Source organism: Actinoallomurus sp. CA-142502 (assembly GCF_050936355.1).
Taxonomy (GTDB): Bacteria; Actinomycetota; Actinomycetes; order Streptosporangiales; family Streptosporangiaceae; genus Actinoallomurus; species Actinoallomurus iriomotensis.
In genome coordinates this window covers 216,108-327,696 of sequence record NZ_JBNJMY010000001.1, presented here as the reverse complement: position 1 = coordinate 327,696, position 111,589 = coordinate 216,108, and the positions used below count along the sequence as shown (strand labels likewise).

Annotated in this window: 114 protein-coding genes and 3 tRNA genes (1 of these 117 running past the window's edge); 61 read left to right on the top strand and 56 right to left on the bottom strand. The window is 69.0% G+C overall.

Annotation, left to right across the window (positions count from 1 at the left end):
• The 6 genes from ACQEV1_RS01865 to ACQEV1_RS01840 form a co-directional block, all read right to left on the bottom strand.
• Positions 1 to 185: the 5' portion of a peptidoglycan recognition protein family protein gene (locus tag ACQEV1_RS01865; RefSeq protein ID WP_285628883.1), read on the bottom strand. The gene continues 460 nt to the left of window position 1, outside the view; only the first 185 of its 645 coding nucleotides appear in the window; the start codon lies at positions 183 to 185; its stop codon lies off the left edge, out of view.
• Between the two features lie 1,418 nt (positions 186 to 1,603).
• Entirely contained in the window at positions 1,604 to 2,050 is a 447-nt protein-coding gene (gene rplI, locus ACQEV1_RS01860) for a 50S ribosomal protein L9 (protein ID WP_285577263.1), read from the bottom strand.
• 17 nt (positions 2,051 to 2,067) lie between these two features.
• Positions 2,068 to 2,304 carry a 30S ribosomal protein S18 gene (gene rpsR / locus ACQEV1_RS01855; protein ID WP_252781265.1) on the bottom strand — a complete coding sequence of 79 codons (237 nt, stop codon included), beginning with the start codon at positions 2,302 to 2,304 and terminating at the stop codon, positions 2,068 to 2,070.
• 72 nt (positions 2,305 to 2,376) lie between these two features.
• Positions 2,377 to 2,946 (bottom strand): single-stranded DNA-binding protein, encoded by a 570-nt coding sequence (locus tag ACQEV1_RS01850; protein WP_285628889.1) that lies wholly within the window; start codon positions 2,944 to 2,946, stop codon positions 2,377 to 2,379.
• Between the two features lie 47 nt (positions 2,947 to 2,993).
• Positions 2,994 to 3,284, bottom strand: a complete 291-nt coding sequence (rpsF, locus tag ACQEV1_RS01845; RefSeq protein ID WP_285577268.1) for a 30S ribosomal protein S6 — start codon at positions 3,282 to 3,284, stop codon at positions 2,994 to 2,996.
• 139 nt (positions 3,285 to 3,423) lie between these two features.
• The gene (locus ACQEV1_RS01840; protein ID WP_285577270.1) at positions 3,424 to 3,561 is read right to left on the bottom strand and encodes a hypothetical protein; all 138 of its coding nucleotides are present in this window, start codon (positions 3,559 to 3,561) and stop codon (positions 3,424 to 3,426) included.
• A gap of 136 nt (positions 3,562 to 3,697) precedes the next feature.
• On the opposite strand from ACQEV1_RS01840, the gene ACQEV1_RS01835 reads away from it, so the two are divergent.
• Both ACQEV1_RS01835 and ACQEV1_RS01830 read left to right on the top strand, forming a co-directional pair.
• Positions 3,698 to 4,066, top strand: a complete 369-nt coding sequence (locus ACQEV1_RS01835; RefSeq protein WP_285628893.1) for a hypothetical protein — start codon at positions 3,698 to 3,700, stop codon at positions 4,064 to 4,066.
• A 69-nt stretch (positions 4,067 to 4,135) separates the two neighbouring features.
• A complete protein-coding gene (locus ACQEV1_RS01830) occupies positions 4,136 to 4,891 on the top strand; it encodes a deoxyribonuclease IV (protein ID WP_285628895.1) in 756 nt (251 codons plus the stop codon).
• Here the strand turns inward: ACQEV1_RS01830 and ACQEV1_RS01825 are convergent.
• From ACQEV1_RS01825 to ACQEV1_RS01805, 5 genes are all read right to left on the bottom strand, one after another.
• Positions 4,888 to 5,319, bottom strand: coding sequence for a barstar family protein (locus ACQEV1_RS01825; protein ID WP_285628897.1), 432 nt, complete (start codon positions 5,317 to 5,319; stop codon positions 4,888 to 4,890). The genes ACQEV1_RS01830 and ACQEV1_RS01825 overlap by 4 nt on opposite strands.
• Positions 5,320 to 5,370: 51 nt before the next feature.
• Positions 5,371 to 6,480 (bottom strand): mannosyltransferase family protein, encoded by a 1,110-nt coding sequence (locus ACQEV1_RS01820; protein WP_433390388.1) that lies wholly within the window; start codon positions 6,478 to 6,480, stop codon positions 5,371 to 5,373.
• Complete coding sequence (locus ACQEV1_RS01815; protein WP_433390385.1) at positions 6,481 to 7,902, bottom strand: glycosyltransferase family 87 protein; 1,422 nt, start codon at positions 7,900 to 7,902, stop codon at positions 6,481 to 6,483. It lies immediately after the preceding gene.
• 11 nt (positions 7,903 to 7,913) lie between these two features.
• Positions 7,914 to 10,190: a transglycosylase domain-containing protein gene (locus ACQEV1_RS01810; RefSeq protein WP_285628904.1), complete on the bottom strand. Its 2,277-nt coding sequence runs from the start codon at positions 10,188 to 10,190 to the stop codon at positions 7,914 to 7,916.
• Positions 10,191 to 10,585: 395 nt separating this feature from the next.
• Positions 10,586 to 10,984 carry a DUF5318 family protein gene (locus tag ACQEV1_RS01805; protein ID WP_285628907.1) on the bottom strand — a complete coding sequence of 133 codons (399 nt, stop codon included), beginning with the start codon at positions 10,982 to 10,984 and terminating at the stop codon, positions 10,586 to 10,588.
• A 196-nt stretch (positions 10,985 to 11,180) separates the two neighbouring features.
• Between ACQEV1_RS01805 and ACQEV1_RS01800 the strand changes: the two genes are divergently transcribed.
• The 8 genes from ACQEV1_RS01800 (at position 11,181) to ACQEV1_RS01765 (ending at position 20,945) form a co-directional block, all read left to right on the top strand.
• Positions 11,181 to 11,753 carry a PadR family transcriptional regulator gene (locus tag ACQEV1_RS01800; protein WP_285577282.1) on the top strand — a complete coding sequence of 191 codons (573 nt, stop codon included), beginning with the start codon at positions 11,181 to 11,183 and terminating at the stop codon, positions 11,751 to 11,753.
• Positions 11,754 to 11,800: 47 nt separating this feature from the next.
• Positions 11,801 to 12,880, top strand: a complete 1,080-nt coding sequence (locus ACQEV1_RS01795) for an inositol-3-phosphate synthase (RefSeq protein ID WP_285628909.1) — start codon at positions 11,801 to 11,803, stop codon at positions 12,878 to 12,880.
• Between the two features lie 578 nt (positions 12,881 to 13,458).
• On the top strand, positions 13,459 to 15,267 hold the full coding sequence (locus tag ACQEV1_RS01790) for an ABC transporter substrate-binding protein (RefSeq protein WP_285628912.1): 1,809 nt from the start codon (positions 13,459 to 13,461) through the stop codon (positions 15,265 to 15,267).
• Between the two features lie 182 nt (positions 15,268 to 15,449).
• Positions 15,450 to 16,538, top strand: coding sequence for an ABC transporter ATP-binding protein (locus ACQEV1_RS01785; protein ID WP_285628915.1), 1,089 nt, complete (start codon positions 15,450 to 15,452; stop codon positions 16,536 to 16,538).
• Positions 16,535 to 17,605: an ABC transporter ATP-binding protein gene (locus ACQEV1_RS01780; protein ID WP_285628917.1), complete on the top strand. Its 1,071-nt coding sequence runs from the start codon at positions 16,535 to 16,537 to the stop codon at positions 17,603 to 17,605. The genes ACQEV1_RS01785 and ACQEV1_RS01780 overlap by 4 nt, the downstream gene beginning before the upstream one ends.
• 9 nt (positions 17,606 to 17,614) lie before the next feature.
• On the top strand, positions 17,615 to 18,601 hold the full coding sequence (locus ACQEV1_RS01775) for an ABC transporter permease (RefSeq protein ID WP_285577290.1): 987 nt from the start codon (positions 17,615 to 17,617) through the stop codon (positions 18,599 to 18,601).
• Between the two features lie 12 nt (positions 18,602 to 18,613).
• Positions 18,614 to 19,558, top strand: a complete 945-nt coding sequence (locus ACQEV1_RS01770; RefSeq protein ID WP_285577291.1) for an ABC transporter permease — start codon at positions 18,614 to 18,616, stop codon at positions 19,556 to 19,558.
• Between the two features lie 82 nt (positions 19,559 to 19,640).
• Positions 19,641 to 20,945 carry an MFS transporter gene (locus tag ACQEV1_RS01765; RefSeq protein ID WP_433390376.1) on the top strand — a complete coding sequence of 435 codons (1,305 nt, stop codon included), beginning with the start codon at positions 19,641 to 19,643 and terminating at the stop codon, positions 20,943 to 20,945.
• 33 nt (positions 20,946 to 20,978) lie between these two features.
• On the opposite strand, the gene ACQEV1_RS01760 is transcribed toward ACQEV1_RS01765, so the two are convergent.
• Positions 20,979 to 22,250 (bottom strand): adenosylmethionine--8-amino-7-oxononanoate transaminase, encoded by a 1,272-nt coding sequence (locus ACQEV1_RS01760; RefSeq protein WP_433390373.1) that lies wholly within the window; start codon positions 22,248 to 22,250, stop codon positions 20,979 to 20,981.
• Positions 22,251 to 22,273: 23 nt separating this feature from the next.
• Complete coding sequence (locus tag ACQEV1_RS01755; protein ID WP_432705622.1) at positions 22,274 to 23,698, bottom strand: CCA tRNA nucleotidyltransferase; 1,425 nt, start codon at positions 23,696 to 23,698, stop codon at positions 22,274 to 22,276.
• Positions 23,699 to 23,978: 280 nt separating this feature from the next.
• Between ACQEV1_RS01755 and ACQEV1_RS01750 the strand changes: the two genes are divergently transcribed.
• From ACQEV1_RS01750 to trxA, 8 genes are all read left to right on the top strand, one after another.
• Complete coding sequence (locus ACQEV1_RS01750; RefSeq protein WP_433390371.1) at positions 23,979 to 24,491, top strand: NUDIX domain-containing protein; 513 nt, start codon at positions 23,979 to 23,981, stop codon at positions 24,489 to 24,491.
• Positions 24,488 to 26,572 carry a DUF6049 family protein gene (locus tag ACQEV1_RS01745; RefSeq protein WP_433390368.1) on the top strand — a complete coding sequence of 695 codons (2,085 nt, stop codon included), beginning with the start codon at positions 24,488 to 24,490 and terminating at the stop codon, positions 26,570 to 26,572. Before ACQEV1_RS01750 ends, ACQEV1_RS01745 begins: the two co-directional genes overlap by 4 nt.
• Positions 26,565 to 28,331, top strand: a complete 1,767-nt coding sequence (gene murJ, locus ACQEV1_RS01740) for a murein biosynthesis integral membrane protein MurJ (protein WP_285628932.1) — start codon at positions 26,565 to 26,567, stop codon at positions 28,329 to 28,331. Before ACQEV1_RS01745 ends, murJ begins: the two co-directional genes overlap by 8 nt.
• A gap of 184 nt (positions 28,332 to 28,515) precedes the next feature.
• A complete protein-coding gene (locus ACQEV1_RS01735; RefSeq protein ID WP_285628935.1) occupies positions 28,516 to 30,093 on the top strand; it encodes a protein kinase family protein in 1,578 nt (525 codons plus the stop codon).
• A gap of 183 nt (positions 30,094 to 30,276) precedes the next feature.
• Entirely contained in the window at positions 30,277 to 30,897 is a 621-nt protein-coding gene (gene sigM / locus ACQEV1_RS01730; RefSeq protein ID WP_432705623.1) for an RNA polymerase sigma factor SigM, read from the top strand.
• Positions 30,894 to 31,637, top strand: a complete 744-nt coding sequence (locus ACQEV1_RS01725; RefSeq protein WP_285628942.1) for an anti-sigma factor family protein — start codon at positions 30,894 to 30,896, stop codon at positions 31,635 to 31,637. Before sigM ends, ACQEV1_RS01725 begins: the two co-directional genes overlap by 4 nt.
• A 173-nt stretch (positions 31,638 to 31,810) precedes the next feature.
• The gene (gene trxB, locus ACQEV1_RS01720) at positions 31,811 to 32,815 is read left to right on the top strand and encodes a thioredoxin-disulfide reductase (protein ID WP_285628945.1); all 1,005 of its coding nucleotides are present in this window, start codon (positions 31,811 to 31,813) and stop codon (positions 32,813 to 32,815) included.
• Between the two features lie 40 nt (positions 32,816 to 32,855).
• Entirely contained in the window at positions 32,856 to 33,176 is a 321-nt protein-coding gene (trxA, locus tag ACQEV1_RS01715) for a thioredoxin (RefSeq protein ID WP_285577306.1), read from the top strand.
• Between the two features lie 290 nt (positions 33,177 to 33,466).
• On the opposite strand, the gene ACQEV1_RS01710 is transcribed toward trxA, so the two are convergent.
• From ACQEV1_RS01710 to rsmG, 4 genes are all read right to left on the bottom strand, one after another.
• On the bottom strand, positions 33,467 to 34,069 hold the full coding sequence (locus ACQEV1_RS01710) for a GNAT family N-acetyltransferase (protein WP_433390361.1): 603 nt from the start codon (positions 34,067 to 34,069) through the stop codon (positions 33,467 to 33,469).
• A 3,974-nt stretch (positions 34,070 to 38,043) separates the two neighbouring features.
• Entirely contained in the window at positions 38,044 to 39,006 is a 963-nt protein-coding gene (locus ACQEV1_RS01705) for a ParB/RepB/Spo0J family partition protein (RefSeq protein WP_433390359.1), read from the bottom strand.
• Positions 39,007 to 39,097: 91 nt separating this feature from the next.
• Positions 39,098 to 40,006 (bottom strand): ParA family protein, encoded by a 909-nt coding sequence (locus ACQEV1_RS01700; RefSeq protein ID WP_285628953.1) that lies wholly within the window; start codon positions 40,004 to 40,006, stop codon positions 39,098 to 39,100.
• A gap of 177 nt (positions 40,007 to 40,183) precedes the next feature.
• Positions 40,184 to 40,891, bottom strand: coding sequence for a 16S rRNA (guanine(527)-N(7))-methyltransferase RsmG (gene rsmG / locus ACQEV1_RS01695; protein WP_285628956.1), 708 nt, complete (start codon positions 40,889 to 40,891; stop codon positions 40,184 to 40,186).
• Positions 40,892 to 41,115: 224 nt separating this feature from the next.
• Between rsmG and ACQEV1_RS01690 the strand changes: the two genes are divergently transcribed.
• Entirely contained in the window at positions 41,116 to 41,448 is a 333-nt protein-coding gene (locus ACQEV1_RS01690; protein ID WP_285628959.1) for a DUF6458 family protein, read from the top strand.
• 67 nt (positions 41,449 to 41,515) lie between these two features.
• Here ACQEV1_RS01690 and ACQEV1_RS01685 read toward each other — a convergent pair whose 3' ends face one another.
• The 5 genes from ACQEV1_RS01685 to rpmH are packed head-to-tail and all read right to left on the bottom strand — an operon-like array spanning position 41,516 to position 43,901.
• A complete protein-coding gene (locus tag ACQEV1_RS01685; protein WP_285577315.1) occupies positions 41,516 to 42,016 on the bottom strand; it encodes a protein jag in 501 nt (166 codons plus the stop codon).
• Between the two features lie 43 nt (positions 42,017 to 42,059).
• Positions 42,060 to 43,091: a membrane protein insertase YidC gene (gene yidC, locus ACQEV1_RS01680; protein ID WP_433390354.1), complete on the bottom strand. Its 1,032-nt coding sequence runs from the start codon at positions 43,089 to 43,091 to the stop codon at positions 42,060 to 42,062.
• Positions 43,092 to 43,101: 10 nt separating this feature from the next.
• Positions 43,102 to 43,395 (bottom strand): membrane protein insertion efficiency factor YidD, encoded by a 294-nt coding sequence (gene yidD, locus ACQEV1_RS01675; protein WP_285577318.1) that lies wholly within the window; start codon positions 43,393 to 43,395, stop codon positions 43,102 to 43,104.
• On the bottom strand, positions 43,392 to 43,751 hold the full coding sequence (gene rnpA / locus ACQEV1_RS01670) for a ribonuclease P protein component (protein ID WP_285577320.1): 360 nt from the start codon (positions 43,749 to 43,751) through the stop codon (positions 43,392 to 43,394). The genes yidD and rnpA overlap by 4 nt, the downstream gene beginning before the upstream one ends.
• A 12-nt stretch (positions 43,752 to 43,763) precedes the next feature.
• A complete protein-coding gene (gene rpmH / locus ACQEV1_RS01665; RefSeq protein ID WP_285577321.1) occupies positions 43,764 to 43,901 on the bottom strand; it encodes a 50S ribosomal protein L34 in 138 nt (45 codons plus the stop codon).
• 313 nt (positions 43,902 to 44,214) lie between these two features.
• On the opposite strand from rpmH, the gene dnaA reads away from it, so the two are divergent.
• The 11 genes from dnaA (at position 44,215) to ACQEV1_RS01610 (ending at position 59,329) form a co-directional block, all read left to right on the top strand.
• The gene (gene dnaA / locus ACQEV1_RS01660) at positions 44,215 to 45,972 is read left to right on the top strand and encodes a chromosomal replication initiator protein DnaA (RefSeq protein ID WP_433390349.1); all 1,758 of its coding nucleotides are present in this window, start codon (positions 44,215 to 44,217) and stop codon (positions 45,970 to 45,972) included.
• 441 nt (positions 45,973 to 46,413) lie between these two features.
• Positions 46,414 to 47,535 (top strand): DNA polymerase III subunit beta, encoded by a 1,122-nt coding sequence (dnaN, locus tag ACQEV1_RS01655; protein WP_285628967.1) that lies wholly within the window; start codon positions 46,414 to 46,416, stop codon positions 47,533 to 47,535.
• A gap of 56 nt (positions 47,536 to 47,591) precedes the next feature.
• Positions 47,592 to 48,509, top strand: coding sequence for a phosphogluconate dehydrogenase (NAD(+)-dependent, decarboxylating) (gnd, locus tag ACQEV1_RS01650; protein ID WP_285628970.1), 918 nt, complete (start codon positions 47,592 to 47,594; stop codon positions 48,507 to 48,509).
• 150 nt (positions 48,510 to 48,659) lie between these two features.
• On the top strand, positions 48,660 to 49,781 hold the full coding sequence (gene recF / locus ACQEV1_RS01645; protein ID WP_285577327.1) for a DNA replication/repair protein RecF: 1,122 nt from the start codon (positions 48,660 to 48,662) through the stop codon (positions 49,779 to 49,781).
• Between the two features lie 19 nt (positions 49,782 to 49,800).
• Entirely contained in the window at positions 49,801 to 50,280 is a 480-nt protein-coding gene (locus ACQEV1_RS01640) for a DUF721 domain-containing protein (protein ID WP_285628973.1), read from the top strand.
• Between the two features lie 388 nt (positions 50,281 to 50,668).
• Positions 50,669 to 52,570: a DNA topoisomerase (ATP-hydrolyzing) subunit B gene (gyrB, locus tag ACQEV1_RS01635; protein WP_433405824.1), complete on the top strand. Its 1,902-nt coding sequence runs from the start codon at positions 50,669 to 50,671 to the stop codon at positions 52,568 to 52,570.
• A 54-nt stretch (positions 52,571 to 52,624) separates the two neighbouring features.
• Positions 52,625 to 55,141 carry a DNA gyrase subunit A gene (gene gyrA, locus ACQEV1_RS01630; RefSeq protein WP_285628978.1) on the top strand — a complete coding sequence of 839 codons (2,517 nt, stop codon included), beginning with the start codon at positions 52,625 to 52,627 and terminating at the stop codon, positions 55,139 to 55,141.
• A 49-nt stretch (positions 55,142 to 55,190) separates the two neighbouring features.
• Entirely contained in the window at positions 55,191 to 56,267 is a 1,077-nt protein-coding gene (locus ACQEV1_RS01625; RefSeq protein WP_285628981.1) for a DUF3566 domain-containing protein, read from the top strand.
• A gap of 109 nt (positions 56,268 to 56,376) precedes the next feature.
• Positions 56,377 to 56,453: transfer RNA gene (locus tag ACQEV1_RS01620), tRNA-Ile, on the top strand.
• A 941-nt stretch (positions 56,454 to 57,394) separates the two neighbouring features.
• On the top strand, positions 57,395 to 58,186 hold the full coding sequence (locus ACQEV1_RS01615) for a hypothetical protein (protein ID WP_433390343.1): 792 nt from the start codon (positions 57,395 to 57,397) through the stop codon (positions 58,184 to 58,186).
• A gap of 741 nt (positions 58,187 to 58,927) precedes the next feature.
• Complete coding sequence (locus ACQEV1_RS01610) at positions 58,928 to 59,329, top strand: hypothetical protein (RefSeq protein ID WP_433390340.1); 402 nt, start codon at positions 58,928 to 58,930, stop codon at positions 59,327 to 59,329.
• Positions 59,330 to 59,487: 158 nt separating this feature from the next.
• On the opposite strand, the gene ACQEV1_RS01605 is transcribed toward ACQEV1_RS01610, so the two are convergent.
• The 3 genes from ACQEV1_RS01605 to ACQEV1_RS01595 all read right to left on the bottom strand — a co-directional run bounded on the left by ACQEV1_RS01605 (position 59,488) and on the right by ACQEV1_RS01595 (position 60,720).
• Positions 59,488 to 59,661: a hydrophobic protein gene (locus tag ACQEV1_RS01605; RefSeq protein WP_285577350.1), complete on the bottom strand. Its 174-nt coding sequence runs from the start codon at positions 59,659 to 59,661 to the stop codon at positions 59,488 to 59,490.
• Between the two features lie 95 nt (positions 59,662 to 59,756).
• Positions 59,757 to 60,167: a RidA family protein gene (locus ACQEV1_RS01600; RefSeq protein ID WP_285628989.1), complete on the bottom strand. Its 411-nt coding sequence runs from the start codon at positions 60,165 to 60,167 to the stop codon at positions 59,757 to 59,759.
• 28 nt (positions 60,168 to 60,195) lie between these two features.
• Complete coding sequence (locus tag ACQEV1_RS01595; RefSeq protein WP_285628992.1) at positions 60,196 to 60,720, bottom strand: XdhC family protein; 525 nt, start codon at positions 60,718 to 60,720, stop codon at positions 60,196 to 60,198.
• Positions 60,721 to 61,016: 296 nt separating this feature from the next.
• On the opposite strand from ACQEV1_RS01595, the gene ACQEV1_RS01590 reads away from it, so the two are divergent.
• Positions 61,017 to 61,136, top strand: a complete 120-nt coding sequence (locus ACQEV1_RS01590) for a DLW-39 family protein (RefSeq protein ID WP_285577356.1) — start codon at positions 61,017 to 61,019, stop codon at positions 61,134 to 61,136.
• A gap of 40 nt (positions 61,137 to 61,176) precedes the next feature.
• Complete coding sequence (locus tag ACQEV1_RS01585; RefSeq protein ID WP_285577358.1) at positions 61,177 to 61,890, top strand: HAD family hydrolase; 714 nt, start codon at positions 61,177 to 61,179, stop codon at positions 61,888 to 61,890.
• Between the two features lie 448 nt (positions 61,891 to 62,338).
• On the opposite strand, the gene ACQEV1_RS01580 is transcribed toward ACQEV1_RS01585, so the two are convergent.
• A complete protein-coding gene (locus ACQEV1_RS01580) occupies positions 62,339 to 62,722 on the bottom strand; it encodes a helix-turn-helix domain-containing protein (RefSeq protein ID WP_433390335.1) in 384 nt (127 codons plus the stop codon).
• A 155-nt stretch (positions 62,723 to 62,877) separates the two neighbouring features.
• On the opposite strand from ACQEV1_RS01580, the gene ACQEV1_RS01575 reads away from it, so the two are divergent.
• On the top strand, positions 62,878 to 63,324 hold the full coding sequence (locus ACQEV1_RS01575; protein ID WP_433390332.1) for a helix-turn-helix domain-containing protein: 447 nt from the start codon (positions 62,878 to 62,880) through the stop codon (positions 63,322 to 63,324).
• A 220-nt stretch (positions 63,325 to 63,544) separates the two neighbouring features.
• Positions 63,545 to 63,617, top strand: a tRNA-Ala gene (locus ACQEV1_RS01570).
• A gap of 59 nt (positions 63,618 to 63,676) precedes the next feature.
• Here the strand turns inward: ACQEV1_RS01570 and ACQEV1_RS01565 are convergent.
• From ACQEV1_RS01565 to ACQEV1_RS01555, 3 genes are all read right to left on the bottom strand, one after another.
• On the bottom strand, positions 63,677 to 63,925 hold the full coding sequence (locus ACQEV1_RS01565; protein WP_433390330.1) for a hypothetical protein: 249 nt from the start codon (positions 63,923 to 63,925) through the stop codon (positions 63,677 to 63,679).
• A gap of 12 nt (positions 63,926 to 63,937) precedes the next feature.
• Entirely contained in the window at positions 63,938 to 64,612 is a 675-nt protein-coding gene (locus ACQEV1_RS01560) for a hypothetical protein (protein ID WP_433390328.1), read from the bottom strand.
• Positions 64,613 to 64,953: 341 nt separating this feature from the next.
• The gene (locus ACQEV1_RS01555; protein ID WP_433390327.1) at positions 64,954 to 65,499 is read right to left on the bottom strand and encodes a dihydrofolate reductase family protein; all 546 of its coding nucleotides are present in this window, start codon (positions 65,497 to 65,499) and stop codon (positions 64,954 to 64,956) included.
• Between the two features lie 748 nt (positions 65,500 to 66,247).
• Here ACQEV1_RS01555 and ACQEV1_RS01550 point away from each other — a divergent pair.
• Complete coding sequence (locus ACQEV1_RS01550; RefSeq protein WP_433390323.1) at positions 66,248 to 66,694, top strand: hypothetical protein; 447 nt, start codon at positions 66,248 to 66,250, stop codon at positions 66,692 to 66,694.
• Between the two features lie 614 nt (positions 66,695 to 67,308).
• On the opposite strand, the gene ACQEV1_RS01545 is transcribed toward ACQEV1_RS01550, so the two are convergent.
• On the bottom strand, positions 67,309 to 67,602 hold the full coding sequence (locus ACQEV1_RS01545) for a DUF2283 domain-containing protein (RefSeq protein WP_433390318.1): 294 nt from the start codon (positions 67,600 to 67,602) through the stop codon (positions 67,309 to 67,311).
• 129 nt (positions 67,603 to 67,731) lie between these two features.
• On the opposite strand from ACQEV1_RS01545, the gene ACQEV1_RS01540 reads away from it, so the two are divergent.
• Genes ACQEV1_RS01540 through ACQEV1_RS01525 form a run of 4 tightly spaced genes read left to right on the top strand, consistent with a single transcriptional unit; the run spans position 67,732 to position 70,203 of the window.
• Positions 67,732 to 68,505 carry a class I SAM-dependent methyltransferase gene (locus ACQEV1_RS01540; RefSeq protein ID WP_433390315.1) on the top strand — a complete coding sequence of 258 codons (774 nt, stop codon included), beginning with the start codon at positions 67,732 to 67,734 and terminating at the stop codon, positions 68,503 to 68,505.
• Between the two features lie 32 nt (positions 68,506 to 68,537).
• On the top strand, positions 68,538 to 68,990 hold the full coding sequence (locus ACQEV1_RS01535; RefSeq protein ID WP_433390312.1) for a hypothetical protein: 453 nt from the start codon (positions 68,538 to 68,540) through the stop codon (positions 68,988 to 68,990).
• Positions 68,991 to 69,028: 38 nt separating this feature from the next.
• On the top strand, positions 69,029 to 70,009 hold the full coding sequence (locus ACQEV1_RS01530; protein ID WP_433390309.1) for a serine hydrolase domain-containing protein: 981 nt from the start codon (positions 69,029 to 69,031) through the stop codon (positions 70,007 to 70,009).
• Complete coding sequence (locus ACQEV1_RS01525) at positions 70,006 to 70,203, top strand: hypothetical protein (protein ID WP_285577378.1); 198 nt, start codon at positions 70,006 to 70,008, stop codon at positions 70,201 to 70,203. The genes ACQEV1_RS01530 and ACQEV1_RS01525 overlap by 4 nt, the downstream gene beginning before the upstream one ends.
• 8 nt (positions 70,204 to 70,211) lie before the next feature.
• Here the strand turns inward: ACQEV1_RS01525 and ACQEV1_RS01520 are convergent, their stop codons facing one another.
• Positions 70,212 to 70,697 (bottom strand): cell division protein SepF, encoded by a 486-nt coding sequence (locus tag ACQEV1_RS01520; RefSeq protein WP_433390306.1) that lies wholly within the window; start codon positions 70,695 to 70,697, stop codon positions 70,212 to 70,214.
• Positions 70,698 to 70,776: 79 nt separating this feature from the next.
• On the opposite strand from ACQEV1_RS01520, the gene ACQEV1_RS01515 reads away from it, so the two are divergent.
• From ACQEV1_RS01515 to ACQEV1_RS01505, 3 genes are all read left to right on the top strand, one after another.
• Positions 70,777 to 71,019, top strand: coding sequence for a hypothetical protein (locus ACQEV1_RS01515; RefSeq protein ID WP_433390304.1), 243 nt, complete (start codon positions 70,777 to 70,779; stop codon positions 71,017 to 71,019).
• An 89-nt stretch (positions 71,020 to 71,108) separates the two neighbouring features.
• Positions 71,109 to 71,714 (top strand): cadmium resistance transporter, encoded by a 606-nt coding sequence (locus tag ACQEV1_RS01510; RefSeq protein ID WP_433390301.1) that lies wholly within the window; start codon positions 71,109 to 71,111, stop codon positions 71,712 to 71,714.
• Between the two features lie 48 nt (positions 71,715 to 71,762).
• Positions 71,763 to 72,143: a nuclear transport factor 2 family protein gene (locus ACQEV1_RS01505; protein WP_433390298.1), complete on the top strand. Its 381-nt coding sequence runs from the start codon at positions 71,763 to 71,765 to the stop codon at positions 72,141 to 72,143.
• Positions 72,144 to 72,182: 39 nt separating this feature from the next.
• On the opposite strand, the gene ACQEV1_RS01500 is transcribed toward ACQEV1_RS01505, so the two are convergent.
• The 5 genes from ACQEV1_RS01500 to ACQEV1_RS01480 form a co-directional block, all read right to left on the bottom strand.
• Complete coding sequence (locus tag ACQEV1_RS01500) at positions 72,183 to 72,566, bottom strand: VOC family protein (RefSeq protein ID WP_285577387.1); 384 nt, start codon at positions 72,564 to 72,566, stop codon at positions 72,183 to 72,185.
• A gap of 9 nt (positions 72,567 to 72,575) precedes the next feature.
• Positions 72,576 to 73,193 (bottom strand): hypothetical protein, encoded by a 618-nt coding sequence (locus ACQEV1_RS01495; protein WP_285629022.1) that lies wholly within the window; start codon positions 73,191 to 73,193, stop codon positions 72,576 to 72,578.
• Positions 73,193 to 73,618 carry a hypothetical protein gene (locus ACQEV1_RS01490; protein WP_285629024.1) on the bottom strand — a complete coding sequence of 142 codons (426 nt, stop codon included), beginning with the start codon at positions 73,616 to 73,618 and terminating at the stop codon, positions 73,193 to 73,195. The genes ACQEV1_RS01495 and ACQEV1_RS01490 overlap by 1 nt, the downstream gene beginning before the upstream one ends.
• 34 nt (positions 73,619 to 73,652) lie before the next feature.
• Positions 73,653 to 73,922 (bottom strand): hypothetical protein, encoded by a 270-nt coding sequence (locus tag ACQEV1_RS01485; protein ID WP_433390296.1) that lies wholly within the window; start codon positions 73,920 to 73,922, stop codon positions 73,653 to 73,655.
• Between the two features lie 310 nt (positions 73,923 to 74,232).
• Complete coding sequence (locus tag ACQEV1_RS01480) at positions 74,233 to 74,733, bottom strand: FBP domain-containing protein (RefSeq protein ID WP_433390293.1); 501 nt, start codon at positions 74,731 to 74,733, stop codon at positions 74,233 to 74,235.
• Positions 74,734 to 74,894: 161 nt separating this feature from the next.
• On the opposite strand from ACQEV1_RS01480, the gene ACQEV1_RS01475 reads away from it, so the two are divergent.
• From ACQEV1_RS01475 to ACQEV1_RS01455, 5 genes are all read left to right on the top strand, one after another.
• Positions 74,895 to 75,308: a YbaB/EbfC family nucleoid-associated protein gene (locus ACQEV1_RS01475; protein WP_433390290.1), complete on the top strand. Its 414-nt coding sequence runs from the start codon at positions 74,895 to 74,897 to the stop codon at positions 75,306 to 75,308.
• Positions 75,309 to 75,333: 25 nt separating this feature from the next.
• Complete coding sequence (locus ACQEV1_RS01470) at positions 75,334 to 75,663, top strand: hypothetical protein (protein ID WP_433390287.1); 330 nt, start codon at positions 75,334 to 75,336, stop codon at positions 75,661 to 75,663.
• On the top strand, positions 75,660 to 76,667 hold the full coding sequence (locus ACQEV1_RS01465; RefSeq protein ID WP_433390284.1) for a hypothetical protein: 1,008 nt from the start codon (positions 75,660 to 75,662) through the stop codon (positions 76,665 to 76,667). The genes ACQEV1_RS01470 and ACQEV1_RS01465 overlap by 4 nt, the downstream gene beginning before the upstream one ends.
• A 370-nt stretch (positions 76,668 to 77,037) precedes the next feature.
• Complete coding sequence (locus ACQEV1_RS01460) at positions 77,038 to 77,616, top strand: GNAT family N-acetyltransferase (protein ID WP_285629035.1); 579 nt, start codon at positions 77,038 to 77,040, stop codon at positions 77,614 to 77,616.
• 65 nt (positions 77,617 to 77,681) lie between these two features.
• Entirely contained in the window at positions 77,682 to 78,581 is a 900-nt protein-coding gene (locus ACQEV1_RS01455) for a proteasome assembly chaperone family protein (RefSeq protein WP_285629037.1), read from the top strand.
• 43 nt (positions 78,582 to 78,624) lie between these two features.
• Here the strand turns inward: ACQEV1_RS01455 and ACQEV1_RS01450 are convergent, their stop codons facing one another.
• Positions 78,625 to 79,017 (bottom strand): hypothetical protein, encoded by a 393-nt coding sequence (locus ACQEV1_RS01450; RefSeq protein ID WP_285629039.1) that lies wholly within the window; start codon positions 79,015 to 79,017, stop codon positions 78,625 to 78,627.
• 542 nt (positions 79,018 to 79,559) lie between these two features.
• Between ACQEV1_RS01450 and ACQEV1_RS01445 the strand changes: the two genes are divergently transcribed.
• Positions 79,560 to 80,405 (top strand): DUF5919 domain-containing protein, encoded by an 846-nt coding sequence (locus ACQEV1_RS01445; protein ID WP_433390280.1) that lies wholly within the window; start codon positions 79,560 to 79,562, stop codon positions 80,403 to 80,405.
• Entirely contained in the window at positions 80,402 to 81,226 is an 825-nt protein-coding gene (locus ACQEV1_RS01440; protein WP_285629043.1) for an inositol monophosphatase family protein, read from the top strand. The genes ACQEV1_RS01445 and ACQEV1_RS01440 overlap by 4 nt, the downstream gene beginning before the upstream one ends.
• On the opposite strand, the gene ACQEV1_RS01435 is transcribed toward ACQEV1_RS01440, so the two are convergent.
• Positions 81,227 to 81,979 (bottom strand): sulfite exporter TauE/SafE family protein, encoded by a 753-nt coding sequence (locus ACQEV1_RS01435; RefSeq protein WP_285577402.1) that lies wholly within the window; start codon positions 81,977 to 81,979, stop codon positions 81,227 to 81,229. It lies immediately after the preceding gene.
• A gap of 118 nt (positions 81,980 to 82,097) precedes the next feature.
• Here ACQEV1_RS01435 and ACQEV1_RS01430 point away from each other — a divergent pair, with 118 nt between their 5' ends.
• Complete coding sequence (locus tag ACQEV1_RS01430) at positions 82,098 to 85,274, top strand: ATP-binding protein (RefSeq protein ID WP_433390276.1); 3,177 nt, start codon at positions 82,098 to 82,100, stop codon at positions 85,272 to 85,274.
• Here the strand turns inward: ACQEV1_RS01430 and ACQEV1_RS01425 are convergent.
• Positions 85,271 to 86,077 carry an ABC transporter permease gene (locus ACQEV1_RS01425; RefSeq protein ID WP_433390273.1) on the bottom strand — a complete coding sequence of 269 codons (807 nt, stop codon included), beginning with the start codon at positions 86,075 to 86,077 and terminating at the stop codon, positions 85,271 to 85,273. The genes ACQEV1_RS01430 and ACQEV1_RS01425 overlap by 4 nt on opposite strands.
• On the bottom strand, positions 86,074 to 87,030 hold the full coding sequence (locus ACQEV1_RS01420; RefSeq protein WP_433390270.1) for an ATP-binding cassette domain-containing protein: 957 nt from the start codon (positions 87,028 to 87,030) through the stop codon (positions 86,074 to 86,076). Before ACQEV1_RS01420 ends, ACQEV1_RS01425 begins: the two co-directional genes overlap by 4 nt.
• Positions 87,031 to 87,238: 208 nt before the next feature.
• Here ACQEV1_RS01420 and ACQEV1_RS01415 point away from each other — a divergent pair, with 208 nt between their 5' ends.
• Both ACQEV1_RS01415 and ACQEV1_RS01410 read left to right on the top strand, forming a co-directional pair.
• On the top strand, positions 87,239 to 88,330 hold the full coding sequence (locus tag ACQEV1_RS01415; RefSeq protein WP_433390267.1) for a sensor histidine kinase: 1,092 nt from the start codon (positions 87,239 to 87,241) through the stop codon (positions 88,328 to 88,330).
• Complete coding sequence (locus ACQEV1_RS01410) at positions 88,327 to 88,986, top strand: response regulator (RefSeq protein WP_285629625.1); 660 nt, start codon at positions 88,327 to 88,329, stop codon at positions 88,984 to 88,986. Before ACQEV1_RS01415 ends, ACQEV1_RS01410 begins: the two co-directional genes overlap by 4 nt.
• A gap of 65 nt (positions 88,987 to 89,051) precedes the next feature.
• Here the strand turns inward: ACQEV1_RS01410 and ACQEV1_RS01405 are convergent, their stop codons facing one another.
• From ACQEV1_RS01405 to ACQEV1_RS01395, 3 genes are all read right to left on the bottom strand, one after another.
• Positions 89,052 to 89,222 (bottom strand): hypothetical protein, encoded by a 171-nt coding sequence (locus tag ACQEV1_RS01405; protein ID WP_285629053.1) that lies wholly within the window; start codon positions 89,220 to 89,222, stop codon positions 89,052 to 89,054.
• A gap of 75 nt (positions 89,223 to 89,297) precedes the next feature.
• Positions 89,298 to 90,044, bottom strand: coding sequence for an acyltransferase (locus ACQEV1_RS01400; RefSeq protein ID WP_285629055.1), 747 nt, complete (start codon positions 90,042 to 90,044; stop codon positions 89,298 to 89,300).
• Positions 90,045 to 90,151: 107 nt separating this feature from the next.
• Positions 90,152 to 90,577 (bottom strand): hypothetical protein, encoded by a 426-nt coding sequence (locus tag ACQEV1_RS01395; protein WP_285577410.1) that lies wholly within the window; start codon positions 90,575 to 90,577, stop codon positions 90,152 to 90,154.
• A gap of 181 nt (positions 90,578 to 90,758) precedes the next feature.
• Between ACQEV1_RS01395 and ACQEV1_RS01390 the strand changes: the two genes are divergently transcribed.
• Positions 90,759 to 91,277, top strand: coding sequence for a peptidylprolyl isomerase (locus tag ACQEV1_RS01390; RefSeq protein WP_285629057.1), 519 nt, complete (start codon positions 90,759 to 90,761; stop codon positions 91,275 to 91,277).
• A gap of 29 nt (positions 91,278 to 91,306) precedes the next feature.
• Complete coding sequence (locus ACQEV1_RS01385) at positions 91,307 to 92,200, top strand: rhomboid family intramembrane serine protease (protein ID WP_285577415.1); 894 nt, start codon at positions 91,307 to 91,309, stop codon at positions 92,198 to 92,200.
• Between the two features lie 420 nt (positions 92,201 to 92,620).
• On the opposite strand, the gene ACQEV1_RS01380 is transcribed toward ACQEV1_RS01385, so the two are convergent.
• Complete coding sequence (locus tag ACQEV1_RS01380) at positions 92,621 to 92,878, bottom strand: cell division protein CrgA (RefSeq protein WP_285577417.1); 258 nt, start codon at positions 92,876 to 92,878, stop codon at positions 92,621 to 92,623.
• Positions 92,879 to 93,011: 133 nt separating this feature from the next.
• Between ACQEV1_RS01380 and ACQEV1_RS01375 the strand changes: the two genes are divergently transcribed.
• The 4 genes from ACQEV1_RS01375 to ACQEV1_RS01360 are packed head-to-tail and all read left to right on the top strand — an operon-like array spanning position 93,012 to position 95,163.
• A complete protein-coding gene (locus tag ACQEV1_RS01375; protein WP_285629060.1) occupies positions 93,012 to 93,770 on the top strand; it encodes a DUF881 domain-containing protein in 759 nt (252 codons plus the stop codon).
• Positions 93,751 to 94,401 carry a class E sortase gene (locus ACQEV1_RS01370; protein WP_433390259.1) on the top strand — a complete coding sequence of 217 codons (651 nt, stop codon included), beginning with the start codon at positions 93,751 to 93,753 and terminating at the stop codon, positions 94,399 to 94,401. The genes ACQEV1_RS01375 and ACQEV1_RS01370 overlap by 20 nt, the downstream gene beginning before the upstream one ends.
• Before the next feature lies 1 nt (position 94,402).
• Complete coding sequence (locus tag ACQEV1_RS01365) at positions 94,403 to 94,591, top strand: hypothetical protein (RefSeq protein WP_285629062.1); 189 nt, start codon at positions 94,403 to 94,405, stop codon at positions 94,589 to 94,591.
• Positions 94,591 to 95,163, top strand: coding sequence for an anthranilate synthase component II (locus tag ACQEV1_RS01360; RefSeq protein ID WP_285629064.1), 573 nt, complete (start codon positions 94,591 to 94,593; stop codon positions 95,161 to 95,163). The genes ACQEV1_RS01365 and ACQEV1_RS01360 overlap by 1 nt, the downstream gene beginning before the upstream one ends.
• A 217-nt stretch (positions 95,164 to 95,380) precedes the next feature.
• Here ACQEV1_RS01360 and pknB read toward each other — a convergent pair whose 3' ends face one another.
• The 7 genes from pknB to ACQEV1_RS01325 are packed head-to-tail and all read right to left on the bottom strand — an operon-like array spanning position 95,381 to position 104,286.
• A complete protein-coding gene (gene pknB, locus ACQEV1_RS01355; RefSeq protein ID WP_433390254.1) occupies positions 95,381 to 97,177 on the bottom strand; it encodes a Stk1 family PASTA domain-containing Ser/Thr kinase in 1,797 nt (598 codons plus the stop codon).
• Between the two features lie 22 nt (positions 97,178 to 97,199).
• On the bottom strand, positions 97,200 to 98,549 hold the full coding sequence (locus tag ACQEV1_RS01350) for a serine/threonine-protein kinase (RefSeq protein WP_285629068.1): 1,350 nt from the start codon (positions 98,547 to 98,549) through the stop codon (positions 97,200 to 97,202).
• A 2-nt stretch (positions 98,550 to 98,551) separates the two neighbouring features.
• On the bottom strand, positions 98,552 to 99,994 hold the full coding sequence (locus ACQEV1_RS01345) for a peptidoglycan D,D-transpeptidase FtsI family protein (RefSeq protein WP_285629070.1): 1,443 nt from the start codon (positions 99,992 to 99,994) through the stop codon (positions 98,552 to 98,554).
• Positions 99,991 to 101,487, bottom strand: coding sequence for an FtsW/RodA/SpoVE family cell cycle protein (locus ACQEV1_RS01340; protein ID WP_433390249.1), 1,497 nt, complete (start codon positions 101,485 to 101,487; stop codon positions 99,991 to 99,993). The genes ACQEV1_RS01345 and ACQEV1_RS01340 overlap by 4 nt, the downstream gene beginning before the upstream one ends.
• Entirely contained in the window at positions 101,484 to 103,052 is a 1,569-nt protein-coding gene (locus tag ACQEV1_RS01335; RefSeq protein WP_433390247.1) for a PP2C family protein-serine/threonine phosphatase, read from the bottom strand. The genes ACQEV1_RS01340 and ACQEV1_RS01335 overlap by 4 nt, the downstream gene beginning before the upstream one ends.
• Entirely contained in the window at positions 103,049 to 103,534 is a 486-nt protein-coding gene (locus tag ACQEV1_RS01330; protein ID WP_432705624.1) for an FHA domain-containing protein FhaB/FipA, read from the bottom strand. Before ACQEV1_RS01330 ends, ACQEV1_RS01335 begins: the two co-directional genes overlap by 4 nt.
• Before the next feature lie 11 nt (positions 103,535 to 103,545).
• Complete coding sequence (locus tag ACQEV1_RS01325; RefSeq protein ID WP_285629075.1) at positions 103,546 to 104,286, bottom strand: FhaA domain-containing protein; 741 nt, start codon at positions 104,284 to 104,286, stop codon at positions 103,546 to 103,548.
• A 107-nt stretch (positions 104,287 to 104,393) separates the two neighbouring features.
• Here ACQEV1_RS01325 and ACQEV1_RS01320 point away from each other — a divergent pair.
• Positions 104,394 to 104,476, top strand: a tRNA-Leu gene (locus ACQEV1_RS01320).
• Positions 104,477 to 104,665: 189 nt separating this feature from the next.
• Here ACQEV1_RS01320 and ACQEV1_RS01315 read toward each other — a convergent pair.
• Positions 104,666 to 106,474, bottom strand: coding sequence for a hypothetical protein (locus tag ACQEV1_RS01315; protein WP_433390243.1), 1,809 nt, complete (start codon positions 106,472 to 106,474; stop codon positions 104,666 to 104,668).
• Positions 106,475 to 106,476: 2 nt separating this feature from the next.
• Entirely contained in the window at positions 106,477 to 107,541 is a 1,065-nt protein-coding gene (locus ACQEV1_RS01310; RefSeq protein WP_433390241.1) for a hypothetical protein, read from the bottom strand.
• A gap of 73 nt (positions 107,542 to 107,614) precedes the next feature.
• Between ACQEV1_RS01310 and ACQEV1_RS01305 the strand changes: the two genes are divergently transcribed.
• Complete coding sequence (locus tag ACQEV1_RS01305; RefSeq protein ID WP_433390238.1) at positions 107,615 to 107,944, top strand: helix-turn-helix domain-containing protein; 330 nt, start codon at positions 107,615 to 107,617, stop codon at positions 107,942 to 107,944.
• Between the two features lie 228 nt (positions 107,945 to 108,172).
• Here the strand turns inward: ACQEV1_RS01305 and ACQEV1_RS01300 are convergent, their stop codons facing one another.
• From ACQEV1_RS01300 to ACQEV1_RS01290, 3 genes are all read right to left on the bottom strand, one after another.
• Positions 108,173 to 108,688, bottom strand: coding sequence for a hypothetical protein (locus ACQEV1_RS01300; protein ID WP_433390236.1), 516 nt, complete (start codon positions 108,686 to 108,688; stop codon positions 108,173 to 108,175).
• 223 nt (positions 108,689 to 108,911) lie between these two features.
• A complete protein-coding gene (locus tag ACQEV1_RS01295) occupies positions 108,912 to 109,865 on the bottom strand; it encodes a hypothetical protein (protein WP_433390233.1) in 954 nt (317 codons plus the stop codon).
• Between the two features lie 128 nt (positions 109,866 to 109,993).
• Positions 109,994 to 110,677 carry an MFS transporter gene (locus tag ACQEV1_RS01290; RefSeq protein WP_433390231.1) on the bottom strand — a complete coding sequence of 228 codons (684 nt, stop codon included), beginning with the start codon at positions 110,675 to 110,677 and terminating at the stop codon, positions 109,994 to 109,996.
• 196 nt (positions 110,678 to 110,873) lie between these two features.
• Between ACQEV1_RS01290 and ACQEV1_RS01285 the strand changes: the two genes are divergently transcribed.
• Positions 110,874 to 111,077: a hypothetical protein gene (locus ACQEV1_RS01285; protein WP_433390229.1), complete on the top strand. Its 204-nt coding sequence runs from the start codon at positions 110,874 to 110,876 to the stop codon at positions 111,075 to 111,077.
• Positions 111,078 to 111,589 lie beyond the last annotated feature (512 nt).

Here is a 111,589-nt window from a genome sequence, read left to right as displayed (position 1 = left end):
CGCGACTCCATGTGAAACCGCTGGATCTGCCGCGACAACGCGAACGCGTGCGCCCGCGAGGTGTCACTGACGTTCGGCGAGGCGGTGTGATGGACGATGATGTGGTCCGGCGGCCGATCCAGCACACGAGGCGGCCGCTTCGGCGCGACCGCACCCCAGTCCTTCCGCGTGTAGACCTTCGGCATACCGTCCGCATTCGCTCGCAGGGAACCCCCGGCAAGCATCACATCCGCAGCGGCGACTCCGATAGCCGTACGCAGCAGATGCCGGCGGAGTATCCCCTCGGCGCCGATCGCGATCACCCCCGGTCCGCGACTGACCGCCAGCGTAACCGCGTGATCACAAAATGCGAGCACATCCAGCGAGGGCGTTTCACGTGGAACGACGGATAAACCCGAAAACAGCCCCACCGGAATCCCATTCGCGGGGAATACGGCACCGCCCTGGTAACGCGGGTTGACGGGGCGGCGACGACCGGCGTGTTGGCACGCTTCGCAGGGAGCGGCGCGGAGTTATCCACAACCCACGGCAGAGTTACCCACAGCCCTTCCGTAGGCTGTGCGTCCCTGGGCCGAGGAGCCACCCAACCCGGAAGAATCACCCTGCGGTCGCCTTCTCCACCCTCATCGCGACCTGCGATACACCTGCGCGCGGAGGCGTACCTTGCCGCAGGGGTCGTAGGCGAGCATCAAGTCGGCTGAAAGCGGGATGTTCCGCAGAGTGCACGACCTACGTCCTGCAGAGCGATCGATCTGCCGAACACGTCTCGGCCCAGGGCTCCGGCTGGTCTGCGGCATCGTTTCCCCGCTGCGGACAGCGGGAATGTCACGCCACGGCCTCACGGCGTTCCACCCGTCTCAGGCCGCCACTCCCGACAGGTTTTCCACAGGCTGTGGAGAACAACCTTCCGGGCACGCGGAAGGTGCCGGGCGGCTCGCGGGCTCCGTGCTCTCGTCGAACGCCGCGTATCCAAGGTCACCCAACGACGCGGTACCTCGACCGGTACGTGGCGAAGACTCCGCCGAACCGAAACCCCCCGCCCGGCATCACCTACACCAGCAACCGACGCGGAACCGGACCGCGTCGTGGGCAGGTCGATGATCACCAGGCACGGCCCGGGGCCGATCGGCACAGCGCCGCGCAGCGCGCTCCGGACGGCGCCGACCGCACTGCCGGCGACCGTGACGTCCACCACCGAACGACAAGCCCCGCCCATCAGCACCTCCGCCCACAGCCGCCGCCGAACCGGGGCGGTGTCGTGGACAGGTCGATGACCACCGGCACGGTTCCGTGCCGATCGGCACAGCGCCGCGCAGCACGCTCCGGGCGGCGCCGACCGCACTGCCGGCGACCGTGACGTCCACCACCGAACGACAAGCCCCGCCCATCAGCACCTCCGCCCACAGCCGCCGCCGAACCGGGGCGGTGTCGTGGACAGGTCGATGACCACCGGCACGGTTCCGTGCCGATCGGCACAGCGCCGCGCAGCACGCTCCGGACGGCGCCGACCGCACTGCGGCGGCCGTGGCGTTCGCTGGGTAGGGGCAGGCGAAAGGCCGGGTCCGTTCGGGGACCCGGCCCTTCGATGAGGTGCTGTCGGCTGTCAGCCGGCGAGGACCTCGATGTTGATTTTGGCGCTGACCTCGGAGTGCAGGCGGACGGCGACCGAGTGGGCGCCGACCGTCTTGATGGGGTTGGCGACCTCGATGCGGCGCTTGTCCAGCTCCGGGCCGCCCGCCGCCTTCACCGCGCCCGCGATGTCGGCCGGGGTCACGGCGCCGAACAGGCGGCCGCTCTCACCGGCGCGGGTGCGCAGGCGGACCTTGAGGCGCTCGAGCTCGCCGCGGATGGACTCCGCCTGCTCGATGCTGGCGATCTCGCGGGCGGCGCGCGCCTTGCGGATCGAGGCGATCTGCTTCTCCGCGCCACGGGTCCACTGCATGGCGAAGCCGCGCGGGATCAGGTAGTTACGGCCGTAGCCGTCCTTGACCTCGACGACCTCGCCCGGGGCACCGAGCCCGGAGACCTGCTGAGTCAGGATGAGCTTCATGATCAGTGTCTCCCTTCTCAGCGAGCCGTGCTGGTGTACGGCAGCAGCGCCATCTCGCGGGCGTTCTTGATCGCGGTGGCGACGTCGCGCTGGTGCTGGGTGCAGTTGCCCGTCACCCGGCGAGCGCGGATCTTGCCGCGGTCGGAGATGAACTTGCGCAGCAGCGCCGTGTCCTTGTAGTCGACGTAGGAGAGTTTCTCCTGGCAGAACAGGCAAACCTTCTTCTTCGGCTTGCGTGGTGCCGGTTTCGCCATCGTGGTGCTCCTCCTAGGAGAGCCCCGCTCGCGCGGGAATGGTCGGTTGGATGATGAGAGGTGTCGCAGGGGCTAGAACGGCGGGTCGTCGGAGAATCCTCCGCCGCCGCCTCCGGTGGCCCACGGGTCGTCGGCGGGCTGGTTGCCCCCGCCGAAGCCGCCGCCGCCACCCTGGCCGCCGCCGAAGCCGCCGCCCTGGTTGCCGCCGCCGAAGCCGCCGCCGCCCTGGCCGCCACCGCCGCCGCCACCGAAGCCGCCGCCCCCGCCGCCCTGCCGCTGGGTCTTGTTGACCTTCGCGGTGGCGCTCTTCAGGGACGGACCGACCTCGTCGGCCTCGACCTCGTACACGGTGCGCTTCTCACCCTCGCGGGTCTCGTACGACCGCTGCCGGAGCCGGCCCTGCACGATCACCCGCATGCCCCGCTGGAGGCTCTCGGCGACGTTCTCGGCCGCCTGCCGCCAGACGTTGCAGGTGAGGAAGAGGCTCTCGCCGTCCTTCCACTCACCGGACTGCTGGTCGCGGAAACGTGGGGTGGAGGCCACGCGGAAGCGCGCGACCGCCTGGCCGTTGGGGGTGAAGCGCAGTTCCGGATCGTCGACGAGGTTGCCGACGATCGTGATCTGGGTGTCGCCTGCTGCCATGCGGCTCTCCAGCTAACAGATTCGGATTACGTGGGCGGCCGGAAGACTCAGTGAGCCTCGGGCCGGATGACCTTCGTACGCAGGACGGTGTCCTGAAGGTTCAGCTGCCGGTCGAGTTCTTTGACCGTGGCAGGGGTGGCCGTCAGGTCGATCACCGCGTAGACGCCCTCGGACTTCTTGTCGATGTCGTACGAAAGGCGCCGGCGGCCCCAGACGTCGACCTTCTCGACGCTGCCGCCGTCGCTCTTCACGACGGTGAGGAACTGGTCGAGCGACGGAGCGACAGTGCGCTCTTCGGTGTTGGGGTCGAGGATGACCATGAGCTCATAACGACGCATGCGAGTCCCAACCTCCTTTGGACTGGTGCGGTCACGGTCTCTCCGTGACAGGAGGGCCTTGCGTCTCGTCGCGGATCGGCTCCGCGCGATCGACACAGGCTACCAACAACGAGCAGCTCAATCGTCCGGGACGCGAGGACTAGCTCGCCCTGCGCCGGTCGAGCTCGGACATGATGTCGGCCATCCGTGACCGCATGCGCGCGGTCTGGGTGGTCAGCAGGGACAGCTCCTCGATCAGCTCGACGTCGTCGACGGCCGTCAGGTCGCGGGTCATCATCTCAGGCCTCCGTTCGAAACCACGTTCGAGGGTATCGGGTGGGTCGGACAGAATCGGGCCCGCCCACACCGACATGGGCCCAGGCCACCGCGGGAATCACCCCGAAAACGGAGGAATCACGGGGGGAAAGAAAACCATGCGGAACGTTCTGTCGAGGCATCAACATCGGCGACCCCGCGACCACACCGCCGCGGACAACGGCGCCACCGACGTCCACACCCCCCACCAGCGGCCGGTGCACCACCGGGCCCACCCGCACGAGTACCAGCGCGAGGCGTCGCTCGCGTTCGTCACGATCGTCGGCGGGGTGATCGCGTTCGTGTGCGGCGCCGTGCATCCCACGCACTTCATCGCGGTCTGCGTCGGCATCGTGACCGTGGTCTTCGGCCTGTACTCCCAGCTGGTCTCGGCGACGACGGCCGAACGCTGGGTCAACGTCATCGGCCTCGGGCTGGCGTTCCTGGGCCTCGGACTCGGGCTCCGGCACGGCGGGTTCATGATCTGAGCGACCGTCCGGCGCTCCTCGCGGCAAGCATGGGGCTCCGGGCGGTCTCTTGCGCGTAGGCTCGTCGCCATGGTGCGTATCGGAGCCCACGTGGACCAGACCGACCCTCTCGCCTCCGCCGCCGCCAAGAAGGCGGAGGCCGTGCAGTTCTTCCTCGGCGACCCGCAGGGGTGGAAGGCCCCCGTGCTGCCGGAGAGTCACGAGGCGATCCGCGACTCCGACGTGGACGTCTACGTCCACGCTCCGTACGTCGTCAACGTCGCGACCTCGAACAACCGCATCCGGATCCCGAGCCGCAAGATCCTCGCCCAGCAGCTCGACGGCGCGGCGAAGATCGGCGCCAAGGGCCTGATCGTGCACGGCGGCCACGTGCTGAAGAAGGACGATCCGCAGGTCGGGTTCGACAACTGGCGCAAGGTCTTCGAGCGCATGGAGTGCCCCATTCCGGTGCTCATCGAGAACACCGCGGGCGGCGACAACGCCATGGCGCGCATGCTCGAACGCATCGCGCGGCTGTGGGACGCCCTCGACGGCTTCGACGTGGGCTTCTGCCTGGACACCTGCCACGCGCACGCGGCGGGCGAGGATCTGGCGGACATCGTCGACCGGGTCCGCGCGATCACCGGCCGGATCGACCTGGTGCACTGCAACGACAGCCGTGACGCCTTCGGCTCCGGCGCCGACCGGCACGCGAACCTCGGCGACGGCAAGATCGACCCCGACCTGATCCTGAAGGTCGTGCGCGAGGCCGGCGCGCCGGTCATCGTCGAGACGCCCGGCGACGGGCAGGCCGCCGACATCGCCTGGCTCCGCGACAACCTCTAGAGATCGCCGGCCCCGGGCTCGGCGGGCGACAGCAGCAGCACGGCCATCGGCGTGGCGGTGTCCCGCCAGTGGGCTACGGCGGTCTCGAAGACGTCCACGAGCGTACGGTGCGCGGCCGGGTCGGCGTCCGCGAGCTCGCCCCAGTGGTCGTACACCACGAGGTATCCGCAGTTCGCCGGCGTCCAGGACAGGTCGCGCAGGGAGTCCTGCAGCGCGTCCCAGTTGTGCCCGAAGTACGACGGCAGCGCGAACTCCTCGGCACACCGCGTCAGCAGCGTCCGCTTGTCGCGCACACCGGCGCCGTCGAGCCAGAACACCCGCCAGCCCGCGCGCTCGGCCTCGGTGACGCCGCGGGCCGCCTCACGCCGGTCGGCGGCCCACGAGTGCACGCCCGGTTTCCGGCGCCCGGTCAGCAGTTCCTCGATCATTCGCAGCTCCCTACCCCGATCATGCGCCCGCGGACGCCCGGTGCGGAAGCCTCAGCCGGCCCAGTGCCCGGAGGTGAACAGAATGACCTCCTCGGTGAGCAGCGGCACGAACACCACGATCACCACCAGGTACGCCGGCCACCGCAGCCTGCCGATGCCCAGCCACAGCGGCCACCACAGCAGCGCCGCCCGTCCGATCGACAGGTAGAAGGCCGAGGTCAGGAGTGAGGCGAGCGGGAGCCCGACATAGACCGCCTCCGACCAGCGGCGCCGGGCCAGCAGCCAGCAGGTCAGGGCGACGCCCACGATCGCCGCGACGATCTCCACCCGGAAGGCCCCGGTGAACTCGTTGTGGTCCCCGAACGCCGCCTGCCACGTCGTACGGAACGCGTCCCATGGCCAGGCCATCGACCGGCCCCAGCCCTCCTGCTGGGCGTGCTGCCACGCCAGCCAGTCACCCGTACGCCGCCACTGGTAGAGCGCGTAGGCGGCCACGGGTGTGAACGGCAGCACGAGCCACGGTGTCAGCCGCCATCGCCGGTCCGCCACGAGGAACTCCACGATCAGCGCCGCCGCGAGGAAGATCCCGGTGACGCGTACGCACGTCGCCCCCATCGCGCACAGGACGGCCGGCTCCCAGCGGCGCTGCCGGGCCAGCAGCCAGGCGGGCACCGCGAAGGCCAGGAACAGCGCCTCGGAGTACCCCGCGAACAGGAACACCGCGTACGGGCTGAGCAGCAACGCCACCACGGCCTTCGCGTCCCCGCCCGTGAGGCGGGCGAGACGGGCGAGGGCGACCATCGCCACCGCCCCGGCCACGAGGCTGATCAGCAGCGCCGACAGCTCCCAGCTCGGGACCACGTAGTGGACGGCGCGGATCAGGATCGGCAGGCCGGGGAAGAACGCCGGCAGCCCCGCGTCCTGCGGCTGGCTCGGATCGCCCCGGTAGCCGTACTTGGCGATCTCGATGAACAGGTCGACGTCCCACTGCGTCCACCGGTCGAGGAAGGAGTCCTTCAGGTCCCCGTACGACCAGTAGGCCGCGACCGCGACGGAGAGGACGAGCACGCCCAGGCGGGTGCCGGCCCACGCGCCCAGCGCGGCGCGGTCGGTACCGACGGCGGAGATGAGGCCGGCGCCCTTACCCGTGCGAACGGCCACTCATGCTGCCTGGGATGCCGGACGCCGGAGCAGCACGAACCGGTCCTCCGCACCGTCGAGGACACCGCCGGCCGGGTCGTCGACGCCGTCGCGGCGTACGACGTCGAGCCGCGGGACCAGGATGTCGACGACGACGAGCGCGGCGAGCAGCAGGACGGTGAGGAACCGCGCGAGCAGGGCGATGTAGTACACGTTGTCGTTGATGCCGCCGGCGGGCGCGTGCCCGGACAGCACCGCCGACAGCGTGTCGGACAGTCCCATTCCCGGCTGCTCCAGCGATCCGGCCATCAGGTACCACCAGATGCCGAAGAAGTAGACGATCTCTCCGGCCTGCCACAGCAGGTAGGCGGGCAGCTTGGGCCGGGCCAGCGCGATGACGGGCAGCAGCCAGAGGACGTACTGCGGCGACCACACCTTGTTGGTGAGCAGGAACGCCGCCAGCACGAGGAACAGCACCTGCGGCAGCCGGGGCCGTCGCGGCGCGAGCAGCACGAGCAGGGCGATGAGCAGCGCCAGCACCGCGAACCCGGCCTCGCCCATGAGGTTCAGCGTCGGCACGTTGTCGACGGAGGACATGCCCTTGCGCCCGGCCATGAAGAAGATCGATCCCCAGTCGACCGGGCGCTCCTGGTTGAAGGTGTAGAAGCGGCTCCAGCTGTCGAAGGCCGCGAGCATGATCGGCACGTTCACGACGAGCCAGGCGATGACCGCCCCCGCGAGCATGCGGCCGAACTCCCGCCACCGGCCGGCGCGCAGGCACAGCAGGAACAGCGGGCCGAGGAACAGCAGCGGATAGAACTTGGCGGCCACACCGAGGCCGAGCAGCACGCCCGCGGTGGCGTGGTGCCGCCGCGCCCAGGCCGTGACCGCCAGCGCGGACAGCGCGACGGCGAGCAGGTCCCAGTTGATGTACGCCGACAGCAGCAGCGCGGGCGAGGCGGCGACGAGCAGGCCGGCGCGCAGGCCGTGCCGCCCCGCGGCGTACGCGGTGGCGATGACGGTGACGACGGCGCAGAGGATGAGCGCCACGGCCGTCAGGTCGTAGAACCACATGCCGCGCGAGACGGCGTCCGGGCCGCCGAACCAGCGGGAGATCACGGCCATGACGTGCATGAACCCGCCGGTGAGCACGGGGTACTCGACCGGCTCAGGGATCTTGTCGAGATAGGGGATCTTGCCGTCGGCGAGGCCGCGCCCGAAGTAGAGCGGATAGATGTCGGTGTAACAGGCGTTGCGCACCGTCGGCACGAAGTCGAAGCCGACGCCACGGCAGGGCATCTTCTGCAGGTACCCCAGGACCGAGACGACGACGGTCGTGGCGAACAGCGCGGGCACCGCGTGCCATGGTCCGGTGCGTACGGCGGCGGGGCCGGAGGAGCGCGCGACTCCTCCGGCCCCGTCGGTGACCTGGGGCTCCTGCATGAACCGTCAGACTATTCGTCGTCGATCGGCCGCGCGGCGCGGCCGTTCGTGTCCTGCCCGTCTCCGCCCCCGCCCTTGCCCGGTGGCGTGTGGCAGCCCGTGAGCGGGTTACAGGTCGGCGTCGTCGGAGGCGTGCTGTCCGGACACTGCGGCCGGTTCGGGTGCATGGTGCAGTCCGGGTTCTGGCCGCCGCCGTCATCGGGCTTGCAGTGGTCCCTCATCGGGTTCTGGTTCGGCAGGCAGGTCGGCGTCGGGGTGTCCGACGGGGTCGGGTCCGGGCTCGGCTTCGGCGTGGCGAAGGCCTGGTCGTCGCCGACGTACGCCGGCGGCGGGAACGTCGTGGCCTCCTTGCCCTGCAGCACGGCGCTCATGTAGTCGTGCCAGATCCGCGCCGGGAAGTCACCACCGTTGACCCTCGGGATACCGCCGATGCCCACCATCGGCAGGTAGCGGCCGGCGCGCTTGTGCTTGCCCTTGGTGATCGCATCGTCGTATCGCCACATCCCGACCGAGGTCACCAGTTGCTTCGGGGTGAAGCCGTTGAACCAGGCGGCCTTGTTCTCGTTCGTGGTACCGGTCTTGCCGGCGACCTGCCGGCCGGGCAGCGCGGCCCGGAAGCCGGTGCCGCCCGTCTTGACCACGGACTGCATGGCGTACTGAGTGTCGTGCGCGACGTCGGCGTCGAACGCCCGCCTGTGCTCGACGTTCTTCCACTTCGACTGCATGTACGGATGACTCTGGGAGTCCAGAACCCGGCGGATGGTGTGCGGGCGGATGTACTCGCCGTCGTTGGCCATCGTGGCGTACCCGGTCGCCTGGTCCAGCACGGTCATCGAGGACTGGCCCAGGAAGAAACCGGCCTGGCCGACGTGCGGCTTCATGGCTTCGTCGGGCAACCCGGCCTTCTCCGCGAGGCTCTCGACGTTGTCGGAGCCGGCCTTGAAGCCGAGTGGTACGTAGACCGTGTTGTAGGACATCTGGGTCGCCGTGACGAGGTCGACGATCGGGTTCGTGGGGTTGCCCTCGTCGTTGTGCACCTGGAACGCGTCGCCGCCCTGCGACACGCGGTCTCCCTTGGTGTCGATCCACGCGGGCGCGCTCGCGTCGAACCGGCTCTTGAGCCCGATGCCCTGGCTCAGCGCGGTGGCGAGCACGTACGGCTTGAAGCCCGAACCGACCTGGGCCGTCGACTGGAAGGCGTCGTCGAAGTAGCGCTTGAGGTAGTCCTTGCCGCCGTACGCCGCCTTGATCTCCCCGTTCTTGGGATCGATCGTGACAAGACCGACACGGGTGTCGCTGGGCAGGTGGTTGGCGGTGAGGGTGCGCTCCACGACCGTCTTGGCCTTCGCCTGCATGCCCTGGTCCCACGTGGTGTAGATCTTCAGGCCCTTGGTCTGCAGGTCCGCCTCGGAGATACCCATGTTGCGCATGACGTTCTTCGTGCGCTGGATCAGGTAACCCCTCTGGCCGGCGTAGGTCTGGGCCTCCTTGTACTTGATCGTCATCGCCGGACGGTCTTTGTACTTGGCGTAGTCCTGCGGGGACAGCTGGCCCATCTTGACCATGCCGTTGAGAACGAAGTTGTAGCGGCCGACGGCGTCGGCGCGCTTCTTGCCCGTGCTGCGCGGGTCGTAGTACGAGGTCCCCGAGCCGTCGTCCGGTTCTTTGATCGCTGCCGCGAGGACGGCCGCCTGCTGGATCGTCAGGTTTTTGGCGGGCACGCCGTAGTACGCCTGGGCCGCGGCCTCGATGCCGTTCGCGCCGCGTCCGAAGTAAATCGTGTTGAGGTAGTTCTGCAGGATCGTCTTCTTGTCCTGCTGCTTGCCGACCTTGACGGCGATGAACAACTCCTTGAACTTACGCGTGATCGTGCGCTGCTGGTTCAAGTAGGCGTTCTTGACGTACTGCTGAGTGATGGTCGAGCCACCCTGCGTGTCACCGCCGGACAGGTTGTTGACCATGGCACGGGCGATGCCGGTCGGGGAGATCGCCGACTCGGAGTAGAACTTGCGGTCCTCCGCGGCCAGCGCGGCGTTCTGCATGGCCGGCGAGATCTGGTCGAACTGGACGATCGTCCGCGAAGACCCGATCTTACCCAGCACGGTCTTGCCGTCGCTGTAGTAGATCGTCGAGCCCTGGATCGTCGCGTCGGAGTTCACCTTGGGCACCTTGACCATCGCGTACGCGACCCCGACCATGCAGATCGAGGCGAGCGTGCCGATGCCCATGACGCCGAGGACGACCTTCCACGACGGCATGAACCGCCGCCAGCCCTCTTTCTCCGGCACCCTGCCGCGGGGCCCGCGACGGCCTCCGTCGCCGCCACCACCGCCGGCGCGCCGGCGACCGGGACCACCCGGGCCGCCCGAGCCTCCGCCCGGGCCTCCGGGACCGCCTGGACGGCGCGGAGGGCCACCGGGGCGGCGCTGCTGGCCCCCGTAGCGTTCGACGCCGCCCTGCGGCGAGCCGCTGGGCAGCGACGGTCGATCCGACCGTCCGACCGGCGTCTGCGGCCGGGTCGGCGGGGTGGGCCTCTGGTTTCCCCGTTGCCCGTACTCTGGCCCGTAATCGCTTCCGTAACTCACGCGACCTCGTTCACTGGGGTACGGCGTACATCCGTCCGACAGTACTGGGGCGGGCAGGCATACGAGACCGCCTGTGGGGTTTCCGCGCCGGAACGCGGCTACGTGCGTGCGGTCCTACCTTCGCCCGAGCTGGTCTCCCCATGTCCAAGTACGTACGAAAGAGTCAAGTGGTTCCAGCCACAACTTTGGCATACTTCGACCACATACGCCCGGAACTCTCCGAATTCGCGGGCCATCTGCTGGAGCTCCGGAGTGGCCTTGACCCGGCCGGCGTAGCGGCCCAGCTGGTCACCATAGACGTACGTCACATGGGTGAGCCGCTCCTTCTGGCAGACGGGACACTCCTTGTCGGTCGGCTCCCCGTGGTACTTGGCGGCCCTCAGCAGGTACGGGTGCGCGTCGCAGGCGTCGTCGACGGTCAGCCCGCCGGAGAACAGGTCGGACAGAGTGGCCCGCCGGGCGAGCCCGTAGTCGACGACCATTCGCTGCGACCACATGCCAGCAGAGTACGACGTCCCGCAAGGGTCGCCCCAGCCTCTGGCTCGCGCCCTCACCGGTTTCACCGGAAGCCCCGGCACGCGGGCGCTTGCGACCGTCCATCCGCCGCCGTATCGTTCTGATGTATCGGTTCGATACATTCGAGCGATACATCGAGGCGAGTGGTCGGACGGAAGTGGCCGAACGGAGGGGCGCATGAGAGGCAAGGGTGGCGAGCTCGAGCTCGCCGTGCTCGGGCTGCTCCACGAGTCTCCGATGCACGGCTACGAGCTGCGCAAGCGGCTCAACGCCCTGCTCGGCATGTTCCGTGCCTTCTCCTACGGCTCGCTCTACCCCTGCCTGAAGCAGTTGCTCGCGCAGAGGTTGATCATCGAGGACGACCAGGAGCCCGCGGCGGTCCGGCCGGCCGCGACCCGCCGCTCGAAGATCGTGTACAAGCTCACCGCCGAAGGAAAGGAGCGCCTGCAGGAGCTCCTCTCCGAGGCGGGCCCCGCCTCCTGGGAGGACGAGGGCTTCGGAGTGCATTTCGCCTTCTTCGCTCACACCCGCGCCGACGTACGGCTGCGGATTCTCGAAGGCCGGCGCAGCCGCCTCGAGGAGCGGCTGGAGGGCGTACGCGCGGCGCTGGCCCGGACTCGGGAGCGAGTCGACAACTACACGCTCGAGCTGCAACAGCACGGGCTGGAGTCGGTCGAGCGCGAGGTCCGGTGGCTCAACGAGCTGATCGGGCGCGAGCGCGCACAGCAACAAGAAGAAGAGAACCGCTGAGAGACGCGAGCGCGTCCCGGCATCAAGAGAAAAAAGGAGCACCCCGCATGGGTTCAGTGCGCGTCGCCATTGTCGGTGTAGGCAACTGCGCGAGCTCGCTCGTCCAGGGAGTCGAGTACTACAAGGACGCCTCGCCCGACATCCGCGTCCCCGGCCTGATGCACGTCCAGTTCGGCGACTACCACGTCGGTGACGTGGAGTTCGTCGCCGCGTTCGACGTGGACGCCAAGAAGGTCGGCCGTGACCTGTCCGAGGCGATCGTGGCCAGCGAGAACAACACGATCAAGATCTGCGACGTCCCGCCGTCCGGCGTGACCGTGCAGCGCGGCCACACCTTCGACGGTCTCGGCGAGTACTACCGCGAGATCATCCAGGAGTCCGACGAGACGCCGGTGGACGTCGTGCAGGTGCTCAAGGACACCCGGGCCGACGTGCTCGTGTCGTACCTGCCGGTGGGCTCCGAGGAGGCCGACCGCTTCTACGCACAGGCCGCCATCGACGCCAAGGTCGCGTTCGTCAACGCGCTGCCGGTGTTCATCGCCAGCGACCCCGCCTGGGCCCAGAAGTTCACCGACGCCGGCGTCCCGATCGTGGGTGACGACATCAAGTCCCAGGTGGGCGCCACCATCACGCACCGCGTGATGGCCCGCCTGTTCGAGGAGCGCGGGGTCGAGCTGCTGCGCACGTACCAGCTCAACTTCGGCGGCAACATGGACTTCATGAACATGCTGGAGCGCAAGCGCCTCCAGTCCAAGAAGATCTCCAAGACCCAGTCGGTCACCTCGCAGATCCCGCACGAGATGGCAAAGGCCGACGTGCACATCGGCCCGTCCGACCACGTGCCGTGGCTCGATGACCGCAAGTGGGCCTACGTCCGCCTCGAGGGCAAGTCCTTCGGTGACACGCCGCTGAACCTGGAGTACAAGCTCGAGGTCTGGGACTCCCCGAACTCCGCCGGCGTCATCATCGACGCCGTGCGCGCCGCGAAGATCGCCATGGACCGCGGCATCGGCGGCCCGATCCTGTCGGCGAGCTCCTACTTCATGAAGTCGCCGCCCGTCCAGTACAACGACGACGAGGCCCACAAGGCCGTCGAGGACTTCATCTCCGGCAAGGTGGAGCGGTAGCGAGGAGCTACCGCGACCGGCGGCACGAGCGGTAGCGAGGAGCTACCGCGACCGGCGGCACGAGCGGTAACGCTAACTGGCGGTAGCCACGAGGGCGAGCGGAGAGTCACCACCGCCGAGGATGTGAGTGGTGGCGCCGCGCGACACACGAGGAGGCCCGTACGCGATCCGCGTACGGGCCTCCTGATGTCCGCGTTCTGGGACGACCGGCCTACAATCCCCTTGATGGACGGCCGTGACCTGCTAGAACGCCAGGGCGTATTCCAGGCGCTCACAGCATCGGCCGCCTGTCGCGACGGGAATGCGAGAGAGGAAAGGCCTCGACCGGAGCGGATACGCCGACCAAGACTCCCCCAACATTTTGCGACACGTAGCGCGATGCCCCATTAACGGTGTGTCGTCACGTTGTCACGGGCTTGTCTCGCGATCTGAACGGTTGAGTAACCAGTCCCACTCTTTACCAATCTGAGCTGGACAGTGACTCCGGCTCAGGGTGTTCTCGCACCTTGAGGCGTGCCTGCCCCGGCATGCTTTGACCCCATAGCGTAAGACGGCCGCAAGGCCGGAGGAGGGCGTACATGACTGGTAGAACGACGGGGCTAAAGGCAGCAGCCGCCATCGGCGTGCTCGCTGTCGGCCTTGCCGCCTGCGGCGGTGGGAGCGGCGGCAGCGGCGGCTCGGATGACGGCAAGCCCAAGAAGGGCGGCACGCTGAAGCTCGTCGGTGCCGGCGGTCAGGACAACCTGGACCCGACCAGTGCCTACAGCACGACGTCGAGCGCCCTCCAGCGGACTTACGCGCGCCAGCTGTTCGCCTACCCGGCATCGAAGGACCCCAAGGCCGCCAGCACCCCGGTGCCGGACGCCGCGGCCGAGATGCCGACCATGGACAACGGCGGCATCAGCAAGGACGGGCTGACCTACAAGATCAAGGTCCGTCAGGGCATCATGTGGGACACGCAGCCGGCGCGGCCGATGGTCGCCGGTGACTTCGTGCGGGCCTTCAAGCACATGTGCAACCCGGCCTCCCCGGTCGGTGCGCCGAACTACTACGTGCCCAACATCAAGGGCATGCAGGCGTACTGCGACCCGTACCTGAAGAACAAGAAGCTCCAGCAGGACACGAAGGGGATGGAGGACTACGAGAACAGCCACGACATCTCCGGTGTCAAGGCGCTCGACGACTACACCATCCAGTTCACGCTGACCAAGCCCGCCTCGGACTTCATCAGCCTGCTGGGCATGACCTTCGCCTCGGCCGTGCCGGTGGAGTACTACAAGTACGTGCCGAACACCCCGGATGAGTTCCGGCACCTGGTGTCGGCCGGCCCGTACAAGATCACGGTGTTCAACCCCGGCAAGCAGATAGTGCTGGAGAAGAACACGAACTGGAAGCAGGACAGCGACCCGCTGCGCCACCAGTACGTGGACCGCATCGAGGTCACCGAGGGCCAGGAGTCGCCCGAGACCGTCCAGCAGCAGCTCGAGGGCGGCAACGCCGACATCTCCCTCGACCAGCCGGTGCCGGCGTCGGCGCTCGGTCGCCTCGCGAAGAGCAACGACCCGAACCTGACGGTCAACGGCCCGCCGATCTCCAACCCGTACCTGGTGTTCAACTTCAAGAGCCCGAACGCCAACAAGGCGATGTCGAAGCTCAAGGTGCGGCAGGCGATCGAGTACGCCATCAACAAGGTGGCGCTGGCCCGCATCTACGGCGGCCCGAAGTACAACACGCCGCTGAACACCGTCATCCCGCCGGACAGCGTCGGCTACCAGGACTACAACCTGTACCCGACGAACGGCAGCCAGGGTGACCCGGCCAAGTGCAAGTCGATGCTCGCCGAGGCCGGCTACCCGAACGGCTTCAAGATCAAGGCCGCCTACCGCCAGGCGGGCAACCACCCGGCGATCTTCCAGAGCTACGCGCAGGACATGAAGGCGTGTGGCATCACCGTCGAGGGCGTGCCGGTTCCGCAGGCCGACTTCTACACGCAGTTCCTGCAGAAGACGGACAACACGACCGCCGGCAAGTGGGACGTCGCCGCCCCGGGCTGGGTGCCCGACTGGTTCGGCAACAACGGCCGCGCGGTCGTCTCCCCGCTGTTCGACGGCCGCAACTGGGCCGACGGCACCTCGAACTACGGTGACTACGACAGCCCCATCACCAACGGTCTCATCGACAAGGCCCTCACGGCCAAGACGGTGGACGAGGCCTCGAACTACTGGCACCAGGCCGACCAGCAGATCATGAAGGACGCGGCCATCGTGCCCTTCATGGCGCAGAAGACCCCGTGGTACCACTCCTCGCGGGTCAAGGGCGCCACGTGGCTGCCGATCGCTCAGCAGTTCGACTACACCAACCTGTGGCTCAGCGGTAGCGGTAGCTGACGCACCACAGCGAGATGGCGGCCGGGCGCGTCGGTGACGGCGAGCCCGGCCGCAGTGCTGTACGACGGCTCCAACGAAGTGGGGTCTCGTACTCGCCAGACGGTGATGTCGCAGGCAGAGCCGTTATCAGGTAGACATGCTGTGGCTCTTAGATGAGGCGCTAGTTTTTCGAAGGGGAGGACATGAGCCTTCTCGAGGTTCGAGACCTAAAGGTCTCTTTCGACACATCTGACGGATTGGTCCAGGCCGTCCGCGGAGTGTCGTTCACCGTCGAGCGAGGAAAGACACTTGGGATCGTCGGTGAGTCCGGATCCGGGAAAAGCGTCTCTACCCAGACGCTCCTCGGCCTGACGGCAGGCGCTCTGATCGATGGGGAGGCCCTCTTCGAGGGCCAGGACCTTCTGGCCATGACCGACGAGCAGCTTCGTCGCGTCCGTGGCAAGGAGATCGCGATGATCTTCCAGGATCCCCTGTCGAGCCTGCACCCGCTCTACAAAGTGGGCAAGCAGATCGCCGAGATGATCCGGCAGCACGAACCGGACGTCAACAAGGCGCAGGCCCGCAAGCGGGCGATCGAGCTGCTCGGCATGGTCGGCATTCCCGAGCCCGGCCAGCGCGTCGACGACTACCCGCACCAGTTCTCCGGCGGCATGCGTCAGCGCGCGATGATCGCGATGTCTCTCGCGCTCAACCCGAAGCTCATCGTCGCGGACGAGCCGACCACCGCGCTCGACGCCACCGTGCAGGCCCAGATCCTCGACCTCATGCTGCGGCTGCAGCGCGAGTTCGACACCGCGCTCATCATGATCACGCACGACCTCGGTGTGATCGCCGACCTCGCCGACGACGTGCTGGTGATGTACGGCGGCAAACCGGTCGAGCACGCGGACCGGCGGTCGCTCTACTACCGCCCCCACCACCCGTACACCAAGGGCCTGCTGGAGTCGATCCCCGGGTCGACCGGCGCCAAGACGCGGCTCAAGCCCATCGGCGGGCAGCCGCCCTCGCTCATCAACCTCCCGACCGGATGCGCGTTCCACCCCAGGTGCGAATACGTCATGGACCGTTGCGTCACGGAGGAGCCGCTCCTGGCGGCCGTGGGTGACAAGGACGGCTTCCCGGATCTCGGCCACACCTCCGCGTGCTGGCTGCCCAAGGAGGCCGCCGGGCTCGACGCGGAGGCCGAGAACCTGCGGCAGGAGGCCGTCGCGCTCGGCCGTTCGGCAGATTCGCCCGCAGCTACCGTCGTGGACGCCGGGGAGGCCCAGTGACACAGGACGCGGACGTCCTCGTCGAGATCGACGACGTCTACAAGCACTTTCCGATCAAGCAGGGGATCATCTTCAAGCGCGAGGTCGCCCGCGTACACGCGGTCGACGGCGTCAGCCTGCAGATCCGGCGCGGCGAGACGGTCGGCATCGTGGGCGAGAGCGGCTGTGGCAAGTCGACTCTCGCCCGTTGCATCACCGGCCTGCATCCCATCACCGGGGGCCGGATCGTCTTCGACGGCCAGGACATCTCCCGGATGCGCGGAAAGCAGCTCAAGCCGTTCCGCCGCGACGTGCAGATGATCTTCCAGGACCCGTACGGCTCGCTGAACCCGCGCCGCCGGGTGGGCGCGATCATCGGTGACCCGTTCGACATCCACGGCATCGCGTCGGGCGCCGACCGCAAGAAGCGCGTCCAGGAGCTGATGGAGCTCGTCGGCCTGAACCCCGAGCACTACAACCGGTTCCCGGCGGAGTTCTCCGGCGGGCAGCGGCAGCGCATCGGCATCGCGCGGGCGCTGGCCCTCAAGCCGAAGCTGATCGTCTGCGACGAGCCGGTCTCCGCGCTCGACGTGTCGATCCAGGCCCAGGTCATCAACCTGCTGAAGGACCTGCAGGAAGAGCTCGGCCTGACGTACGTCTTCATCGCCCACGACCTGTCGGTCGTGCGTTACGTCAGCGACCGGGTCGCGGTGATGTACCTCGGCAAGATCGCTGAGTACGCCGAGGGCGAGGACCTGTACGAGAAGCCGCGGCACCCGTACACCAACGCCCTGCTGTCCGCCGCCTCGATCGCCGACCCCGACGCCGCCGAGCGCCGGGAGCGCATCGTCCTGACCGGCGACGTGCCGTCGCCGATCCGGCCGCCGTCCGGCTGCCGGTTCCACCCGCGCTGCCCGAAGGCGCAGGAGAACTGCATCGAGCTCGAACCCGAGCTCATCGTTCGGGACGGCGACGCGGCCGGGCACGAGACCGCCTGTCACTACCCCGTCGATCCCGCCGAGAGCCTCGCCACCGAGCACGCGGCGATCGAGCAGTTGTCCACCGAGCCCACGCTCCCGAGTGCATAGGTATCGATCATGAGCCTCACTGATCTCGAAGCCGAGGCCTCGGTCCCGCCCGCGAGCGAGGAGCCCGACGGGCGCAAGATCGAAGGTCGCAGCCCATGGCAGCTCGCCTGGGCCCGCCTCCGTAAGGACAAGGCCGCGATGATCTCCGTCGTGGTCATCGTCCTGCTCATCGTCATGGCGTTGCTGGCACCGCTCATCGCCAAGTGGGTGGGCTACGCCCCCGACTTCGGCGACCGAAAGCTGGGCCAGACCGTCGACGGCCTGCCGGTCGGACCGAACGGCCACCACGTACTCGGCACCGACCGCTTCGGCCGCGACATCCTCGTCCGCAGCGTCTACGGCGCGCGCGTGTCACTGCTGGTCGGCCTGGTCTCGACCGTGCTCGCGGTGGTCCTCGGCGTCATCATCGGCGCGTCCGCGGGGTTCTACGGCGGGGCGATCGACACGATCCTGGCCCGCGCCATGGACGTGACGTTGTCCTTCCCGTACCTGCTGTTCGCCCTCGCGCTCGCGGCGGGATTCGGCGCCAGCGTCCCGTTGACGATCTTCGTCATCACGTTCTTCTCGTTCGCCTCGATCGGCCGGATCGTCCGAGGACAGGTCCTGCAGATCAAGGAGCGCGAGTTCATCGAGGCGGCCCGGTCACTCGGCGCCGGCAGCATCCGCACGATGTTCATCGACGTGATCCCGAACCTGATCGCGCCGGTGACCGTGCTCGGGTCGATGACGATCCCCACCGCGATCATCTTCGAGTCGACGCTGTCCTTCCTCGGCGCGGGTACCGACCCCCGCACGCCGACCTGGGGCAACATGCTCTCCGACGCGACCCAGAGCTACACGGTCGCGTGGTGGACGCTGTTCGTGCCGGCCGCGTTCCTGTTGATCACCACGCTGGCGTTCAACATCCTCGGGGACGCCGTCCGGGACGCGCTCGACCCGCGGTCCGAGCGGCTGTTCGCGGCCCAGAAGGCCAATCGGAAGAAGAAGAGGAAGTAGGGGAACACCGATATGCTTCGCTTCCTGATCCGGCGGATCCTCTTCGGAATCCTGGTCCTGTGGATCGTCACCCTGGGCGTCTTCCTCCTGTTCTTCGCGACGTCCGATGACCCGGCGGCCAGGTTCGCCGGCAAGTCCGCGACTCCGGCCACGCTCGCCCTGGTCCGCCACCGGCTCGGCCTCGACGACCCGCTGCCGGTGCAGTACTGGCACTTCCTGACGCGTCTGCTCCGCGGCGACCTGGGCTACTCCTTCGCCACGCAGAGCCCGGTCACCGACATGATCAAGCAGGCGCTTCCGGCCAGCCTGTCGCTGATCCTGGGTGCGGCCGTGCTGTGGCTGGCGGCCGGCATCGTCGCCGGTGTCATCAGCGCCACGCGGGCGCGCACGCTGCTCGACCGCGGCATCACCCTGGCGGTGCTGCTCGGCATCTCGATGCCGGCGTTCATCGTCGGTCTGACGCTGTCGTACGTCTTCGCGGTCAAGCTGCAGATCTTCCCGCAGACCCAGTACGTCCCGATCCAGAACAACCCGTTGCAGTGGTTCGAGCACATGGTCCTGCCCTGGATCACGCTGGCGCTGCTGCAGTCGGCCATCTACACCCGGCTGACCCGCGGCTCGCTGCTGGACGTGCTCGGTGAGGACTACATCCGCACGGCCCGCGCCAAGGGCCTGCCCGAGCGGCGGGTCATCTACCGGCACGGCCTGCGGTCGGCGCTGACGCCGGTCGTCACCCAGGCGGGTGTCGACATCGGCGTGCTGATCGGCGGCACGCTCGTCACCGAGTCGGTGTTCGGTCTCCAGGGCATCGGCCAGCTGACCGTCCAGTCGCTGACCATCGGCGACCTGCCGGTCATCATGGGCGTCGTGTTGATCGCCGCGTTCTTCGTGGTGCTCGGCAACCTGGTCGTCGACGTCGTCTACTCCTTCCTCGACCCGCGCGTCCGGCTCTCCTGACACCGGGTCCTGCCAGCGGCCGGTCGTCCCCGTCCAGGGGCGACCGGCCGCTTGGCGTTCCGCCAGGGCCTAGGCTGTGCTGGTGTCGTACGCGTCGGACCTGCGGCTGGTCCTCAAAGGCCGGGACTTTCGCCGACTCTTCGCGACGCGGATCGTCTCCGCGGTGTCCGACGGCGTGTTCCAGGTGGGCGTCGCTGGATACGTCCTGTTCTCCCCGGAGCAGGAGGCGACGGCGGCGGAGGCGGCCGCCACGGCGGCCGTGCTGCTGCTGCCCTACTCCGTGCTCGGGCCGTTCGCCGGTGTGTTCATCGACCGCTGGCGGCGCCGGCAGATCCTCGTCCACGCGCCGCTGATCCGGGCACTCCTGCTGGCCGCCACCGCGGCCCTGCTGGTGTACGGGCACGGCGACGCGCCGTTCCTGTTCGCGGCGCTCCTGGTACTCGGGGTCAACCGGTTCTTCCTGTCCGCGCTCTCGGCCGCGCTGCCGCACGTCGTGGGCCGGCAGGAGCTGATCACCGCGAACGCCGTGTCGGTCACCTCCGGAACGATGGCCTCGTTCGCCGGCGCGGGTGCGGCCTATCTGCTGCGGCTGGTGTTCGGCGCCGACCGGCACGGCACGGCGCTGATCCTGATGTGCGCCGCCGCGGCGTACGTCGGGACGTCGGCCATCGCCACGACGCTCGGCCGCGACCTGCTCGGCCCGGAGCTGCCGACCGCGCGCCCGGAGGCCCGCGAGGCGGTGCGCCAGGTGCTGCGCGGCCTGCTCGACGGCGCGCGGCACGTACGCGAACGCCGTCCCGCCGCGTTCGCCCTCGGCGCGATCGGGGCGCACCGCTTCCTGTACGGCATCACGACGATCATGACGGTGCTGCTGTTCCGCAACTACTTCACCGGCAGCGCCGAGGCGGGCATGGGCGGCTTCGCGCTCGCTCTCGTCGTCTCCGGCGCCGGCTACTTCCTCGCCGCCGTGGTCACGCCGCTGGTCACCGAGCGGATCAGCAAGGAAGTGTGGATCGCCGTACAGCTGGGGTTCGCGGCCGTGGCCGAGGTGGTGCTCGGCGCGCCGTTCGCGGCGTTCCCGTTCATCGCCGGCGGCTTCCTGCTGGGCCTGGCCGCCCAGGGCGTGAAGCTGTGCGTGGACACGATCGTCCAGACGATCATCTCGGACGCCTACCGGGGCCGCGTGTTCTCGTTCTACGACATGATCTTCAACGGCCTGTACGTCGCGGGCTTCGCCATCGCCGCGCTCATCCTCCCGCCGAGCGGCAAGTCCTACGGGGCCCTGCTGCTGATCGGCTGCGGCTACGCCGTGGCCGCGGCGGTGTACTGGCTGGGAGCGAGAAACCAGAGGAGTGTCGCCACCGCCGGTAGCAACCTGGCCCCATGAGCAAGAGGCCCTCGGCCCCAGTCGCGACCGCCCTCACCCAGAGGTGCGGGCGGCGGCGAGCATGGCGGTGGTGATGCGGTTCACGTCGTCGGGGTCGGTGACGTACGGGGGCATCGTGTAGATCAGGTCGCGGAACGGGCGGAGCCACACGCCCTCGCGCATCACCGCCTCCTGGACGGCCGCCACGTCCACCTCCTCCTCCATCTCGATCACTCCGATCGCGCCCAGCACCCGTACGTCGCGCACGCCCGGCAGGGCACGGGCCGGTTCGAGGCCCTCGGTGAGGCCCTTCTCGACCGTGGCGACCTCGGCCCGCCAGTCGCGCTCCCGCAGGAGTTCGATCGACGCCACCGCGACCGCGCACGCGAGCGGGTTGGCCATGTAGGTCGGTCCGTGCATGAGGACGCCCGCCTCGCCCTCGCTGATCCCTCGCGCCACCCGGTCGGTGCACAGGGCCGCCGCCAGGGTGAGGTATCCACCGGTCAGCGCCTTGCCCACGCACATGATGTCGGGCGACACGCCCGCGTGCTCGCAGGCGAAGAACGTCCCCGTACGGCCGAAGCCGGTGGCGATCTCGTCGAAGATCAGCAGCACGTCGTGCTCGTCCGCGAGCGAGCGCAGCAGCCCCAGCCACGCCGGGTCGTAGAACCGCATCCCTCCGGCGCCCTGCACGACCGGCTCCACGATGATCGCGGCCAGCTCGTCCGCGTGCGTCGCCACCAGGCGCGTCAGCTCCGCGGCGTACTCCGGCTCGTACACGCCGGGCGGCGGCGGCGCGAACACGTGCCGCGGCAGCAGGTCCGCGAACAGGTGGTGCATTCCGCCGACCGGGTCGCACACCGCCATCGCCCCGAACGTGTCGCCGTGATAGCCGCCGCGCACCGTCATCAGGCGCGACTTCGACGCGCGGCCGCGCGAGCGCTGGTACTGCAACGCCATCTTGATCGCGACTTCCACCGACACGGATCCGGAGTCGGCGAAGAACACCTTCGTGAGCGGCTCCGGGGTGAGCGAGACCAGCAGCCGCGCCAGGCGTACCGCGGCCGGATGCGTCAGCCCGCCGAACATCACGTGCGCCATGTCCCGCAGCTGCCCGGTCACCGCCGCGTCGAGGACGGGATGCCGGTAGCCGTGGATCGCCGCCCACCAAGACGCCATCCCGTCCACCAGCTCACGGCCGTCGGCCAGCGTCAGGCGTACACCCCGGGCCGCGACCACCGGATGGACCGGCGTGGTGGCCGGCATGGGGGAGTACGGGTGCCAGATGTGCTCACGGTCGAAGGCGAGAAGCTCGTCGGCGGACATGCGTCCCCATGATGGCAGGGCGGTCAGCCCTGGTCACGCCACCATTCGCGCAGCGCCTTCGTGGCCGCCTCCTTGCCGATCGGCCCCTGGTCCAGGCGCAGGTCGAGCAGGAACTTGTAGGCCCGGCCGACGGCCGGCCCCGGTGCCAGCTCGAGGATCTGCTGGATCTCGTGCCCGTCGAGCTCGGGACGGATCTTGGCCAGCTCCTCTTCCTGTTCCAGCCGCGCGATCCGCCGTTCGAGGTCGTCGTAGGTGCGGGCCAGCGCCGCCGCCTTGCGCTTGTTGCGCGTCGTGCAGTCGGCGCGGGTCAGCTTGTGCAGCCGCGGCAGCAGGGGGCCCGCGTCGCGTACGTAGCGCCGCACCGCCGCGTCGGTCCACTCGCCCGTGCCGTACCCGTGGAACCGCAGGTGCAGCTCGACCAGCCGGGACACGTCCGCGACGACGTCCTTGGGATAGCGCAGCGCGGTGAGCCGCGCCTTGCTCATCGAGGCGCCGACCACCTCGTGGTGGTGGAAGGTGACCCGGCCGCCGTCGACGAACGAACGGGTCTTCGGCTTGCCGATGTCGTGCAGCAGCGCGGCCAGCCGCAGGATCAGGTCCGGGCCGTCCTCCTCCTGCGCGATCGCCTGTTCGAGGACGATCAGCGAGTGCTCGTAGACGTCCTTGTGCCGGTGGTGCTCGTCGATCTCCAGCCGGAGCTTGGGCAGCTCCGGCAGCACCTGCGCGGCCAGTCCCGTGTCGACGAGCAGCGCCAGGCCCTGGCGCGGGTACGCGCCGGACAGCAGCTTGGACAGCTCGTCGCGGACCCGCTCAGCCGAGACGATCTCGATCCGGCCGGCCATCTCCGTCATGGCGGCCGTGACCGCCGGATCGATGGTGAAGCCGAGCTGCGAGGCGAACCGCGCCGCGCGCAGCATGCGCAGCGGGTCGTCGCCGAAGGAGTCCTCCGGCCGGCCCGGCGTGCGGATCGTCTTGTTCCGCAGGTCCGCCAGCCCGCCGTACGGGTCGACGAACTCGTGCCCGGGCAGCCGCGTGGCCATGGCGTTCACCGCGAAGTCGCGGCGCTGGAGGTCCTCGGTGAGCGACGTGCCGTACGCGACCTCCGGCTTGCGCGACTTCGGGTCGTAGGACTCGCTGCGGTACGTCGTGATCTCGATCTGGTGGTCGCCCTTACGCAGGCCGATGGTGCCGAACTCGATGCCGATCGTCCACACCGCGTCGGCCCAGCCGTCGACGATCTCCAGGATGCGCTGTGGGTGCGCGTCGGTGGTGAAGTCGAGGTCGCTGACCGGCCGCCCGAGCAGCGCGTCGCGTACGGGGCCGCCGACCAGCGCCAACTCGTGGCCGGCCGCGGCGAAGACCCGGCCGAGATCGTTGGCGAGCGGGGCCGCACGGGTCAGCAGTTCACTGATCGCGGCGGCCGGCTTGGAGGTCAGTTCGTTCGACACGGCAATCGAGCGTAGATCCTCGCAGGTGGCAGGCAAAACAGGAATCGCCTACCTGCCGATCCTCATTTGTTCCGATAAGGGGAGTCTGGACAAGGAGATGTCAGGCGATGCGACCGGCCTACCGCCGGATCTGCCCAGACCAACCGACCCCGACCGACCTCGCGCCTTTCCCAACCAACCGACCCCGACCGACCTCCCGGGGCGCGGCCTCGGCGTCGAGCCCGGCGAAATCCCCCCGAGCAATGACCGATTACGCATGCCTGGCTACTACCATAACGCCGTGCCCCGCCCGCGTAATCGTCGACGGTTCGCCGGTCCGCCCGGTCCTCATCGCGAGGAGACGTCGGCCGGCGGCCTGGTCGTCGACATCGCGGGCGCCGCGCGAGCTGCACTGATCGCCCGGTACGACCGTGATGGCCGGCTGCGGTGGTCACTGCCCAAAGGACACATCGAAGGCGCGGAGACGATCGAGGAGGCGGCGGTGCGCGAGGTGGAGGAGGAGACCGGCATCCGCGGCCGGATCGTCGCTCCCCTGGGCGCCATCGACTACTGGTTCTCCGCGAGTCATGCCCGAGCTCGCGCTCATCCCCGGCCGCCCGGGCCTCCCAGGCGGGTTCACAAGACCGTGCACCACCACCTCCTGCTGGCGACCGGCGGGGTCCTGTCCGACGCCGACCCGGAGGTCGCCGAGGTCGCCTGGGTGCCGCTCGCCGAGGTGGCCGGCCGTCTCGCCCACGCCGACGAGCGCCGGCTCGTCGCCCACGTACCCGAGCTCCTCGCGGCCGTCACGTGAGACGACTCATCGCCCTGGTCGTGCCTCTGCTGCTCAGCGGAGCACCGGCGTTCGCCGCGACACCGACGCCTGCGCCGTCGTCCTCCCACGCTCGCGCCTCGTCCCACGCCTCGCGGGCCTCCCGCGACCGCGCGCCCACGCCCAAGTCTCCGGTGGACGTGAAGCTGGCCTCGATCCGCCCCGGCGGGTACCTCCGGGCGAACTCCACGCTGCGCGTCACGGGCCGGATGGTCAACCAGTCCGAGAGCGGATACCAGCGGGTCTCGGTACGGCTGCGGTTCAGCTCTCAGCCGATGACGAGCCGCGGCGAGCTGGAGGCGTACGCCGACGGGAAGGGCCCGGACCCGGCACGCGCCGGGCAGCCGCGACTCGTCACGGCGAGCCTGCCGGTCGGAGGCCAGCAGTCCTGGTCGGTGTCGCTGCCGGTACGGCAGATGGGTCTGGGCACGTTCGGCGTCTACCCGATCTCGGTGGAGACGCTCAGCGCCGCGGGCACCGTGCTCGGCCACGTGCGCACGTTCGTCACCTACTACCCCGTCGGCATCGCCCCGCAGAGGACCAAGGTCGCCTGGGTCTGGCCGGTCATCGACCAGCCGCACCGCGCCGACGACTCGACGTTCGTCGACGACGGCCTCGAACGCCAGCTCGGCTCCGGCGGCCGCCTGTCGAACCTGGTCACCGCCGCGGCGCGGACGACCACCCCGGTGAGCTGGCTCATCGACCCGAGCCTGGTCGACGACGCGACCCGCATGGGCGACACCGACGGCTACCGGATCAAGGGCACGGCCCGGCCCCAGAGCGTGGCGGCGAACGACTGGCTGCGGTCGCTGCACTCGGCGGTCACCGGCGCCGGTGACCACCTCATCGCCACGCCGTACGCCGACCCCGACGTGATGGCCCTCGCGCAGCGCGGCATGGGTGACGACGTCAAGCTCGCCGCCCAGGAGGGCACGCGCACGCTCGCGGCGGCCAACCTCGGCGGCGCGACGCCGGTCGTGGCGATGCCTCCGGACGGCCTCGCCGACCAGTCCACGCTCTCCGCGCTCGTCGCCGGCGGCTCCCGTACGGTCCTGCTCAGCAGCTCGGTGCTGCCGGACTCCCGCGGCGCGACCTACACCGTGGACCCGGTCGCGCACAAGACCGTCTCGGGCACGAACGTCAAGCTCCTCGCCTACGACGACACGCTGCGCAAGATCCTGGGCACGTCCACGACGGAGCCCGGCGGCACGGTCATCGCCGAGCAGCGGTTCCTGGCCGAGACCGCCATGATCACCAATGAGGCGCCCCAGAAGCCCCGCACCATCGTGATCACTCCGCCCCGGCGCTGGAACCCCAGCCCGGCCTTTGCCAAGGCGGTGCTGAACTACACCGCCAAGGCGCCCTGGATGCAGGCCGTTCCGCTCGGGGCGGCGGAGAACACCCCGCCCGCCGGCCGCGTCTTCCAGGCGCAGAAGGGCTCCGGGCTGGGCAAGAACTACCTGCGCCAGGTCCGGGACCTCCGCAACAGGATCCGGCTGTTCACCTCGATCTTCACCCCGGCCACCAGCGGCTTCACCCTCGGCGTCGCCCGCACCGAGTCCTCGGCGTGGAACGGTCAGTCGCGGAGGGGCGCGAGACTGCGCGACACGCTCACCGACGAGCTCGACCGCGACATCGGAAAGATCAAGGTGCTGAACGACGGCATCACGATGGCGGGCAAGTCGGGCCGTACCGCGATCACCATCTCCAACGGGCTCGACCACGGCACCGTGGTCGTCCGGCTGCGCGCCTACTCGCAGAACAAGACACGTCTGCGAGTGGACTCCGTCGACCGCACCCTCCAGCTCGAACCCGGGCACAAGGACCAGGTCACCCTCGACATGAAGGCGTCCGCGAACGGCATCGCCTACATCAACCTCGAGCTGCTGACCCCGGACGGCCGCCCCTTCGGCACCGGTCCGCACGTGCTGCACGTCCGGACGACCGCGTACGGCCGAACCGCGTTGCTCATCACCGGCGTCTCACTTGCCGTACTCTTCGTCGGCGTCGCCATACGCGTCGTACGCCGCAGAGCCGAGCGAGCGGAGGAGTCCGTTGAGTGACCTGGAGCCGGGCCGATCGGAGGCGGCGAGCACGCTGCCGGACATCCCGGTCGTCGACCCGAGCACACAGATCATGGAGACCGCCGAGGACGTCCACGCGGCGCAGGCCGAGTCCTCGGGCTCCCGCGTCGGCGGGCTGCTGAAGTCCAGCGCCGTCATGGCGGTGGGCACCGTGGCGTCACGCGCGCTCGGCTTCGTCCGCAACGCCGTCATCGTGATCGCGCTGGGCACCGGCCCGCTCGGCGACGTCTACAACGTCGCGAACACCTTCCCCAACGTCGTCTACGACCTGCTGCTGGGCGGCATCCTCACCGCGGTGCACGTCCCGATGCTGGTCCGCGCGCTGGAGAAGGACCGCGCGTACGGCGAGGAGTACGAGGCGCGGCTGCTGACGATCGTGCTCGGCGGCCTGCTGGCCCTGACCGCGGTCGCGATGGTCTGCGCGCCGCTGCTCGTCGACCTTTACGCCAGCGGCTTCACGTCCGCGCAGCACAAGCTGGCCGTGATCTTCGCGCTGTTCTTCCTGCCGCAGATCTTCTTCTACGGCGTCGGGGCACTGGCCGGCGCCTCGCTGAACGCCCGCGGCAGCTTCGCCGCGCCGATGTGGACACCGGTCCTCAACAGCGTCGTCGTGATCGTCATCGGCGGCGCGTTCCTGCTCGTCGCGGGCCCCGGCGTCACGCCGTCCAACATCACCAACAACGAGGTCATCCTCCTCGCGGGCGGCACCACGCTGGGCATCGTCGTGCAGACCATCGCGATGTGGCCCTCCCTGCGCAAGGTCGGCTTCCGGTTCCGGCCGCGCTTCGACTTCCGCCGCGACGAGCTCGCCCCGGTCGGCGGCATGGCCCTGTGGACGCTGCTGTACGTGGCGATCATGCAGGTCGGTTTCGTGGTGAACACCAACATCGCCGTGCGCGCCGGAGTGCGGGGGGAGCACGAGCACCTCGGCTACGGCGTCGGGCTCACGCCGTGGAACAACGCCTACCTGCTGTTCCAGCTCCCGTACGCGATCGTCGGCGTGTCGGTGATGACCGCGCTGCTGCCGCGGATGAGCCGGCACGCCGCCGAGAACCGCAAGGACCTGGTCCGCGACGACCTGGCCTCGGGGCTCAACCTGACCTCAGTGATCATCATCCCGTCGGCGGCGCTGCTGTTCGCGCTCAGCCCGGAGCTGGTCACCGCGTTCTTCTCGCACGGCGCGACCGGCCTGGCCGACGGCCTGATGATCGCCAACGTCGTGCAGGCGTTCGCGCTGACCCTGGTGCCGTTCGCCGTGCAGCAGCTGCTGCTGCGGGTCTTCTACTCCCTGGCCGACACGCGCACGCCGGCGCTGATGGCGATGGGCACCATCGTGATCAGCATCACGCTGGGGCTCGTCGGCTACGCGGTCCTGCCCACCAACATGATCGTCGAGGGCATCGCGATCTCCCTCGGCATCTCCTGGACGGTCGGCTGCGTGATCGCCGCGCTGATCCTGCGCCGCCGGCTCGACGGGCTCGGCGCGCGGGTGATGGTGCGGACCCACGTCAAGATCGCGGTGGCGACCGTGCCGGCGTTCGTGTTCGCCCTCGGAGTCCACGAACTGTTCTTCAAACTTTTCTATTATCGGCTGATCACGTCGGTGGCGGCGCTGGCCATCGGAGGCGCTGGGGCCGCCGTGCTGTATGTGCTGGTTGCGCGCCGACTGCGGGTCTCCGAGGTGGAAACGCTCACGGGAACCGTGATGCGCAGGTTGCCCGGACGTGTCTCGAGTTAGGAGAGGGTGCCCGTATGGTGGGAGAGCGCAGCCGTCTACGGGTAGTAATCCGAAGACGCTCCTCGAGCGTCCTACCTACGGGCGGGTGCACGCACAACACCGCCCACGAGGTATCGAGGGAGGGTCGAAGGCGTAAGGGAGCCACGGCACATATGGGACGCGATTACCTGCGCCGGACGCCGCGTTGAGCACGTCCGTCATCGAACCCGGCACCCGCCTCGCTGGTCGTTTTCGTCTGGACGACCGCGTCAGCGAAGCGGGTGGTTCCACGTTCTGGAAGGCGACGGACGAGATCCTCGCCCGCCCCGTCGCGGTGCTCACCTTCGCTCCCGGTTTCCCCCGGGTGCACGATGTGGTCACCGCCGCCCGCGCCGCCAGCCGGCTCACCGACCCCCGCCTCACTCAGGTGTTCGACGCGGACGACAGCGGCGAGAACGCCTACGTCGTCAGCGAGTGGGTCACCGGTGAGACGCTGGAGGACCTGCTCGCCGAGGGCCCGATGGAGCCCGGCCGCGCGGCCGCGTTCCTCATGGAGGCCGCCGAGGCGCTCGCGTCGGCGCACAGCTCGGGCCTGGCCCACCTGTGCATCACGCCGCACAACCTCGTGTGGACCAGCGGCGGCACCGTCAAGGTCACCGGCCTCGGCGTCGAGGCCGTGCTCGCCGGCGCCGCCTCCGACACGCCGGCCGCCGAAGACACCCAGGGGCTCGGAGAGCTGCTGTACGCCTCGCTCACCGGGCACTGGTGCGGCGCGGAGGGCACCCAGCTGCCGTCGGCGCCGAGCGGCGCGGACGGACGCCCGGTCCCGCCCTCCCAGGTCCGGCCCGGCGTGCCGCCCGACCTCGACGACATCGTCTGCCGGGCGCTGCACATTCCCGCACGCGCCGGTCAGGAGCCGCTGAGCTCGCCGTCGGAGTTCGTCTCCGCCCTGGGCCGGGTACCGCGCTCCCCGCTGCCCTTCGTGCCGCTGGCGGGGTCCACGCCGCCCGGTGTGATCAACCGGCCCGACCAGCCGCGCTCGACGAGCACGACGACGTCCCCGGTCGACCCGCTCTCGCGCACGGTGCCCGACGCGCCGCAGGCCCGTACGCGGACCGTCAACCAGCCGCAGCGGTCCGCTCGGCCCCAGCGCCAGGCGCCGGTCCGGCACTCCTCCTCCGGCGGTGGCGGCTCGATCAGCAGACCCGTGCTCGCCGCGATCGTGGTCGGCGTCCTGGTCCTCGTCGCCCTCGGCGGCTGGGGCCTGTCCAAGCTCGGCGGCGGTGGCGACGACGGCGGCACCAATCCGAAGGCCGGCACGAAGACCAGCCAGGCCGCCAAGCCGACGACCGAGAAGCTCTCCATCGCCAAGGTTCTGGCCGACAACGACGCGCCGCATGTCGACAGCGCGGCCAACGGCGACCTCGGCAAGGCCACGGACGACAACAAGTCGAGTTACTGGACCACCCAGCACTACAACGGGGCCGACTTCGGCAGGTTGCGGTCCGGCATCGGCCTGGTCCTCGACATGGGCAAGACCGTCACCGTCTCCAACGTCAAGGTGATGATGCCCCCCGGCACACCGGGCAACGTGGAGCTGCACATCGGCGACTCCCCGAGTTCCAGCACGCAGCAGACCGACACCGGTAACGCGGTCGGGTCGTTCACGCTGAACGGCAAGCAGGCCAAGGGTCGGTATGTCACGCTCTGGTTCACCAAGCTGCCCAACATCGGCGAGTACAAGGCGCGCGTCCGCGACGTCGCGGTGTACGGAACCGGTTGATTCCGTCACATCGGGCATGATCGAGCGCAGACGACTACCATCGTGTGCGTGCTGATGATCCCCCGAGTAGCCGATACCCGTCTTTGCGACGGTTCTCACGCCGGTACGGGACGGCCCGGACAGGTCCGGCACACGCTCAGCGACGATGCCCTCGACGGAACGGGCTGACGGACTATGGCGATCATGCGTGGGGGACGCTCGGTCGAGGCCGCTCCGGACAAGGAGCTGCTGCGACGTCACGCCGAGGGCGATCCGGACGCTTTCTCAGAACTCGTACAGCGGCACCGCGACCGGATGTGGGCCGTGGCGCTGCGCACTCTCGGCGACCAGGAAGAGGCCGCGGACGCGCTACAGGAGGCGTTCCTGTCCGCCTACCGCGCGGCGGGCCGCTTCCGCGGCGACGCGGCGGTGACGACCTGGCTGCACCGCATCGTGGTCAACGCCTGCCTCGACCGGCTGCGCCGGCGCTCGATCCGCCCGGTCGTGCCCATGGGCGACGACGCCACCCTCGACTCGGTCGCCCCCAAGGGTCCCGACCCGACGTCGGCGCACGAGCTGTCGCTCGACGTCAGCCAGGCGCTGCAGCGCATACCCTTCGAACAGCGGGCGGCGCTCGTCCTCGTCGACATGATGGGGTACGCCGTCGATGACGCGGCCAAGGTCCTGGAAGTACCACCCGGCACGATCAAGAGCCGGTGCGCGCGGGGGCGTGCGCGACTCGCACCCCTTCTTGGTCACCTCCGGAACCAGGACGGCGGCTCCGACGTCAGATCTGCGGAGGAAGGAGGTGGCAAACCCGCGTGACTGCCGCACACCTTGACTATGAAGCGCTGGCCGACTTCGCCGAGGGAGTTCTCGACGACGCCACGGCCATGTCCACTGAGGCCCACCTGGCGGACTGTGACGACTGCCGCCGACGCGCTGCGGAGGTGGCGGAGGTCTCCCGCGTTCTCGCGCGGGCGCCCGTACCACCGATGCCCGCGCATCTCGTCGACCGGCTCGATGCGGCGCTCGCCGCCGAAGCGGCCTCGCACGCACCCGTGCACCGGCCGCACCGCCGATTTCAGTACCTCGCCGCGGCCGCCGCGGCGGTCGTTCTGGTAGGTGGGGGAGCCGCCGCCGTCCGTACCGTCATGGACGACGGAAGCTCCAGCAGCGCGCCGGGCACCCAGCCGCCGATCGCGGACCATCCGCACTCGGCACCAGGGCCGGCGCTCGCACCGGCGGCTCCGTTCACCGTCGTCCATTCCGGCACGAAGTACACCTCGAAGGGTCTGCGGTCGCAGATCACCCGCGTTCTCGCGAAGCCCACCACGGGCGGCAACCACGCGTTGAGCGCACCCGAGGCACTCGGCGCCTGCGTGGCCCGGGTGGACGGCGGAAAGGTTCCGCTGCTGGTCGACTCGGCGACGTACGAGGGCCGGCCGGCCACCGTCATCGCGCTGCCCGGCAAGGACGCCGGTCAGGCGGACGTGTGGGTGGTGGGTGACCGCTGTTCGGCGTCGAGCACGGACGTGCTGGCGCATCAGTCGGTCAGCCGCTGACCGATCACTGCGGGCCGGCTCTTCCCCTCCGGGGGACGGGCCGGCCCTTTCTTGTGCTCCTTGGTGCCGGTGGCCGGTGCGGGAATCCGGGCGGCCTAGGATCGGTTTACTCGTACTGCGAAGCAAAGTGATCGACACGGGCTTCGCCGACAGGATCGGAAAGAGGCGCGACTGTGAGCGACGTGCGTAATGTGATCATCATCGGGTCGGGGCCCGCGGGCTATACGGCCGCGATCTACGCCGCGCGTGGTGACCTCAAGCCACTGGTCTTCGAAGGTGCCGTCACCGCCGGCGGGGCGCTGATGAATACCACCGAGGTCGAGAACTTCCCCGGTTTCCCGGACGGCATCCAGGGCCCGGAGCTCATGGACAACCTGCGCAAGCAGGCCGAGCGCTTCGGGGCCGAGCTGGTGACCGACGACGTGACCGAGGTCGATCTGGCGGCGAACCCGAAGGTCGTCAAGGTGGGCGACGAGACCTACCGGGCTCGTGCGGTCATCATCGCGACCGGTTCGCGGTACCGCGAGCTCGGGCTGCCGAACGAGAAGCGGCTGGCCGGGCACGGCGTGTCCTGGTGCGCGACCTGTGACGGGTTCTTCTTCCGCGAGAAGGAGATCGCCGTGGTCGGCGGTGGCGACTCCGCCCTCGAAGAGGCCATTTTCCTGAGCCGCTTCGGCCGCTCGGTCACCGTGATCCACCGTCGCGACCAGCTGCGCGCCAGCAAGATCATGCAGGACCGCGCCTTCGCGAACGAGAAGATCAACTTCCTGTGGGACTCCGAGGTCGTGGACATCCTCGGCGACGACCGAGTCACGGCCGTACGGACCCGCAACGTCAAGACCGGCGAGGAGAGCACGCTCGAGGTCTCGGGTGTGTTCATCGCCATCGGGCACGACCCGCGCACGGAGCTGTTCGCGGACCAGCTCGACCTCGATGAGGAGGGTTACCTCCGCGTCAACGCGCCGACGACCGAGACCAAGCTGCCCGGCGTGTTCGGGGCGGGTGATGTGGTCGACCATCGGTACCGTCAAGCCATCACCGCCGCCGGCACCGGCTCGGCGGCCGCGCTCGACGCCGAGCGCTGGCTGCAGGAGCAGGGCACGGCCGAGCTGACCGAGCAGCCGCAGGACGAGCTCCCTGAACGGCCGCCGGCCGAGGTCAAGCCGCAGCGCGCGTGAGTTCCGCCCAGTCATACCTCAGCACGAGTTAGGAGATCCCGTGGCAACCAAGGCTGTCACCGACGCCGACTTCGACGTCGAGGTCCTCAAGAGCGACAAGCCGGTGGTGGTTGACTTCTGGGCTGAGTGGTGCGGCCCGTGCCGCCAGGTGAGCCCGATCCTCGATGAGATCGCCACCGAGCACGCCGACAAGCTGTCCGTCGTGAAGATCAACATCGACGAGAACCCGAAGGTGCCGGCGACCTACGGCATCATGCAGATCCCGACGCTCAACGTCTTCCAGGGCGGCGAGGTCGTCAAGCAGATCATCGGCGCGAAGCCGAAGGCCGCACTCCTGAAGGACCTCGCCGACTTCATCTGAGCCTTCCGCGGCCTCATCAGCTCCGGTCTCACGTCTCTGACGTGGGGCCGGAGCTGTTTTTACGCCTCCGACCAGGCAAAACTCACGAGAGGCTCGCTGGCTGGAGAACGCCGGTGTCCTGGTGTGATCGGTTAGAGATGGGGCCTGAGAGGCCTGTGGTGGCTCTGAGTGGGCAAAACGGCGTGTGTACGGGGTGGAGGGGGCGCCGTGATGTTTCGTCGCTCGTTGACCTTGGTGGTGGGCGGCGTGTCGCCTTGATTCGCTGCCTCGTGTGGGGCTGTCAGAGGGTTTCAGACGGGGCGGAGGGCGCCTTCGGGTGACATCGACCCGAGGAGGCGTTCGAGGGCGACCTCGACGTCCTCACGCCAGGAGACGGCCGACTTGAGCTCGAGGCGGAGGCGGGGGTAGCGGTGGTGTGGCCGTACGGTCTTGAACCCGACGGCGAGCATGTACTCCGCGGGCAGGACGCAGCCGGGCTTCTCCCACTTGAGATCACCGAACGCCTCGATCGCCCGGAGGCCCCGGCGAGTCAGATCCTTGGCGACACCCTGGACGAGCATGCGCCCGAGCCCACCGCCCTGAAACTCGGGAAGGATGTGAGCGGTCATCAGAAGCGCCGCGTCGGCACTGACGGGACTCGTCGGAAACGCGACCGACCGCGGAACGTAGAGCGGCGGCGCGTACATGACGAACCCGGCCGGCACACTGTCGACGTAGACGAGCTTGCCGCAACTGCCCCACTCGAGGAGCGTGGAGGAGATCCAGGCCTCCTTCTCCAGCGCGGGATCCCCGGCGTCCTCGGCACGCTGCATGCTGACCGGGTCGAGCTCCCAGAACACGCACTTACGACAGCGGATCGGCAAATCCTCGACGTTGTCGAGCGTGATGTTCACCAGACGACGCGACACCGGCCAGGCCCCCTTCTTGGGCGGAGCGCCTTCATCACCAGGACCTATTCCCGCTCCAGGAAGATCTTAGAGCTAGTTCTCGAACTCTGTTATCACGGGACGCATGCCCCTCTGACCACACGTCCGCGGAACGGTTCCAGGCTGTTGCCTCCGAGATTAGCCCGCGAAGCACCACCGCAGCTCCGGCGGACGCCATTCCGAATGACAAACCGCTCCGCCACATACCGCTCCGCAGCCCAGCCTCTGCGAGGCAACGGCGATACGGTCTGGCCCGCTGCCCCACTCACCGATCTATAGACGGACCGCCCCCGGCTCCCTCCCGGCCTCTCGCCGGCCGCCTCCCCACCGAACGTCGCCCCGCTGGCCCCGCTGCCTCCCTGCCGGCTGTTCTCCTGCCGGCCGCCTCCGGCGCTCGCCCGCCCGCTGGCCGCCTCCCGACCACCAGCCAGCCGCACACCCGCTGGCCACCACCCGGCCGCCTCCGACGCTCGCCCGCCCGCTGGCCGCCTCCCGACCACCAGCCAGCCGCACACCCGCTGGCCACCACCCGACCACCAGCCAGCCACTCACCGCCAGTCAGGCGTCTCACGGTGGCACGGCTTCACGCCGAACGTCGTGGAATGCGCCCCCGCCCTCCGCGCGGGCGGCTACACGGTCGACATCCGGGGCGCGGCGCTCACCGTCACCGAGCGCACGGGCCTGCTGGGGGAAATCCATGCACTGCACACCTCCGCCTCTCGTCCGCCTCCGCCTCTCGTCCGCCTCCGCCTCTCGTCCGCCTCCGCCTCTCGTCCGCCTCCGCCTCTCGTCCGCCTCCGCCTCGCGTCCGCCTCCGCCTCGCGTCCGCCTCCGCCTCGCGTCCGCCTCCACCTCGCGTCCGCCTCCACCTCGCGTCCGCCTCCACCTCGCGTCCGCCTCCACCTCGCGTCCGCCTCCACCTCGCGTCCGCCTCCACCTCGCGTCCACCTCCACCTCGCGTCCACCTCCACCTCGCGTCCACCTCCACCTCGCGTCCACCTCCACCTCGCGTCCACCTGCCGCCTCGCGGCCGCCGCCCGCCTTCTCGCCTCTCGCGCGGTTCTCGCGCGCCTGGCGCCTGCCGGCGCCTCCCAGCCGGACGCTTCCCTGCCGGACACCTCTCGCCTCTCGCCTGCCTACGGTGCACTTTCAGGCATGCGCCGCTCGTGCCCTTGAGGGGTGAGGCGGCGCGGCTCCTCGTCGGTGGTCGGTGACGTCGGTCTGGCTCAGGCTGTATCGCCCAGCGGCCCGAGATGTGGATCGGCGAAGGCCATCGTCCGGCGTGCCGAGCGTCTGCCGCCTGCTTCCCGCCTCATGCCTACCGAGCGTCTCCCGCCTCCCGCTCCCTCCTTTCCCCCGCCGACCGTCTCCCACCGGTCGCCCTCCCACCGGTCGCCCTCCCACCCGTCGCCCTCCCAACCCGTCGCCCTCCCAACCCGTCGCTCTGCAGCCTGCCGCCCTGCCGGGCGCCGCCCTGCCGCCTGCCGCCCTGCCGAGTGCCGCCTGCCGAGTGCTAAGCCACTTGCCAAGGGCGGACATCGATGACCGACACAGGCATTGGCCAGCGCCCGTCCGGCGACCTTCTTGGTCGGCCGCTCCGTGCCGGTGGTCCGCATCCCGGGGGGCGGTACGGAGCGGTTGGTCGCCGCGCGGCGATCGACTGCCCTCGCCCAACGTTCCTCGGTGCCGTAGGCGGTGTGGAAGGTGATGGGATCTCCGCATCGCCAAGAGCGCCGACGATGTGAGCGACTGACACGCCGACCGTCGGGCTCGTCTACTGAAGCAAGCCATTCGATCCGGAGCCGGCGACGAGCCACCGCACACGGTGTGGCTCGACCCGGCGAGAAGGGCGCGGGAGAGGTGCAGCCACCTCCACAGCGGTACGCGGGGTTACACGACCGCCGGTTGTTTCTTGTCCGCCATCTCGCCCTGCGGGTGCCGCGTTGGTGAGCGGTACGCATGGGCGTCCCGCAGGGACTGCCGTTGAAGATCTAGCCGTCCGCTCTCGACGTCGAGGGGGCGGCAGGGAGGCGGATACGTGCTCGAGCGCCTCGCCGGACCGTACCGTGGTTCCGCGCGCCCGGCTGATTGCGACAAGGCCAGTCTCTGGATCACTGGTTGGTGATCACCTAGCTGGCCGTGTCCGCCGTACGTGCCGGTCGGCACTGTCCGGCTCGGGATCGCGTTTCGACGTCCCTGTGTAGGTGTACGAGCCGCTTCGCGGACGAGCATCCGCTTCGGGCGCCCAGTCAGAACGCCACCCAGGCGCGACTCACGCTGATCGACGGTGAGCCACGGACCGCCACCCGCCAGCGAGCCTTTATCGACGACGATCGCCCCTTTGAGTTTCACGTGAAACACGCTCCGGACGACAGGCCGCTCTGTCCGTCGGCCGATAGCGTCCTCGGAGAGGCCGCTTCAGTCGCAGCCGTACTCGTCGCCTGCCATCCCGGCGTCCGCGTCCGACGGGGCAGGGGGCCGCTAATGCGGTCGACCTCTCCGCGGACGAACGGATCGAGCGGGCCGGGGAGGTGGCTGCACCTCTTTCACGACTTCGGTTCCGTGCGGGTCGAGCAACGCACCGCTGCGCTTTCACCGACTGCCGGCGGAAGGTGGTCGCGCGACTGACGCTCCAATCGTCCGCCCAACCCGAACGGCCTCCCGGCTCAGCGAACCGCTCGCGCCGAAGCTTGCAGTGCGCCGGGCCACGTTTCACGTGAAACCGCCGAGCGGAGAACGTCTCCCTCAGATCGCCGGAAGAACTTGGCGTTCTGACCTCCGGTGGCTGACGCGGTCGTCACCGTGCCAACAAGGAGGGGCGAACGCTGCCTGCGTTCGCATCTTGTCACTCCCCCGCCAATGCGCTTTCGGTGCAGCAGTCGACAGGACGCACGAGAGATCGGCAGCACTCGGGTCGAGCGACGCGGTCAAGACGATGGCTGGGGGCCGCCTCAGCGTGACGGCTCGCGTCTGACGCCCTGTTCTTGCACGGGCTCAAGACAGCCTCCCGCAGCGTTGAGGCAATGGTCCGCCAGTCGGCTGTTTCACGTGAAACGACGACCCCTCTGAGCCCGCGCGTGAGTAGGTGGCCGTACTGGCAACCTCCGCCCGTCACCGTGAGGCCTGACTACGCGTCTCGCGTCCAACAGCTCAGCCGCGGCACACGCGAGCCGCTCCTCCACCTCTAGGCCCGCACCGAACATCTCCACGAGAGGGTCGACTGAGCCAGGAAGTCACCCGGATGCCTGGCAACAGAACGTGGATGAGTTGGGCGCGTCGGGGCGCTCTCTCAGCGGACACTGGACGCGCCTGCCTCGCCTGCCGCTGAAGCGTCCTCGCCGAGTGCAATCCGTGCCACGGCCGGCTGTCGACACGCAGGGCGCCGCGCCGGACGATGGCGTCGCCGATCCACATCTCGGGCCGCTGGGCGATACAGCCTGCGCCAGACCGACGTCACCGACCACCTACGAGGAGCGGCGCCGCCTCACCCCTCAAGGGCACGAGCGGGGCACGAGCGGCGCATGCCTGAAAGTGCACCGTAGGCGCCGCCGACGGTCACCATCGGAAGCTGATCGCGCGGCCACCATCCAGCGCCCGTTCGCCGCGACCCCGAACCGCCGACCGCACACCACTCCCCGTACACCGCGAATGGACCTTCGCCATCGGCCGTTGCGAGGCGCAGCCTGATGTGCGCCCCGACCGACGTTCGCGGCTAGCGGCGTGGCCGGACCATGTCCGCATCGAACGGCGAACGCCCGCAGGGTTCCTGCTACGGGCCGGCGCCCGGGCGGATCTTCGACTTAGGCTGTTGCGGCCCCCGGCACCGCCGCCCGGTAGAAGAACGGGAGCGCCGTACGTCGCCAACCTCGTTCGGTCGAGCGGAGTATTCGGAGCCGGCAGGGGACCGGACGTACGAGAGACGACGACCGGTCCCGATCGGCCTACTGCGGGCCGGTGCCCGGACGCGAGCCCGGGGCCATCGCGTCGATGATGCGTTCCAGGTCCTCGAGCGACCCGAACTCGACGACGATCTTCCCCTTGCGGGTGCCCAGGTCGACTCGGACCTTCGTCTCGTAGAGTTCCGAGAGCTCCGCGGCCAGTTCCTGGATGCGCGGGTTCATCGGCTTGTTCCCCGTCTTCCGGCGAACCGCCTGCTTCGTGTCACCCGCCTCCCCCAGGGCGATGATCTCCTCGACCGCACGCACCGAGAGGCCTTCCGCCACGATGCGGGTCGCCAGGCGGTCCTGCATCTCGTGGCTGTCCAGGCCCAGCAGCGCCCGGGCGTGGCCGGCGCTCAGTACCCCGGCGGCGACCCGGAGCTGCACCGCCGACGGCAGGTTCAGCAGGCGGAGGGTGTTGGTGATGTGGGGCCGGGAGCGGCCGATGCGGGTCGCCAGTTCTTCGTGCGTCGCGCCGAAGTCGTCCAGCAGCTGCTGGTACGCCGCCGCCTCCTCAAGGGGGTTCAGCTGCTGCCGGTGGAGGTTCTCCATGAGCGCGTCGCGCAGCAGGTCGTCATCGGTCGTGTCCCGGACGATCGCCGGGATGCTCTCGATGCCGGCGAGCTTCGACGCGCGCAGGCGCCGCTCGCCCATGATGAGCTCGTAGTCGCCCGAGCGCAGCTCGCGGACCACGATCGGCTGCAGCAGGCCCACGATGCGGATCGACGCCGCGAGCTCCTCCAGCGCCTCCTCGTCGAACGTCGTCCGCGGCTGGCGCGGGTTCGGGGTGATCTTTTCGATCGGGAGTTCGGCGAAGTGTGCGCCCGCGACGAGGACCGGCTCCTGCGTCTCGCCGTCGGGGGACGGCGGCACCGGCTGCGTGGCCGCCTGGTCCGCCGACGGCACCGGTGCCGTGGGGATCAGCGCGCCAAGGCCCTTGCCCAGCCCGCGTCGTTGCTGACTCACTTCGATCCCTCCATGCCCCCAGCGCCGGGCGACCGCCCTGGCTCACTCACACCGCGAAGGTCAAGCGTACGGGCGGACCGGCGCGGCGTCCTCATTTGCGCTCTTCCGCCCCGCGGTAGGCCATCTCCCGCGCCGCCTCCGTGTAGGCGAGCGCGCCGCTGGAGCCCGGGTCGTATGTCAGGACCGACTCGCCGTAGCTGGGCGCCTCCGACACACGGACGCTGCGGGGGATCACCGTGCCGAGCACGAGTTCGCCGAAGTGGCTGCGCACCTCGTCCGCCACCTGGGCCGCCAGCCGCGTACGCGCGTCGTACATGGTGAGCAGGATCGTGGTGACCGCGAGGTTCGGGTTCAAGTGCTGCTTGACCAGATCGACGGTGTGCAGCAGCTGGCTCAGACCCTCTAGCGCGTAGTACTCCGTCTGGATCGGGATCAGCAGTTCGTCCGCGCCCGTCAGCGCGTTGACCGTGAGCAGGCCGAGCGAGGGCGGGCAGTCGATGAGCACGTAGTCGAAGTTGTCCAGGTCGTACGCTTCGAGGGCTCGCCGCAGCCGCGACTCGCGGGCCACCATCGGGACCAGGTCGACCTCGGCACCCGCCAGGTGCAGGGTCGCCGGAGCGCAGAAGAGGTTGGCCAGACCCTCCGCCGGCACGACGATGTCGCTGAACGATCCGCCCTCGAGGATCACGTGGTAGACCGACGGAATGTCGCTGTGGTGCTCGACACCGAGTGCGGTGGAGGCGTTCCCCTGCGGGTCCAGGTCCACCACGAGCACGCGATTGTTGTGCATCGCGAGCGCCGCGGCCAGGTTGACGGCGCTCGTCGTCTTTCCGACGCCGCCCTTCTGGTTGGCGATCGTGATGACGCGGCACCGCGGGGGACGGGGCCACTCCTTCTCACCGCGCTTCGCCTGCACCCGTAGTGCCGCGGCGGCCGCCTGAGCGATCGGCTGGCTTGTTTCACGTGAAACTTCGGCCGCCTTGAGTGCCTCGCTTACCAACTTCGACTCCCCGTGTGCCGGATCACGCTGCGACGTCTCTTTAACAGGATCAGGAGCGGGCGGCGGCGGACTCGCCACCGGGACCTGCGACGGCCAGCCGAGCCCCGTCGTATCGTCCGAAGGCGCCCGCGTGGCTCGGTCCGGCCAGCCCAGTCCCTCTGCCGTGGTCAAGGACCGTCACCTCTTCCGTCCATGCGCTCCACCGCGCCGACGCCCGCCTCGACGGGAAGCAGACCGCTCCTTCGGCGGCTGCGGGGCCCTCCCCGCGACCGCGCGAACTACCGTCGTCGGCGGCTCGACCTTACCGTGACCGACGTGGAGTACCTCTGCCACGCGGACCCCGAATTTCTCCAGAACGGGTCGTGCTTCCTCGAGTTCCGCCGCCGCGCGCTCGCCTTTCAACGCGAGAAGCTCACCTTCCGGCCTCAGCAACGGCAGGGCCCACCCGGCGAGTCGCTCAAGGGGAGCGACGGCTCGGGCGGTGACGACGTCAACGGCGTACTCACCGGCGACCTCCTCGGCACGTGCCCGGCGTACGGTGACGTGAGAGAGCGACAGGAGATCAACGCATTCCTGAAGAAAGACAGTACGCCGCAAAAGCGGCTCCAGGAGTGTTACCGACAGATCCGGTCGCATGATCGCGAGAACGACACCCGGCAGGCCGGCGCCCGAACCCACGTCGATGACGTTCGCCGAGTCGGGGACCAACTCGGTCAGAACGGCACAGTTGAGCACGTGCCGGTCCCAGAGGCGCTCGACCTCGCGAGGTCCGATGAGACCGCGCTCGACGCCGGGACCGGCCAGGAACGCGGTGTACCGCTCGGCGAGGGGAAGCGCGTCCCCGAAGATCTCGCGGGCGGCCGGCGGCGCAGGAAGTGATGGCATAGTGGCAGGCTCTGAAGGCGACTCGGGAACGGTTGGGGATTCCCACCGACCCTCGAATGCTTCCACACCTGAGCGGCCTCGCGAACGCCGACCCGGCAACGCCCCGGATTCGACGCCTCCGACCAGCGTGGACGTACGTGTGGGAAAAAACGCCGCGACACGCATATCCCACGAGCGGTGGGTACCCCTTCGGTGGATGTTCCGTCGAAGGAGAGGTAGCGACCATGGGTATCGGTTCGGCGTTGGTGCTGATCGCACTTGGTGCGATCCTCGCGTTCGCCACCCACTTCCACGTCAGCGGAATCGACGTCCAGATGATCGGCTGGATCCTCATTTTCGTGGGCATCGCGATGCTGGTCATCACGCTCGCCTACACGCGGCCGCGCGCCCGGCGCCGCGCCGCGGTGGTGCGGGACGTCGACGTCATCGACGGCGAGCCCCAGCCCGGGGCGTACATGAGGGGCCCCGAGGAGGAGCCGACCGTGGTCGAGCCGGTCGACGGTGCGGGCCACGCTCAGGTACGCCGGACCGTCCACGAGCGCCGGGACATCCGGTGACGACCACAAAAAGACGGTCCCGTCACAGTCGACTGTGACGGGACCGTCGTTGTTCGTTGGTGCCCGGCTACTCCACGTGGACCACGACGTAGCGGTTGGGCTCCTCACCCTCTGACTCGCTGCGCAGCCCGGCCGCGGCGACGGCGTCGTGCACGACCTTGCGCTCGAACGGGGTCATCGGCGCCAGCGGCTTGGGCTCGCCGGTGCGCTTGACCTCATCGGCCGTCTCACGGCCCAGCTTGGTCAGCTCGGCGCGGCGCCGCTCGCGGAAGCCGCCCACGTCGAGCATCAGCCGGCTGCGCTCGCCCGTACGGCGGTGGACCGCCAGGCGGGTGAGCTCCTGCAGCGCCTCCAGCACCTCGCCGTTCTTGCCGACGAGCTCATCGAGGGTGGCGCCGACGACGGACACCATCGCGCGCTCGCCCTCGACGTCCATGTCGATGTCGCCGTCGAGGTCCGCGATGTCCAGGAGGCCCTCGATGTAGTCGGCCGCGATCTCGCCTTCCTGCTCAAGCGCCTGGACGTCGACCGTCTCGGCCTCGGCGGTCTCGGCTTCGGCTTGGCTCACACCGGGCTCCTCGTGGGTACTCGGACTGGACTGAGAAGTCACGCTATCGCTTCCTCTTGCTGCGGGTCTGCCGTGTCGGCTGTTGTCGCACGACCTTCGGACCCGGAGGCGTGTCCTCCGGCTCCGGTTCGGCATCCGCCTTCTTCCTGGTCTTGCCACCGGCCACGGAGGTGCCGGCCCGCACACCCGCCTTCGCGCCGGTCTTGGCCGCACCCGCCTTGGCGGTGCCGGTACGCGCGCCCGTCTTGGTGGTACCCGTCTTGGCCGTGCTGGCCTTGGCGTCGGCTCCGGCCTGTCCCTCCGCCGTGGCCATCGGGTACTTCTTGTAGACGTAGTGCGACTGGGCCAGCGTCCAGGAGTTGGTGGTCACCCAGTAGATCAGCACACCGAGCGGCAGCGTCAGGCCGAAGAGGCCGAACAGCGGCGAGAGGTACACCAGGAACTTCTGGGACTGCATCATCGGGTTGTCGGCCGTCATCGACTGCATCGAACGGCCGACGCTCGACCTCATCGTGAAGAACGTCGTGGTGGAGCTGATCACGACCGCCAGCAGCGTCACGATCATCGCGCCGACGTGCTTGTCGTGGAACGACTCGACGAACGTCGTGGGGATGGAGGCGCTGAAGATGTGCGCGTGCTGGGCGCTCTGGATCAGGTCCGCCGACATGCCGTACTTGGACTGGCCCGGCTTGGTGGTCGAGATGGCCCGCAGCACGTTGTACAGCGAGATGAAGATGGGGAACTGCACGACCAGCGGCAGGCACCCGGAGAGCGGGTTGGCGCCCGCCTCCTGGTAGAGCTTCATCATCTCCTGGTTGAGGCGCTGCTTGTCCTTCTTGTACTTCTTGCGCAGCGCCTGAACCTGGGGGTTCAGCTCCTGCATCTTCCGCGACGCGTGAATCTGCTTCACGAACAGCGGGAAGATGATGAGCCGCATGAGGACCGTCAGGAGGAAAATCGACAGACCCCACGCCCAGCCGCTGTCCGCGGGGAAGATCAAGCTGAGGCCGGCGTGGATCTGGATGATGACCCACGCGACCGCCTCGAACAGCGGATCGAGGAAGCTGAAACTCACCGACTGGCTCCTAGTGCTCTCCGATTACGGTGCCGCTCTGCGGCGTGAGGTCAGGGGGTACCTCGCCCTTGCGCGGCGGCACGGGGTCGTATCCGCCGGGGTTGAACGGGTGGCAGCGGGCGAGGCGGCGTACGGCCAGCCACCCACCGCGCAGCGCGCCGTGCCGTCGCAACGCGACGAGTGCGTATGTGCTGCAGCTGGGTTGGAAGCGGCAGACGGGCCCGAAGAGGGGGCTTATGAATCGACGGTAGAAGACGATCGGCAGCATCAATGCCCGGGCGACGGGCGTCGGCTTCGCTGTCATCTCCGCCTCTTGACCTCTCGCCGAAGGAGCCGGTCGAGTGCCGCGTCGACATCCGCGGCGAGTTCGTCGTTTCGTGCGGTCGCCGCCTTCGGATTGGCGCGCACCACAAGCAGGCTACCCGCTGGCAGCCGGTAGAGGCGCTCCCGCACGATATGCCGGAGCCTGCGGCGCACCTTGTTGCGGGTCACCGCGTCGCCGACCGGCCGGCCGACGGTGAAACCGACCCGTACCGGCTCGTCGACGTCGTCGCGGTGTCGCAGATGCAGGACCAGACGCGGCCGCCCGGCACGATCACCGCGCCGGACGGCCAAAGTGAACTCTTCTCGCCGCCGCATCCGGTTTCCGGACGGCAGCATGACTACCGCTGGTCAGACCGCGACGCGGGCGCGCCCCTTGCGACGGCGCGAGGAAAGGATCGCGCGCCCCGCCCTGGTGCGCATGCGGAGCCGGAAGCCGTGCTTCTTGTGCCGGCGACGGTTGTTCGGCTGGTAAGTACGCTTGCTCACTCGAGACTCCAGAGGGGTGCTGCGGTCAACGTTGGTTAGGTCGCATCACGGGCGCATAGACCCCGCCTGCGGGAGTCGGCGACCTGCGGGCGTGCAGCACCGCCGTCGATGCGACTCGACCGTCGTACGTTACGGTCTGGCCTGCCTCCCGGTCAAACCGGCGAGAGTTATCCACCGCGTTCCCCTGCCCCGTGCACAACTTGTGGACAACCCTGTGGATGACGCATGAGAGAGTGGTCCACTGCAGGTGCTCGCGGTACGCCGGGGAAATGACGTGTCGCCGCACACCTGACAAGGGAGGGGAGAACAAAGGATGGACGGTCTGGATCTTGCCCTGGTGTGGACCAGGGCGCTCGAGGCCCTTCCGGGTGATCTCCCGCCTCAGCACCGGGCGTGGCTGGCCATGACGCGGCCGCTTGCCCTGGTCGAGGACACCGCTCTGCTGGCGACCCCCAATGACTTCGCCAAGGACGTGCTGGAGAACCGCCTGCGGCCACTGATCACCCAGGTGCTGTCGAACCAGCTCGGCCGCGACATCCGGGTCGCCGTCACGGTGCAGCCCGACCAGCCGCCGCCGGTCGACCGGCCGCTGCCCGCCGAGCCCGAGTCCGACCACGAGCAGCCGCGGCCGTACGCCCCCGAGTCGCCGGGGTACTCCGGCCAGACGCTGCGCGGCCCCGCCGCCGACCCGCGCCCGTACACCCCGGAGCACTACGGCGAGTACGCCGACCGCTACCTGGGCCGTTACGGCGGAGGCCCCGAGGGCGGCCGGGACTACACGGGCGGCTCCGGAAACGCCCAGGAATACGGGCAGGAGTACGGACAGGACTACGGCGGGAGTTCCTCCAGGAACGGCCAGGACTACGGCGCCCCCTACCGCCAGGACCAGCAGCCCCCGGCGCAGAATCCCGCCGAGCCGAAGGGCCCGCAGCGCGACCCGTTCGTCCCCACCCCCGGGTCGGCTCCCGGCGGCGGCTGGCAGCCGCGCCCCTCCGCGGCGCCGGCGGAGAGCAAGGGCACCGGCGAGCACGCGCGGCTCAACCCCAAGTACACCTTCGACACGTTCGTGATCGGCTCGTCCAACCGGTTCGCGCACGCGGCCGCCGTCGCGGTGGCCGAGGCTCCGGCCAAGGCGTACAACCCGCTGTTCATCTACGGCGACTCCGGCCTGGGCAAGACGCACATGCTGCACGCCATCGGCCACTACGCGCAGAGCCTGTTCAACGGCGCGCGGGTGCGTTACGTGAGCTCGGAGGAGTTCACCAACGACTTCATCAACGCGATCCGCGACGGCAAGGCCGACAACTTCCGCCGGCGCTACCGCGACATGGACATCCTCCTGGTCGACGACATCCAGTTCCTGGAGAACAAGGAGCAGACGCAGGAGGAGTTCTTCCACACCTTCAACACCCTTCACAACGCCAACAAGCAGATCGTGATCTCCAGCGACCGCGCGCCCAAGCAGCTCGTGACGCTGGAGGACCGGCTGCGTAACCGGTTCGAGTGGGGTCTGATCACCGACGTGCAGCCGCCGGAGCTGGAGACGCGCATCGCGATCCTGCGCAAGAAGGCCGTGCAGGAGGGCCTGGTCGCGCCGCCCGAGGTGCTGGAGTACATCGCCTCGAAGATCTCCACCAACATCCGTGAGCTGGAGGGGGCGCTGATCCGGGTCAGCGCGTTCGCGAGCCTCAACCGGCAGTCGGTGGACCTCCAGCTCGCCGAGATCGTGCTGAAGGACCTCATCCCCAACGACACCGGCCCGGAGATCACCGCGGCGACGATCATGGCGCAGACCGCGACGTACTTCGGCATCGACATGGAACAGCTGTGCGGCCCGTCGCGCTCGCGCGTGCTGGTGACCGCCCGGCAGATCGCGATGTACCTGTGCCGTGAGCTGACCGAGCTGTCGCTGCCCAAGATCGGCCAGCAGTTCGGGGGACGCGACCACACGACCGTCATGCACGCGGAGAAGAAGATCCGCAAGCTGATGGCGGAGAAGCGCCCGATCTACAACCAGGTCACCGAGCTGACGAACCGCATCAAGCAGCAGGCGCGCAACGGCGGGGCGTGAGTTGTCCCCAGCGGTCCACAGACGTCCACAGGGTCTCCACACCGGTTATCCAGAGACGGTGGATTACACAGGGTGGGGAAAACTCTGTGGATCAATCCGGTGGACAACCATGTGGACGGCGGGGCCGATCCGGTGGATGAGATGGGGATGAACGGTGGACCGTCCGTGGATGAGATGGGGACGCTTCGCGACTGTCCTCAGGCATCCACGGAGTACACAGGCTCGATGCACAGCGCCGGTGGATAGAAACTTGGGGGATGACCTGCGAAGACGAGGGTTTTCCCCAGTATCCACGGCCCCTAAGACTGTGACTGTTGTTCTATCTACTGAAGAGAAAGACAAGAACTAGGGGCTCGCTCGGGGCCACGATTGGGTGAGCCCCGTACGGTCTCATCTGTTCCCACGACCCCAGGTGATCAAAACCTCAGGAGACGGTCCAAAGTGAAATTCCGCATCGACAGGGACGTCCTCGCCGACGCCGTTGCCTGGACCGCGCGCACACTGCCGGTCCGCCCTCCCGTCCCGGTGCTCGCCGGCATGCTCATCGAGGCCGGGGAGACGCTCAAGCTGTCCTCGTTCGACTACGAGGTCTCCGCCCAGATGACGATGGACATCGACGCGGACGAGCCGGGCACCGCCCTGGTGTCGGGCCGGCTCCTCGCCGAGATCTCCCGCAGCCTGCCCGCGCACCCGGTCGAGATCACCACCGACGGGGCCAAGGTGACGCTCAAGTGCGGCACGGCGAAGTTCACACTGCTGACCATGCCTGTGGAGGACTACCCGAGCCTCCCGGCGATGCCGCCCGCGGCCGGCACGGTCGGCAGCGACGAGTTCGCCGCCGCGGTGTCCCAGGTGGCCATCGCCGCGGGCCGCGACGACACGCTGCCGATGCTCACCGGCGTGCGGGTGGAGATCGAGGGTGAGACCGTCACGCTCGCCTCCACCGACCGCTACCGGCTCGCGGTCCGCCAGTTCCGGTGGAAGCCCGAGCAGCCCGACATCTCCGCCGTCGCCCTGGTGCCCGCCAAGACGCTGTCGGACACCGCCAAGTCCCTGACCTCCGGCGCCGAGGTGTCGATCGCCCTCGCCTCCGGCGGCAGCGGCGAAGGCATGATCGGCTTCGACGGCGGCGGCCGCCGTACGACCACGCGGCTCCTCGACGCGGAGTTCGTCAAGTACCAGTCGCTGTGGCCGAAGGAGACCTCTTCGGTCGCGGAGGTGGAGACCGGCCCGTTCGCCGAGGCGGTCAAGCGCGTCGGTCTCGTCGCCGAGAAGAACACCCCCGTGCGCCTGTCGTTCCGGCAGGGCGAGGTGGTGCTGGAGGCGGGCAGCGGCGACGATGCACAGGCTGTGGAAGTTCTCGGTGCCTCGCTGGAGGGCCAGGACATCGACGTCGCCTTCAACCCGCACTTCCTGCTCGACGGGCTCAGCGCGATCGGCTCCGACGTCGCGCGCCTGTCCATGACCACGTCGACCAAGCCGGCCGTCATGACCGGCAAACCGACCGACGACGCCGATCCGGACTACCGTTACCTGATCATGCCGATCCGCCTGTCGAGCTGATCCACAGGTTCACTACGCTCATAGGGGACAGGGGATCCCTTCTGAGGAGAACTCACATGGAACTGGGGATGATCGGCCTTGGCCGCATGGGCGGCAACATGGCCGAGCGCCTGCGTCGGGCCGGCCACACGGTCGTCGGTTACGACCGCGATCCGAAGGTCAGTGACGTCGGCTCGCTCCAGGAGCTCGCCGACCGGCTCAGCGCGCCACGTGCGGTGTGGGTGATGGTCCCGGCCGGTGAGGCCACCCGGGCGACCGTGGAGAGCCTCGCGGATGTCCTCGAGCCCGGTGACCTGGTCGTCGACGGGGGCAACTCCCACTACGTCGACGACCAGGAGCACGCGAAGCTGCTCGACCAGAAGGGCATCGGCTTCGTGGACGTCGGCGTCAGCGGTGGCGTCTGGGGCCTGAAGAACGGCTACGCGCTGATGGTCGGCGGCTCCGAGGAGAACGTGAAGCGCCTCATGCCGGTCTTCGAGGCGCTCAAGCCCGAAGGCGACTTCGGCTTCGTGCACGCCGGCGAGGTCGGCGCCGGCCACTTCGCCAAGATGGTCCACAACGGCATCGAGTACGGCATGATGCAGGCCTACGCCGAGGGCTGGGAGCTGCTCGAGGCCACCGACCTGGTCAAGAACGTGCCCGCGACCTTCAACAGCTGGCGTGAGGGCACCGTCATCCGCTCGTGGCTGCTCGACCTGGCCGACCGGGCGCTGGCGGACGACCCGGAACTGCACAAGCTCAAGGGTTATGCACAGGACTCCGGCGAGGGACGGTGGACGGTGCAGGCGGCGATCGACCACGCCGTACCGCTGCCGGTGATCACGGCCGCGCTCTTCGCGCGCTTCGCCTCCCGGCAGGACGAGTCGCCGGCCATGAAGATGGTCGCGGCGCTGCGCAACCAGTTCGGCGGCCACGCGGTGGAGACGGCCAAGGGCGCCGATTCGCCCGGCGCCGACGTCGACCCGCCGGCCTGATCCACACATGATTCACACACGACGCGGGCGGTCCCCCACAGCGGGCGGCCGCCCGCGTCGTCGTTTCCACAGACCGGCCGGGGTTGTGCACAGCCTGGGGACAACGCGTCGGTGCGGCGAGCGCGGCGCGCAGGCCCTACTCTCGTCTGGGTGTACGTCGCCCATCTGACGCTGCGGGACTTCCGGTCCTATGAGTCCGCCGAGATCGCCCTGGATCCGGGGATCAGCGCGTTCATCGGGCCGAACGGCCACGGCAAGACCAACCTCGTCGAGGCCGTCGGCTATGTCGCGTTGCACGGCAGCCACCGGGTGTCCACCGATGCGCCGCTGGTCCGGCAGGGCGCGCCACGGGCGATCGTACGGGCCGGGGTGGTCCGCGACGAGCGACGCGCGCTGATCGAACTGGAGATCAACCCGGGCCGCGCGAACCGCGCCCGGCTGAACCGCTCGCCGGTGCAGCGGCCCCGCGAGGTGCTGGGGATGCTGCGGACCGTGCTGTTCGCCCCCGAGGACCTCGTGCTGGTCAAGGGCGACCCGGGCGACCGGCGCCGGTTCATGGACGAGCTGCTGACCGTGCGCGCGCCCAGGTTCGCCGGCGTGCGCTCCGACTACGACCGTGTCCTCAAGCAGCGCAACGCCCTGTTGAAGTCGGCCGCCCAGCACCGGCGGGCGCCCGGCCCGGAGGTCATCAGCACGCTGGACGTGTGGGACACCCATCTGGCGCGTACGGGCGCGGAGCTGCTCGGCGCACGCCTGGACCTGGTGGCCGCCCTGCGCCCGCTGGTGGCCAAGGCGTACGGCGCGCTCGCGCCGGGCGGCGTCGCGGACCTGGAGTACCGCGCCTCGGCCGGCGAGGAGTTGTCCACAGACCGCGCCGAGCTGGGGGAAAAGCTGCTGGCCGCGATGGCGGAGGCGCGGCGCAACGAGCTGGAGCGCGGGGTGAGCCTCGTCGGCCCGCACCGCGACGAGCTGCTGCTGAAGCTCGGTGACCTGCCGGCCCGTGGATACGCGAGCCACGGGGAGTCCTGGTCGTTCGCGCTGGCGCTGCGGCTGGCCGCGTTCGAGCTGCTCCGCGCGGACGGCGACGACCCGGTGCTGATCCTCGACGACGTGTTCGCCGAGCTGGACACCGGGCGCCGTGAGCGCCTGGCGGAGCTGGTCGCGCCCGCCGAGCAGGTGCTGATCACCGCGGCCGTGCCCGCCGACGTGCCTGAGCGGCTGACCGGCGCGGCCTACGACGTCGCCGAGGGGGAGGTCACCCGTGTCCGATGAGCCGAGCGATCCACAGCCTGTGGAAAAGTCGGGTATCGAGCTTGCCCGTGAAGCCTTGGCCCAGGCCAAGGCGGACGCCCGCGAGCGCGGGGCGTTGCCGGGGCAGACGCGGAAGAAGCGGCGCCGGCCGGTGCGTGAGCCCGGCCGCGGCGGCGACCCGACGGCGTTCGGGCCCGCGATCCGCGAACTCCTGGCCGCCCGCGGCTGGCAGGAGCGCGCGGCCGTCGGCGGCGTCTTCGGCCGCTGGCCGCAGATCGTCGGTCCCGAGCTGGCCGAACACACCAAGCCTGAGACGTTCGAGGACGGCGTCCTGGTGATCGCCGCCGACTCGGCCAACTGGGCCACCCAGGTGCGGCTCCTCGCGGCCAACCTCGTCAAGCGCCTCAACGAGGACCTGGGCCACGGCACCGTTCAGCGGGTCAAGGTCGTGGGCCCGTCGGGCGGGCAGCGCGGCGGAGGGCGACTGCGCGTGACCGGCGGACGCCGCCCGCGCCCCTGAACGAGCCTTGGGCCGGTCGGGCCCGAGTGCCCGGAGCGCCGTTCCTTGACGAGTTTTCCACAGCTTGTGCGTACCACTTGACAGCGGCGCGGAAGCCGGAAGCTCGACACGATTTCGCCGTCCGTACGCCGCGCGACCCCCCAGACCCAATAGGGGGATTCCCTAGGGGCCGGTTTCGAGGCTCACACGCGCTTACAACGCTCTTCATGGCCCAGACAGGGGGCTGGTCTGGATAGAATAGGAGCGGATACAGGACACGATCGCCGTTGCGGGCCGCCCGTGGATCGGGCGCCCCGCTTGTTGTACGGGGAGCTGCGCGGCGAGTGTCCTCCGGCAGGAGGATCTCCACTTGGCGTACGACGCTAGCTCGATCACTGTCCTAGAAGGCCTGGAGGCGGTCCGTAAGCGCCCCGGGATGTACATCGGTTCCACCGGCGAACGTGGTCTGCACCACCTCGTCTACGAGATCGTTGACAATTCGGTCGACGAGGCTCTCGCCGGATACGCCGACGCGATCACGGTGACACTGCTCGCCGACGGTGGTGTCCGCGTGACGGACAACGGCCGTGGCATCCCCGTGGGCGAGCATCCCGTCGAGAAGCGGCCGGCGATCGAACTCGTCCTCACGACACTGCACGCGGGCGGCAAGTTCGACAGCAAGTCCTACGCCGTCTCCGGCGGCCTGCACGGTGTCGGCTCCGCGGTGGTGAACGCACTGTCCACCCGGCTGGAGGCCGAGGTGCGGGTCGACGGCCACGTGTGGCGTCAGTCCTACACCTGGCAGGGTGCCGAGGGTCCGCTGGCCAAGGGCGAGGCGACCGACGAGACCGGCACCATCATCACCTTCTGGCCCGACGGGTCGATCTTCGAGACGCTCGAATGGAACTTCGAGACCCTCAGCCGGCGCATGCAGGAGATGGCCTTCCTCAACCGGGGGCTGTCGATCACGCTGACCGACGAGCGGCCCGAGCACATCAACGGCGAGCCCAAGACCGTCACGTATCACTACGAGGGCGGCATCGAGGACTTCGTCCGCTACCTCAACGCCAAGAAGGAAGCCGTCCACCAGTCGGTGATCGCCTTCAGCGACGAGACCGACGGCATGTCGGTCGAGGTCGCCATGCAGTGGAGCGGGTCCTACTCCGAGTCCGTCCACACCTTCGCCAACACGATCAACACGGCGGAGGGCGGCACCCACGAAGAGGGCTTCCGCGCCGCGCTGACGACCGTCGTCAACAAGTACGCGCGCGAGCAGAAGCTCCTGCGTGAGGGCAAGGACGACAACCTCGCCGGTGAGGACGTACGCGAGGGTCTGACCGCGATCATCTCGATCAAGCTGGCCGACCCGCAGTTCGAGGGCCAGACCAAGACCAAGCTCGGCAACACCGAGGCCAAGTCGTTCGTCCAGCGCGCGATGTACGAGAACCTGCGCGGCTGGCTCGACGCCAACCCCGGCGAGGCCAAAGAGGTCATCAACAAGGCCACGCAGGCGGCACGCGCGCGCATCGCCGCCCGTCAGGCCCGCGACCTGACCCGCCGCAAGAGCCTGCTGGAGTCGACCTCGCTGCCCGGCAAGCTGTCGGACTGCCAGTCGACCGACCCGGGCAAGTGCGAGATCTACGTCGTGGAGGGCGACTCGGCGGGCGGCTCGGCCAAGGGCGGCCGCAACCCGCAGTACCAGGCGATCCTCCCGATCCGCGGCAAGATCCTCAACGTGGAGAAGGCCCGCATCGACCGGGTCCTGAAGAACAACGAGGTCCAGGCGATGATCACCGCCCTGGGCACCGGCATCCACGACGAGTTCGACATCGAGAAGCTGCGGTATCACAAGATCATCCTGATGGCCGACGCCGACGTCGACGGCCAGCACATCCGCACGCTGCTGCTGACCCTGCTGTTCCGCTTCATGAAGCCCCTGGTCGAGGCCGGCCACGTCTACCTCGCCCAGCCGCCGCTCTACAAGATCAAGTGGGACGCCCGCGGTCAGGACTCCGACTACGCCTACTCCGACCGCGAGCGTGACGCAGTGATCGAGCGGGGCATCGCGGCGGGCAAGCGCGACCCGCGCCCTCGCGACGGCGTCCAGCGCTTCAAGGGTCTCGGCGAGATGAACGCCACGGAGCTGTGGGACACCACCATGGACCCGGAGAACCGCATCCTGCTGCAGGTCACCCTCGACGACGCCGCCCAGGCCGACGAGCTCTTCACCGTGCTCATGGGTGAAGACGTCGAGGCCCGGCGCTCGTTCATCCAGCGCAACGCCAAGGACGTGCGCTTCCTCGACATCTGACGGCGGCGCGGGTTCGCCCGCGCCCCGTACGCCACAAGCTGGAAGAGGTCTTTCGTGACGGACGTTACGCTGCCGCCCGACGGTCCACAGGATCGGGTAGAACCGGTCGACATCCAGGTCGAGATGCAGCGCAGCTACCTCGACTACGCGATGTCGGTCATCGTGTCCCGCGCGCTGCCCGAGGTCCGCGACGGCCTCAAGCCGGTGCACCGCCGCGTGCTGTACGCCATGTACGACGGCGGCTACCGCCCCGACCGCGGCTACTTCAAGTGCGCCCGCGTCGTCGGTGACGTCATGGGTAACTACCACCCGCACGGCGACAGCGCGATCTACGACGCGCTCGTGCGGCTGGCCCAGCCCTGGGCGCTGCGCTACCCGCTGGTCGACGGCAACGGCAACTTCGGCTCTCCGGGCAACGACCCGGCCGCGGCCATGCGGTACACCGAGTGCCGCATGGCGCCGCTGGCCATGGAGATGCTGCGCGACATCGAGAAGGAGACCGTCGACTTCTCGCCGAACTACGACGGTCGCTCGCAGGAGCCCGAGGTCCTGCCGAGTCGCTTCCCCAACCTGCTGGTCAACGGCTCGGCCGGCATCGCGGTCGGCATGGCGACCAACATCCCGCCGCACAACCTGCGCGAGGTGGCCGCCGGCGTCCAGTGGTACCTGGAGAACTACGAGTCCTCCGACGAGGAGCTGCTCGACGCGCTGATCGAGCGCATCAAGGGCCCCGACTTCCCCACCTACGGCCTGATCGTCGGCCGCCGGGGCATCGAGGAGGCCTACCGCACGGGCCGCGGCCTGATCACCATGCGGGCCGTCGTCGAGGTGGAGGAGATCCAGGGCCGCACCTGCCTGGTCGTCAGCGAACTCCCCTACCAGGTCAACCCCGACAACCTCGCTCTCAAGATCGCCGAGCAGGTCAAGGAAGGCAAGATCACCGGGGTCGCCGACGTCCGCGACGAGACCTCGGGCCGTACGGGCCAGCGGCTCGTGATCGTGCTCAAGCGCGACGCGGTCGCCAAGGTCGTCCTCAACAACCTCTACAAGCACACGCAGCTCCAGGAGACCTTCGGCGCGAACATGCTCGCGCTGGTCGACGGGGTGCCGCGCACGCTGCGCCTCGACCAGTTCGTCCGCTACTGGGTCGCCCACCAGATCGACGTCATCGTCCGGCGCACCCGGTTCCTGCTGCGCAAGGCCGAAGAACGCGCCCACATCCTGCGCGGGCTGCTCAAGGCGCTCGATCGCATCGACGAGGTCATCGCGTTGATCCGCCGGTCGCCGTCGGCGGCCGAGGCCCAGACCGGCCTGATGCAGCTCCTGGAAATCGACGAGATCCAGGCGCAGGCCATCCTCGACATGCAGCTCCGCAAGCTGGCCGCCCTGGAGCGTCAGCAGATCACCGACGAGTACGACAAGCTCATGGCGGAGATCGCGGACTACAACGACATCCTCGCCTCGCCCGAGCGGCAGCGCACGATCGTCGGCGAGGAGCTCGGCGCGATCGTGGACAAGTTCGGCGACGAGCGCCGTACGCAGATCATCCCCTTCGACGGCGACGTGTCCATGGAGGACCTCATCGCCGAAGAGGACGTCGTCGTCACGATCACCCGCGGCGGATACGCCAAGCGCACCAAGACCGACCTTTACCGGGAGCAGAAGCGCGGCGGTAAGGGCGTACGCGGGGCGCAGCTCAAGCAGGACGACATCGTCGACCACTTCTTCGTCACCACGACGCACCACTGGATCCTGTTCTTCACGAACAAGGGCCGCGTCTACCGGGCGAAGGCGTACGAACTGCCCGAGGCCGGCCGCGACGGGCGCGGCCAGCACGTCGCGAACCTCCTGGCGTTCCAGCCGGACGAGCAGATCGCCGAGGTCATGGACCTGCGCGACTACGGCGTCGCGCCGTACCTCGTCCTGGGCACCAAGCAGGGCCGGGTCAAGAAGACCTCCCTGTCGGCGTACGACTCGCCGCGTTCGGCCGGTCTGATCGCGATCAACCTCGAAGAGGGCGACGAGGTGATCGCCGCGCGGCTGGTCTTCCCCGAGGAAGACCTGCTCATGGTCAGCAGCGGCGCCCAGGCCATCCGCTTCCCCGCCCGCGACGACGTGCTGCGGCCCATGGGCCGGGCCACCGCGGGTGTGATCGGCATGCGTTTCGACGACGGCCAGGAAGTTCTCGACATGCACGTCGTCCGCGAGGGCGAGGATGTGCTGGTCGCGACGGAGGGCGGGTACGCCAAGCGCACCCCCGCGGACCAGTACCCCCTCCATGGTCGTGGGGGTAAGGGCGTTCTGACCGCTAAGATCGTTGAAACCCGCGGCCGGTTGGTGGGCGCTCTCATGGTCAGGCCTGACGATGAGGTCTATGCCATCACCGCGAGCGGCGGCGTAATCCGTACGCGAGCCTCCGGTGTCAAACAGTCTGGACGCTCGACCATGGGGGTACGTCTAATGAACCTCGCCGATGGTGACAGCGTCGTAGCCATCGCGAGGAACGTAGAGTCCATCGAGGACGCGGACGCAGAGCCGGACACAGGGTCCGGGGAAGGGAGCGACGCGTGAGTGACCTGGGCGTGCACCAGGCGATGCGTCGCTTTCCCGGGGAGGTCATATGACGGCCAACGCCGGCAAGGGCGCAGACGGCAAGCCCGGCCAGCGCTCGACGGGGTCGGATGCCAAGGGCGGCCGCACGCGCAAGAAGGCGAGCGCCGCCAAGCAGCCGAGCGACGAGGTGACCGTTCGGACGGACGCCAAGGACGACACCGACGGCTCCGCGTCGGACGAGGCGGAGAAGACGGTCATCGACAAGGCGGGCAAGAACAACGAGGAGACCGTACGCGACGTCACTCCGCCCGAGCCGGAGACCGACAACGACGCGACGGTGATCGACGCCCTCCCCTCCTCGTCTTCCTCTGCGTCTGAGGATGAGAGCAACCGGACGGCGACGTTCGGGCTGCCGAAAGACGGCGCGTCGGACCGGGCGAAGAAGGACGGTTCGGGCACGAGCAAGCGGGCGATCGAGCCGTCGAGTCGGGACGACGCCGGGAAGAAACCGCAGGAAAGTGGGGAGTCCTTGCCGACTTCGGGTAGGGGCGCGGGCATGGGATCAACGACGCCCCGAAGTTATGGCAGCGACAGGGGGGCCGGTACGCCGTCGTACTCGTCGAGCGGCTCTCTGTCGTCCGCGGCCATGCCGGGCGGCGGTCCGGGCACCGGCTCTGACGCCGGCGCCGCGGCGATCGAGGCCGGTTCACGGACCGGCAAGCTGACCGGAGCGCTGCGCAAATCGGACAAGCCCGGCCGCAAGGCACCGCGGAAGGCGCACCTCCAGGTGGCCCGGTTCGAGCCGTGGTCGGTGATGAAGTTCAGCTTCATCATGTCGCTGGTGTGCTTCCTGGTGCTGTTCGTCGCCGTCGCGGTCCTGTACGTGATCCTGTCGTGGCTGGGCGTCTTCGACGCGCTGTCCGGCACGATCCGCGACCTGACCTCCAACGACCAGGGCAAGAGCGGTAGCCTCAACCCGGCGAGCTGGTTCTCGGCGGCACGAATCCTCGGCTACACCGCCCTGATCGGCACGCTGAACGTCCTCCTCATCACGGCTCTGGCCACGGTTTGGTCGGTGATCTACAACATGGCCGCCGATCTGGTCGGCGGCGTCGAGGTCACCCTCAAGGAGGCCGATCAGTAGTCGCGACTGCGCACCGCCGGGAGGACCAAACGATTACCGGTTTGGGGTGCCGATCGGGTACTGTTTCTCGACGTCGCCTCTTGGTCTTCCCGACCGGGAGCAGCTGCACGGGCCTATAGCTCAGTCGGTTAGAGCGCATCCCTGATAAGGATGAGGCCGGTGGTTCAAGTCCACCTAGGCCCACCATGGTCAAAGCCCCCATCGGATATCCGGTGAGGGCTTTTGACGGCAACGGCTGGCTTTCCGAGTCCCTCGCGGTGACCGGCGTTGTCGCCGCGTGGCCGAGGATCTCTTTCGCATCACTCGGCGGAACCCCGAGCCTCTTGAGCAGTGACGCCGTCGCATGCCGGAGGTCATGCAGTCCTGCCTCCGGCAGGGTCAGTGGTTGGGGTGGAAGCCCGGCGGGGGTGGTACTTCGGGTAGCACTCCGGGCCTACCCGGCCCGCTCCGAGTTGGGGCCAGCCGTGCTCATCTTGACCGCGCCGGGGATGGTCACGATGAACTGCGGCTTCCAGCAGTCAGACTCCTCGATACCGAGCTCGGCTCCACACTCAGAACAGATGCGGTTCGGTCCGTCGAGCCCCGAAGGCCCGCAGCAACCGGTCAGCCGCTTTGCGTCAGGATGGCGCACTGAACCCGTTACGTCCCTGGGGTGCAGAACGAAGCCGCCGTTCCAGGACGGTTTGTAGGTGCCCGCCGCTACCAAAGGCCGGCTGCATTGTGCGTCAGCTGCTGCCCGCGCAAAGCCCCCATGCGGACGTAGGTGCAGCGCACGGCCATATGACAGCAATGGTGACAGCAACAGAGGCAGACAGCCTCGATCACCACGGCTGCCGACGGACGGAGCGGCCTCGGCCATAGCTTGATCACTCGGATCATGATCGAACTGATGAGAATCAGGCCGGTGGTTCAGGTCCACCCAGGCCCACGTGCTGGCCTCGGCTACTCGCCGACCCTTTGGGTCGGCTTCGCCGGGGCCTTCTGTGTTGGCCCAGGGGGCGACCCCCTGGAACCCCCGATGCCGGGCTTCGCCCGGCCGGTCCAAGGCTCGGCCGTCCCGTCCTCACTGACACAGCTTGCTCCTGGGGCTCAGGACCGCCTGGTGGAAGCATGGCGGGATGTCTGAGATGCCCGCGCTGGTGTTCACGCGGTGGCCGCTTGTGTCCGCCGGTGCCGCCGACTGGCTGGTGGACCTCGCCGGTGATGGTCTCACCGGATTCATGCCGCCGCCGCTACCCGACGCGGCATGGGTGCTCAATGCCATGTACGAACACGAGAACGGCCCGACCGATGTGTCCTACGACGAGTACCACCGGGACGGCCTGGACGCCGGGCGCACCGAGCCTCACATCGCCGGGAACATCGATCTCGATTCCATGGGGATCATCACCGGAGGGGGCTTGGGCCGTAATGAGCACCCCGGTCCCGGTTGGCGTCGGCTGCGCTGGACGGAACTCGCGCAGCGCAGCGGCGACCCGGTGGTGCCCGACGGGTCGCTGCCCTCCTACCGCTGCTTTCCCTCTGCCCGCAAGGACGGCAGCTGGCCGATCGGCATCCATCCGCCGACGGAGGGCAGCCTGGACCGCGAGACCTGGAATCGACTGATCGCGCTTCTCACCGCGCACGCGCCGGCCGGCGCGGACACCCGATGTCTGGCTTACTACAACCCGCTCATGCTCGGAGCCATCGACTTCGAGAACCTGCACATACGTGCCGGCCGACTCGGCGACGCCGAGATCCTCTATGACAACCCCGACACCGACTTCAGCCCGTCCAACCTCTGGGCGGAAGACCATTCATGGGTCCTCTGTACCGACTACGACCTGTGGGCCACCAAAGTCGCGGGCCCCGGGCCGCTCGTCGAGGCCCTCGTGACCGACACCGAGATCGAGGCGGTACGGCTGCCCTGGGCACCTTGAGCAGCACCCGAGCGAGACGACCTCAGATCAAGTCCGCCGGCCGCGACCGCCCCCGATGCCGGCATCGCTCATGCGTACGCCCACAGGACCCGTCCCTGCGATACTGCTCGCGTGATCGTCAGGCTCGCCCTTGAGCGAGACGCGCCGGGCTTCGTGGGGCTGGCGGCACAGGTCGAGCACTGGTTCGGTCCCATGGTCGGTGATCCTGGTTTCCACGCCGCCGTCCACAAGCACATCCGCCGGGAGACGGCCCTCGTCGCGGTGTCCTCCAACCGGACCGAACTCCTGGGCGGGCTGCTCATGGGCGCCAAGCCCCCGAAGTACCACGTGCACTGGCTCGTCGTCTCCGAACACGCACGCGCCAGGGCATCGGCCGGGCTCTGCTCGCGGACGCGTTCCGCCGATTCGTCCACAGCCCCGCCACGGTCGAAGTCGTCACCTTCGGCCCCGACCATCCCGGAGCGGTCGTCGGCGGCGCTCGTGCCTTCTACGAACGACTCGGCTTCACCCCGGCGGAGCCCGCGGACCCGGGCCCTGAGGGCGGCTCGCGCCAGGTCTACCGCAGGACCGTCTGATGCGGCCTCTCGGCCGCGGCTGCTACGTTCCAGGACCGCCGAACGGCTCCCGCGCGGTAAGCGTCGTGGACGGACCTCGGGAGTTGTCCACAGGCTGTGGATTTCTCTCGACGTCCAGGGCCGTGGCGTGGTGAACTCTCGGAGCGGTTGGAGGGTCTCCATCGATATGTACTCGCTCGTGGTGCGGTGGCCGGGTGTGGTGTCGGTCGTGGCGTGGGCGGCGATGCTCGTCGTGGCACTGGTCTTCGTCGGGTCACGCGGGAACGTGGGCACGCACACGTGGCTGACCGTCGTCGTCTTCGTTCTGGTGCTCTGTGGCGCCGCCGCGGCCTGGTACCTGGCCTACCGGGCACTCCCGGGCGGCAGACCCCCTGAGAGCGTCGTACGGCTCCTGTACGGGGCCGTCCTGGCCGCCTTCCTCCTCGCGGGTCTTCTGGTCGAGTTCGGGGCGGCCCTGTTCGTCCTGTGGATCGCGTACGCGGCGAGCGTCGCTCAGGTCGGCTGGTACACCGGGCATCTGCGGGGCGAGCGCGCGGCGATGATTTCCAGAGAAATGCCGAACGGATAGTTTCATGTGGCGCCCGGGGTGGTCGCCCTAACCGATACGGGGGCGTTAATTCGCATACCGGAGGGTGTCGCATTTACTCCGGGAAACGGATGAACGCGCCGCCGTCGCATGGCCCGCGGCGACGACGCGTTCTTGTGTTCTTGGTGCGTCGCGCCGGGCTACCAGCGATACCAGCGGCTGCGCGGGCCGCCGGCCGTCCCCGGTCCGCGGAAGACGAAGCCGAGCAGCCAGAGCACCAGTACGGCGAGGGCGATCCACCACAGGACGTGTACCGCGAAACCCACGCCGCCGAGGATGAGGGCGAGCAGGAGAACCGCAATAACAATACCCATTTGACGTCTCCCTTCCGCACTAATTCATCCCCGCCGGTCAGAGAAATGAACCTGTGCGTCGCCGAATGGGGTGATCCTTTCCGCTCGCCGGTTGATTACCGTACGGCCGAATCAGGGCGCAGGGCCACCGCTTCCAGTTCGACGAGCTGATCGGTGTACCCGAGGACGGTCACGCCCAGCAGGGTGCTGGGCACGTCGTGCTCGCCGAAGGCCGTGCGGATCTCCTCCCAGGCGGTGGTCAGGTCCGTACGGCGCGCCGAGGCCACGTACACGGTCGTCTTGAGCACGTCACCCAGGTCGGCGCCCGCGGCGGCCAGAGCGGTCGTGAGGTTCGCGACGCACGCGCGCGCCTGGGCCCGTACGTCGCCGGGGCCGATCGTCGCCCCGCTCTCATCCAGCGGGCATGCGCCCGCGGTGAAGATCAGAGCTCCCGGTGGGGCGACGGCGGCGTAGGCGTACTCGACTCCGCCGTACAGATCGGCGGAACGGATGAGCTGGACGGTCATGTCCTGCAGCGTACGGGCGGCGCCGCGGTCAGAACTCGAAGCCGCCGGGGCGTCCGTTGCGGTCCGCGATCAGGCCGGCGAGCGTCGCGAGGGCGATCTCCGGCGGCGTACGCGAGCCGATGTTCAGGCCCACCGGCCGGTGCACGCGGGCGATCTCCTCCCCGGACACGCCGAGATCGGTGAGCGCCTGGACGTGCGGGCCCTGGTGGCGGGGGTTGCCCATCACGCCGATCCAGCGGACCGGGTGAGCGAGCAGGTCGCGGAGCACGGGGCCGAGCTCGGGGCGGTGGTGGTCGGTGACCACGACATCGGCGGTGCCGTCGAGCCCGTCCGGCGGCGTGGTGACGACCGGGACGTCCGGTGCGGCTCCGGCCGCGCGGTCCGCGTCGGGCTCCAGGAGGACACCGCGATATCCCAGGTCGGCGCCGTACCTCAGAAGGAACTCGGCGACCGGAGAGCCGAACACCGCGACGAGCGTACGATCGGCGGTCTCGCTCGGTGCCTCGCCGTGGGCGACCGCGCACGATGGGTCATGCTCGTGGATCTGCGCCATGTCGCCAGTCTGTCATCGCCTTCGTCCGGGCGAACGGTTGTCCACAGGTCTGTGGACAACCGTGTGGGGAGGGGCGGGAGGCCCGACACGGCCGTGGTCGGAGAGCCGGGAGTTATCCACAGGTGTGGACGAACGAGTGTTCGTGCCGTCCTCGCCGCCGCGACTCATGTGCCGCCCTACGTTGGACAACGCCGACAATCTCATGATCGATAGCGTGCGGGGGGAAGCCACCCGGCACACGCCAACGGTTGCTAGGCTGCGAGACGCACTGTCAGTCAGTTTGAAGGGGTCCCACCGTGAAGAAACTCATCGTTCTCGCGCTGGTCGCCCTCGGTGGTTTCGCGGTTTGGCGCCGGCTGCAGCAGGACCGGGCCGAGCTCGACCTGTGGACCGAGGCGACGTCGGCGGACAACTGAGACACGACTTTGATACCGGCGGGGAGCATGGAGGGCGTGCGTGGACGACAGAGCGCGGATCACGCTCGCCTGCCTTGACCTCGCCGGTACGAGCGTGGCCGACGGCGGCGTGGTCGAGAAGGCCTTCGCCGAGGCGCTGGCCACGCAAGGAGTCGTCCCCGGCACCGGGGCATATACCGGATCGATGACCCGCGTGCGCGAGGCACGGGGGCAGTCAAAGCTTGCCGTCTTCCGGCAGATCTTCTCCGATGACGACCGCGCTCGGGCCGCCAACCACGCGTTCGAGTGCGCGTACGACTCCGTCATCGACCGGGTCGGCCTGACGCCGATCCCCGGTGCCGAGGCCGCCATGGACAAGCTCGCCGACGCGGGTGTCCGCGTGTGCCTGATGACGGGCTTCGGCCGCGCCACCTTGGGCCGCGTCATCGACACTCTGGGTTGGTGGAAACGCGCCGACCTGCTGATCTGCCCGGACGACGCCGGCGGCCGCGGCCGTCCGTACCCGGACATGATCCTCACCGCGGCGCTGCGCCTCCAGGTCGAGGACGTTCGTCACATCGCGGTCTGCGGCGACACGGCGAACGACATCCTGAGCGGCCACCGCGCCGGCGCGTCGATCGTCGCCGGCGTTCTCACCGGCGCCCATGACCGCACCCGGCTGGAACAGGCGGGCGCGACGCATGTCCTGGAGAACGTCACCGACCTCCCGGACGTCATCTTCCGTACGACCGCCGCGATCCCGGCACCGAGATAGGCCCGACGAACGGGTCGCGGCTCATCCGTCCACGGACGCGCCTGTGTCCGGAGATGTTCCGATGTTCGCGAGCGGCAATGACCAGGCGGGGTTTTTCGGTACGGTCATCCCGCATCACCACCGCTTGTCCTCCGGTCGGATCAGGCCTGGCCGACCGAAAAGGATGGTCGGCCAGTCGATCCTCGTGAAGGATCGGCCGTCCGATCGGCCCCCGCCGTGCGGGTGGCCATAGGAAGGTGATGCCGATGGCCGGAAGACATCGGCGATCGGAGCCGAACAGCGAATTGTGGCTCATCGTGAAGCTGCTGCTCGAATGGCTGCTCGGCGACGGCCCTGGCCCCCGCTTCTGACGGGAAGCAGAGACCAGGACCGCTAGCGGGGCCCTCGCGTCGCGCCCTGGAAAGGTGGCGCGGGGGCCTCCCCAATCAGTGAGCCGGACGTTAACGACCTATTGGGTCAAGTCGCGTTCGCGCCGATTGGGCACTGACCAAACCGTACCGCGCGAAGGAGCGGGCGGAGGCGGGAGCGGCCGACCTGCCGCTTGGGCGCCGACCGGCGCCATCCCCCGTGAGCGGTATTCCTCTTCGGCCGGCTCAGGCTGCCGCTTGCGCTCCAGGACGACGCGCGGGCAGTTCAGGGCGGCGGCGAGCTTGCCGATCATGCGTGGGGTCGCGTTGCGGGTGCCGTTCTCGATCTCGGTGATGAGCGTGCGAGACACGCCGCACAGCCTCGCCACCTGCTCCTGGGTCAACCCCGCGTTGTCCCGCGCGTACTTCACAGCGGCCGGCTCGTGGTCCAGCGGCTGCTTAGGCGGCTTACGGGTGCGTCGCATGGGATGACAGTAGTGCGACGTGTTGCGACGGGTCAACAGGTCGCACTACTTCGCAGTGGACGGGTGTCGCACTGCTGAGGCTGTGGATACGTGAACGTGCAGGTACTCGATGGACAGCGGACCGGTTAGTGCGACCGTGTGCGACCATGTGCGGCATGAGTGAGCGACCGCCGCAACGCCCTGAGGGCGAGCTGATCGAGCGCGCTCAGAAACTCTCTGGGCTCTCCCAGCGGAAGGCGGCACCTCGCGCCGGCATCAGCGAGAACCGGTGGCGCAACATCGTCAGCGGCTATCAGACCGTCAGCGCAGGCGTCTACGCCCCGGTCACGGGCCCGCCCGACACCGTCGCCCGAATGGCGCGCGCCGTCGGCGTCACGGCCGAACAGCTCGACCAGGCCGGCCGTGAGGACGCCGCCGAGGAGCTACGGAGACTGGGCCCGCTCGAAGAGACGGACGCGGCCGGCACCACCGTCGCGGAGCTGGCGCAACGGCTCGCCCGACAGGAGAAGATCACGGCCCAGCTCGTCGAGGAGACCGCCGAACTGCGCCGACGACTAACAGAGATCATCGGCAAGGACCCGTTCACCCCCCGCGCCGGATGAGAGCCGAGTCCAAGGGGCCTGCCACAAGGCGGCCTGAAACCGCCGTCGTAACGACGGGGGACGGCGCGCCGACAGCGAGTGGCACTGCCTGTAGGAAGCCGACCAGACCGCGTCGACTCTCCGACCAGCCCACGGCCATCGCCCCAGGCGCCGAGATTGCCTGCCACCCGGGGTCGCCACGGCACGGCGAGTTCCCGGTAGGCTGTAGCACGTTTCACGAGGGGCCTTAGCTCAGTTGGCAGAGCGCCTGCTTTGCAAGCAGGAAGTCAGGGGTTCAAATCCCCTAGGCTCCACCGGCCAAGACGCCCCCGCCCTGATCATGGACGGGGGCGTTCGTGCAATTAACGTGCTATTAGCCCGCAGGGACGAGAGCGCCGGCGAGGCCATCGTCGTCATCCGGCCGCTCTGACTTGACCTGCGTGTCGAGGGCGTCAGCGATCTTCCGATCAGCGCCCTGGCTTGCGTGGTGGTAGATCAACGCGGCCCGATCACTGTCCTGCCCCATCCGCGCCTTGAGGTCCGCCAGGCTTGCCCCGCTTTGGGCGGCCAGGGTGTTCCCGGTGTGCCGAAGGTCGTGGAAGTGCAGGCCCTTCAGCCCCATGTCGGCTAGCGCCTAATCCCAGTTCGCCTCACGCCGGAAGTTGCTCGCTCGCAGGAACCCGCCGCCTGCGCCGAGGAAGACGACTGCGTCCGGCCGATCCTCCACGAAGGCATCCAGATGTGCACGAAGCGCGGGCATGATCACCGCGGGGACGCTGACCACGCGCTTTCCAGCTCGCGACTTGGGCGGACCGAGCACCATCTGTCCCCCGTCCAACTCGACAAGCTGTTCCCGAACGCGGACAGTGCGCGCCTTCAGGCCGATGTCCGAGCGGCGAAGCACGATCGCCTCACCCCACCGGAGGCTCGCGAAGGTGGCGAGCAGGACGAGCGCTCGGAAGCGCCGGTCATGTTCTATGTGGACCTGGTCTTCAGTCGCCAGATGCCACAACGCCTCACCGGCCGCCGCCCTGGTCGGGTAGATCACGGGACACACGCACATCTCGCCGTCTGCCTCTCGATAGCGCAGGCGGAAGCCGCCGGAGCCCAGCTTGCGGACGTTGCCCACCGGCCGGCGACCGAGCAACTCGGCCAACTGGAACACCTGGGCCACCGTGAGGACCGGCCGCTCAGGCGTGTGTTCGTTGTCCGCACCCCGGACACGGTACGGATTCCGGCTGAGCATCTTGTCGTCGTCGACAGCCGTGGTCATCACCGCGCGCAGCAGCCGGTACTCCTTGGCAGTCACCGAGACCGGTGCACCGCACTCAAGGCGGCGGCGCAAGCGCCGCCGCAGGCCGCCCGCTCCGGCACGCCCTACAGGCGTGCGGCGTGGGCGCCGGTCCCTCCGGCCGCGCCGATCGGGCGGCCCCGATGTACCAAGGCTCGTCTTTGATGCTCTCCAGCTCGGGGATCTCGCCCGCCAGGGCGCATCGGTGCACCTGGTCAGTGGTTCAGGTGGAAGCCTGGTCAGGCAGGGGAGTTGTGGCGTAGGAACACGCCTACGGGGTCGAGGTCAGGAGCGATCGATGCTCGATGTCCACCCCAGGTGTACACGGAGGCGTCAAGGACGGGTCCGCAGGTGAGCTCTTACCGTGAGTCCGGTTGATAGCTCAAGAGTGCGACCCCCGAGCGGTACGTGGTGGTGCCTGTCAGGCGCATACGGACCGGCGGTTCCAGGGAATGAAAGGGACGCGTGCCCTTACCGAGAACGACAGGGTGAACCCAGAACCGGATCTCGTCCACGAGGTTGTGTATGGCGAGGTAATGCGCTAGCTCACCGCAGCCGTAAGACACCAGGTTCCCCGGATACCGCTGCTTCAGCGCGGGAACCGCCTCGGCGAGATCACCCTCGATCAACGTCGCATTCCACTTCAGCGGCTCCTGCAGAGTGCGGGAGGCGACGAACTTCGGCATGTTGTTGACCCGGTCCGCGAACCCGCGAGTGTCCGTGATGGTCGGCCAGATGCTTGCCAGGCCTTCGTACGTCTTGCGGCCGAGTAGAAGGGCGTCCGCGGCGAAGAGCTGGTCAAAGCTGCCGGTCTCCTCGTGTTCGCCATCCGGCGTGAACCACTCCTCGATCCGGTCCATCACGCCATCCACCGTCATCTGGGTCGAGACGATCACCTTGCCCACAAGACCTCCCTTTCGGCATCGGACGGTCACCGTACCGTCCCACGTTTAGACCGGCGGGAAGAGACGAACTCATCGGTGGAGTCACGATCGGCCGAGAGCAAGCACCCTGTAACCACGCGATCCGGACTGCGGAATATACGCGGAACGGCACCTACGCAACTGCACACGAACAGCCCTCGGATCGCAGGTCACAGCCACCCTCGCCCCAAGGTGCGCGACCGCCCTCCGGAGCCGGGTGCGCTGACGGTAGTGACGGCAACACCAGCAGAGGGACAGAGATGATCGCGATCACGGGAGACAGCGCTAACTCGGGCAGAGCTTGATCACCTTGACCAAGATCGAACTGATAAGGATGCGGTCGACGAACCAAGCCGGAGGCGCGACCGTAGACCGTGCAATCAGCGTGCAATTAACCTCGGTGATCAAGGGTCAACGGGGGCACTCGCGGCCACGTGGCTTTGCAGGTCAGCGCCTGTGAGGGGCAAGATCGGCATGATTTGCAAGCAGAAAGTCAGGGGTTCAAATCCCCTAGGCTCCACCAGCCAAGACGCCCCCGCCTTGATCATGGACGGGGGCGTTCGTGCCATTAACGTGCCATTAGCCCGCAGAGACGAGAGCGCCGGCGAGGCCCCTCCGGCGGGGGGCTCAGGCTCCGGGATGGCCGCGCTGACGGGCCGAGTCGGGTGGGTGGTCGGGGTGGAAGCCAGGCAGGGGGCCACATACGTGAAGACACGCCAAACTAGGGGCCGTGGTCGTAACGATGGTGGAACAGACCTTGCTCGATTTCCTTAGGGACGAGGGGCAGGAGCCGAGCAGCCTCGAACCGTCCCGGACCTGGCGAGCGTTCCGCAGGTTCATGAATGTGTCGGTAGCGGGCGTCGAGGAAGACGCCATGCTCTACGAGTACATCACTGCTTCGTTCGGCGGCCCGAGGCACTTCCTCCTTTCTCTATGCCGACAGTTCGATCTGAACGACGAAGGGGGACAAGCGCTGGTTCAGCTTCGATGTGACATCGCATACGAACCAACTCCTGCCCTCGAAGCTCTGGGCAAGTACAACCAGTGGTGGTCCGACGGGGACGGTGCGCGCCCGATCGGCGAGGTCCTTGACGCAATCGAGCGCCGACCCGAGTGGGCAGTCATCGCAGTACACACGCCCGTTGAGAGCGCGGTGTACCAAGAACACGCCTGCTGAGCCGATATCGGATGGGCGTGCCCGTCAGAGCGGACGATCACGGTCGCTCACGGGGAGAGCGCGGAGAGGACGCAGGTCAGCAGTAACGCAGGTGATCAGCGACCAGCAGCAGCGACTTACCAAGCTGACAGCAACGGTGACAGCAACACAGGTAGACGTCGCCGGATGAACGCAGACCCGTGTGGACGGCCGGCGTCGGCCGGAGGCTTGATCACTGGACCATGATCGAACTGATAACGATGTGGTCGACCGGCAAGGCCGGCCGGGACATACGAGGCTCCCGGCCGTGCCATTAGCGTGCCATTAGTCTCGGTGATCAAGGGTCAACGGCGGTCACTCGCGGGTACATGCCCACGCAGGTCAGCGCCTGTATCGGCTCTGATCGGCATGATTTGCAAGCAGGAAGTCAGGGGTTCAAATCCCCTAGGCTCCACCAGCCAAGACGCCCCCGCCCTGATCATGGACGGGGGCGTGCGGGCCACTAACGGGCCATTAGACCGGGACGAGAGCACTCGCGGCACCGTCGTCGCTGTCCGGCCGCTCTAAGCGCGGGCTCGATTCCCGTCACAACACACCGGGACCGGCTGAGGAAGGAATGCCAGGCTGGATTCTTCCTACTGGTCTTCGGTCTCGGCTTGATCCTGACGGAGTATCGCCTCCAACAGCGCCGACGGTAGATGCCGGCGGGCACCGAGGATCTCCAAGCCAAGAACGTGCGCGTCGTGATCAATGTCCAGGTTGAACATGCCCTCGCGGGGATCGAACGGCACGATCCGTTCCGAAGCGTCGGACGTGACGGGATGTTGGAGGTAGATGTACGCCGCATCGGCATCGCTGTCGTAGGTGACCACCAGCGGAACGCGTGGTTCCTTGTACACGCCATCAGACTGGCACAGCACCGAAGCCATCCGCGGACCGTGCAGATGCGCCAGGCGTGACGGATCGGCCGAGCGCGCCCGAGTAGCGGCGCCGCAACTGCCCGCATCGAACCGACTTGAGTTGTTGCTCCGTCTGACGACTGTTTCTAGTCTCCGAACATGACGGTTCCCGGATACGATGAACTGGTCGTTGCCGCTATGGCCGCTCCGAGCGAGGGATGGGACTTCGAATGGGTGGCCGGGCGCTGCGAGGGTTCGGAGCCGTCATGGTCGTACCGCGATCTCGCTCGCGCACACGTCGCCGGCACCGATCGGTTGCTGGACATGGATACCGGCGGTGGTGAACTGCTGGCTTCGCTCGGGCCATTGCCTCCTCGCACGTGGGCCACAGAAGGCTGGCCACCCAACATTTCCGTGGCTCGCCGTCGCCTGGAACCCCTGGGCGTCACCGTCGTTCCGTCACCCGACAAGGACCGGCTGCCATTACCGGATGCGTCGGTCGGTTTGGTCTTGAATCGCCACGGAAGCCTGGCGGCGCACGAGGTCAGGCGAGTGCTGCGCCCTGGTGGAGTTCTGCTGACGCAGCAAGTCGGTAGCGAGGACTGCGCGGATCTCAACGAGGCCCTGGGGGCATCACCCGCGCATGCCCCCGATAGCTGGACGCTCCGTACGGCGAGTAAGGAGCTGTCCGCGGCCGGACTTCGACTGACATTGAGGCGCGAGGAGCATCCCGTGTTCACCTTCTACGACATCGGCGCCGTTATCTATCACCTGCGTATGGTGGCCTGGCAAATCCCCGACTTCAGCGTCGAGCGCTACGACGCCTCACTGCGCCGCCTCCACCAGCGGATCAGTGCCGAAGGCCGCATCAACGTTCACGCTCACCGATTTCTGATAGCCGCTGAACGGCCGATCCCTAGCGCATGTGCCTGAGTATGGCTGCCATGAGTTGGTCCGCGACGATCTTGCCCCTGGTCGGCGTTGCCGTCGGAGCCGCCAGCACTCTCACCGGTCAGTACCTCACCACCAGGGTCGCCGCGCGCCGGGAGGAACGTGAGCAGTCGACCGCCGAGCGGACGGAGAGAAAAGAAGCGATCCTGGGTTTCCTCTCCGCCGCTCAAAGCGTGGAGCTACTTCTGGACCGACGTCCCGATCACCGTTCGCCTGATGACGCCGAGATGTGGGACCGGCTTCATGACCTCTGGCTGGCCAAGAAGGCCTGCGAACTCGTGTGCTCGCCGCAACTCGCCCAGGCCGCACACGACTACACCGTCTCCCTGCATGACCTGCTTCGCGACCGGAACCCGACCGAACAGCCCGCCGTGAAGCGGGAGCTGAGATACGCACTCATGGAGGCAGCCCGTACGGAGCTGGGCGTCACCGGCGATCCCCTGAGACGCGGCCTCAAATCCGTATAGCGCCGTCGTAAGGTGTTGGCGAGCGGCGGGAGGCGGATGTGGAGACCGGCCTTGGCGATCGTCTGGACGAGGTGCTCTCCGCCGGTCGCGCGGCGGGGCTGCACGGTCTCGTGGTCCTGCGCGACGGCCGCGTGGTCCTCGAACGCTACGGGGCGGGCGAGGACTTCTCGTGGAACGAGCCGCTGGGGCGGGTCACGTTCGGGCCCGACGTGCTGCACGACATCCGTTCGGTCACCAAGAGCATCGTCGCTCTGCTGTACGGGATCGCCCTCGCCGACGGCCTGGTGCCAGAGCCGGCCGAGCCGCTGCTGAGCCGGTTCCCCGAGTACGCCGACCTCGCCGAGGACGGCCGGCGTGCCTCCATCACCGTCGAGCACGCGCTGACGATGACCCTCGGCCTCGAGTGGAACGAGAACGTGCCCTACACCAGCGAGGCCAACAGCGAGATCGCGATGGAGTCGGCCCCGGACCGGCACCGGTTCGCGCTCGACCGGCCGATCGTCAAGGAGCCGGGAAAGCGCTGGCGGTACAACGGCGGCGCCTCGGCTCTCATCGGCCGGCTGGTCGTCAAGGGGACGGGTGTGCCACTGCCGGACTTCGCGCGTGAGGCGCTCTTCCGGCCGCTCGGGATATCCACGTTCGCGTGGATGACCGGCGCCGATGGTGTGGCGTCCGCGGCGTCGGGCCTGCGGCTGACACCTCGCGACCTGGCCCGGATCGGCCAGGCGGTGCTCGACGACGACGGCCGCGTCATCCCGGCCGCCTGGCTGCGCGCGGCGCTGCGCCCGCACGTGCGGATCGCAAACGACTTCGACTACGGCTATCAGTGGTACCTGGGCACGTTCCCGTCGACGGGCGTCCGCTGGGCCGGTGGCATGGGGAACGGTGGACAGCGCCTCTACGTGCTGCCGGACCTGGGAGTCGTCGTCGCCATCACCGCGGGCGACTACGACTCCGCCGACCAGGCGGCCACACCGTCGATCGTCATGGACGACGTGGTGCTGGCAGGTGGCCGGTGAAACTGACGTCGACGCAGGTCGCGCAGATCCGGGTCTGGCGTGTGGACCAGGAGATGACCTGGCGTGAGGTGGCGCGGGCCGCGGCCGACGCCTGGGGTTCCGATCACGGCGGCAACCAGCGCGTCGGCGAGGAGCTGTGCCGCGCGGCCGCCCTCGCTCTGGGCGAGGACCCCAACGCGGAGCCTTGGAACTGAGCGAGCCTTCAGGCGGACTCCGTGTCGCCCTCCCCGGTGGCCAGGCCGGCGGGGACCAGCATGAAGACCTTGGGGCTGAGGCGTTCCATGTCTCCGCCGCGGGCGCAGATGAGGCCTGCGGCGAAGTCCACGAGTTGCCTGCCCTCGTCGTCCGTCATGGCCGTCAGATCCATCACGACCGGAATGCCCTGGCGGAAGTAGTGCCCGACGTACAACACCTCGTTGTAGTCGCGCGGCCGCAGCTTCTTCACGATGCCCGTCGTGCTGCTCGGCGTGGCCGGCTCCGCGGGGACCAGCATGAACACCTTGGGGCTGAGGCGCTGCATGTCTCCGCCGCGGGCGCAGATGAGGCCTGCGGCGAAGTCCACGAGCTGCCGGGCCTCCTCGTCCGTCATGGCCGTCAGGTCCATCACGACCAGTACGCCCTTGCAGAAGTAGTGCCCCACTTGCCGGACGTCGTTGTAGTCGCGGGGGCGCAGTCTCTCGACGATCACACCGCCAGTCTCCCTCAGCCGGCCGGGGCGGCAAAGAGACTCGCGCGTACGGGAGCCGAAGCGAGGCTATCCTGCGGCTGTGGCCTCCGCTGAGCATCGCACCGGTGAGACGGACGCGGTCGTCCGTGAATGGCGGGCCGAAGACGGTTGGGGCGTGCTGGACTCCGCCGAGACCCCGGGCGGCTGCTGGGCGCACTTCAGCCACATCGCCGCGGACGGCTACCGCGAGCTGCACGCCGGGCAGCGTGTCCGCCTCGAATGGGAGGCACCGGGGCAGGACGGCTATGACTTCCGCGCCGTCCTCGTCGTCCCCCGGCGCTGAGGGGCCGCGCGACCGCGGCTGATTCGGCACGCTGACCTGCGCAGACGCTGACCTTCCGCTGGGCCGCCGACGGATAGATTGGTCCGGCCATGGCAGGGATCGGGGGAACCATCGCTCGCGCCGCGGGGATGTTCGCGGGGACCAACGTTGACGACATCATCGTCCTCACCGTCTTCTTCCTGACCTCACGGGCCGGTCGCGGACCCAGGGCGTGGCAGATCTGGGCCGGGCAGTACCTCGGAATCGCGGTGCTGGTGCTGGTCTCGCTCGCGGCGGCGCTGGGGCTGACGTTCATTCCGGACAACTGGGGTGGGCTGCTCGGCCTGGTCCCGTTCGTCCTCGGCGTCCGGGGCCTCGTGATGACCGTCAGAGCCGGGAACCGCGGGGAGGAACGCGCACCTCCCGTCGTCACCGGGCTGATGCCGGTGGCCTGGGTGACGATCGCCAACGGCGCGGACAACGTCTCCGTCTACACCCCCGTGTTCCGGAGCATCGACGCCGGCTCGACCATCGTGACCGTCGTGGTCTTCGCCGTCGGTGTCGCCGTGTGGTGCCTGGCCGGCTCCTGGCTCGGCTCCCACAAGAAGATCGTGGATGTCGTCAGGCGGTACGGGCAGTGGATCGTCCCGGCCGTGTTCATCGTCATCGGCGCGGTCATCGTCGTCGCGTCCGGCGTCCTCACCGAGCTCTGGTGAGCGAAGCCCGTTCCGCGTGACACCGGCGGACCGGACATAATCGCGGTCATGGATCCTGTCGATGCGCGGAAGTTCGTGGACGGCTGGCTGGCGGCGTGGAACGCGCATGACCTGGACGCACTCCTGGCCCACTTCGCGGACGACGTGACGTTCCGTTCGCCGGTCGCGGCGCAGCTTCTCGGCGGCGACGGGGTCATCCGGGGCAAGGAGGCGCTGCGCGCCTACTGGTCGGAGGGCCTGCGACGCATCCCCGACCTGCGGTTCGAGGTCGTGGGCACCTATGTCGGTGTCGACTGCCTGGTCGTCAACTACCGCAACCAGAAGGGCGGCCTGGTCAACGAGGTGCTGATCTTCGCCGGCCCGCTGGTGGTCGACGGGTACGGCACCTACCTCGGTGACGACGAGAACCCCGCTGGCGCGACGCGCTGACCGGCACGCCCGCCGAAGCCGGCCGCAAGGGCGTTGGCGTCAGCCGACGGACGCGGCTGAGGCGGTGACGACGCAGAACGGATGTCCCGCCGGGTCGAGCAGCACCCGGAACCTCTCGCCGCCCGGCTGTACGTCGGCCAGAGCGGCGCCGAGGCCGAGGAGACGCTCCTCGGCCTCGGCCAGGTCGTCGACCGCGAAGTCCAGGTGCAGCCGGCGGGCCGCCCGAGGGTCGGGCCACCGGGCGGCTTCGGGGTTCGCGACCCGCTGGAAGTCGAGGCGGACTTCGCCGTCGCGGACGAGCACCACGAAGTCGTCATTGGTGGAGTGCAGTTCGCCGCCCAGAAAGGACCGGTAGAACCGCGCGAGACCCATCGGGTCCGGGCAGTCGACGGTGACGGCGAACAGGCGCGGAACGATGCCCATCCGAGGAGGCTACCCGTCGTTCAGCTTGTCGCCCGTCTTCTCCGTGTCCGAGGTGAAGCGCTTGGCGATGTCGTCGTAGAGCTTGGCCTCCTGCTTCATGATCGCCACGCTGTTGGCCATGGTCCCGTGGAATTGGTCCACATTGAGCTGGTCGTACAGGTCGAAATTTTCGATCAGCGCCACCGCGCGTTTGTGGATCGCGCCGTCGTCGGACCAGGGCAGCCACGCCCATTTCTCGTTGTCGTCGAGTTCCTTCTTCAGATCCGACAGGCTCTCGATCGCGGCGTTCTTGTACGCGATGAGGGCCGCGTTCATGGCGAGGAGTGCCGCCGACACCCGCTTGAACGACATGGTGAGGTCCTGGACGTTGCGGACGGGGACATCGCGCCAGTAATCCGCGAACGCGTCGATCGCGGGTCCCTCGTTGTTCTGGAGCGCCGCCTTGATCGCCGGTTCCGGGTTGAGCCCGTTCAGCTCATTCGCGACCTCTTCACCGCCCCAGTGGTCGCCGCTGACCTTGTAGTTCCGCTCGTCGTCGGTCGGCCAGCGGAACTTCATCGTGCCGTCCGAGGTCCAGCGCTTCACCAGGCCCGCCAGGTCACCCGGCAGGGTGATCTCGTCCGCCATCAGCCGTCTCGATTCTGGGTCTTGTCCAACGTCTTGAAGACGGCGGTGACGTTGTCGTCCTCGACGTGCTTGGCGCTCCACGCCATCCGGTCCAGGCCGTAGCCCCCATAGCCTGCCTGCTGGACGGTGGCGCGCACGGCCTTCTGGGATGAGTCGTACACCGTCTGGAAAGTGGTGAAGAAGTCCTTCGTCAGGAAGACCTCCCAGGACTCCGGCTTGAAGTCGTCGAGGGTCTGGTACTCCATCGTGTCCGGGTTCTTCATCATCAGCAACGACATGGTCTCGTGCGGGGGCAGGGTCGTCGATGCGGGCCACGAACCGTATTGGCTCCCGCCCGCCTCGTGATATTGCGCCTGCGCCTCGTTGGTCGCGTAGCTTATGTTCTCCGCCGCGTCCGTCAATGACTTCTGGTCGTACTTCGGCATGTGAATACCGACCTCTCTCGCCGGGGCGGTCGACTTATCGGGTGCTCAGCAGGCCGGCCATCAGGCGATTGATCTCCTCCATGCGAAGGGAGTACTCCGCCTGGATCTCTTCCAGCCTGGCGCGCAGCCGCTCTTTCGAGGCCGGCGCCGGGTCCTGCGCGGCGAGGCGGCCGAACCAGTCGCGCTGCGCCTCGCGTACCGCCTCCCGGGTCAGTTCCTCGATCGCCTGCGCGCCCTTTCGCAGCGCTCGCGGATTGATCGCCACAGTGTCGACGAGGCCGTCGGTGCCGATCGTGACCGCCACACTCTCGTCCTTGGAAGACCCGCGCCCGGTGTGGGGGGAATCAGCGGCGGCCGGCCCGTCCGGCCATGCCGTATCGCCCGATTCCGACGTGACACCCCGTCCCCGGGGACGACTGCGAGTGACATCCATGAACAGCACCATTCTCCTCGTACGAGGGGGCATGAGCGCCCGATTAGTCACGACCGAAAAAACGCTTCGAGACTAACAGGAATGGCGGGAAACGCGCCGCTTCTTGTGATAAGTCAGCGCGGCGATGATTGGCCGGGGAGAGCACGCATTACGGAGTTCTCCGAGGCCGGCGAGCGAGAGCTCAGGAGCCGAGCACCCGGTCGACGAACGAGGCGAGGTTGCCCATGGTGCGGGCGACCTTGGCCTCCAGGGAAAGGTCCTCCTCGTACCGCGCGCCGAGGCCCGTGTCCTTCTTGCCGCGGACGTACAGCGAGCAGGCCAGGTCGGCGCACATGTAGGCGCCGACCGTGTTGCCCTGCCGCCCGGCCGCACCGGCCCGGGGCGCGGCCAGCAGGCACACGCCCGTGCCCGGGTGGGCGGTGACGCAGAACGAGCACACGGTGGTCTTGGTGAAGCTTCGGTGCACCCCCTGCGGTGCACGCAGGGTGACGCCGACCAGCCGGCCGCCGTGCTCGACCACGATGTACCCGCGGTCGGGCGCACCGGGGTCGCGCCAGCCCAGGAAGTCCAGGTCGGCCCAGGGCTGATCGGACAGCGGCTTGGGCAGGTTGATGCGCTTCGTCTCGCTCTTGGAGCAGTTGACGAAGGAGGTGCGGATGTCCTTCTCGTCCAGAGTTTCCATGATGACCGCAAGGTAACAGCGGGTGGGGGCGTACGTCGTCCGAATATCTCCTGGTCACCGCCGTCTCGGCGCACGGAGGGCCGTAACGGGAAGTTAACGCGTCGGTTCCTCTCGGGGAACGGGCCGTGAATAGCGTGCGGCCAGTGATCACAGGAGGGCGCATGGACGACACGACGGGAGGTGAGTCCCGGATCGAGGACCTGGTCACGACGATCACCCGGCGGAACGCCGCCCTGCGGGAGGCGCAGGCGCGCATGAGCGAACTGCGCGGCGAGGGGCGGGCCGCCGCCGAGCGGGTGACGGTCGAGGTCGATCGGTTCGGCGCGCTCACGGGACTGCGGATCGACCCCCGGGCGATGCGGCTGGGGTCCGAGGCGCTCGCCGAGGCGATCCTCGGCGCCGCCGAGCAGGGCCTACGGGACGTACGGGCGCGGGCCGACGAGGTGATGCGCCCCCTCATCGCCGAGCTGGCGGCCGCGAACGCGCAGGCCATGGCCGGTGTCGACCTCGGTGGGCAGGACCTCGACGACGTGCTCGCCGCGCTACGCGACATCCGGCACGACCTGCGCATGTGACCCCCGACACGCGAACGGAGAGCCGATGCACATCGATCACGCCGAACTCGAAGACGCGTCGCGAAGGTTCGTGGATGAGGACGGTGACCTCGCGTCTGCGATCAACTACCTCTTCGGGAAGATCGACGACCTGGGCGACGTCTACGGCGACGACGACGCGGGTCGGGAGGCCCGGCAGGGGTTCGTCAGGGCGCGCCGGCACCTCGCCGAGTACTCCGGCGCCCTGTGCGGCGCGTACGGGACGGTCGGCGTCAACCTCGCCCTCATGAGCGGTGACGTCCGCGCGGCGGACTGGAACGGCATCGCGGCCCTGCCGGCGGTCGACCTGGCGAGCGTGCCCCGGTTCGGCTCGTGACGCCGGAGCAGGTCCTGCTCTGGGTCGCGGGTGTACAGCTGCCCAAGGCGGACAGCGACGGCGCCCGGACGATGGCCGGCTACTACCGGGACATCGCGGACGCCGTCGACCGGAGCGGCACGGCGATGGAGAAGGTCGTCGGCCAGGTCAAGAGCCACAACGACGGTGACGGGCCCGCCGCGTTCGAGCGGTACTGGGGCGGGTCGGCGGCCACCGGAGCGGTCGCTCCGTCCGCCTATCCGGCCGACGTCTCGGCGTACGCCCGAAGGGTCGCCGATTCGCTCGAGCAGTTCGCCAAGGTCAACGACGAGATACGCGCGGCGCTGTGGGTGCTGGCGATCCAGCTGTACGCCAACATCGTCTTCACCATCTGCTACGGCTGGCTGACCGGCGTTCTGGAGGCCCGGCTGCTGACGCTGATCGGGCAGGCCCGCTGGTACGGCAGGATCCGCAACAGTCTCGTCCAGCTGCTCGTCAAGCGGGTGATCTACGCCCTGGCCGACAGTGTCGCGTACGCGGGCGGGCAGCAGGCCCTCCAACTCGGCATCTACGGCACCAGCCTGGCCGCCGGTGTCGACCGCGACACGCTCACGAAGGTGGCCGGCTACGACCCTCTGTCGGTCCGGGCGAACGCCGTTCAGCTCGCCGACGGGTTCGCCGGCAACATGGCCTACGACGGCGTCGCCGACGCCCTGCCCGGGCTGAACCCCACGTCGAGGTACCGGCAGGTGTTCGGCAGGTACTTCCTGCGCCGGCCGGGCGTCACGGGAGCGCTCGGCGGCCTGACGACCCGCATGGCGGCCTCGAACGCCTACACGTACGCGAGCAACGTCACCGACTCCTACCTCGAGGGCGACGGCGACGGGTGGACCAAGCCGCCCACGCTCCAGCAGGAGGCCGCCAAGCTGTTCATCCACGTGCCGCGGATCTACGTGAAGTATCCGCTGCGGTGGAAGAACTGGCCGAACATCAGCGGCCAGACCGCCGGCCCCGGCACCCCCTGAGTCTCACCGGGCATGACCCGGGAGCCGTAAGAGGGCGAAGCGGCGGGTGGGTCCAGCCCCCCTCTGCTGCGAAACCCGCTCAGCCAGTCGGTTGCGCGGCCCGCTGGCTCGTACGCCCGCTCTTACCTGAGGCTCGGCTTGCCCCCTTAATCCGTTACGTGCCCATTTCAGCGCTCTACCCGATAGCGCAGATGGGAGGCGGCTGCGGGTGATCAGCCCGGCCGGGACGGGGCGAGGTCCGTCAAGGCGTGCGAAGCCGCGAGCATGGAGAGGAGAATTAGGCGACGATGTCCCCCAGCGTCCTCGTCGGCTGCGGCTCGTTGGATCCTGAGTACAAGCCGGTACGAGCGTTTCGCCCGGGACGGGACCGGTGAGGGTCCATATCGAGGAGGAGAGACCGCTGGCGAGCATCGCCATTGAACTGCACGACGCCGACGGCGACGAGGCCGCACGGCGCATTGACGAGTACCGCGACCTGTACGCCGAGAGCTTCGCCGGGCAGCCGTACTCCTGGGGGCCGGAGTACGCCGAGCTTTTCCAACGGCGTTTCGAGACCCACCGGCAGCAGCCGGGCTTCGCGCTGGTGGAGGCCAGGACCACGGGCACCCTCATCGGGCTCGGCTACGGCCTCTCCCTGTCACCCGCGATCCCGTGGTGGCAGAACCTCATCACTCCCATCCCGCCCGAGATCACCGACGAGCCGCCCGGCCGCACCTGGGCGCTGACCGAGCTCATGGTCGGTGAGCGGTGGCGGCGACTGCACCTGGCCGAGGCCATCCACGACCGTCTGCTCGGCGGCCGCACGGAAGAACGGGCCACCGCGACCGTGCTGCCCGCCGCCACGGCCGCGCAGGCCGCCGTCCTCAAGTGGGGCTGGGAGAAGGTCGGTCAGAAGCGCAACCCGCTGCCCGGCGCGCCGGTCTTCGACGTTCTGGTGAAGACGCTCTGAGCGTCAGTGGAATTCGCCTTGGTCGTCAGGCGTTCGTACTGGCATAACCGGGCTAGGGAGGACTCGTGACAGACCAGACACGGCTGTACACGCTGGACGAGGAGATTCCCGAGCTGGAACGGCCGGTGCTGCTCTACTTCCTGGACGGTTTCATGGACGCGGGCGCCGCGGGCCGTCTCGCGACCGACCACCTGCTGAGCTCGATGAATCCCCGGACCGTGGCCACCTTCGACATCGACTCGTTGCTGGACTACCGCTCCCGGCGACCGCCGATGGTCTTCGACACGAATCACTGGGTGGACTACAAGGCGCCCGAACTGAGCCTGCGTGTCTGCGAGGACGCGGTCGGCGTGCCGTTCCTCGTGCTGTCCGGCCCCGAGCCCGACCGGTCGTGGGAGGCGTTCGCCGCGGCCGTGGTCGAGCTGGTCCGGCGGCTCGACGTGAGCCTGTCGGTCGGCGTGCACGGCATCCCGATGGCGGTGCCGCACACCCGGGAGACCGGGCTGACGCCGCACGGCAACCGGCCCGACCTGCTCGGCGAGAGCACGTCGTGGATCTCGCGGGTCGAGGTGCCGGGCAGTGCCGGCGCGCTGATCGAGTACCGGCTCGACGAGGCCGGACACGACGCGATCGGCTTCACCGCCCACGTGCCGCACTACCTCTCGCAGGCGGAGTACCCGGCCGCCGCGATCGCCCTGCTGAACGGCGTCACCGCCGCCACCGGTCTGGCCTTCCGCACAGGCGAGCTGGAGGAGGCCGCCGTGCGGGCCAGGAAGCAGATCGACGACCAGGTCGCCGCCTCCGAGGAGATCGCCGAGGCGGTCCGCGGCCTGGAGGCGAGGTTCGACGCCGTCGCGGCGGCGAGCGGCAACAGCCTCCCGATGGCCGGTCCGGACGCGCGGATGCCGGACGCTGAAGAGATCGCGGCCGAGTTCGAGCGGTTCCTGGCCGAGCAGGAAGAATAAGGGCCCGGCGCCCACGGCGCCGGACCCCCACCGGGTGAGCCGGTCAGCCGTCGCAGGCCGTCTTGAGGTGGCGGCCGGCGGTGTTCAGCGGCGTCGCGTCGGGCATCTGCGGCGTTCCTCCGCTGCCCAGCGTCTTCATCTGCCGGCCGAGGCTGTCCATCGCGGAGGCGGCCTCGTTGGCCGCCTTCTCGACGTCGTCGTCGCCGGAGTCCTTGCCCTGCTCGCGCATCTGCTTGGCACCGTTGGCGTACGTCCCGGAAAGGGCGTTCGGGTCGCCGACCTGGGTCATGCCCGTCTTGGTGACGTTCGCGATGGTCTGCTGGAGCTTGTCGCAGGCGGAGTTCTTCTGCTCGCTGCCGCCGCACGCGGTCGCGGAAAGCGCCAGGGCGGCGGTGACGGCGCTGACCACGGTGATCCGCATGCGTGAGATGCGCACTGAAATCGACTCCTCGCTGTCGGGGTGAGGCCGGCCGTACGGGGCGCCCGGCCGGATCTTCCTTCGACACCTCAGGAGTCACAACGGTTCCGTTCTTTCACCGCCGTCTGCCGAAGAACGCCGCACGTCGGTCGCGATCCGCCGCGCCGCCCCCGCCGGGTCGTCCACCGCGTGCCGGCCGCCGTCGCGCCGGCACCACGCGAAGGAGCCGTCCCGCACGTCGATCGAGATCCACAGGCGGGGATTCCGGCGGCTCCGGCGCACCGACACCGCCGGTTTGGCGTCGCTCATGCCCACGTCGAGCCCCAGAAGCGCCAGCTCCCGGCACAGTGCCGCGAGCAGCCGGAGTTCGTCGCTGTGCTCGATGCTGATCGCCCCCGTGCGCTCGCCGGGCCACCAGCATCGCGCCGCCGGGCGTCGCGTGGCGAGCGTGTCGCGGAGGCGTCTTCGACGTCAATGTCTACTCTCCGTCTCTACTTCGTCTCCCTAGGTAACGGAATGCCGTTATCCTGTGCCCGGACACGACGAGAAAGGGGCGGACGGTGTCAGGTCGGCCGATCCTGCTCCAAATCCTGCTGCGGCAGCGGCAGTGGCATCGCTATGGGCTCTTCCGCGCCGCCTACGACGACGCCGCGCGCCGGGTCGACCGTGACCTCGTGGGCACGGCACCGAGCCGGGCGCAGCTGCACCGCTGGACCTCCGGCGAGCTGAAACGCCTCCCCTACACCGACCACTGCCGGGTGCTCGAGCACATGTTCCCCGGCTGGACGGCCGACCAGCTGTTCGGGCCGTGCCCCGACGACGTCCTGACCCCGCCGGCGCCCGCGAACGCCCGCCGGTCCGACGGGCCGATGGCCGACGTCGTGGCCGTCTTCCCCACCCGCGCCGACTTCACCGGCGCGGTCCCGCCGTACGACCTGTTCGACACCGCCGCCGACATCAGGGCCGTCGGCCTGTCGCTCAACCTGATCTGCCAGCAGTACCCCGACCAGCGCCTGCATGGCCTCATCGAGAAGGGCACCACGCTGCGCTGTCTCTTCCTCGACCCCGACGGGGAGGCCATCCGGGCGCGCGAGCGCGAAGAGGGCTACACCGACCATCACCTGATCATGCTCACCCGGCTCAACATCGAGGTGCTCTCCCGGCTGCGCGCCCGCCTGCCGGACACCGCGCGCGACCGGCTGTCCATCGCCGTCTACGACGAGACCGTACGGTTCGGCATCGTCCTGGTCGACGACACCACGTGCGTCGTGCAGCCCTACCTGCCGCAGGCCCGCGGCGTCGACTCACCGACCCTCCTGCTGCGCCGATCTGCCGAGCAGCCGGGTCTTTACAACACTTTTGCGCGGATTTATACGGAGTTATGGGAACGGAGTCGGCCGGTATGACGGCGTCCCCGGGTGCGCTGGTCCCCGTCGCGCTGGAGGCGGTCGCCCTCGCCGGCGACCTCATCAGGTCCCGGCGGCCCGGCACGCTCACCGCCAAGGGCGACCGCGACATGGCGAGCGAACTCGACTTCACGGTCGAACGCGCCGTCCGGGCCCACCTGCGGCGCCGTACGCCCGACGTGGCCGTCCTCGGCGAGGAGGAGGGAGTCACCGGACGCCACGACGGCGATCTGCTGTGGGCGCTCGACCCGATCGACGGCACCGCCAACTTCGTGCACGGTATGCCGCTGACCGGGGTCTCCCTGGGTCTGCTGCGCGGTGACCGCCCGGTGCTGGGCGTGATCGACCTGCCGTTCCTCGGCGCGCGCTACTGGGCGGTGGAGCACGGCGGCGCCCACGAGGGCGACCGGCGGATCTCCGCGAGCCGTACGGGCGGTCTCCGTGAGGCGATCGTGGCCATCGGCGACTACGCCGTCGGCGTGGGCGCGGAGGAGAAGAACGTCCTGCGTCTCGCGCTCACCGAGCGGCTGGCGGGCCGCGTCCAGCGCGTGCGCATGCTCGGCTCGGCCGCCATCGACCTCGCGTGGGTCGCCGAGGGCAAGCTCGACGCGTGCGTCGCGCTGTCGAACAACCCCTGGGACACCGCGGCCGGTGTCGTCATCGCCCGTGAGGCCGGCGCCGTCGTGATCGACCTGGACGGCTCCGACCACACGTCCACCTCGGCGGCCACGATCGCCGTCGCGCCACGCGTGGCCGGCGAGCTCCTCGACCTCGTCCGGTCCTGGCGGCAGGTCGCCCCGCCGCACGCCCGCGGCGCCTGATCAGCGATAGGCGTCGTAGCCCAGCTTGACCGCCACCGCCAGGCCGCAGACCACCACGACGACCCGCAGCGCCTCGCCCGGAAGGCGGCGTACGAGGGCGGGCCCGAGCCAGCCGCCGGCCAGGAAGCCGGCCGCCAGTGGCAGCACCGCGGCCCACCGCACCGGTCCGAAGGCGGCGAACCCCAGCGCGGCGACCCCGTTGCTCAGCCCGGCCACGACGTTCTTGACCGCGTTGACCCGGATCAGCGGGAGCTCGAGCATCGCACCGAGCACCGCGAGCATCAGGATGCCGCCGGCCGCGCCGAAGTAGCCGGAGTAGATCGCCACGGCGAACACCGCGAACCGCAGCGGCGTGCTGTGCTCGCCGCCCATGCCGGCCGCCGCGGCGATGAGGCGCCGCTGCGCGAGCAGCACGAGCGAGGCCCCGGCGACCAGGATCGGCGCCACGTACTCGAAGGAGCCGGCCGGGGTGAGCAGCAGCAGCGCCGCCCCGGTGGCGCCGCCGAGCCCGGTCAGCGCACCGATGCGCACCACCCGGCCGGACTGCCCGGCCAGTTCCCGCTGCGAACCGGCCGCGGCCCCGACCGCGGTGAAGAGCAGGGCCACGGTGTTCGTCACGTTCGCGCTGAGCGGCGGGATGCCCAGGGCCAGCAGCGCCGGATAGGAGACGATCGACGCGAGGCTGACCACCGTGCTGACGACTCCGGCGACGATCCCCACGCCGAGCAGGATCAGGACATCGGTGACGATCACCCCGTAACCCAAGCACAGGGGACATCCGGCTCCGGCCGGTGGGGGCGCTTCACCCCGCGCCGGGCCGGTATGGGCGGTGTCACCCGCGATCGCCCGATTGGTTGCCACAATGGGCGGCGTGCGCATCGGCATCCTGGGTCCGCTGGACGTGCGGGACGAGGCCGCGCGGCCCGTGGAGGTCAGCGGTCCGCGGCTGCGCGCCCTGCTGATCCGGCTGGCCGTCGACGCCGGGCGGACCGTGCCGGCCGACCGGCTGATCGACGACCTGTGGGGCGACGCGCCCCCGGCCGCCGCCGCCAACGCGCTCCAGGCGCTGGTCTCCCGCCTGCGCGGCGTGAGCGGCCACGACGCCGTCGAGTCACGTCCGGGCGGCTACCGGCTCGGCGTCGCTCCGGACCAGGTGGACGCGGTCGCGTTCGAACGCCTGGTGGCCACCGCCCGCGCGACGGACGATCCGGCCGCACGGGCCGACGAACTGCGCCGCGCGCTCGCCCTGTGGCGCGGGCCCGCGCTCGCCGACGTGGCCGGCGCGGCCTTCGCCGCCGCGCCGATCGCCCGGCTCGAAGAACTGCGCGTCGAGGCCGCCGAGGAGCGGTTCGAGGCCGACATCGCGCTCGGCCACGCCGCACGCCTCGTCCCCGAGCTGGAGGAGCTCACCACGCTCCACCCGCTGCGCGAGCGGCTGCGCGGGCAGCTCATGCGGGCCCTGTACGCCGCGGGCCGCCAGGCCGACGCCCTCACCGTCTACGAGGACGCGCGCCGTACCCTCGCCGAGGGTCTCGGCGTCGACCCCTCGCCGGAGCTGGCCGCGGTGCACCTGTCGATCCTGCGCGGCGCGCCGGCCGAGCGTCCGCCCACGCCCGTGCGCGAGCCGGAGCGGCGGAGCAACCTGCCCGCCCAGCTCACCAGCTTCGTCGGGCGTGCCGAGGAGATCGAGCGGGTCGGCGAGCTGCTCACCACCCACCGGCTCGTCACGCTCACCGGCCCGGGCGGCACCGGCAAGACCCGGCTCGCGGGCGAGACGGCGAGCCGCATGGCCGCCGCGTCGCCCGACGGCGTGTGGTTCGTGCCGCTGGCCCCAGTACGCGGCGCGCTCGACGTGCCGCAGGCGGTGCTCGTCGCGATCGGCATCCCCGAGACGATCCGCCTGCTGGAGGCCCGCGAGATCGCCCGCCCGCTCGACCGGCTCGCCGACGCACTGGCCACCAAGCGGCTGATCCTGGTGCTGGACAACTGCGAGCACCTGCTCGACGCGGTCGCGACGCTGGCCGATCGGCTGCTGTCCGCCGCACCGGGCGTACGGATCCTCGCCACCAGCCGCGAGCCGCTCGGTATCACCGGTGAGGCGCTGTGCCCGGTGCCCTCGCTCGCCCTGCCGCCCGAGGACGCCGACGCCGACGGTGCCCGGGCGTACGACGCGGTACGGCTGTTCGTCGACCGGGCCACCGCGGTGCGCGCGGGGTTCGCGCTGGACGCGGACACGGTCGGGCCGGTCGTGCGCATCTGCCGGGCCCTGGACGGCGCGCCGCTCGCGATCGAGCTGGCCGCAGCCCGGCTGCGTGCGCTCACGCCCGCGCAGGTCGCCGACCGGCTCGACGACCGGTTCCGGCTGCTCAACGTCGGCAGCCGCACCGCCCTGCCGCGCCACCAGACGCTGCGCGCGGTGGTCGACTGGAGCTGGGACCTGCTCGACGACCCTGAGCGCCGGGTGCTGCGCCGGCTCTCGGTCTTCAACGGTGGTGCGACCCTGCAGAGCGCCGAGGAGGTGCTCGGCGAGGACGTCATCGACCTGATCGCCTCGCTGGTCGACAAGTCGCTGGTCATGGCCACGGGTGAGGCCGAGGTGCGCTACCGCCTGCTGGAGACCGTGCGTGCGTACGCCGCGGAGAGGCTGACCGCGGCCGGGGAGGATGAGCGCCTCCGCGACGCCCACGCCGCGTACTTCCTGCGGCTCGCCGAGCGTGCCGAACCCGAGCTGCGCGGCCGTGACCAGATGCGCTGGCTGGACCGTTTGAACGCCGAGCGTGACAACTGCAACAACGCGCTGCGGCACGCGATCGACACCCGCGACGTGCAGACCGCCGTACGCCTCGTCGGGGCACTGGCCTGGTTCTGGATCCTGTGCGACTACGAGGCCGAGGCCGGGCAGTGGGCGGTCGAGGTCTGGAGCCTCGTCGACGACCGCCCACCTCCGGGAGCCGAGGACGCGTACGTCATCTGCGGCCTCGTGGCAGCCATGGTTCAGGAGATGTCCCGTGACGGTGGGCCGGATCCGCGTACCCTGCACGCGCGGTTCGAGAAGATGCTCGCGATGCGGACGGAGGCCTCCACGCATCCGGCCCTGGCCCTGTTCCGTCCCATCGCCGCGATCTTCTCCGGCGACGCCGACGCGGCGCTGCGGGAACTCGACCTCGTCGGCGACCATCCCGATCCGTGGACGAGGGCGGCTCGTCACGTCTTCGTCGGGTTCCTGGCCATCAACGGGGGTGACTTCGACCGGGCGGCCCGCGCCGTGACCGAGGCACATGCGGGATTCCGGGAGATCGGTGACCGCTGGGGGCTCGTCAGCGCCCTGACGGGCGTCGCGGAGGTGCATCTCGCGCGCGGCCGGCCCGAGGAGGCGATCCGCGCGACGGAGGAGGCGTACGAATACACCGTCTCCGGCGTCAGCCCCGACCAGGCCGCGGGTCTGCGGATCCTGCTCGGCCGGGCACGCGCCATGGCGGGCGACTTCGCCGGGGCGCGCGTGGACCTGGAGCACGGCGCGCGGATCGCCGAGCGGATCGCCGAGCACTCTGTCGCGGCCCGGGGATGGCTGGAGATCGGTGAGCTCGCCCGATGGGAGAACGACCTCGAACAGGCGCGCGAGTTCGTCGACCGCGCGGTCGCCTTCGTCGAGCCCAAAGCGGCGCGGATCGACTTCGGCACCACGGCGGCGGTGGTGTTCAGCAAGCGGGGCAGCCTCGCGGAGCAGCTGGGCGACCTCGACGCCGCGGCGAGGTGGCACGACCGGGCGATACGGGCGATCACCGAGCTGGCCCGGATGCCGATCGACCGGCTCATCGGCACTCTCGTCCAAGGGCTGGCGGCGCTGGCCGCGTCGCGGGGAGAGCACGTACGCGCCGCCGAACTGCTCGGCGGCGCGCACACACTGCAGGGCGAACCCGACCCGTGGAACCTGGAGATCGAACGCGCCACGGCGGCCGCTCTCGCCGCACTGGGCCGGACGGCCTTCGACGAGGCGTACGCCCGCGGCCGCCGCACCCCCCGCGACCAGGTCCTTTCGCTGTACTAGACCTTGCGCCCGTACATCCACACGGCGACGGGGAAGGTCACGACCACGATCCCGACCGCCCACGCGAGCGTGTACCAGGCGTGGTCGCCGATCGGCCCGCCGACCATCAGCGCCCGCGTCGCGTCCGCCAGGTGCGTCACCGGGTTGACCTTCACCCACGCCTGGAGCCAGCCGGGCATCGTCCCGGTGTTGGCCAGCAGGACGCTGCTGCCGAAGGTCAGCGGCATCGCCCAGATGAACCCGAGCCCCTGCACCGTCTCCGGCGACGGCGCCACCAGCCCGACCAGCACCGAGACCCAGCAGACCGCGAAGTACAGGGCGTACGCCAGGCCGAACGCCGCCAGCACCGACAGCGGGTTCGTGTGGAAGCGGAACCCGAGCAGCGATCCGAACGCCACCAGCATCACCATCGACACGCAGAAGCGGACCGCGTCGCCGATCACCGCGCCGATGAGCGGCGCGGACCGGGCGATCGGCAGGCTGCGGAACCGGTCGAACACGCCCTTGCGGATGTCCTCGCACAGCGACGTGCCCAGGCCCATCGAGGCGAACATGCCCATCTGCGCGACCAGGCCGGGCAGCAGCTGCTGCAGGTACGCGTGGGTGCTGCCCGCGACCACACCGCCGAAGACGTACAGGAACAGCAGGAGGAACACCACCGGCATCATCAGGACGTCGATCAGCTTCTCCGGTGAATGCTTCAGCTGCATGACGTTGCGCCAGGCGAGCGTCAGCCCGTTGCCCAGCGTCCGTGCCGGTCCGATCCTCGGCGCGGGCGCCTGGTCGACGGTGATCGCGGTCATTCCTTCTCTCCCTCGGTCTCGGCGTGGTGGCCGGTCAGGCTGAGGAAGACCTCATCCAGGCTGGGCCGGCGCAACGCCAGGTCGGATGCGACGACGCCGGCCTCGTCCAGGCCGCGCACCACCGCGCTCAGCGCCGCCGGATCGTCCAGCGGCGCGGTGACCAGGCCGGTGTCCTCATCGGTCTCGGGCCGCGCACCGGTGATCCGGGCGACGACGCCGACGACCTTCGGCACGCGGTCCCGGTCCAGCGCGCGTACCGCGAGCGTCTGACCGCCGACCTTCTCCTTCAGCTCTTCGGAGGTGCCGTCGGCGACCACGCGGCCGTGGTCGAAGACCAGGATCCGGTCGGCGAGCGCCTCGGCCTCGTCCAGCTGCTGCGTGGTGAGCAGCACGGTCGCACCGTCGCGTACCAGCTCCCGCACGGTGTCCCAGACGGCGTTGCGGGCCCGCGGGTCCAGGCCGGTGGTCGGTTCGTCCAGGTAGATCACCTGAGGGTCGTTGACCAGCCCGGCCGCGAGGTCGAGCCGGCGGCGCATGCCACCGGAGTAGGTCTTGGCGGCCCGGCCGCCCGCCGCGGACAGGCCGAACCGGTCGATCAGCTCCTGCGCCCGCCGCCGCGCCTCACGGCGGGGGTGGCCGACCAACCGGGCGATCATGATGAGGTTCTCCACGCCGGTCAGCTCCTCGTCGACCGAGGCGTACTGGCCGGTCAGGCTGATCACTCGTCGTACCTGCGCGGCGTCCTTGACCACGTCGAAGCCGCAGACCTCGGCACGGCCCTCGTCCGGCTTGATCAGAGTGGCCAGCGTCCGCACGGCCGTCGTCTTGCCGGCGCCGTTCGGTCCGAGCACGCCGAGCACGGTCCCGCGGCGCGCGAGGATGTCGACGCCCGCGAGCGCCTGGGTATCTCCGAAGCGTTTCTTCAGGCCCTCGGCCCGTATCACGTGTTCCATTCCGGCTCTCCCCTGTTCGTCTCGTGCCGGACCACTGTGCGGCGACCGGCTGACGCGGCGCGCACATCGCGGGTACGCGCGCTGACACGCCGCTGACACGCCCTGGTACGCCTCAGCCTGGAGAGTGAGTCGTCGCTGGGCCGCGCGAGGGAGGCGGCGGCCGGAACCCGGCCGTACGCTGGACCTTCCCCCAGCCGGAAGGGCGGACGTGAAGGCTCTGCGAGTGCCGCGCGTGGACCTCGCGATCGGTGCCGTCGTCACCGTCGCGATGGTCCTGCCCGCGTTCGTCCCGCACGTACAGCCGTGGTGGGTGGTGGGGCTGTCCGTCCTGAGCTCGCTGCCGGTGATCTGGCGGCGGACGCTCCTCATCCCCGTCGGACTGGTCGCGGGCGGCGCGGTCACCGTGCTCGCGCTCGCGCACCAGAGCCTGACGCACCAGCTGCCGTGGTTGATGCCGTACGGACCGCTGCTGTGGACCTACACGTTCGCCGAGCTCGCCAAGCCGGTCTGGCGTGAGGCCGGCAGCGTGGTCCTGATCGCCGGAGTGGTCCTCTCGCTGGTCCTGCCGCACGAGAGCTTCGACACCTCCGGCTACGTCATCACCTCCTACGTCGCCGCGTACGCCCTGGGAATGGGCGCCCGGGCCCGCCGCGCGCAGCGCGAGGCCGTGGAGGAGCGCGCGCGGCGACTGGAGGAGGAACGCGCCGTCGCGGTCGCCGAGGAACGCACGCGGATCGCCCGCGACATGCACGACATCGTCACCCACTCGGTCGGGCTCATGGTCGTGCAGGCCGAGGCGGGCCCGCTGGTCGTGCGGTCCGAGCCTGCCCGCGCCGAGGCGGCGTTCGAGGCGATCGCCGACACCGGGCGCGAGGCGATCGGCCAGCTCCGCCAGATGCTCGGTGCGCTACGAGGCACCGTCGAGCGCGAGCCGCAGCCGGGCCTCGGGGCGACGCCCGGATTGGTGGAACGCGCCCGTCAGGCCGGGCTCACGGTCCACCTCGAAGAGCGCGGCACCCGGCGGCCGGTTCCCGCGGCCGTGGAGGTCGCGGCGTACCGGATCATCCAGGAGTGCCTGACCAACACGCTGCGCCACGCGGCCGCCCGCTCGGTGCGGCTGTGCCTCGGCTGGTCGGACCGGGCCCTGACGATCGAGGTCGCCGACGACGGTGGCGGCGCGCCCGACGTGCGCGAGGGCCACGGCATCGTCGGCATGCGCGAACGCGCGGGCGCCTGCGGAGGCACACTCGTCATCGACCCGCGCGGTTTCACCGTCACCGCCACACTGCCGATCGGATAGCCATGCGTGTGCTCGTCGCCGACGACCAGGACCTGTTCCGCGGCGGTTTCGCCATGATCTTGGGCGCCCACGAGGACATCTCGGTGGTCGGCGAGGCCTCCGACGGCGCCGAGGCGATCGCCAAGACGGTGGAGCTGGCGCCCGACCTCGTCCTCATGGACATCCGGATGCCGAACGTCGACGGGGTGGCGGCCACGGCCGAGATCTGCCGGCGTACGTCGGCGAAGGTCCTGGTCCTGACCATGTACGACGTCGACGACTACGTCTATGACGCGCTGCGGGCCGGCGCCAGCGGCTTCCTGCTCAAGGACGTCCGGCGCGACGACCTCGTGCGCGCGGTCCGGCTCGTCGCCGCGGGCGAGTCGCTGCTCGCGCCGTCGGTCACCCGGCGGCTGATCGAGGACGTCGTCCGCCGGGGCAGCCCGCGCCCCTCCCTCAGGAGGCGCCTGGCCGAGCTGACCGACCGCGAGGTCGACACACTGCGGGGCCTCGCGCGCGGCCTGTCCAACAGCGAGATCGCCGCCGAGCTCGTCGTCAGCGAGCACACCGTGAAGACGCACGTGAGCAACGTGCTGACCAAGCTGCACCTGCGCGACCGGGCGCAGGCCGTGGTCTTCGCCTACGAGTCCGGCCTGGTCGTCGCGGGCGCGGAGTGACCTCCCCCTCGTACGGGGGGGGAGGTCGCCGGTTCACCCGAGGCGGCGGTCCGCGGGCGCGGTGGTCAGCGAGACCACTGCTTGGGATCGACCATCACGATCACCGAGTTCTCCGAGAGGGCGCCGACATTGACGACGTGCCATGATCCGGGTACCTGGTCGGCGCGCAGTGTCCTCACCTGGACGCCTCCGAAGGCGTCCTGCTTGGCGTTCGGGGTCGATGGACACCACCCCATGTCCGCACCGGCCCCGAATCTTTCACGCCACCGGAACGACGACGGGCGTTCGAGTACCGGGGAAGGACGCGTCGCTCAGCTCGCGCGTTCGCCGGGCTCGGGGACCTGGGCCGGCTTGCGGTCTCCGGTCAGCTCGGCGATCTGGGCGAGGGTCTCCTCGTCCAGCGGCACCTCCGGCTGCGGGGGGAGCCAGCCGCTCTCCGGGTCGTAGCTGCGGACGACCTTCGCCGGCACACCGGCGATCACGCTGTGGTCGGGGAACTCGCCGCGGACGACGGCGCCTCCGGCCACCACGACGTTCCGGCCCAGGCGGGTGCCCGGCAGGATGATCGCTCCGGCGCCGAGCCAGCAGCCGGAACCGATGACGACGGCGTCGTTGACCGGCCACTGCCGTCCGACGGGGGTGTCGGGGTCGGTGTAACCGTGGTTCTGGTCGGTGATGTAGACGTACGGTCCGGTGAAGACGTCGTCGCCGATCTCGATCGACTGGTGCCCGACGATGTGGCTGCCCCGGCCGATGGAGCAGGCCTTCCCGATCGTCACGATCGGGTCCGGTCCGAGGTCGAGGCCGGGTACGAACCCGGCCGAGAGCGTGACGTGCACGCCGATGAGGGTGTGGTCGCCGATGCGGATCCACGGCTCGCCGTAGATCGCGCCGGTGGGGAAGCCGATGCACGCGCCTTCACCGAGGTAGCCGAACCGCCGGCCGGCCGGGGTGCTCGGTGAGATCTCGGCGTGGGCGCGCAGCCATTCCCAGACCCGGTGCAGCACCACCGCGAGAGCCCTGCGGCTCGCGGCACTGAGCGAGGATCTAAGCGACATGGGACAGACGGTACAGGGAACCCGAATGCCATTCGCCCCCTGTTGACCGGTTCCGGAACGACGACGGGCCCGGCCAGTGTCGCTGGCCGGGCCCGGTCGACGGCCGATCAGTGGTTGCTGCGGGCACGGTCGGCGTCGGAGTTCTCCGACGTCGACGACAGGTGCTCGGGGGAGCTCACCTCCTCGCTCGGCCGCGACGCGCTACGGCGTGTCGCGATCGCGCCGACGGCGCCCACGGCACCCCCGACGACGAGGAGGGCCGCGGCGAAGCCGCGACGACGCTTCGGGCTGCCCGGCTCGACCCGGCCGGCCGTACGGTGGAGGAGCGCGCCGACACGCGGCCCGACCTCCTCCTCGATGTAGTGTCCGGCCTGGTCGATTCGTGGCGCACTCCAATGACGCGCGTTCTTCATCTGTTTCGCGGCCATCTTCTGCGCCTGACGAGTGGTGGGGCCCACCCGCTGCGCCGCCTGACGGGCACCCTCGGCAACCCTCTCCTGAACGTCCTGCAGACGCGCGCTGTCGATGTTCACCTGCGGCATCTTCCGACTCTTGTTTCGTAGGGACATACTGCCCTCCGTCATGTGCGGTCTCGTCGGACTCTGTTCCCACGACAAGCGATGTCAATCGCCGATCTGACAGGATGCGTTCACGTGGGGGTACACGCACCTGTGTCCCTTGTGAACATCGGATTCGATACGAGGAGGAGTCTTCGTGGCCGAAGACCTCACCGCGACGCTGCGTACGACGATGGGCACCATCGTGCTGCGTCTTTTCCCCGACCACGCGCCGAAGACGGTGCAGAACTTCGTCGGTCTCGCCGAGGGCACGATCGAGTGGACCGACCCGCGCACGGGCCAGCGGACGACCGACCCGCTGTACAACGGCACGGTCTTCCACCGGGTGATCGACAAGTTCATGCTCCAGGGCGGCGACCCGCTGGGCAACGGCCGGGGCGGCCCCGGCTATGAGTTCGAGGACGAGTTCCACCCGGACCTGCGCTTCGACCGTCCGCACCTGCTGGCGATGGCCAACGCGGGGCCGGGCACCAACGGCTCGCAGTTCTTCATCACCGTCGTGCCCACGCCGCACCTCAACGGCCGGCACACGATCTTCGGCGAGGTGATCGAGGGCGCCGACGTCGTCGACGCGATCGCCAAGACCGACACCGACCGAGGCGACCGGCCCGTCAAGGACGTCGTCGTGGAATCGGTGACCATCGATCGTCGTTAGACAGGTACCGACAGCAGAGGAAGACCACGATGAGCAGCGACACGCCGCACGCTCCTCAGGCTCCACAGGTGCCGACGTGCTATCGGCACCCGGGCCGTGAGACGTACGTCAGCTGCACGCGCTGCGAACGCCCGATCTGCCCGGACTGCATGCGCGACGCCGCTGTGGGCCACCAGTGCCCGGAATGCGTGCGGGACGGCAACCGTACGGTGCGCCAGGCGCGTACGGTCTTCGGCGGACGTGTCGCCACCCGGCCGGCGGTGACCCTGACGTTGATCGCGATCAACGTCGTCGCCTACATCGGTGAGCTGGCCTCACCGAGTTTCGTCGACCGGTTCGAGATGCTGGGCGTGCTGAAGACGCAGTTCGGCCAGGTCATCCCGGGCTACGGCGTCGCCGATGGCGAGTGGTACCGCCTGATCACTGCGGCGTTTCTGCACGTCCCGCTCAATCAGGGCACTTTCGGCATCACCCACATCCTGTTCAACATGTGGGCGCTGTGGGTGCTGGGACCGCAGCTGGAGCAGGTGCTCGGCCGGCTGCGCTTCACAGTGCTCTATCTGCTGTCGGCGCTGGGCGGCAACGTCCTGCTCTTCCTGGTCGACCCGGGTCAGCCCGCGCTGGGCGCCTCGGGCGCCATCTTCGGCCTGTTCGCCGCGTTCTTCGTGGTCGGACGCCGCCTGGGGGTGGACACCCGGGGCATCGCGTTCCTCATCGTGATCAACCTGATGTTCACGTTCACCTTCTCCGGCATCTCCTGGGAAGGGCACGTGGGAGGGCTGATCACCGGCGCGGTCCTGGCCGTGGCGTTCGCGTACGCCCCGCGGGGGCGGCAGCAGGCGGTCCAGGTGGCGGCGTCGGCGATCGTCGCGGCGGTCCTCGTCGTCCTGACCGTCGTCCAGACCGCCGCGTTGACCGCCTGACGGACCAAAGCCAAAGCAGAAGGCCCCGCCGGTGCGCCCGGTCGGGGCCTTCTCACGTCGTGGGGCCGGCGAGGCGTTGAAGGAGGGCAGGCAGACGAAATCCACAGGGTCATCCACAGCATGTGGAAAACTCTGTCGGCCAACGGCGGTGCCGTCGTGGAACTTCGGGCTTTCGCTCCGGCGTCGTCATGATCGTGGGCGCTTCGTCGCGCCGTGCGCCGTCGCCGCGCCGGATATGGGAATCGGCGCGTGTGTGTTGTCGAGCATAGCGATGCTTTGTCCCGGCCGCCGGGAGATCGGCGAGATATCCCGGCCCGATCCGGATGTGCCCCCGGGGGCAGCGGCCCGTACGCCGGCCACCGCCCCGCTCCGTCTCAGCGGCCTGTGGACAACGTTGTGGATGACGCGGTGGAAAGCCCGTCAACGCCAGCGTGTTGAAAGGATCACGCCGACGACGATCACCCCGAAGCCGATCAGCAGGTTCCAGTTGCTGAGCGAGGTGATGACCGGGACAGTCGCGCTGACGCTCGCCGTGATGTAGTAGACGGCGATCCAGGCCAGGCCCAGCAGCCAGCAGCCCACCATGGTCGGCACCAGCCACCGCGGGCTGACCGCGACCTTCTGGGAGCGCTGCGGCGGAGTGTAGACGGCCTTCTTGCGTACCTTCGACTTGGGCACGGTGGGTCTCTCCTCAGGGCGGGCTCTGGCGGCGGGCATGGCCTGACGCCGACCCGCGCATGGGTCAGTTTGTCGGTTAGCGTAGTCGCTGGTGAGCAGCGTACGACCATAACAGTGGCAGTGGGGGGTGACGATGGGGGTAAAACCCCGGCCTAGGGCCCTGACCTGGCGTCATGCCATTCCGGCCCTCACGCTTTTCGCCGGCACTCTCTTCGCCGCCAGCGCCAGCACCGCCCACGGCACCGACCTTCGCGGCGGCGACCGTACGCGCGTCACCGAGCTGATCGCCCAGGAGCAGCGCGGCTACCAGCACGCTCAGGGCACCTATCGCAGCCTCCACCGGCAGGTCGACGAGCTCGGCCGGCAGGCCGGCCGGCGCGACGCGGGCGTGCGCTCCGCGCAGCAGGAGGCCGATCGGCTCGCCGCGCTGTCCGGGTTCACTCCCGTGAGCGGGCGGGGCGTCCGCGTGTCGCTGAACGACGCGCCGCACGACCGCCGGGTGCCGGGCGACCCCAGCCCCGACGATCTCGTCGTCCACCAGCAGGACGTGCAGGCCGTGGTCAACGCGCTGTGGGCCGGCGGCGCCACAGGCATGCAAATAATGGACCAACGGCTGATCTCCACCAGCGCGGTCCGCTGCGTAGGCAATACGCTCATCCTGCAGGGAGTCGTCTACTCACCGCCGTTCCGCATCACCGCCACCGGCGTGCCCGGGCGGTTGCGGGCGGCGCTCGACGCCTCGCCGGAGATTCAGATCTACCGACAGTACGTCGACGAATACGGACTCGGGTATACGGTGAAGACCCTCCAGAAGACGACGTTGCCCGCCTACACCGGCAACGCGACGCCAAAGTACGCCACGGAGGCCGACGGTGCGGATACTCATCCGTAGCGTCGGCGAGCTGTGCATCACGGCCGGTCTGGTGGTGCTGCTCTTCGTCGCATACGAACTGTGGGGCACCGGCGCCTACACCCAGGCGGCGCAGCACAAGCTGGACGACGAGCTCACCCGCTCGTGGAACGCCGGGCCGCCGGCCGGTCCCGGCAAGGTCACCACCGAGCGCGTACGCCTCGGGCACGGCCTCGCGCTCATCCGCATCCCGCGGCTCGGCAAGAGCTTCCACTACGTCATCATCGAGGGCGTGTCAGTCGCCGACCTGCGCAAGGGCCCCGGCCACTACCCCGGCACCGCGATGCCCGGCCAGATCGGCAACTTCGTCGTCTCCGGCCACCGCACGACCTACCTCGCGCCCTTCAACAAGCTCGGTGAGCTGCACGCCGGCGACAAGATCCTCATCGACACCCGCGCCAGGCAGTACGTCTACAAGGTCACCTCGACCAAGGTCGTACAGCCCAGCGACGTCTCCGTGGCCGCGCCGGTGCCCGAACACCCGAAGGCCGACCCGACCAAGCGGCTCATCACGCTGACCACCTGCAACCCGAAGTACTCCGCGGCCCAGCGGCTCATCGTCTTCGGCCAGCTGGTCTCGTCGGCGCCGCGGGTGAAGGAGGCGAGTTCCTGAGATGTACGCCTGGCTCTGGCGGCACCTGCCCGGCGACCGGCTCCAGCGGACCGGCCTCGTCCTGGCCGCGCTGGTCGTCGTGGGCGTCCTGCTCTGGTACTTCGTCTTCCCCTGGGTCGAGCCGAAGCTCCACTTCGACCACGGCACGGTCGGGGGTGGCGCCTCGGCTCCGGCGAGCCCGGGTCCGTGATGTCCGCCGCGCGCCGGGTGCTCGTCGTGGACAACCAGGACAGCTTCGTCCACACGATCGTGTCCTACCTGCGCGAGCTGGGCGCCGAATGCGTCGTACGCGACCGGTCCGAGGTGGCACCCGGCGACGTCGAGGCCTTCGACGGCGTGCTGCTCAGCCCCGGCCCCGGGCGCCCCGAGGACACCGGGGTCTGCCTGGACATCGCGGAGCAGGCCCGGCGGCCGGTGCTCGGCGTCTGCCTCGGCCACCAGGTGATCGCCACCGTCCTCGGCGGCACGGTGCGTCGCGCGCCGGAACTCGTGCACGGCTACACCAGCGAGATCCACCACGACGGGGCCGGCGTGTTCCGCGGGCTGCCGGACCCGCTGACCGTGACGCGTTACCACTCCCTGGCGCTGGACCCCGCGACCGTGCCGGCCGACCTCGTCGTCAGCGCCCGCACACTCGACGGCGTGATCATGGGGATCCGCCACCGGAGGGCGCCGGTCGAGGGGGTCCAGTTTCACCCCGAGTCGGTGCTCAGCGCGGCCGGTCACGATCTTTTTGCGAATTGGCTCGTGCACGCTCTGTGAGAACCGCAGGTCGCCGGTCCGCAGCGAAAAGAGCGGTAAAAGAATGCTTCTCCCGGGTGTAACACCAAGGATGGTGAGTCTGATTCCACCATTGAGGGCTTCCGCCGTTGCCCCCGAGCGGCGGAGGCCCTCCTTTCATGTCCGGGCCCGGTCCGGGCATCCCCCGACATGACGAGACCCCCACACGCGACGCGTGTGGGGGTCTCGTCATGTCGACCTAGTTGTCGTTGTTGCCGCCGCCACCCCACGGCGGGGTCGGCACCCCGCTCCCCGGAGGCGTCGGCTGGTCCTGCTGCGCCCGGCTGACGGTCAGCGTGACCGTGCTGCCGCGGTTGGCCGTCTCACCCTCGCTCGGCGTCTGCTGCATGACCCGGCCGTCGGCCTGGCCCGCCGGAACGTCGACGTAGTTGATGGAGTACCGGAAGCCGTGGCTGCGCAGATCGGACTTGGCGTCGTCGACCGACTTGCCGACCTCGTTGGGCACCAGCGTCTTGCCGGGGCCGCTGGAGATGTACAGCGTCACCTCGGTGCCCTTCTCCACCTTGGAGCCGGACACCGGGTCCGACTTCACGACGCTGCCCTTGGGTACCGTGGTGGAGGAGATCGTCTGGGTCGGACCGGCCTTGAGCCCGGCGCTCTCGAGCGCGGACTTGGCGTCGTCCTCGCTCATGCTCTTCACCGGGGGCACCGTGACCTTGGGCTTGCCCGTCGAGACCGTGAGGACGACCTGGGTGGTCGCCAGCTTGGTCTTGTCGATCTTGGTCTGCGGCGCCGGGTCGACGTCGAGCACCTGACCCCTGTCGGCGCTGTCGTCGGTCTTGTGCTTTATCTGGATGTTGCTGTCGACGAAGCCCAGGCTGACCAGCTCCTGCTTGGCCGTCGCCTGGTCGCTGCCGACGATGTCACTCGGCATGGTGACCTGGTTGCCGTTGTCCGAGCCGCCGCCGTTACTGAAGATCATGAAGAGCGCGACGATCGCGCCGACGGCGAGCACGCCCACGAGGGCCCACAGTGCGACCTTCTTGCCGTTGCCCTCGTCGCGTTCCGGCTCGGCGTACTGCGCCGGAGGGAGGTCGTAGCCCATCGTCGACGAGGGGCGCATCGCCTGCGTGCGCGGGCCGCCCTGCATGACCTGCGTGCCGGCGTTCATCGCCATCGTCGGCGCGGAGACGGGCATGCCCTGCGACGCCCGCTGGATGTCGGCCCGCATCTCCGCCGCGCTCTGGTAGCGGTAGTTCGCGTCCTTCGTGAGCGCCTTCAAGACGATCGCTTCGGCGTACTGCGGGATCGACGGGTCGAGCTGCGACGGCGGGATCGGCTCTTCCCGTACGTGCTGGTAGGCGATGGCCACCGGCGAGTCGCCCTGGAACGGCGGACGGCCGGTCATCAGCTCGTACAGCACACAGCCCGTGGAGTAGATGTCGCTGCGGGCGTCGACCCGCTCACCGCGGGCCTGCTCGGGCGAGAGGTACTGGGCGGTGCCGATGACCTGCGCGGTGGCGGTCATCGTGGCCGCGGAGTCGGCGAGCGCACGCGCGATGCCGAAGTCCATGACCTTGACCTCGCCGCTGGCGGTCAGCATGACGTTCGCGGGCTTGATGTCCCGGTGCACGATGCCGCCGCGGTGGGAGTAGTCGAGGGCGCGCAGGATGCCGTCGGTCATCTGCAGGGCGCGCTCCGGCGCGATGCGGTGCTCCTCCTGGAGAACGTCACGGAGGGTGCGGCCCTCGACGTACTCCATCACGATGTACGGCACCGGATTGCCGTCGAGCGTGTCCTCGCCGGTGTCGTACACGGCGATGACGGAGGGGTGGTTCAGCGAGGCCGCCGACTGGGCCTCGCGGCGGAACCGTGCCTGGAACGTCGGGTCGCGGGCTAGGTCAGACCGAAGTGTCTTGATCGCGACCACGCGGTCGAGGCGAAGGTCGCGAGCTCGGTAGACCTCGGCCATGCCGCCACGCCCGATGACGCCATCGAGTTCGTAGCGGCCACCGAGTAGCCGAGGCTGAGTCATATCTGGCACTTTCCCTAGTCGTCTACGCCCTGCCCTCAGAACCTAGCGCGCCGTCGGCACTGCTTGACGGCGTCGGGTCCGGAGAACTCGGCGACGATGGTGTCGCTGGCGTTGTGGGCGTCCGCTTTGGGGGCTTAGGTGTCGGAGTCGGGTTGGTGGACGGTGCCGAGGCCGTGGAACTCGGCGAGGGGAAGGGGTACGAGTCCGTGGGGGCGGGCTCGGATGGCTGAGGCTGCTGGGACGGCGCGCCGGTGTCCGGCTCACTGCTGAACCGCCCGGTGGGCGAGGGGGAGTCGACCGGCGCGACCCGGTTGCCGTCCACGAGCTTAGTGTGACCGGAACTCTTCCACAGGGCGCTCGTCGCGAACACCGCCGTGCCCACGAGGACCACCGCGCACGCGATCGCCGCGACGATCCGGTGCGTACGGCGGCGCCTGGCGGCCGCACTCGGCACGGCCCGCGTCTCGCCGAACGCGACGTCGTCCTGCACGCGGGTGCGCATGTCACCGGCCGACACGACCTCGGTCGCGGCTCCCGCGTCCTCACCGGCGGCGCCGCCACCCGACAGCCGCAGCCGGCGCGCCTGCTCGGCCACCTCGTGCGCGCCGGCCGGACGGTCCTCGGGCTCCTTGGCCAGCATCGCGCTGACCAGGCCGCGTACGGCCGGTGGCACGTCGGCGGGCAGCGGCGGCGGGTCCTCACGGACGTGCATGAGGGCCAGCGCGATCGGGGTGTCGGCGGCGAACGGCGGCACGCCCGCCAGGCACTCGTACGCCACGACGCCCAGGGAGTACAGGTCGGAGGACGGCGTGATCCGGCGCCCCGTCGCCTGCTCGGGCGAGACGTACTGCGCGGTCCCCATCACCTGGCCGGTCTGGGTCATCGTGGCCGACCCGCCGCCCCGGGCGATGCCGAAGTCGGTGATCTTCACGACGCCGTCGCCGGTGACCATGAGGTTCGCGGGCTTGATGTCGCGGTGGATGATGCCGGCGGTGTGCGCGACGTGCAGCGCGCGGGCCGCCTGGCCGATGATGTCGAGCGTGGTGTCCGGGCTGAGCCGTCCCTCGACGGACACGATCCGCGACAGCGTCTCGCCGTTCACCAGCTCCATCACCAGATAGGCCAGCTCGTCCTGCTCGCCGTAGTCGTAGACCTGAGCGATGCCGCTGTGCTGCAGCGACGCGGCGAAGCGCGCCTCGGCGCGGAACCGGTCACGGAAGCTCTCGTCGGAGAAGTACATCTCCTTGAGGAGCTTGACCGCGACCGGGCGGCCGAGCAGCTCGTCGGTGGCCTTCCAGACCTCGCCCATGCCGCCGGCGGCAAGGCGCTCATCGAGGCGGTACCGGTGATTGAGGACGAGGGGGGTGGTCATTACTAGAGCACCGCCTGGACGATTCTCAACGCGGTCGGCGCGGAGTTCTGCGCACCGCTGGACTGCTCGCTGCCTTCGGTGACGACCGCGAAGGCGACCTTCGGGTTGTGCTGCGGAGCGAAGCCGACGAACCAGTCGTCGTAGTAGCCGTTGCCCGTTTCGGCGGTGCCGGTCTTACCGGCGATGTCCTGGCCGCCGACCACGGACGACGCGGTGCCGGTCAGAACCACCTGCCGCATCATCTCCTGCAACTGGCTCGCGGTGTTCGCGCTGATCGGCTGGCCCAGCACCTGCTCCTGCGCGGTGGCCAGCTCGGACTGGTCCGGCGCCGTGACCCGCTTGACCAGGTACGGCTTCATCTCCTTGCCGTTGTTGGCGATCGCCTGCGCCACCATGGCCATCTGCAGCGGCGTGGCGGTCACGTCGCCCTGGCCGATGCCGGAGCGGGCCAGGTCGTCACCGCCGATCTTCTTGGCCGGGTAGTTCGCGCTCGCGCTGCTCATGTCCGGCTCGACCTGGAACGGCTTGTTGAAGCCGAACTTCTGGGCCTGCTCCAGGAGCTTGCTCTGGCCGAGCGTGCCGGCCAGGCGGCCGAACGTGGAGTTGCAGGACGCCGCGAAGGACTGGATCAGCGGCGGGGAGCCGTTGCACTTGGCCTCGTCGCCGTCGGAGTTGTGCAGCGTCGTGCCCGACTCGGGCAGCCGGAGCTCGCTGGCGTCGAACGGGGAGTCCTTGGTCATCCCGCCGCTCTCCAGGGCGGTCGCCGAGTCGATGATCTTGAATGAGGAGCCCGGAGGGAACACCTCGTTCATCGCCTTGTTGAGCATCGGGTTGCCCTTTTGCCCCTGCAGGCGGGTGGACGCCTTGGCCGCCTTGGCGCTGTCGTGGGTGGCCAGGTCGTTGGTGTCGTACGACGGGAAGGAGGCCATCGCGAGGATGGCCCCGGTCTTGACGTCGACGGCGACCGCGGCGCCGCGCCTGCCGCTGAGGGTGGCCTGCCGGATGCCGTCGTAGGCCGCCTGCTGCGCCTTCGGGTTGATCGAGGTCTGCACGGTCGCGCCGGCGGCCTTCTTGCCGACCAGCATGTCGAACCAGTTGCGCACCGTCAGCCGCTTGTCGGTGCCGTCGAGCAGGCCGTTGTAGCCGCCCTCCAGGCCGGTGCGGTTGAACGGGCTCAGGAAGCCGGTGATCGGGGAGTACAGCTCACCCTGCTTGTAGAGGCGCTGGTACTCCTTCTTGTTGATCTTCTTCGAGGAGGCCAGCGTCACGCCGCCCGCCGTGATCGGGCCGCGGTTGTGCTGCCACTGCGCGGTGAACTGCCGGGCGTTCAGCGGGTCGGTCTTGAGCTTGTCCGCCTGCGAGCCCTGGATGTAGTTCACGTTGATCATCAGGATGACGAGCAACGTCAGCGCTGCGATCGCCACCCGGCGAAGAGGCTTGTTCACGCGGTGTTCACCACCTGGGTCATTCCCTCGTCCTGGATGGGCTGCGGCGCCGGGCGCCGGGCCGCGTCACTGATGCGGATCAAGATGGCGATGAGGATCCAGTTGGCGAGGAGCGACGACCCTCCCTGGGCGAGGAACGGCGTGGTCAGACCGGTCAGCGGGATGAGCCGCGTGACGCCGCCGACGATCACGAAGACCTGCAGGGCGAACACGAACGACACACCGCCGGCGAACAGCTTGGAGAAGTTGTCCTTGGTGGCGATCGCCGCCTTCATGCCGCGCTGCACGATCAGCGCGTACGCAAGGAGGATCACCATGAGGCCGGTGAGCCCGAGCTCCTCACCGAAGGACGTGAAGATGAAGTCGCTGTAGGACAGCGGCGTGCGCCACGGCTCGCCCTGGCCCATGCCCGTGCCGAGCACGCCGCCCTGGCCCATCGAGAACAGGCCCCGCATGAGCTGGCCGCTGTCGGCGATGTACTGACCGCCGTGGGCCGAGCAGGTCTGGGCCATCTGGTTGTGGATGACGCCGTTGATCTTGCAGCCGCCGTCGAAGTACGGCTTGGGGTCCAGCCAGGTGTCGATCCGCTGGGCCACGTGCGGAATCATCGGTGCCACCAGGCAGGCGCCGGCGAGGAGCAGCAGGCCGATCGCCACCCACTCGAAGCGCTCGGTGGCGATGTACAGCATGCTCACGAACAGGCCGAAGAACAGGATCGCGCTGCCGAAGTCGTTCTCCAGCGCCAGCACACCGAGACAGATCGCCCAGATGACCAGGATCGGGCCGAGGTCACGGGCGCGCGGCAACTTGATCGGCCCGAACTCCTTGCCCACGGTCGACATCGCCTGACGCTTGTTGACCAGGTAGCCGGCGAAGAACGCGACCAGCGCGAGCTTGGAGAACTCACCCGGCTGGATCGACATCGAGCCGATCCGGATCCAGATCTTCGCGCCCATCGCGCCACTGATCGAGGAGGGCAGGAAGCCCGGCAACGCCAGGAAGAACAGGCCCAGCGCGCCGATCGTGTAGATGTAGCGCTGCACGATCTTGATGTCGCGCAGCACCAGCAGCGTGACGGCGAAGAAGATGATGCCGAGCGCGGTCCACTCGAGCTGGTTGGTGGTCGAGGGCCCGATGTAGGAGTAGTGCTTGCCGGCCTGGATGGTGGCCTTGGCGTCGGCGCTGGTGTTGAGGTCCAGCCGGTAGATCATGGCCAGGCCGATGCCGTTGAGGAACACCGCGAGCGGCAGCAGCAGCGGGTCGGCGTACGGCGCGAAGCGGGCCACCACGATGTAGGCGCCGGCCGCCAGGATGCCCAGGCCGATGCCGTAGCCGTACATGCCGGCCGGCAGCGATCCGTCGCGCGCCAGCCCGACCTGCGCGAACCCGGCAACCGTGATGATCATCGCGAAGATGAGCATCCCGAGCTGGGCGCTGCGCCGCGGGCGCGTCGCGACCGGTATGCCTGCCTCGTTGGTCGATATGGCGCTCATGAGTGTTTACCCGACTGCGGGCAGCCCTGCAGCGTCGTGGGGTGGCTGGCGCACTGGGACGCCTCGACACGCAACTGCTGGACCTTGTCCTGCGCGTGCGCCAGGTCGGGCAGCGTGATCCCCTTGTGGACGTCCTGCTTGGACTTGGAGGTCAGGGAGTTCGTGTGGATCTTGGGGTCGGAGGTCTCGATCACCTTGTTGGCGCAGCCCTCGCTCTGCTGCCCGTGGCCCTTCCAGATGGCGACCACGCCCTTGCCGTCCTCGGCGACCGAGGTGCGGCAGATCCTGCCGCGCAGGTTGTCGATGGTGTGGCGGGCGCTCGCCAGGCTGCTGAGGTTGTCGATGGTCCTGCGCACCGAGGACTGGGCGTCGGGGGTCAGGTCGTCGACCTTGAGGTCCGAACGTTCCTTCAGGTGGGACAGCTTCTGCCCGAGGACCTTGTCGTTAATGCCCTGGAAGATCACCACTTGGCCGTTGTCGGCGGCGACGTAGTACTGCCCCTGCACGCTGCTCCAGGCGACGTACGATCCGCCCGACACCAGCAGGACCAGCACGACCGCGATGCCGACCAGCCAGGGCCACCGGCGGCGCGGGCGCATCTGCGTCAGCTGGAGGGCGTCGTCGGCCTGCGGCGGCACCGCATGCATGTCGGCGACGGTCACCGCCGCGCCGGACTGCTGCGGCTCCCCCCGTAGTGCCGCGGCGCGGTGGGCCGGGGACTCACCGGCCATCGCGCCCCCGGGGGCGCCACCGCCCGGGTTGTCGGCCTCGCCGCGGGTGCGGGTGGAGTTGTGCGCCGCGCCGGCCACGATGGGCTTCGGCGGCGGCCCGGGAGGCTGCTGCTCCAGCTCCACGACGTCGGCGACGACACAGGTGATGTTGTCCGGCCCGCCGCCGCGGTTGGCCAGGTCGATGAGCTGGCGCACCGCCTGCTCCGGCTCGGCGACGGAGCTCAGCGCGTGGTGGATCGTCTCGGCGGTCACCACCGAGCACAGCCCGTCGGAGCACAGGAGGTAGCGGTCGCCGAGCTGCGCCTCACGCAGAGACACGTCGGGCTCGACCTCGCCGCGGCCGTCGAGCGCGCGCAGCAGGAGGGAGCGCTGAGGGTGGGAGGCCGCCTCGTCGAGGCTGATCCGGCCCTCGTCGACCAGCGACTGCACGAGCGTGTGGTCGTGCGTGATCTGGAACAGCTCGCCGTTGCGGAGGAGATACGCCCGCGAGTCGCCGATGTGGACGAGGGCCAGCTGCCGGCCGTGCCAGAGCATCGCGGTGAGCGTCGTGCCCATGCCCTGCAGGGACGGGTCGCCCTCCACGATGCTGTGCAGCGTCTCGTTCGCGCGGTGGACGGCCTGTTCGAGCACGCCGACGATCTCGTTCGCCGGGATGTCCACGTCGAGTGGCTTCAGGGTCTCGATCGCCGCGGCACTCGCGATCTCGCCGCCGACGTGACCCCCCATCCCGTCGGCAACGGCCAAAAGCCGCGTACCGGCGTACGCGGAGTCTTCGTTGCCCTCCCGGAGGAGGCCGACGTCCGATCGTGCGGCGAAGCGTATTCCGATTGTCATTTGCGCAGCTCTATGACGGTTTTCCCGATACGGATCGGTACGCCGACGGGAACGGGCTCCGGCCGGCTCACCTTGGCACGCCCGAGGAAGGTGCCGTTGGTGGAACCGAGATCCTCCACGAACCACTGACCGTTCTGTGAGAAGAGCCGGGCGTGCCGTCCCGAAGAGTAGTCGTCCCCGAGAGGCAGCGTGACGTCATTGCCACCACGACCCATGACGATCTCTGTACCGGCGAGATCGAGGGTCGTACCCGCGCGAGCGCCCTGAGTGATGACGAGCTTCGTCGGCTCCGAGCGCCTCGAACGCGGCGCCGCGGCCTTCGGCTGCCGGGCGGGCTGGGCCGGCTTGGAGGACCGCAGCGCCTTCGCGGCGGCCTTGGACCCCCACAAGTCGGCCCGGATCACGCCCACGGCCGCAATGACGAACAGCCATAGAACGGCCAGGAACGCCACCTTCATGAGGGTCAAAGTCAGTTGGTTCATCGGAGTCGGAGCTACTCCCTGTCGCGACGGAACACGAGGGTTGTACGGCCCAGGGTGACACGCGCGCCATCACGCAGCGTCACGCGCCGGATCGGCTGGCCGTTGACGAAAGTGCCGTTGGTCGACCCTAGATCGACCGCGACCACCTCCGGACCCTCGACTCTGATCTCGGCATGGTGCCGGGAAACTCCCGGGTCGACAAGCCGAAGATCACAATCGGTGCCGCGACCCAGCAAAGTCACCGGTGTGGTGAGGTCGTACGTGTGGCTTTCCTGCCCCTCGGTACTGACGAGAAGCCGCGGCCGTCCGCCGGAGAACCCGCGCGCCGGCGGCGGCATGTCGCTCATCGGCTGGCGGATCTCACCACCCTCCACCGTCGAACCGCGGATGACACCGGACCGGATGCGGAACATGCCGGTGCGTAGATCATCGGCGTTCTCGAACCGCACCCGTACCGGCCCCACGAAGGAATAACCCTGCTCCTTCGCGTGCTCACGAGCGAGATTGGAGAGTTCCTGGCTCAGACTGTCGGCGTACACCGCGAGCCGCTCACCGTCGGGATGCGAGATCTCGACGACGAAGTCGTTCGGCACCAGCGTGCGACCCTGCGCGACGATGGCGGCGCGCTCGTCCATCTCACGCTGGATGGCGCTGGCGACCTCCACTGGCTGCAGCTCCGACTTGAAAGCCCGAGCGAAGGCACCCTCCACCATGCCTTCGAGCCGGCGCTCGAAGCGCTGTAGGACACCCACGTGCACCTCCCTTCTCCACTGCTAGACGATCGTATCCGTGCCTTGGTTCGCATGGAGCAACCAAGTTTCGACCAGTCCGGCAAGGGTGCTAATCTCTGAGGCGCCACGGGCGAGTGGCGGAACGGCAGACGCGCACGGTTCAGGTCCGTGTGTCCGAGAGGATGTGAGGGTTCAAATCCCTCCTCGCCCACGCGGGGGTACCGACGAAAGTCGCCCCCTGAGAGTGTCGAAACAGCCCCCGAGCAGCAGCTCGGGGGCTGTTTCGTTTGATGAGGGGCTGGCTTCTGTGACTGCTGAGACTGAAGGGCCGTGTAGCGCGTGGCGCTACACGGCCCTTCAGTCCGTTTTTTGGTGGTGTGGGGAGCTGGTTCTCGGCTGTTTAGGCCGCGGGTGGGTCGATGTGGCCTGTCGGGGTCCAGGTGCCCGGCGGTTTGGGTTTTTTATGGCGGGCTCTCCGGTGGGGTTGCCCGTCAGGGCCAGGGAGCGTGGCCAGCCAGGCGTTGATCTTGCGTTCGTTGGCGTGGGCGAGCTGGAAGGCCAGCAGGAGGGTTTGGGCGGCGATGCCGCGGACGCGGCGGTTGCCGGCGTGTTCGATGCCTTCGTGGGCGTCGGTTTTGGCGTAGCCGTTCATGCCCTCGACGGCGTTGCGGAGCCGTCCGTAGATCTTCTGCCATTCGTGGCTGCCGTAGGCCCGGGGCTGCCAGTGTTTCGCGCCGTCCGCTCGGTTGACAGTGATGGCGGTCTGTTCGCAGATTTTGGGTGGGCCGACGGGGCTGGGCACGGGGTCGACCAGTGGCAGCCTGGGGTCGGTGCCGAGACTGGTGGGTTTGAGGGGGCACTGGCAGCGCCCTGCGGTGGCCGGGCACATGTAGCGCTGTTTCCCGTCGGTGCCGGGCTTGCCTTTGGGCGCCAGGGCGTATCTGGCGCGGGCGTCGATGCGGGTGCGCCAGGTCTGCTGGTCGATGGCCTTGGGGTCGTCAGGGTCGCGGGCGCGCAGATCCTTGGTGGCGTTGATGAGGCTGATGGGCATGGACGGGCAGTAGAAGGTGCCTTCGACCTGGATGGCGCCTTGAACGCTGGCGATTTTGCCGAGTTGGTCGATCCGGTAGTCGTAGGTGGGCCGGTAGCCGAGTTCGCGCAGTGGGATTTGCCAGTTGTCGGGGTCGGAGTTGTTGTAGGCCGCGTCGGCGGCGAGGTCTCCTGCTGGGTGACCACGGTCGATGATGTCTCGCAGGACGTCGATGCCGTTGCGGCCTGGACGGTGGCCCGGTTTATCGAGAATGAAGCCGACCGTGAGCGCGGGGATGGCTGTTGGGTCGCCGCATCCGTTGGGCATCGGCTCGGGGTCGTGGTGGGGGTTGCGAGCGACGGCCAGGGCGGCGTCGTAGCCCCACAGCAACTTGTCCTTGGTCCGCCGACGCCGGCCGTTCCGCCCAGGTTGCGGTGGCGTCAGGTCGGGGTCACGGTGGTCGCCCTGGCGGGTGTAGTAGCCGGCGTCAGGGTCTGTGGAGGTGTAGGGCTTCCTCCTCGCCACTCCTCGGGCGAAGGTGGCGATCGGGGTTGCGTCGAGGCCGACGGAGCCGTCCCAGTGTTCTGCCAGGTGCTGTTGGATCGAGGCGATCGAGGCCTCGAGAATGCAGTTGCTGATCCGAGTGAGCGCTTTGCGGTGCTGTTGCAGCAGTTCGGGGTCTGCGGCCTCGAAGTATGCCTTGGCCTCTGCGGTGGTCAGGCGTCTGTTCTTGGGCAGTGGCGAGGGGTCCAGGGCAGTGACGATGGCGTGGAAGAGGCGCCGGACGACGCTGTAAGCGGCCTCGAACCCACGCGAGTTGTCAGGCCGGTCATCCAGACCGAACTCGCGCCGCCAGGGTTCGGGGACGGCCCAGTGCAGGATGTCGGTGACCTGGTTGAGGAACACCGCGCCGCTGGCGTTCCGGCGCGAGCACAGGGCCATGCCCACGAGCAGGCCCTTGACCGTGCACAGGCGACGACGCCCGGTCGCTTTGGCGATCATCGCCTGCAGTTCGTCGGCGATTCCCGCGGTGTCGATGAACTCAGCCGCACGGCGGACTCGCAGATCGCTGAACTGAACGCGGTCTTCGCGGATCCTCGCCCATCCGTGATCTCTTTGCGGACCCGCGGGATTGAAAAACTTGTCCGGCCCCGCAGGGCCGGATGCGGCGACGGTCACCGTTACGCGTCCAGGCCTCGCAGTTGCCGCTCTGCCTCGGTGGCCTCGGCGCTGGACAGGAACGGCAGCACGGGAGACAGCGCGTCAAGGGAGTCGATGCCGGCGGCGGACACGATGGTGGTGAGCATCACACGGCTCTCTATCAGGTCGACGAGCCAGGTGTTCCGCATCCGCCTGGTCTTAAGAGCGGGTGCCTCAGGGGACTTGCGGGCACGGGACACCAGGCTGCTGACGAGGCTGGTTTCGCGGCGTTCCACGGTCGGCAGGAACAGCCAGGCCGCTTGGCCTGACAACGCGCCGGCCAGTTCGGCCAGGTGGCCCTCCCACGCCCTTCGGCACTTCACCTCCCGCTGGCGAGAACCGCGGACGTGGACGGTTACGGCCCCGTTGCTGGATATCCGTACGTCATGAGCGCGCACGCGGCAGATCTCCGCCGATTCCAGGCCGCAGCCGAGGCCCAGACAGAGCAGCACTTTGAAGGCGGTCTCGCGGTGCGCGGTGGGCTGGTTGTGCGCCCAGTACCACAGTTCCTTCTGCTCGGCCTTGGTGTAGGGCCGGTTGGTGTCGGAGTCCGACAGCTTGATCGGCTTGCCGGTCACGGGGTTCTTCTCGTACAGGGTGGCCCGCAACAGCATCAGGCGGCGCCGGTAGGAGTCGCGGGTCGCGGATGTCATGCCGGGCAGGCCGTAGGCGATGAATCGCTCGATCGCCTCGATCGACAGCCACTCGGCCGCATCGGGCTTCTCGCGCCTGACCGGCTCGGTGGGCTGGGCGCCGTCCTTGCGCGTGCCCTGCCTTGCCGCATGAGACCTCTTCGCCTCTGCGGCCTCCTCCGCCCTCCTGGTCTTCTCCGCCTCGACGAAGAGCGCCAGATGCGTCAGTGCGCTCATGAGCGCCGAGACCTTGCGGCTGGTCGGCGGTTCGGCGGCGGCCACCGTGCCGCGGACGCCGGGTGCTACCCGAGGCCACTCGGGGTGATTCCTGATCGGTTCGTACGACGCGATCCGCTGCGTCATCAGCACCTCCCAGGAGTAGACACCCGGAGGCGTGATCACCTCCTCACTCACCGCTACCCCAATAGCAGGCCACTAGCGCATCAGCACGTCCGGATTTGATCAAGAAACGGGAGGGAGGGCAGGCGTGGTTCGTGACGACTCGAGGGCGCGGCCTCCTCGCGACTTCGTGCGCGTGGGTGAATGGCCTTACGCCATACTCACCGACCATCATGCGGCCGCCGTCGCGCAGCTCGTCGCTCAGCGGCTTGCCGAGGCGATGGCGGGGCGAGAGATGAGCGCCAACCGGCTGGCGCGCCTGAGCGGTGTGAACAGGCAGACCGTCGCCAACGTGCTGGCGGGTGCGGTCTGGCCCGACCTGATGACCATCGCCAACCTCGAAAGACACCTCGGCTGTCTGTGGCCGACGGAAAACGACTCGCTGGCAGGCATGGAGGACGAGTCGCAGCAAAGCTAGGAGCATCGGTGCCCTTTCCTGCCCCCTGCGCAAGGAGGCGGGCATGACAAGCCGACGGTCCGGCGAAATGCGTGGAACATACCGCCACGCCGAGCCGGGTGGCGGTATGTTCGAAACGCGACCGAGCCGTCAGGTAATGGGACTGGTCAGTCGCTGGCCGCCGCCGAGGGGCTAACTCGGCGGCGGCCACCTATTGCGTGCGGCCTTCTCGTCGGCCGTGAGCGGCGTTTACATCGCCGCTCCCTCGTCAGCGGCTACGGAGGCCGATTCCGGTTCCGGGATCGACGTGCCGTCGTTGTAACGGAACCAGGCGTCCGCCGTTTTGATCAGCTCACCTTTCCGCGCAAGCTGGCCCAAGAGGACACGTAGACTCTTCTGGTTGTCGATCGCGAGAGCCTCGGCGATGTCGCGAGTCTTCCACCAGTAGCTGGGGTCTTGGCTGAGCAGCCGGAGGACCTGGACGCGGCGAGGCGGTGGGGCGCTGCTGAGTGGGGCGATGCTGACCACCTTGGTGGTCTGGTTGATTTTCGAGGGCTCGTCAGGCGACGGATGGTCGTCTTCGGGCTCTGGGTCCATGCCGAACTTCTCCGCCCAGCAGCGCTGCGTGTCCAGAATGCGGTTGACCATCTTGATCTGCTCACGGATGTCCGCCAGCAACTTCGCTGTCTCGGTCTCCCTGGCTTGCAGATCCTCGAGGGCCCGTTCCGGGTCGGCGACCGCAGTCCGGTAACCGATTTCGCTCATGGAGCAGAAACCTACCGTTCCTGACGATCTCTAGGCGGAAGTTTGAGGCATGTCTCCTCAATTTGAGACAACTACAGACAGCCGCGCAGCTCACAGCCTGACCGACTTCTTCGAACGACGGCCTACTCCGCTGGCTTTGGCTGTCATTCGGTACCCGCGAGCTAGGCGGACGAGTCATCGGAGGCTGGCGTCTCGGGGCCGTTGGCGGATTGACGTCCTTCTATCAGCTGTTCCTCAACAGTTCGGCTGCATCGCTAGCGTTCACGCGGGTGACATGGGGCATGAGGCGCGATATCCCGTGCAGGGACTGCACCCCGGCGGCGGCGACGATGACGGTGAGCGGCAGACCGGCGTCGATCAAAGAGACCAGCCAGGTCGCGCGCAACCTGCTTGTCCTCAACGAGGGTGTCCCCGTGGCCGGGTGAGTGCGGGACAGAAAGTTGGTGACGATGTTGCCGCCGCGCCGGGCCGCTCCAGACCGGAACAGGTAGGCATCCCGGCTGCTCGCGCGTCCTGTCTGCGCCGCCAGGATCAACTCCCAAGGACGACGACAGACGACAAGCCGGCTCCGTTTGCCGCGGACCGCCACGACCGTCGGTTGGTCGCTGTTCTCCTCTCCCTGCGAGGGCGCGCTTACATCCCCGGCCCGCAGTGGGATGATTTCGCTTGAATCCAGACCGCACCCCAACCCGAGACCGATCAGAACCGTCAGGCCATCGCGGAGTTCGTCGGTGGGTTGGCCGCACGCCCACGCCCACAAGGCCGCCTGTTCGCTCCGGCTGTATGGATGCGACGACGCTGAGCCCGCCAGCCGGGCAGGTTTCCCGGTCACGCAATCGCCATCCGTCAGCGCCTCTCGCAACCGGAGGAGCTTCGACCGGTAGTTCGCGCGGGAGGCGTCGCCTAGGTGACAACAACCCACAGCGATGAATCGTTCGATGTACTCGCGGGTCAGCCACAGGTCGGCCTGGATCGGATAGCCCTCGGCGTCGGCGAACAGCGCCAGCTTGGTCAACGCCCCCATCAGCTCACCCGCGGGATACCGGGCGAACGGCAGAGCGGCGGTCACGGCGTAGCGGACCTCGCCGGCTACGCGTCTCCAGCCCGGTGGGTTGTCCGCTGGAACGTACGTCGCGACGACGCCGTCGAGTCCGCTGTTCTCTTGGTCAGCCGCCATCGAGTCGTCCTTGCTGGTCAGGAAGGGTCACGTGTTCTCGTGATCAACTTCCCGATTACTAAGCGTGCTACTCCAATCGCGTACTGATAACTCCGTGGCGCGGCAGTACTTCACTTCAGCGGGACCGATTAGAGGCCGTCGTCGTACGTGCCTGCGGAGTGGCGGCTGTGGGTCGCGGGTTGACGGTGCTTGCCGTGATCGCCGCCGTCAAGGTGATGAGAGCCAGCAGGGTGTAGGAGGCCGGGTAGCTGCCGGTGGATGGCGACGGCGATCAGGACAGCGCTGGGCCCGGGGAGGATGCCTAGGAGGACAACGGTCACGGCGCCGGCGATCAGGACGGTGGCGGCGCGTGTTCGTGCGCTGGCGCGAGCGGCGAATCGCGGGTAGCCGAGGCGACCGAGGACCTGTCCGGCCCCGCAGAGTCCAAGCGCGACGGCGGCCAGATGATTGCCCGTTCCGTCGGAGGTCAGTAGGAGTACGAGGTTGACCGTGGCGGCGTAGAGGCCGAACGCGGCGAGAGTCATCGCGACTGTCAGGTTAATGAACGGTCCGCTGCGGATGACCGCGCGGGCATGACGATTGGGAGAAGGACGGCTGGGTTCAGGTTCCCTTCGACGTGCGGGCCAGGGTGGGTTGAGGAACAGCACGTGGAGAGGGACGGTGACCACGGCCAGGATGGCGGCGAGTGCGAGGTAGGTGCCGCGCGAGGTCAGGTGGTCCAGCAGGGCGGCGGTGAGCGGGGCGAAGACGGCGCTGGCGAACCCGCGGCGAGAGTCAGCGTCGTCAGTGCGCGGACGCGGTCCGGCTCGCACCAGCCGGTGAGGGCCGTGAAAGCGGGCTGGTAGAGCACGGCGGATTGCGCCAGCCCCGCGAGGATCCAGGCGGCGAAGAAGAGCGGCAGGCTGGGAGCGGCGGCGAGCGCCAGGGCGGCGGCGACTCCGAGCCGATGGTCATGACCAGGCGTGGGCCGGCCGCGACGGGAGAGCCCTCGCCTACGAGTACTGCTCAGTGGCCTGGAATCGGCAGGGCGCCTGTGCGCTGCAGACCTGGAGCGCCGCTGCCGGCTACCACCACGCCGGAAGCGCGTACAACACCTATCCACTCAGCGCGGACATCAGCGACGACGACGGGGCCCTCCTCTACACCCTATTCATCCTGGCGCCGCCGGTGAGCGAACCCGTTCCGGGCGTGTGGTATGACCTGATCAGCTGAGCGCACCGCCCGGCGGTGACGACGAGAGGGAGTCGTCGGTACCTGCTCGGCTGGCGGGGCCTGCACCAAACGAACCTCAGCTTCCTCGGCATCTCACTACTGGCCGGCTACTGTCGCGCCGCCGGGGAGAGCGGGCCTGCGGCCGGGATTGATAGGAGGCACGATCCTGCTCCGGATCGGTCCGGCTGCCCTGTACGGGCTGGTGTCACCATCGTGATCTGATCCTTGAGCCAGCTTTGTAGCCTCTGTGCCACAAAGCTGGTGAGGAGGGATCCCCCTCGGACGGGTGGACCGGTGGTAGGTGACTCAGCAGAGGTCGTTGACGCTTCACTGGACGAGATGTGGTGAGGCGCCCGGCTTTGTCGGCGTGGAATTTCCTCGAAGACCGAAGCGGCCGAAGCCGACAACGTAGGTCGCCCTGCGGCTGGGCGCACCGTCTGCGGCATCTCATTCGGGTGCAGCTCTTCCGCAGGGATTGGGTTGATCAAGGAGTCGCTTTCATGGGCGTGGGA

What these genes read in the sequence shown, in the direction of transcription:
- rplI (WP_285577263.1), bottom strand. Translation starts at nt 2,050, where the DNA reads ATGAAGCTCATCCTGACTCAGCAGGTCTCCGGGCTCGGTGCCCCGGGC.
- rpsR (WP_252781265.1), bottom strand. Translation starts at nt 2,304, where the DNA reads ATGGCGAAACCGGCACCACGCAAGCCGAAGAAGAAGGTTTGCCTGTTC.
- ACQEV1_RS01850 (WP_285628889.1), bottom strand. Translation starts at nt 2,946, where the DNA reads ATGGCAGCAGGCGACACCCAGATCACGATCGTCGGCAACCTCGTCGAC.
- rpsF (WP_285577268.1), bottom strand. Translation starts at nt 3,284, where the DNA reads ATGCGTCGTTATGAGCTCATGGTCATCCTCGACCCCAACACCGAAGAG.
- ACQEV1_RS01840 (WP_285577270.1), bottom strand. Translation starts at nt 3,561, where the DNA reads ATGATGACCCGCGACCTGACGGCCGTCGACGACGTCGAGCTGATCGAG.
- ACQEV1_RS01835 (WP_285628893.1), top strand. Translation starts at nt 3,698, where the DNA reads ATGCGGAACGTTCTGTCGAGGCATCAACATCGGCGACCCCGCGACCAC.
- ACQEV1_RS01830 (WP_285628895.1), top strand. Translation starts at nt 4,136, where the DNA reads ATGGTGCGTATCGGAGCCCACGTGGACCAGACCGACCCTCTCGCCTCC.
- ACQEV1_RS01825 (WP_285628897.1), bottom strand. Translation starts at nt 5,319, where the DNA reads ATGATCGAGGAACTGCTGACCGGGCGCCGGAAACCGGGCGTGCACTCG.
- ACQEV1_RS01815 (WP_433390385.1), bottom strand. Translation starts at nt 7,902, where the DNA reads ATGCAGGAGCCCCAGGTCACCGACGGGGCCGGAGGAGTCGCGCGCTCC.
- ACQEV1_RS01805 (WP_285628907.1), bottom strand. Translation starts at nt 10,984, where the DNA reads ATGTGGTCGCAGCGAATGGTCGTCGACTACGGGCTCGCCCGGCGGGCC.
- ACQEV1_RS01800 (WP_285577282.1), top strand. Translation starts at nt 11,181, where the DNA reads ATGAGAGGCAAGGGTGGCGAGCTCGAGCTCGCCGTGCTCGGGCTGCTC.
- ACQEV1_RS01795 (WP_285628909.1), top strand. Translation starts at nt 11,801, where the DNA reads ATGGGTTCAGTGCGCGTCGCCATTGTCGGTGTAGGCAACTGCGCGAGC.
- ACQEV1_RS01790 (WP_285628912.1), top strand. Translation starts at nt 13,459, where the DNA reads ATGACTGGTAGAACGACGGGGCTAAAGGCAGCAGCCGCCATCGGCGTG.
- ACQEV1_RS01785 (WP_285628915.1), top strand. Translation starts at nt 15,450, where the DNA reads ATGAGCCTTCTCGAGGTTCGAGACCTAAAGGTCTCTTTCGACACATCT.
- ACQEV1_RS01775 (WP_285577290.1), top strand. Translation starts at nt 17,615, where the DNA reads ATGAGCCTCACTGATCTCGAAGCCGAGGCCTCGGTCCCGCCCGCGAGC.
- ACQEV1_RS01770 (WP_285577291.1), top strand. Translation starts at nt 18,614, where the DNA reads ATGCTTCGCTTCCTGATCCGGCGGATCCTCTTCGGAATCCTGGTCCTG.
- ACQEV1_RS01760 (WP_433390373.1), bottom strand. Translation starts at nt 22,250, where the DNA reads ATGTCCGCCGACGAGCTTCTCGCCTTCGACCGTGAGCACATCTGGCAC.
- sigM (WP_432705623.1), top strand. Translation starts at nt 30,277, where the DNA reads ATGCGTGGGGGACGCTCGGTCGAGGCCGCTCCGGACAAGGAGCTGCTG.
- rsmG (WP_285628956.1), bottom strand. Translation starts at nt 40,891, where the DNA reads ATGCCATCACTTCCTGCGCCGCCGGCCGCCCGCGAGATCTTCGGGGAC.
- ACQEV1_RS01690 (WP_285628959.1), top strand. Translation starts at nt 41,116, where the DNA reads ATGGGTATCGGTTCGGCGTTGGTGCTGATCGCACTTGGTGCGATCCTC.
- yidD (WP_285577318.1), bottom strand. Translation starts at nt 43,395, where the DNA reads ATGACAGCGAAGCCGACGCCCGTCGCCCGGGCATTGATGCTGCCGATC.
- rnpA (WP_285577320.1), bottom strand. Translation starts at nt 43,751, where the DNA reads ATGCTGCCGTCCGGAAACCGGATGCGGCGGCGAGAAGAGTTCACTTTG.
- dnaA (WP_433390349.1), top strand. Translation starts at nt 44,215, where the DNA reads ATGGACGGTCTGGATCTTGCCCTGGTGTGGACCAGGGCGCTCGAGGCC.
- gnd (WP_285628970.1), top strand. Translation starts at nt 47,592, where the DNA reads ATGGAACTGGGGATGATCGGCCTTGGCCGCATGGGCGGCAACATGGCC.
- ACQEV1_RS01625 (WP_285628981.1), top strand. Translation starts at nt 55,191, where the DNA reads ATGACGGCCAACGCCGGCAAGGGCGCAGACGGCAAGCCCGGCCAGCGC.
- ACQEV1_RS01615 (WP_433390343.1), top strand. Translation starts at nt 57,395, where the DNA reads ATGCCCGCGCTGGTGTTCACGCGGTGGCCGCTTGTGTCCGCCGGTGCC.
- ACQEV1_RS01610 (WP_433390340.1), top strand. Translation starts at nt 58,928, where the DNA reads ATGTACTCGCTCGTGGTGCGGTGGCCGGGTGTGGTGTCGGTCGTGGCG.
- ACQEV1_RS01605 (WP_285577350.1), bottom strand. Translation starts at nt 59,661, where the DNA reads ATGGGTATTGTTATTGCGGTTCTCCTGCTCGCCCTCATCCTCGGCGGC.
- ACQEV1_RS01600 (WP_285628989.1), bottom strand. Translation starts at nt 60,167, where the DNA reads ATGACCGTCCAGCTCATCCGTTCCGCCGATCTGTACGGCGGAGTCGAG.
- ACQEV1_RS01595 (WP_285628992.1), bottom strand. Translation starts at nt 60,720, where the DNA reads ATGGCGCAGATCCACGAGCATGACCCATCGTGCGCGGTCGCCCACGGC.
- ACQEV1_RS01580 (WP_433390335.1), bottom strand. Translation starts at nt 62,722, where the DNA reads ATGCGACGCACCCGTAAGCCGCCTAAGCAGCCGCTGGACCACGAGCCG.
- ACQEV1_RS01575 (WP_433390332.1), top strand. Translation starts at nt 62,878, where the DNA reads ATGAGTGAGCGACCGCCGCAACGCCCTGAGGGCGAGCTGATCGAGCGC.
- ACQEV1_RS01565 (WP_433390330.1), bottom strand. Translation starts at nt 63,925, where the DNA reads ATGGGGCTGAAGGGCCTGCACTTCCACGACCTTCGGCACACCGGGAAC.
- ACQEV1_RS01545 (WP_433390318.1), bottom strand. Translation starts at nt 67,602, where the DNA reads ATGGCTTCGGTGCTGTGCCAGTCTGATGGCGTGTACAAGGAACCACGC.
- ACQEV1_RS01540 (WP_433390315.1), top strand. Translation starts at nt 67,732, where the DNA reads ATGACGGTTCCCGGATACGATGAACTGGTCGTTGCCGCTATGGCCGCT.
- ACQEV1_RS01510 (WP_433390301.1), top strand. Translation starts at nt 71,109, where the DNA reads ATGGCAGGGATCGGGGGAACCATCGCTCGCGCCGCGGGGATGTTCGCG.
- ACQEV1_RS01505 (WP_433390298.1), top strand. Translation starts at nt 71,763, where the DNA reads ATGGATCCTGTCGATGCGCGGAAGTTCGTGGACGGCTGGCTGGCGGCG.
- ACQEV1_RS01500 (WP_285577387.1), bottom strand. Translation starts at nt 72,566, where the DNA reads ATGGGCATCGTTCCGCGCCTGTTCGCCGTCACCGTCGACTGCCCGGAC.
- ACQEV1_RS01495 (WP_285629022.1), bottom strand. Translation starts at nt 73,193, where the DNA reads ATGGCGGACGAGATCACCCTGCCGGGTGACCTGGCGGGCCTGGTGAAG.
- ACQEV1_RS01490 (WP_285629024.1), bottom strand. Translation starts at nt 73,618, where the DNA reads ATGCCGAAGTACGACCAGAAGTCATTGACGGACGCGGCGGAGAACATA.
- ACQEV1_RS01480 (WP_433390293.1), bottom strand. Translation starts at nt 74,733, where the DNA reads ATGGAAACTCTGGACGAGAAGGACATCCGCACCTCCTTCGTCAACTGC.
- ACQEV1_RS01475 (WP_433390290.1), top strand. Translation starts at nt 74,895, where the DNA reads ATGGACGACACGACGGGAGGTGAGTCCCGGATCGAGGACCTGGTCACG.
- ACQEV1_RS01470 (WP_433390287.1), top strand. Translation starts at nt 75,334, where the DNA reads ATGCACATCGATCACGCCGAACTCGAAGACGCGTCGCGAAGGTTCGTG.
- ACQEV1_RS01440 (WP_285629043.1), top strand. Translation starts at nt 80,402, where the DNA reads ATGACGGCGTCCCCGGGTGCGCTGGTCCCCGTCGCGCTGGAGGCGGTC.
- ACQEV1_RS01425 (WP_433390273.1), bottom strand. Translation starts at nt 86,077, where the DNA reads ATGACCGCGATCACCGTCGACCAGGCGCCCGCGCCGAGGATCGGACCG.
- ACQEV1_RS01420 (WP_433390270.1), bottom strand. Translation starts at nt 87,030, where the DNA reads ATGGAACACGTGATACGGGCCGAGGGCCTGAAGAAACGCTTCGGAGAT.
- ACQEV1_RS01405 (WP_285629053.1), bottom strand. Translation starts at nt 89,222, where the DNA reads ATGGGGTGGTGTCCATCGACCCCGAACGCCAAGCAGGACGCCTTCGGA.
- ACQEV1_RS01400 (WP_285629055.1), bottom strand. Translation starts at nt 90,044, where the DNA reads ATGTCGCTTAGATCCTCGCTCAGTGCCGCGAGCCGCAGGGCTCTCGCG.
- ACQEV1_RS01385 (WP_285577415.1), top strand. Translation starts at nt 91,307, where the DNA reads ATGAGCAGCGACACGCCGCACGCTCCTCAGGCTCCACAGGTGCCGACG.
- ACQEV1_RS01375 (WP_285629060.1), top strand. Translation starts at nt 93,012, where the DNA reads ATGGGGGTAAAACCCCGGCCTAGGGCCCTGACCTGGCGTCATGCCATT.
- ACQEV1_RS01365 (WP_285629062.1), top strand. Translation starts at nt 94,403, where the DNA reads ATGTACGCCTGGCTCTGGCGGCACCTGCCCGGCGACCGGCTCCAGCGG.
- ACQEV1_RS01360 (WP_285629064.1), top strand. Translation starts at nt 94,591, where the DNA reads ATGTCCGCCGCGCGCCGGGTGCTCGTCGTGGACAACCAGGACAGCTTC.
- pknB (WP_433390254.1), bottom strand. Translation starts at nt 97,177, where the DNA reads ATGACTCAGCCTCGGCTACTCGGTGGCCGCTACGAACTCGATGGCGTC.
- ACQEV1_RS01350 (WP_285629068.1), bottom strand. Translation starts at nt 98,549, where the DNA reads ATGACCACCCCCCTCGTCCTCAATCACCGGTACCGCCTCGATGAGCGC.
- ACQEV1_RS01340 (WP_433390249.1), bottom strand. Translation starts at nt 101,487, where the DNA reads ATGAGCGCCATATCGACCAACGAGGCAGGCATACCGGTCGCGACGCGC.
- ACQEV1_RS01335 (WP_433390247.1), bottom strand. Translation starts at nt 103,052, where the DNA reads ATGACAATCGGAATACGCTTCGCCGCACGATCGGACGTCGGCCTCCTC.
- ACQEV1_RS01330 (WP_432705624.1), bottom strand. Translation starts at nt 103,534, where the DNA reads ATGAACCAACTGACTTTGACCCTCATGAAGGTGGCGTTCCTGGCCGTT.
- ACQEV1_RS01300 (WP_433390236.1), bottom strand. Translation starts at nt 108,688, where the DNA reads ATGAGCGAAATCGGTTACCGGACTGCGGTCGCCGACCCGGAACGGGCC.
- ACQEV1_RS01295 (WP_433390233.1), bottom strand. Translation starts at nt 109,865, where the DNA reads ATGGCGGCTGACCAAGAGAACAGCGGACTCGACGGCGTCGTCGCGACG.